The 115,343-nt window shown below is 55.2% G+C and carries 95 protein-coding genes, 1 tRNA gene and 3 pseudogenes (2 of these 99 cut by a window edge); 53 read left to right on the top strand and 46 right to left on the bottom strand.

Features of this window, described 5'->3' with window-relative positions; translation table 11 throughout:
• The 4 genes from ACZA91_RS07540 to trpB all read right to left on the bottom strand — a co-directional run.
• Nucleotides 1-472, bottom strand: the 5' portion of a protein-coding gene (locus ACZA91_RS07540) for a hypothetical protein (RefSeq protein WP_099532664.1). The gene continues 245 nt to the left of window position 1, outside the view; only the first 472 of its 717 coding nucleotides appear in the window; its start codon is at nucleotides 470-472; the stop codon falls past the left edge of the window.
• 144 nt (nucleotides 473-616) lie between these two features.
• Nucleotides 617-2,113, bottom strand: coding sequence for a 4-alpha-glucanotransferase (gene malQ / locus ACZA91_RS07535; RefSeq protein WP_463185784.1), 1,497 nt, complete (start codon nucleotides 2,111-2,113; stop codon nucleotides 617-619).
• 70 nt (nucleotides 2,114-2,183) lie between these two features.
• Complete coding sequence (locus ACZA91_RS07530) at nucleotides 2,184-2,864, bottom strand: sulfotransferase family protein (RefSeq protein ID WP_463185781.1); 681 nt, start codon at nucleotides 2,862-2,864, stop codon at nucleotides 2,184-2,186.
• Nucleotides 2,865-3,077: 213 nt separating this feature from the next.
• Nucleotides 3,078-4,313 (bottom strand): tryptophan synthase subunit beta, encoded by a 1,236-nt coding sequence (trpB, locus tag ACZA91_RS07525; protein WP_099532686.1) that lies wholly within the window; start codon nucleotides 4,311-4,313, stop codon nucleotides 3,078-3,080.
• A 429-nt stretch (nucleotides 4,314-4,742) separates the two neighbouring features.
• On the opposite strand from trpB, the gene ACZA91_RS07520 reads away from it, so the two are divergent.
• A complete protein-coding gene (locus tag ACZA91_RS07520) occupies nucleotides 4,743-4,943 on the top strand; it encodes a DUF2811 domain-containing protein (RefSeq protein WP_099532685.1) in 201 nt (66 codons plus the stop codon).
• 298 nt (nucleotides 4,944-5,241) lie between these two features.
• Nucleotides 5,242-5,754, top strand: coding sequence for a hypothetical protein (locus tag ACZA91_RS07515; protein WP_190532926.1), 513 nt, complete (start codon nucleotides 5,242-5,244; stop codon nucleotides 5,752-5,754).
• 188 nt (nucleotides 5,755-5,942) lie between these two features.
• Here the strand turns inward: ACZA91_RS07515 and ACZA91_RS07510 are convergent, their stop codons facing one another.
• From ACZA91_RS07510 to ACZA91_RS07500, 3 genes are all read right to left on the bottom strand, one after another.
• Nucleotides 5,943-6,515 carry a Uma2 family endonuclease gene (locus tag ACZA91_RS07510; RefSeq protein ID WP_190353452.1) on the bottom strand — a complete coding sequence of 191 codons (573 nt, stop codon included), beginning with the start codon at nucleotides 6,513-6,515 and terminating at the stop codon, nucleotides 5,943-5,945.
• A 282-nt stretch (nucleotides 6,516-6,797) separates the two neighbouring features.
• Complete coding sequence (gene zds / locus ACZA91_RS07505; RefSeq protein WP_190532923.1) at nucleotides 6,798-8,249, bottom strand: 9,9'-di-cis-zeta-carotene desaturase; 1,452 nt, start codon at nucleotides 8,247-8,249, stop codon at nucleotides 6,798-6,800.
• 133 nt (nucleotides 8,250-8,382) lie between these two features.
• Nucleotides 8,383-10,335 carry a DUF6930 domain-containing protein gene (locus ACZA91_RS07500; RefSeq protein WP_463185767.1) on the bottom strand — a complete coding sequence of 651 codons (1,953 nt, stop codon included), beginning with the start codon at nucleotides 10,333-10,335 and terminating at the stop codon, nucleotides 8,383-8,385.
• Nucleotides 10,336-11,086: 751 nt separating this feature from the next.
• Between ACZA91_RS07500 and ACZA91_RS07495 the strand changes: the two genes are divergently transcribed.
• From ACZA91_RS07495 to ACZA91_RS07435, 13 genes are all read left to right on the top strand, one after another.
• A complete protein-coding gene (locus ACZA91_RS07495) occupies nucleotides 11,087-11,446 on the top strand; it encodes a HesB/IscA family protein (RefSeq protein WP_099532656.1) in 360 nt (119 codons plus the stop codon).
• Nucleotides 11,447-11,949: 503 nt separating this feature from the next.
• Nucleotides 11,950-12,429: a hypothetical protein gene (locus ACZA91_RS07490; RefSeq protein ID WP_099532655.1), complete on the top strand. Its 480-nt coding sequence runs from the start codon at nucleotides 11,950-11,952 to the stop codon at nucleotides 12,427-12,429.
• A gap of 326 nt (nucleotides 12,430-12,755) precedes the next feature.
• A complete protein-coding gene (locus tag ACZA91_RS07485; RefSeq protein ID WP_099532654.1) occupies nucleotides 12,756-12,950 on the top strand; it encodes a hypothetical protein in 195 nt (64 codons plus the stop codon).
• 540 nt (nucleotides 12,951-13,490) lie between these two features.
• Nucleotides 13,491-14,048, top strand: coding sequence for a DUF3727 domain-containing protein (locus ACZA91_RS07480; RefSeq protein WP_099532653.1), 558 nt, complete (start codon nucleotides 13,491-13,493; stop codon nucleotides 14,046-14,048).
• Between the two features lie 12 nt (nucleotides 14,049-14,060).
• Nucleotides 14,061-15,158 carry an endolytic transglycosylase MltG gene (mltG, locus tag ACZA91_RS07475; protein ID WP_190353456.1) on the top strand — a complete coding sequence of 366 codons (1,098 nt, stop codon included), beginning with the start codon at nucleotides 14,061-14,063 and terminating at the stop codon, nucleotides 15,156-15,158.
• Nucleotides 15,159-15,254: 96 nt separating this feature from the next.
• Nucleotides 15,255-15,821: a YqeG family HAD IIIA-type phosphatase gene (locus tag ACZA91_RS07470; RefSeq protein WP_190353457.1), complete on the top strand. Its 567-nt coding sequence runs from the start codon at nucleotides 15,255-15,257 to the stop codon at nucleotides 15,819-15,821.
• A gap of 946 nt (nucleotides 15,822-16,767) precedes the next feature.
• Nucleotides 16,768-17,877 (top strand): glutamate 5-kinase, encoded by a 1,110-nt coding sequence (gene proB / locus ACZA91_RS07465; RefSeq protein WP_190353458.1) that lies wholly within the window; start codon nucleotides 16,768-16,770, stop codon nucleotides 17,875-17,877.
• 206 nt (nucleotides 17,878-18,083) lie between these two features.
• Nucleotides 18,084-18,278: an NAD(P)H dehydrogenase subunit NdhS gene (locus ACZA91_RS07460; protein ID WP_099532648.1), complete on the top strand. Its 195-nt coding sequence runs from the start codon at nucleotides 18,084-18,086 to the stop codon at nucleotides 18,276-18,278.
• A gap of 64 nt (nucleotides 18,279-18,342) precedes the next feature.
• The gene (locus ACZA91_RS07455) at nucleotides 18,343-19,074 is read left to right on the top strand and encodes an HAS-barrel domain-containing protein (RefSeq protein ID WP_190353460.1); all 732 of its coding nucleotides are present in this window, start codon (nucleotides 18,343-18,345) and stop codon (nucleotides 19,072-19,074) included.
• 287 nt (nucleotides 19,075-19,361) lie between these two features.
• Nucleotides 19,362-20,108 carry a response regulator transcription factor gene (locus ACZA91_RS07450; RefSeq protein WP_099532646.1) on the top strand — a complete coding sequence of 249 codons (747 nt, stop codon included), beginning with the start codon at nucleotides 19,362-19,364 and terminating at the stop codon, nucleotides 20,106-20,108.
• Nucleotides 20,109-20,451: 343 nt separating this feature from the next.
• On the top strand, nucleotides 20,452-21,978 hold the full coding sequence (gene bchB / locus ACZA91_RS07445) for a ferredoxin:protochlorophyllide reductase (ATP-dependent) subunit B (protein ID WP_190526462.1): 1,527 nt from the start codon (nucleotides 20,452-20,454) through the stop codon (nucleotides 21,976-21,978).
• A 90-nt stretch (nucleotides 21,979-22,068) separates the two neighbouring features.
• Entirely contained in the window at nucleotides 22,069-22,812 is a 744-nt protein-coding gene (locus tag ACZA91_RS07440; protein WP_463185755.1) for an HAD-IIB family hydrolase, read from the top strand.
• Between the two features lie 292 nt (nucleotides 22,813-23,104).
• On the top strand, nucleotides 23,105-24,256 hold the full coding sequence (locus ACZA91_RS07435) for an NAD-dependent epimerase/dehydratase family protein (RefSeq protein WP_099532643.1): 1,152 nt from the start codon (nucleotides 23,105-23,107) through the stop codon (nucleotides 24,254-24,256).
• 134 nt (nucleotides 24,257-24,390) lie between these two features.
• On the opposite strand, the gene ACZA91_RS07430 is transcribed toward ACZA91_RS07435, so the two are convergent.
• On the bottom strand, nucleotides 24,391-25,698 hold the full coding sequence (locus tag ACZA91_RS07430; protein ID WP_099532642.1) for a M16 family metallopeptidase: 1,308 nt from the start codon (nucleotides 25,696-25,698) through the stop codon (nucleotides 24,391-24,393).
• A gap of 504 nt (nucleotides 25,699-26,202) precedes the next feature.
• Here ACZA91_RS07430 and ACZA91_RS07425 point away from each other — a divergent pair.
• A complete protein-coding gene (locus ACZA91_RS07425) occupies nucleotides 26,203-28,374 on the top strand; it encodes an ATP-binding protein (protein WP_463185748.1) in 2,172 nt (723 codons plus the stop codon).
• 61 nt (nucleotides 28,375-28,435) lie between these two features.
• Here ACZA91_RS07425 and ACZA91_RS07420 read toward each other — a convergent pair whose 3' ends face one another.
• Nucleotides 28,436-30,070: an NAD(P)/FAD-dependent oxidoreductase gene (locus ACZA91_RS07420; RefSeq protein WP_463185745.1), complete on the bottom strand. Its 1,635-nt coding sequence runs from the start codon at nucleotides 30,068-30,070 to the stop codon at nucleotides 28,436-28,438.
• A gap of 117 nt (nucleotides 30,071-30,187) precedes the next feature.
• Between ACZA91_RS07420 and ftsE the strand changes: the two genes are divergently transcribed.
• Nucleotides 30,188-30,925 (top strand): cell division ATP-binding protein FtsE, encoded by a 738-nt coding sequence (gene ftsE / locus ACZA91_RS07415; protein WP_099532638.1) that lies wholly within the window; start codon nucleotides 30,188-30,190, stop codon nucleotides 30,923-30,925.
• Between the two features lie 92 nt (nucleotides 30,926-31,017).
• Here ftsE and ACZA91_RS07410 read toward each other — a convergent pair whose 3' ends face one another.
• Nucleotides 31,018-32,292: an FAD-dependent hydroxylase gene (locus tag ACZA91_RS07410; RefSeq protein WP_190532900.1), complete on the bottom strand. Its 1,275-nt coding sequence runs from the start codon at nucleotides 32,290-32,292 to the stop codon at nucleotides 31,018-31,020.
• Between the two features lie 259 nt (nucleotides 32,293-32,551).
• The gene (gene psbA, locus ACZA91_RS07405; RefSeq protein ID WP_099532637.1) at nucleotides 32,552-33,634 is read right to left on the bottom strand and encodes a photosystem II q(b) protein; all 1,083 of its coding nucleotides are present in this window, start codon (nucleotides 33,632-33,634) and stop codon (nucleotides 32,552-32,554) included.
• A 148-nt stretch (nucleotides 33,635-33,782) separates the two neighbouring features.
• Here psbA and cofG point away from each other — a divergent pair, with 148 nt between their 5' ends.
• The 4 genes from cofG (at nucleotide 33,783) to ACZA91_RS07385 (ending at nucleotide 41,101) form a co-directional block, all read left to right on the top strand.
• Entirely contained in the window at nucleotides 33,783-34,925 is a 1,143-nt protein-coding gene (gene cofG, locus ACZA91_RS07400) for a 7,8-didemethyl-8-hydroxy-5-deazariboflavin synthase subunit CofG (RefSeq protein ID WP_463185736.1), read from the top strand.
• Nucleotides 34,926-34,967: 42 nt separating this feature from the next.
• Entirely contained in the window at nucleotides 34,968-36,098 is a 1,131-nt protein-coding gene (locus tag ACZA91_RS07395; protein ID WP_463185732.1) for a GNAT family N-acetyltransferase, read from the top strand.
• A gap of 437 nt (nucleotides 36,099-36,535) precedes the next feature.
• Complete coding sequence (cimA, locus tag ACZA91_RS07390) at nucleotides 36,536-38,212, top strand: citramalate synthase (RefSeq protein ID WP_463185728.1); 1,677 nt, start codon at nucleotides 36,536-36,538, stop codon at nucleotides 38,210-38,212.
• Between the two features lie 468 nt (nucleotides 38,213-38,680).
• On the top strand, nucleotides 38,681-41,101 hold the full coding sequence (locus ACZA91_RS07385; RefSeq protein ID WP_463185724.1) for a CHASE4 domain-containing protein: 2,421 nt from the start codon (nucleotides 38,681-38,683) through the stop codon (nucleotides 41,099-41,101).
• Nucleotides 41,102-41,202: 101 nt separating this feature from the next.
• On the opposite strand, the gene ACZA91_RS07380 is transcribed toward ACZA91_RS07385, so the two are convergent.
• A complete protein-coding gene (locus ACZA91_RS07380) occupies nucleotides 41,203-41,961 on the bottom strand; it encodes an ABC transporter permease (protein ID WP_463185721.1) in 759 nt (252 codons plus the stop codon).
• Between the two features lie 1,148 nt (nucleotides 41,962-43,109).
• Between ACZA91_RS07380 and ACZA91_RS07375 the strand changes: the two genes are divergently transcribed.
• Together ACZA91_RS07375 and ACZA91_RS07370 are read left to right on the top strand one after the other, a co-directional pair.
• Nucleotides 43,110-45,575 (top strand): ATP-binding protein, encoded by a 2,466-nt coding sequence (locus ACZA91_RS07375; protein WP_463185718.1) that lies wholly within the window; start codon nucleotides 43,110-43,112, stop codon nucleotides 45,573-45,575.
• A gap of 53 nt (nucleotides 45,576-45,628) precedes the next feature.
• Nucleotides 45,629-45,778: a hypothetical protein gene (locus ACZA91_RS07370; protein WP_190530774.1), complete on the top strand. Its 150-nt coding sequence runs from the start codon at nucleotides 45,629-45,631 to the stop codon at nucleotides 45,776-45,778.
• A 68-nt stretch (nucleotides 45,779-45,846) separates the two neighbouring features.
• Here ACZA91_RS07370 and ACZA91_RS07365 read toward each other — a convergent pair.
• The 7 genes and pseudogenes from ACZA91_RS07365 to ACZA91_RS07335 form a co-directional block, all read right to left on the bottom strand.
• Nucleotides 45,847-46,111 (bottom strand): annotated as a pseudogene (locus tag ACZA91_RS07365) (type II toxin-antitoxin system RelE family toxin).
• Nucleotides 46,108-46,341: a hypothetical protein gene (locus tag ACZA91_RS07360; RefSeq protein WP_190530775.1), complete on the bottom strand. Its 234-nt coding sequence runs from the start codon at nucleotides 46,339-46,341 to the stop codon at nucleotides 46,108-46,110. Before ACZA91_RS07360 ends, ACZA91_RS07365 begins: the two are co-directional and overlap by 4 nt.
• A gap of 117 nt (nucleotides 46,342-46,458) precedes the next feature.
• Complete coding sequence (locus ACZA91_RS07355) at nucleotides 46,459-48,960, bottom strand: tetratricopeptide repeat protein (RefSeq protein WP_199309098.1); 2,502 nt, start codon at nucleotides 48,958-48,960, stop codon at nucleotides 46,459-46,461.
• A gap of 24 nt (nucleotides 48,961-48,984) precedes the next feature.
• Entirely contained in the window at nucleotides 48,985-49,263 is a 279-nt protein-coding gene (locus ACZA91_RS07350) for a DUF2442 domain-containing protein (protein WP_190530776.1), read from the bottom strand.
• An 11-nt stretch (nucleotides 49,264-49,274) separates the two neighbouring features.
• On the bottom strand, nucleotides 49,275-49,535 hold the full coding sequence (locus tag ACZA91_RS07345) for a DUF4160 domain-containing protein (RefSeq protein WP_190530777.1): 261 nt from the start codon (nucleotides 49,533-49,535) through the stop codon (nucleotides 49,275-49,277).
• Between the two features lie 21 nt (nucleotides 49,536-49,556).
• Nucleotides 49,557-49,739: a DUF2283 domain-containing protein gene (locus tag ACZA91_RS07340; protein WP_463185704.1), complete on the bottom strand. Its 183-nt coding sequence runs from the start codon at nucleotides 49,737-49,739 to the stop codon at nucleotides 49,557-49,559.
• Between the two features lie 97 nt (nucleotides 49,740-49,836).
• Nucleotides 49,837-50,247, bottom strand: a complete 411-nt coding sequence (locus ACZA91_RS07335) for a hypothetical protein (protein WP_190530779.1) — start codon at nucleotides 50,245-50,247, stop codon at nucleotides 49,837-49,839.
• 143 nt (nucleotides 50,248-50,390) lie between these two features.
• On the opposite strand from ACZA91_RS07335, the gene ACZA91_RS07330 reads away from it, so the two are divergent.
• Nucleotides 50,391-50,846, top strand: coding sequence for an SRPBCC family protein (locus ACZA91_RS07330; protein ID WP_099533463.1), 456 nt, complete (start codon nucleotides 50,391-50,393; stop codon nucleotides 50,844-50,846).
• 73 nt (nucleotides 50,847-50,919) lie between these two features.
• Here the strand turns inward: ACZA91_RS07330 and ACZA91_RS07325 are convergent, their stop codons facing one another.
• Entirely contained in the window at nucleotides 50,920-51,330 is a 411-nt protein-coding gene (locus ACZA91_RS07325) for a hypothetical protein (protein ID WP_190530780.1), read from the bottom strand.
• Between the two features lie 95 nt (nucleotides 51,331-51,425).
• Here ACZA91_RS07325 and hslO point away from each other — a divergent pair, with 95 nt between their 5' ends.
• Nucleotides 51,426-52,328 (top strand): Hsp33 family molecular chaperone HslO, encoded by a 903-nt coding sequence (gene hslO, locus ACZA91_RS07320; RefSeq protein ID WP_099533461.1) that lies wholly within the window; start codon nucleotides 51,426-51,428, stop codon nucleotides 52,326-52,328.
• A gap of 87 nt (nucleotides 52,329-52,415) precedes the next feature.
• Nucleotides 52,416-52,488: transfer RNA gene (locus tag ACZA91_RS07315), tRNA-Ala, on the top strand.
• A 435-nt stretch (nucleotides 52,489-52,923) separates the two neighbouring features.
• Here ACZA91_RS07315 and ACZA91_RS07310 read toward each other — a convergent pair.
• The 4 genes from ACZA91_RS07310 to uvrC all read right to left on the bottom strand — a co-directional run bounded on the left by ACZA91_RS07310 (nucleotide 52,924) and on the right by uvrC (nucleotide 57,813).
• Nucleotides 52,924-54,060: a hypothetical protein gene (locus ACZA91_RS07310; protein ID WP_463185698.1), complete on the bottom strand. Its 1,137-nt coding sequence runs from the start codon at nucleotides 54,058-54,060 to the stop codon at nucleotides 52,924-52,926.
• Nucleotides 54,061-54,328: 268 nt separating this feature from the next.
• Entirely contained in the window at nucleotides 54,329-54,880 is a 552-nt protein-coding gene (locus tag ACZA91_RS07305; protein ID WP_463185695.1) for a GNAT family N-acetyltransferase, read from the bottom strand.
• Nucleotides 54,881-54,919: 39 nt separating this feature from the next.
• On the bottom strand, nucleotides 54,920-55,294 hold the full coding sequence (locus tag ACZA91_RS07300) for an STAS domain-containing protein (RefSeq protein WP_190353592.1): 375 nt from the start codon (nucleotides 55,292-55,294) through the stop codon (nucleotides 54,920-54,922).
• Between the two features lie 431 nt (nucleotides 55,295-55,725).
• Complete coding sequence (gene uvrC / locus ACZA91_RS07295) at nucleotides 55,726-57,813, bottom strand: excinuclease ABC subunit UvrC (protein ID WP_463185689.1); 2,088 nt, start codon at nucleotides 57,811-57,813, stop codon at nucleotides 55,726-55,728.
• A gap of 313 nt (nucleotides 57,814-58,126) precedes the next feature.
• Here uvrC and ACZA91_RS07290 point away from each other — a divergent pair, with 313 nt between their 5' ends.
• Nucleotides 58,127-60,313 (top strand): calcium-binding protein, encoded by a 2,187-nt coding sequence (locus tag ACZA91_RS07290; protein WP_190530783.1) that lies wholly within the window; start codon nucleotides 58,127-58,129, stop codon nucleotides 60,311-60,313.
• Nucleotides 60,314-60,999: 686 nt separating this feature from the next.
• Nucleotides 61,000-63,549 (top strand): S9 family peptidase, encoded by a 2,550-nt coding sequence (locus ACZA91_RS07285; protein ID WP_463185685.1) that lies wholly within the window; start codon nucleotides 61,000-61,002, stop codon nucleotides 63,547-63,549.
• An 84-nt stretch (nucleotides 63,550-63,633) separates the two neighbouring features.
• Here ACZA91_RS07285 and ACZA91_RS07280 read toward each other — a convergent pair whose 3' ends face one another.
• Nucleotides 63,634-64,092 (bottom strand): hypothetical protein, encoded by a 459-nt coding sequence (locus tag ACZA91_RS07280; protein ID WP_199291368.1) that lies wholly within the window; start codon nucleotides 64,090-64,092, stop codon nucleotides 63,634-63,636.
• Between the two features lie 515 nt (nucleotides 64,093-64,607).
• On the opposite strand from ACZA91_RS07280, the gene ACZA91_RS07275 reads away from it, so the two are divergent.
• The 3 genes from ACZA91_RS07275 (at nucleotide 64,608) to cysC (ending at nucleotide 68,162) form a co-directional block, all read left to right on the top strand.
• On the top strand, nucleotides 64,608-67,043 hold the full coding sequence (locus ACZA91_RS07275) for a transglycosylase domain-containing protein (protein WP_463185680.1): 2,436 nt from the start codon (nucleotides 64,608-64,610) through the stop codon (nucleotides 67,041-67,043).
• 46 nt (nucleotides 67,044-67,089) lie between these two features.
• On the top strand, nucleotides 67,090-67,377 hold the full coding sequence (psb35, locus tag ACZA91_RS07270) for a photosystem II assembly protein Psb35 (RefSeq protein ID WP_234406981.1): 288 nt from the start codon (nucleotides 67,090-67,092) through the stop codon (nucleotides 67,375-67,377).
• Between the two features lie 221 nt (nucleotides 67,378-67,598).
• Nucleotides 67,599-68,162 carry an adenylyl-sulfate kinase gene (gene cysC / locus ACZA91_RS07265; protein WP_463185675.1) on the top strand — a complete coding sequence of 188 codons (564 nt, stop codon included), beginning with the start codon at nucleotides 67,599-67,601 and terminating at the stop codon, nucleotides 68,160-68,162.
• 40 nt (nucleotides 68,163-68,202) lie between these two features.
• Here the strand turns inward: cysC and ACZA91_RS07260 are convergent, their stop codons facing one another.
• Complete coding sequence (locus tag ACZA91_RS07260) at nucleotides 68,203-69,123, bottom strand: PhzF family phenazine biosynthesis protein (RefSeq protein WP_463185671.1); 921 nt, start codon at nucleotides 69,121-69,123, stop codon at nucleotides 68,203-68,205.
• A 345-nt stretch (nucleotides 69,124-69,468) separates the two neighbouring features.
• Between ACZA91_RS07260 and chrA the strand changes: the two genes are divergently transcribed.
• The 3 genes from chrA to ACZA91_RS07245 all read left to right on the top strand — a co-directional run bounded on the left by chrA (nucleotide 69,469) and on the right by ACZA91_RS07245 (nucleotide 72,899).
• A complete protein-coding gene (chrA, locus tag ACZA91_RS07255; RefSeq protein WP_190353588.1) occupies nucleotides 69,469-70,713 on the top strand; it encodes a chromate efflux transporter in 1,245 nt (414 codons plus the stop codon).
• A 101-nt stretch (nucleotides 70,714-70,814) separates the two neighbouring features.
• Nucleotides 70,815-71,768: a glycosyltransferase family 2 protein gene (locus tag ACZA91_RS07250; RefSeq protein WP_463185668.1), complete on the top strand. Its 954-nt coding sequence runs from the start codon at nucleotides 70,815-70,817 to the stop codon at nucleotides 71,766-71,768.
• A gap of 192 nt (nucleotides 71,769-71,960) precedes the next feature.
• The gene (locus ACZA91_RS07245; protein ID WP_190353586.1) at nucleotides 71,961-72,899 is read left to right on the top strand and encodes a glycosyltransferase; all 939 of its coding nucleotides are present in this window, start codon (nucleotides 71,961-71,963) and stop codon (nucleotides 72,897-72,899) included.
• Nucleotides 72,900-73,043: 144 nt separating this feature from the next.
• Here the strand turns inward: ACZA91_RS07245 and ACZA91_RS07240 are convergent, their stop codons facing one another.
• Nucleotides 73,044-73,628, bottom strand: coding sequence for a Crp/Fnr family transcriptional regulator (locus ACZA91_RS07240; RefSeq protein ID WP_099533885.1), 585 nt, complete (start codon nucleotides 73,626-73,628; stop codon nucleotides 73,044-73,046).
• A gap of 189 nt (nucleotides 73,629-73,817) precedes the next feature.
• Here ACZA91_RS07240 and ACZA91_RS07235 point away from each other — a divergent pair, with 189 nt between their 5' ends.
• From ACZA91_RS07235 to ACZA91_RS07215, 5 genes and pseudogenes are all read left to right on the top strand, one after another.
• On the top strand, nucleotides 73,818-74,486 hold the full coding sequence (locus tag ACZA91_RS07235; RefSeq protein WP_463185661.1) for a Uma2 family endonuclease: 669 nt from the start codon (nucleotides 73,818-73,820) through the stop codon (nucleotides 74,484-74,486).
• 332 nt (nucleotides 74,487-74,818) lie between these two features.
• The gene (locus ACZA91_RS07230; protein ID WP_463185658.1) at nucleotides 74,819-75,415 is read left to right on the top strand and encodes a hypothetical protein; all 597 of its coding nucleotides are present in this window, start codon (nucleotides 74,819-74,821) and stop codon (nucleotides 75,413-75,415) included.
• Nucleotides 75,416-75,483: 68 nt separating this feature from the next.
• Nucleotides 75,484-75,567: pseudogene (locus ACZA91_RS07225) on the top strand.
• A 38-nt stretch (nucleotides 75,568-75,605) separates the two neighbouring features.
• Nucleotides 75,606-76,010, top strand: a complete 405-nt coding sequence (locus ACZA91_RS07220; protein ID WP_190526410.1) for a hypothetical protein — start codon at nucleotides 75,606-75,608, stop codon at nucleotides 76,008-76,010.
• Nucleotides 76,011-76,198: 188 nt separating this feature from the next.
• Complete coding sequence (locus tag ACZA91_RS07215) at nucleotides 76,199-76,873, top strand: Uma2 family endonuclease (protein WP_463185654.1); 675 nt, start codon at nucleotides 76,199-76,201, stop codon at nucleotides 76,871-76,873.
• A 32-nt stretch (nucleotides 76,874-76,905) separates the two neighbouring features.
• Here the strand turns inward: ACZA91_RS07215 and ACZA91_RS07210 are convergent, their stop codons facing one another.
• On the bottom strand, nucleotides 76,906-78,609 hold the full coding sequence (locus ACZA91_RS07210; protein ID WP_463185652.1) for a DUF262 domain-containing protein: 1,704 nt from the start codon (nucleotides 78,607-78,609) through the stop codon (nucleotides 76,906-76,908).
• Nucleotides 78,610-78,736: 127 nt separating this feature from the next.
• The gene (locus ACZA91_RS07205; protein ID WP_463185650.1) at nucleotides 78,737-79,123 is read right to left on the bottom strand and encodes a winged helix-turn-helix transcriptional regulator; all 387 of its coding nucleotides are present in this window, start codon (nucleotides 79,121-79,123) and stop codon (nucleotides 78,737-78,739) included.
• A 143-nt stretch (nucleotides 79,124-79,266) separates the two neighbouring features.
• Between ACZA91_RS07205 and ACZA91_RS07200 the strand changes: the two genes are divergently transcribed.
• On the top strand, nucleotides 79,267-79,860 hold the full coding sequence (locus ACZA91_RS07200) for a flavodoxin family protein (RefSeq protein WP_463185647.1): 594 nt from the start codon (nucleotides 79,267-79,269) through the stop codon (nucleotides 79,858-79,860).
• Between the two features lie 207 nt (nucleotides 79,861-80,067).
• A complete protein-coding gene (locus ACZA91_RS07195) occupies nucleotides 80,068-80,967 on the top strand; it encodes an Rpn family recombination-promoting nuclease/putative transposase (protein ID WP_463185644.1) in 900 nt (299 codons plus the stop codon).
• Nucleotides 80,968-81,009: 42 nt separating this feature from the next.
• On the opposite strand, the gene ACZA91_RS07190 is transcribed toward ACZA91_RS07195, so the two are convergent.
• A complete protein-coding gene (locus tag ACZA91_RS07190) occupies nucleotides 81,010-81,540 on the bottom strand; it encodes a DUF6155 family protein (protein WP_099533873.1) in 531 nt (176 codons plus the stop codon).
• Nucleotides 81,541-81,717: 177 nt separating this feature from the next.
• On the opposite strand from ACZA91_RS07190, the pseudogene ACZA91_RS07185 reads away from it, so the two are divergent.
• Nucleotides 81,718-81,954, top strand: a pseudogene (locus ACZA91_RS07185) (IS1/IS1595 family N-terminal zinc-binding domain-containing protein); the annotation flags it as partial.
• A 246-nt stretch (nucleotides 81,955-82,200) separates the two neighbouring features.
• Entirely contained in the window at nucleotides 82,201-82,986 is a 786-nt protein-coding gene (cobK, locus tag ACZA91_RS07180; RefSeq protein WP_463185639.1) for a precorrin-6A reductase, read from the top strand.
• Nucleotides 82,987-83,008: 22 nt separating this feature from the next.
• Here the strand turns inward: cobK and ACZA91_RS07175 are convergent, their stop codons facing one another.
• The gene (locus tag ACZA91_RS07175) at nucleotides 83,009-83,782 is read right to left on the bottom strand and encodes a hypothetical protein (RefSeq protein ID WP_463185638.1); all 774 of its coding nucleotides are present in this window, start codon (nucleotides 83,780-83,782) and stop codon (nucleotides 83,009-83,011) included.
• A gap of 347 nt (nucleotides 83,783-84,129) precedes the next feature.
• Between ACZA91_RS07175 and ACZA91_RS07170 the strand changes: the two genes are divergently transcribed.
• From ACZA91_RS07170 to ACZA91_RS07160, 3 genes are all read left to right on the top strand, one after another.
• A complete protein-coding gene (locus tag ACZA91_RS07170; RefSeq protein ID WP_190530793.1) occupies nucleotides 84,130-84,654 on the top strand; it encodes a DUF1993 domain-containing protein in 525 nt (174 codons plus the stop codon).
• 137 nt (nucleotides 84,655-84,791) lie between these two features.
• Nucleotides 84,792-86,246, top strand: a complete 1,455-nt coding sequence (gene lpdA, locus ACZA91_RS07165) for a dihydrolipoyl dehydrogenase (RefSeq protein ID WP_463185634.1) — start codon at nucleotides 84,792-84,794, stop codon at nucleotides 86,244-86,246.
• Nucleotides 86,247-86,254: 8 nt separating this feature from the next.
• Entirely contained in the window at nucleotides 86,255-87,034 is a 780-nt protein-coding gene (locus ACZA91_RS07160; RefSeq protein ID WP_463185630.1) for a TylF/MycF/NovP-related O-methyltransferase, read from the top strand.
• Between the two features lies 1 nt (nucleotide 87,035).
• Here ACZA91_RS07160 and cobI read toward each other — a convergent pair whose 3' ends face one another.
• Both cobI and ACZA91_RS07150 read right to left on the bottom strand, forming a co-directional pair.
• Nucleotides 87,036-87,737 (bottom strand): precorrin-2 C(20)-methyltransferase, encoded by a 702-nt coding sequence (cobI, locus tag ACZA91_RS07155; RefSeq protein ID WP_463185627.1) that lies wholly within the window; start codon nucleotides 87,735-87,737, stop codon nucleotides 87,036-87,038.
• Nucleotides 87,734-88,360, bottom strand: a complete 627-nt coding sequence (locus ACZA91_RS07150; RefSeq protein ID WP_463185624.1) for a precorrin-8X methylmutase — start codon at nucleotides 88,358-88,360, stop codon at nucleotides 87,734-87,736. Before ACZA91_RS07150 ends, cobI begins: the two co-directional genes overlap by 4 nt.
• 525 nt (nucleotides 88,361-88,885) lie before the next feature.
• Between ACZA91_RS07150 and amt the strand changes: the two genes are divergently transcribed.
• Nucleotides 88,886-92,722, top strand: a complete 3,837-nt coding sequence (gene amt / locus ACZA91_RS07145; RefSeq protein ID WP_463185621.1) for an ammonium transporter — start codon at nucleotides 88,886-88,888, stop codon at nucleotides 92,720-92,722.
• Between the two features lie 210 nt (nucleotides 92,723-92,932).
• Here amt and ACZA91_RS07140 read toward each other — a convergent pair whose 3' ends face one another.
• The 4 genes from ACZA91_RS07140 to ACZA91_RS07125 all read right to left on the bottom strand — a co-directional run bounded on the left by ACZA91_RS07140 (nucleotide 92,933) and on the right by ACZA91_RS07125 (nucleotide 97,290).
• Complete coding sequence (locus tag ACZA91_RS07140) at nucleotides 92,933-93,658, bottom strand: carbonic anhydrase (RefSeq protein WP_099533861.1); 726 nt, start codon at nucleotides 93,656-93,658, stop codon at nucleotides 92,933-92,935.
• Nucleotides 93,659-93,737: 79 nt separating this feature from the next.
• Nucleotides 93,738-94,778 carry a GDSL-type esterase/lipase family protein gene (locus tag ACZA91_RS07135; protein WP_158234466.1) on the bottom strand — a complete coding sequence of 347 codons (1,041 nt, stop codon included), beginning with the start codon at nucleotides 94,776-94,778 and terminating at the stop codon, nucleotides 93,738-93,740.
• A 430-nt stretch (nucleotides 94,779-95,208) separates the two neighbouring features.
• Nucleotides 95,209-96,753, bottom strand: a complete 1,545-nt coding sequence (locus tag ACZA91_RS07130; RefSeq protein ID WP_190353574.1) for an ammonium transporter — start codon at nucleotides 96,751-96,753, stop codon at nucleotides 95,209-95,211.
• Nucleotides 96,754-97,128: 375 nt separating this feature from the next.
• Nucleotides 97,129-97,290, bottom strand: coding sequence for a hypothetical protein (locus ACZA91_RS07125; RefSeq protein ID WP_463185616.1), 162 nt, complete (start codon nucleotides 97,288-97,290; stop codon nucleotides 97,129-97,131).
• Nucleotides 97,291-97,563: 273 nt separating this feature from the next.
• Between ACZA91_RS07125 and ACZA91_RS07120 the strand changes: the two genes are divergently transcribed.
• Nucleotides 97,564-98,466, top strand: a complete 903-nt coding sequence (locus ACZA91_RS07120; RefSeq protein ID WP_099533857.1) for a pentapeptide repeat-containing protein — start codon at nucleotides 97,564-97,566, stop codon at nucleotides 98,464-98,466.
• 147 nt (nucleotides 98,467-98,613) lie between these two features.
• Here the strand turns inward: ACZA91_RS07120 and ACZA91_RS07115 are convergent, their stop codons facing one another.
• From ACZA91_RS07115 to ACZA91_RS07095, 5 genes are all read right to left on the bottom strand, one after another.
• Nucleotides 98,614-99,501, bottom strand: coding sequence for an S-methyl-5'-thioadenosine phosphorylase (locus ACZA91_RS07115; protein WP_463185610.1), 888 nt, complete (start codon nucleotides 99,499-99,501; stop codon nucleotides 98,614-98,616).
• A gap of 62 nt (nucleotides 99,502-99,563) precedes the next feature.
• Nucleotides 99,564-100,694 carry a glycosyltransferase gene (locus ACZA91_RS07110; protein ID WP_463186406.1) on the bottom strand — a complete coding sequence of 377 codons (1,131 nt, stop codon included), beginning with the start codon at nucleotides 100,692-100,694 and terminating at the stop codon, nucleotides 99,564-99,566.
• Between the two features lie 183 nt (nucleotides 100,695-100,877).
• Nucleotides 100,878-101,540, bottom strand: coding sequence for a TVP38/TMEM64 family protein (locus ACZA91_RS07105; RefSeq protein WP_099533853.1), 663 nt, complete (start codon nucleotides 101,538-101,540; stop codon nucleotides 100,878-100,880).
• 29 nt (nucleotides 101,541-101,569) lie between these two features.
• Entirely contained in the window at nucleotides 101,570-102,721 is a 1,152-nt protein-coding gene (locus ACZA91_RS07100; protein WP_190530947.1) for a glycosyltransferase, read from the bottom strand.
• A gap of 242 nt (nucleotides 102,722-102,963) precedes the next feature.
• Complete coding sequence (locus tag ACZA91_RS07095; RefSeq protein WP_463185607.1) at nucleotides 102,964-105,060, bottom strand: prolyl oligopeptidase family serine peptidase; 2,097 nt, start codon at nucleotides 105,058-105,060, stop codon at nucleotides 102,964-102,966.
• Between the two features lie 150 nt (nucleotides 105,061-105,210).
• Between ACZA91_RS07095 and xth the strand changes: the two genes are divergently transcribed.
• The 5 genes from xth (at nucleotide 105,211) to ACZA91_RS07070 (ending at nucleotide 109,984) form a co-directional block, all read left to right on the top strand.
• On the top strand, nucleotides 105,211-106,008 hold the full coding sequence (gene xth / locus ACZA91_RS07090) for an exodeoxyribonuclease III (protein WP_463185605.1): 798 nt from the start codon (nucleotides 105,211-105,213) through the stop codon (nucleotides 106,006-106,008).
• A gap of 350 nt (nucleotides 106,009-106,358) precedes the next feature.
• The gene (locus ACZA91_RS07085) at nucleotides 106,359-107,003 is read left to right on the top strand and encodes an ATP-dependent Clp protease proteolytic subunit (RefSeq protein ID WP_199291366.1); all 645 of its coding nucleotides are present in this window, start codon (nucleotides 106,359-106,361) and stop codon (nucleotides 107,001-107,003) included.
• An 80-nt stretch (nucleotides 107,004-107,083) separates the two neighbouring features.
• Nucleotides 107,084-107,680, top strand: a complete 597-nt coding sequence (locus ACZA91_RS07080) for an ATP-dependent Clp protease proteolytic subunit (RefSeq protein WP_463185602.1) — start codon at nucleotides 107,084-107,086, stop codon at nucleotides 107,678-107,680.
• A gap of 232 nt (nucleotides 107,681-107,912) precedes the next feature.
• Entirely contained in the window at nucleotides 107,913-108,719 is an 807-nt protein-coding gene (locus tag ACZA91_RS07075) for a J domain-containing protein (RefSeq protein ID WP_463186405.1), read from the top strand.
• A 92-nt stretch (nucleotides 108,720-108,811) separates the two neighbouring features.
• Nucleotides 108,812-109,984: a pyridoxal-phosphate-dependent aminotransferase family protein gene (locus ACZA91_RS07070; RefSeq protein WP_463185600.1), complete on the top strand. Its 1,173-nt coding sequence runs from the start codon at nucleotides 108,812-108,814 to the stop codon at nucleotides 109,982-109,984.
• 7 nt (nucleotides 109,985-109,991) lie between these two features.
• Here ACZA91_RS07070 and mgtE read toward each other — a convergent pair whose 3' ends face one another.
• The 4 genes from mgtE to ACZA91_RS07050 all read right to left on the bottom strand — a co-directional run.
• A complete protein-coding gene (gene mgtE, locus ACZA91_RS07065) occupies nucleotides 109,992-111,401 on the bottom strand; it encodes a magnesium transporter (protein WP_463185597.1) in 1,410 nt (469 codons plus the stop codon).
• A 280-nt stretch (nucleotides 111,402-111,681) separates the two neighbouring features.
• On the bottom strand, nucleotides 111,682-113,607 hold the full coding sequence (locus ACZA91_RS07060; protein ID WP_463186404.1) for a protein kinase domain-containing protein: 1,926 nt from the start codon (nucleotides 113,605-113,607) through the stop codon (nucleotides 111,682-111,684).
• Between the two features lie 121 nt (nucleotides 113,608-113,728).
• A complete protein-coding gene (locus ACZA91_RS07055; RefSeq protein WP_190526361.1) occupies nucleotides 113,729-115,066 on the bottom strand; it encodes a sensor histidine kinase in 1,338 nt (445 codons plus the stop codon).
• A 253-nt stretch (nucleotides 115,067-115,319) separates the two neighbouring features.
• A protein-coding gene (locus ACZA91_RS07050) for a winged helix-turn-helix transcriptional regulator (RefSeq protein WP_234406874.1) crosses the window boundary here: on the bottom strand, nucleotides 115,320-115,343 show its final stretch. 369 nt of this gene lie beyond the right edge of the window; 24 of the gene's 393 nt are visible here — the last part of the coding sequence; its start codon lies off the right edge, out of view; it ends in the stop codon at nucleotides 115,320-115,322.

Raw genomic sequence — 115,343 nt, 5'->3', positions numbered from 1 at the left:
ACAGGGCTTGGGTGGAATATTTTCCTTGCAGTTCAAAGAAGCGCTGCTGCTCCATGAAGCTCATGCAGAAAATCATGATGATGAGTTCAATGCCCACGATGAACTTCATCAAAAAGTTTAGATAATCGGGCGTTAGGCGCTCCGGAATCGTACCCGTGAGGATGTAATAACGATAGTAATATTCACGAATATCGTTTTCACCCAGATTTTTTTGCAAGTAGAACCGCTTCAGCAAGCCTTGCACCCGTCGTCGCAAAAATTCCCGCGAGCGATCGGACAAAATGATGATTTCAAACTGAATCAGATCGTTGATGGCTTGGTGTTGTTGCTCGGGGGAAATGGCGGCAAATAGGGTGAGGGCATTGAGCAAAAACCGTCTTGTGCCCGCGTCCTTCTGCCCGAATTCTTCAAGGAATGATTCGGGCATGATTCGCGCCAGATCAAGACGGCGATTGGCAAAGTTTCTGCTCATGCGGGGCGATCGCCTGATTTCATACACCCGAGTCGATCGGGTGGGGGTTATGCTCCAAAATCTGATCCTTCGTGTCCTCAGGCCGGTTTTGTGGCCTGGCTGATGATGACGACTATCAGGCGCTCGATCGTGGCAAGGTTGCCCCTAGCCCCAGCGGCCATACAAATCCACCAACTCCCGGAGTCGATCGGCCATCCAAGGGGCAAAGGATCCCTCTAAACAGCGCCACTCCCAATTACTATCGGCCTGGCCGGGCACATTCATGCGGCAATCGCTGCCAAAGCCCAAGCAGTCTTGCAACGGAACGATCGCCCAGTCGGCCACCGAGGCCATGGCCATCCGGGTGAGATCCCACTGAATGCCATCGGGGCCCGCATAGCCAGCGTAGCGGATTACGCGCTGTTGCTCCTCGGGCGATCGGCCATTAAACCAACCCACCGTGGTGTCATTATCGTGGGTTCCCGTATAAACCACATAGTTAGGACTGCGGTAATTGTGGGGCAAATAGGGGTTACCGCTGCCGGAGTCAAAGGCAAATTGCAGAATCTTCATGCCGGGAAATTGGAACTGATCGCGCAGGGCTTCCACCTCGGGCGTAATAATCCCCAAATCTTCCGCAATCACCGGCAGCTTGCCCAAGGCCCCCTGCACCGCTTCAAAAAATGCAGCGCCCGGCCCCGGAACCCAGTCGCCATTGATGGCGGTTTCTTCCCCTTGGGGCACGGCCCAAAAAGACTCGAATCCTCGAAAGTGGTCAATTCGCACCCAATCCACCATGGTGAACAAATGGCGGAATCGGTTAATCCACCAGTGATAGCCCGTTTGGGCGTTGGTCTCCCAGTCATAAACCGGGTTCCCCCACAGTTGCCCCGTGGCGCTGAAATAGTCCGGGGGCACGCCGGCCATTTGAGCCGGATCCAGGGTGTCCGGATCCAGAGCAAACAATTCACGATTGGCCCAAACGTCGGCACTGTCGAAGGAGACATAGATGGGCACATCGCCCACCAATTGAACGCCCCGTTCGTTGGCAGCGGTCTTCAGTTGTTGCCACTGTTCAAAGAAGACGAATTGTAAAAACCGTTGCAGGGCGATCGGCTCGGCCAGGGTTTGGCGGGCGGCGGCCAACACGGCCGGATCTCGCTGGGCAAATCCCACATCCCAACGGTTCCAAACAATTTGGCCAAATTCTGCCTTCAGGGTCATGAACAGGGCAAAATCCTCGAGCCAGTCGGCCTGCTCGGTGCAAAATTCCTCAAAGGCGGTGCGTTGTTCTGCGGTGGCATGAACTTGGAATCCAGCCCAGGCTTGGACAAACAGGCGATCTTTGTAAGCCCGCACCGCTGCAAAGTCCACCCGATGGGGATTGAAGTCGGGCACTTGTTCGAGGGCGGCGGCAGGCAGCCAGCCAGCTTCCACCAGGCGATCGGGGCTGATCAGCAACGGCTCCCCGGCGATCGCAGAAAAACTCATATAAGGCGAATTGCCAGCACCCACCGGCCCCAAGGGCAACATTTGCCACACCCGCTGGGCCCCCGCTTGCAACCAGTCACAAAAGGCAATGGCCTGGTCACCCAGATCACCCACTCCGTAGCGACTGGGGAGCGAAGTGGGGTGCAGCAAGATTCCGCTGAGTCTGGCCATGGGAATTGTTTAAACCATCCGGATCGGGTCGGAATGACTCTAACACAGGGTCAGTCTTGCTTTTTGTTGATCAGCGTTTGTAGGCTTGGTGCTCGGTTTTGTAGGCGTGGGGAAAGGGTTGATCGGGAATTGGCATACCCAAAAAAGGGCAGAGTTTTTCCCAACCATCCCCGGCGGGAATATTCATCACCAGCAGTCGATCGGGCGGAATTTCTGCCATCACCCGATCGTTATGCTCCAGATACTTCTTCTTATAAAGAAATTCGGTGGCGATCGCCGAGCCATAAACACAATTGCGCAGGTCGCGACGAAACTGTTGCGATGCACTTTCTTGCCAAAAGTTTTGCCAACCCACTTGCCAATCCGTCGGCCAAGGCCCATGGCTCAACCAGCGATCGAGCTGCCAACGCTGGGCAAGCTGGGCCCGAATCCCCAAGCTAGGTGACACGGGAAAGCGGTGATTAATATGAAATTCCACACTGCGCCACCAGGCATCCACATCGCGCACGGTCAGGATGATTTTGCTGTCGGGATAGGCGGCCGCCAACTCCCGATAAAAATAGGCGCTGGGCAAATCCGTCACCACATCCACATCGTCATAGCAGCGGAAATTGGGTTGGGTGACCTTGCCGCAGAGGATCTCGTTCAGGCGATCGCGATCGAAATGCAGCCCATACAACCCCAGAATCTGCAAAGCCGCATGAAGTGAAGAAGTGCCCGTTTTGCTGAGGCCCGCGCCCAAAATTTTCATGGTTGTTGCAACTCTCGCCCTCGTGCGGTTTTGGCGGTGGCGATGCTCCCCTGATTTGGCCGTCGCCCTTTGCAAAATTTCGGGGCAAAATCTTGGGGCAAAACCTCGGGAGTAGAAGGCATCCAGGTAGGGGCGTACCGCTGTACGCCCCTACAGATGTGGCTCAGAAAATCAGCCATTCCCGTCCCAAGCGATCGGGAGTGCCAACCAGGCCTAAGGCATCAACACCTTAGCCACCGTTTGCACATCTTTATCGCCCCGGCCCGAACAATTAATCACAATTTTGGGGCTACCTTCCAAGGTCGGGCAAAGTTTTTCCAGATGGGCAAAGGCGTGGGCCGTTTCCAGCGCCGGGATAATTCCCTCCAGACGCGACACCCGCTGGAAGGCATCCAACGCCTCCTGATCCGTCACGCTGTAGTATTCCGCACGTCCCGCATCCTTCAAGTAGGCATGTTCCGGGCCAACGCCGGGATAGTCCAACCCAGCGCTGATTGAGTGGGCCTCAATGACCTGGCCGTCGCCATCTTGCAGCAAATAGCTCATGGCCCCATGCAACACGCCCACCCGGCCCTTGGTCAAGGTAGCCGCGTGCTTTTCGGTTTCGGCTCCCTCGCCGGCCGCTTCCACGCCAATCATCCGCACGGTTGGCTCCGTCACGAACTCATGGAACAGCCCCATAGCATTGGAGCCACCGCCGACGCAGGCCAGCAAAATATCTGGCAGTCCGCCCCACTTGGCTTGGCACTGTTGGCGGGTTTCTTCGCCGATGATGGCGTGGAAGTCGCGCACCATCATCGGGTAAGGGTGGGGGCCAGCCACAGAACCCAGGATGTAGTGGGTGGTTTCCACGTTGGTCACCCAGTCGCGAATCGCTTCCGAGGTGGCATCCTTCAGCGTGCCGGTTCCCGCTTCCACGGGTCGCACTTCTGCACCCATCAGCTTCATGCGGAACACGTTCAGGGCCTGGCGCTCCATGTCATGGATGCCCATGTAAATCACGCAGTCGAGGCCAAAGCGGGCGCAAACGGTGGCCGTGGCCACGCCGTGTTGACCGGCTCCGGTTTCGGCAATGATCCGCTGTTTGCCCATCCGCTTGGCCAGGAGGGCTTGGGCGATCGCGTTGTTAATTTTGTGTGCGCCCGTGTGGTTCAGGTCTTCGCGCTTCAGGTAAATTTGCGGGCCGCTGCCGTCGGGGCGGGCGTAGTGCTGCGTCAGTCGCTCGGCAAAGTAGAGCGGGCTGGGGCGACCCACATAGTCCTGAAGCAACCCTTGCAGTTCCGCTTGAAAGTCTGGATCGTGCCGATAGTGCTCGTAGGCCCGCTCCAACTCAGCCAGGGCGGGCATCAGGGTTTCGGGAACGTATTTGCCGCCGAACTGGCCAAACCGGCCGAGGGCATCGGGCACTTGGGCATTGAAGGTGGCGGAACGGAGCGGGGTTACGGTCACGACTAGCTGGGCTGAATTCAACACCTCCATTATCGCATTGGGCGCTGGGCTGACGATCCAAGGCCCCCGGTCAGGATTTCTGAGGATGCAAATCATTTTGCAAAGGGGAAATTCTTATCTTGGGGGAAAGTTTTCCACAGGTTTTCCACAGAAGACCCCCAAGTTTTCCACAGAAATGACGGAGTTTTCCACAGGCTATGTCGCCAACGATACGGTTTGTCGTTCAGTTGGGGATTGTTTTGGGCGATCGCCCGACTTCTCATAAAAGGCGATTTTTCATGACTTTATGTAAATTAAATGAGTAAAAATATGTGCTATTCAGAAAAAATTCTGAGTTTTTGAACTGGATCGCAATATTTCGCAGCATTGACATCGCCGGGAGCCTGGCGCACAATGTTGCCGCTTACCAATGTGGCTGGGGTTTTGCCGATGAGTGGCACAGTTAGCATCGTGGCGGAAATTCCTGAAGAACTCCACGAAGCCCTTAAGGATTATTTGGAAGTGCATCCCGACTGGGATTTGAACCGGGTGTTTGCAGCGGCGTTGTCGCTTTTTCTGTTGCAAAACGGGGAGAGCGATCGGCGGGTGTCGCGGGTTTATCTATCAACGCTGTTTCGCCAACCGGCTTAGGGGTTTTGGCTCGGCTTGGCCTGCGATCGGGCGATCAGGAAGGCAACAGCATTAACCATCGCAATCAGCCTTCAATTGAAAAGTTGAAGCTCCAGTGATAAAGCTCCAGAGATGAAACTCAATATTGCAGAGCCAAGGGAGGATCGAGTTATCCCTTGGCTCTATTCGTTTCTGATTGGTTTTAAACTGATTAGAAATTGGTCTATGGAACCGACGAATCAGATTCATTCGTCAAATTCAGCAAATTCATCCATCAATGATCATAATCGGGGTAATGACAGCAGTGATGACAACACTCATGACAGCACTCACGGCAGTGGTTGACTCCCCATTGCTCGATCGCCTGGGCTTGGAGTGGGGAGACTTTGCCCTTTGGTTTGGCGTAATTGGTGCGGTGTTGGGTGGCTCTTTAGGGATTATGATTTGGGCCTATCGCGGCCAGGGTAGCCGATCGATTTTGTTCACGGAGGCGGTTCCCTTGCCAACAGAGAACGGCGATCGAATTCCTAAGGCGATCGCGGCTTTCAATCAAGGACAAACGTTGTTTACGCAAGGGGACTACCGAGCAGCCGGTGAGCGATTTGCAACGGCCCTAGAATTAGCACCCAATTGGCCGGAGGCTTACCATAACTGGGGTCTGGCCTTGGCCAATTTGCTCAATGACAATGAAGCAGTTCCTCGGTTGGTGAAGGCGGGAGATTTATATTTAGAAAATCAGAATTTGCAAGGTAGCGCTCTGTTGCGACGGCATTTATCGGCCATGGTGGAACGCAAAAAGCAACGGCAAGCCCAACAGAAACTGGTGAATTAATAGTTAACTAATGGTGAGCTAATTAATGGTGAACCTTAGCCCGTAGGGTGGGCAATGCCCACCGAATCGTTATTTTATGGTATCTGCAATCTGGCGTACCAATTGTTCTAGGAAAATAATTCCAGGCAAAGGCTGGACAAGAAATTGCAGGAGTTGAAGAATTTGAATTCTTGATATTCTTCGCAGTTTCAGAGTGCCAGCCAACTAAATAAAACTTCTGAGGTGAGGGTTAGCTCTCCAACAAATTCTGGAATGGGCAAGGGGCGATCGGGCATTTCTTCTAGATCAAACAAAAGTGCCTCTTGACCCGGCCGATAGATCATCACCGCTTTGTTTGCAGGATCAATAATCCAACCAGCGATCGTTCCGTGCTGAAAGCAATGGCGTAGTTTTTTAAACAATTGGGCATGGCTTTGATCAGGAGACAGAATCTCCACCACCCAATCGGGAGCCAGCAGAAATCGATCGGCAATTTCACCCGATTCATCTTTGGGAATCCGTTCCCAAGAAAAGACAGCAATATCCGGCACGATCGAGCGCCCATCAAAGGTGCAACGCAATTCGGTAAATGCCAGCCCCCGACGGCGGGAACGAACTACGGCATTAATGGCGGCAGCTAGTTCAGCTTGGATGATGCTATGTTTTCCTTTGGGCATGGGTTTTTGCAGGATTTGCCCGTCGATATATTCACTCGCTGGTTGGGTTTCTGGCAACTCCAAAAAGTCTGCCAGGGCGATCGGGGCGGTCAGGGTTTCTAGCATGTGAACATCACCGTGCTTGCAACCAATTGATTTATAACCAATTGATTTATTTTGACACCAGAATTTTGAGATGCAGAAAAGTGGGTTCAGAACTGGCCTGAACTGGTCTGAATCGTCTGCACAATCAACACTTCTGCACGATCAACACTGTTAAACCTGGAGGGTGGCCATTAACCACCCCACACGCTGCTGCAATCAGCACTTGAAGATATGACCCGATCGCCCGGTTACCCCCGGTTGCCCGAGGATGACCCCATCAACCCCATCATGGGCAGTCGATGGCTAGGCCGCGATCGGGAGTTTGGTGCTTAACAGCGCCTTCGCGGCCTGTTTGCCCGAGAGAGTTGCGCCCTCCATGCTGTCGATGTAGTCCTGCATGGTGTAGCTGCCGGCCAAGAAGAAGTTCTCGATCGAGGTCTTTTGGTTGGGGCGATAGGGATCCATGCCCGGCCCTTCGCGGTACAGCGATTGGGCCAGCTTCACCACCCCTGACCACACCAGATTCAGGCTGCGCGATGAGGGAAACAGGTCATGGACTTGCTTGAGGACATGCTGAACCGTTTCCTCATTGGACTTTTTGATGAATGGGTCGCCGGGAGTCAACACCAATTGCAGCAGGGAGCCTTGGCCCTCACGGTAGTAGTCTTTGGGGCTGGTAAGGGCCAAGTCCGCAAAACAAGAAAAATCCGCATCGGCCGAATAGAGCAAGTTATCCAAGCCCCGTGCTTTGCTCAGATCCTTCATGGCTTCGGGATCTTGCATTTCCGTGACCCAGCCATCGAACCGCAACTGCACCGTGGCCACGGGCACGGCTTCCAGCTTGTAGATGTTGTCGAATTCGGGAATTTTGCGCCAGGATTCCGGCAACAGGCGCTGAATTCCGGGGATGTCGCAGGCGGCCACGTAGGCATCGGCCGTGATGCGCTCGGTGGCTTCCCCGTCGGCCACGTCAAGGCCCGTGACGCGGATTTCGCCGTTGCTGCTTTCGGTGTATTGCACTTCCCGAATGCGGCGACGCAGGTGAATTTTGCCTCCGCGATCGGTGATGTATTTCACGATCGGCTTGTGCAGATATTCATCGGGCGAGCCGGCCAGCATCCGCAACACCGAAGCTTCCGTTTTGGCGGCGAAGAATTGGAAGATGGTGAGCATACACCGCGCCGAAATATTTTCGGTGTCGATGAAACCAAGGGCGTAGGCGATCGGGTTCCACATCCGCTTCAAGCTGCCGTCGGAGCCACCGTGGCTGCGAAACCAGTCGGCAAAGCTGACCCGATCCAGCTCACGGATCGTTTTCATTGCGCCCTTGAAGTCCACCAATCCCCGGACGATCGGGCTGGTTCCCAGGGCGATCGAGTTAGCCAGCTTGTCGGCAACCGACAGTTGCGAAGTGGTGAAAAAAGCCTTCAGACCGTTGAAAGGGGCCCCGATCGGGAAGCGAAAATCCAGCTCGCCCAAATTGCCACCCCGATTCACGAAGGTGTGGGTATGCTCCTTCAGCAACAGATTTTCAAAGGCTCCCACCTTTTTCATCAAGCCAAACAGGTTTTCATAGCAGCCAAAGAAGACGTGCAAGCCCATCTCCACATGGTTACCGTCTGCATCAACCCAACTGCCAACCTTGCCGCCAACAAAGTTGCGGGCCTCAAAGATTTCCACTTCATGGCCCGCATCGACTAGATCCACGGCGGTGGCTAATCCGGCTAATCCGGCTCCCACGATCGCGACTCGCATGGCTGCCTCAAATCCTTCTGTGCATCGGGTGAGTAGGGGCGATCGGGCGGCGGGTTCCTGGAACGGTTAACCCAACTCGATCGCCCAAAATATTAACAGATTGTAACATCGCCGTTGCCCGCTTCCGTCGCCCCTAGGCCTTCTCCCTTGCAATTTGAGCCTGCACTGCCGATCGAAGCAAATCTTCCATGCTCAATGCATGGATATCCCACAACCGCATCAAATCCAACGGATCAACCATGCCGCGATTCTTGCCCGTGGCTCCCTTAAACACCGCCACCGAGCAGCGATTTCCCGCCGCCTTAGTTCGTTTGTGCCAGTCTTCAATCAATGCGCGATCGAACGGGTCATCTTGCCAATAAACATTCACCCCCAGCAAACGACCTTGCGCCGTGTAAAGCACCAATAAATCGTAAGCCTGATCAAACTGGTCATAACTCGACATTACCCCCATCGCGATCGGGCGATCTTGACTCAGCACTTCATCAATCAACGCCTTGGCTTTGGGCTGGGAGGTTTGCAAAGCCAGTAGCGGGAAACTCTGGGGCGATCGCTTCGACGACTGAGCAGCGGCCTTTCCAGCAGCCTTTCCGGAACCAGCTTTTTTTCGCTGGACTTCCTGCACCGAACCGCCACCCGTCAAACTATTTGGCGTGAAGGGATAGTCCACCAAGGGCGATCGAAAAGTATCCGGGATCATGTCATAGGTCACCCGAGGCAAATTGGTTTCCAAATTGACCAACGTTCCCTCCGGCAACCAATCCATCTCAATTTCCTGAGAATAGTGGCGTGAACCCGATGACAATTGTTGAGACGATGCCGATTTCAGCGCCCTGGGAACATAGCCAGGATTCAAGTTAGGGTTGCCCAATCCCAGAGGAACATCCCGTCCCGATGCAAGGGAAAGCAATTTTTGGATTTGCTCCAAAGCGGCCATGCCCTCCGCATCCTCATCCAAGTCATCCATAAAATCGGGCATCAGCAAATGAGCCGCCAGGGATTCCGGATCCGCAACGGATTCCAGCAATCGCAGGGTCACATCAGGGCGCGTTTGAATCGTGACAGCAATGTTGTCCTGTTTACGCTTCTGGCCAGGATTAGGATTCGCTAAGGGATTCAGAATCCGAAATTGGTTTTTGAGGCTTGGGAAATCGTCAGCATCGTAAAGGATTTTGTTATTGCGCTTGATGAACTGATTGAGCGCTTCCAAAATTACGACCATCACCATCAATTCATCATCCGATAGATGATCCCGCATTCCTTCAAGGGGATGAATGCTGCCCAGTTCTGGCCAAGCCGATTCACTAAGAATCGGGCTTTGGGAGGATGGTGCTTCACTCTCTTCAAGATCATTGAAGGTGAGGAAGAAACAATCTTGATTCAGAAAGATTTCTTCCATCTTGTGCGGTTCTGCTCGATGGGGGCTGCTAATGATATCTTTGCGGAATTTTTCCAACGATTCCAGCGATCGATAGAGCAACAATCCCAGCTCCAACCCCTCCATACCCAAAGTGGATAGATAGAACTGGTGTGGCTCATCCAGCTCAAATTTAATTTCCACCACTTCGTATTCAGCCAACAACATCCAAGGGGCCGATCGCCAGGTGGCCCGAATTGCTTGAACCAGCCGTTTGGCGTGGGGCGAATCCCAAATGTCTCGCACTTCCAATTCTGGGTTATAGGCTTCCAGCGATTGCACCACATCATCAACCAGAGGCAGCTTCGCGCCGTATTCCACCTTGATGTCTAGCCCTTGCAGTGCGCCGCGCAGGAAAAATTGCAATTCTCGGTTGCAAACCACCAACCGCTGGGGCCGTCCTGGCGGCTGTTGTCCTCGGGGTTGTTCAATGGCCTGCAGCAAAACCCGCACCACCGCTCCGAACCCCGCCTCTTCTGTCACCGGTTCCAAAGCGCGCAACGAGGGTTGACTAACATCCATCCACAACACACAGAGCCTTTGGGCATCATGGTTTGCGCGGGTATTGAGGGCACGGCTGTGAACCGGTCTCAGGTCTCCCTGCCAAGTGGTTCGCAACAACGGAAGTTGTGTTAACCGTTCGATCGTCGCCTTTGGCAAACTTTGCATATCCCAGATCCCCAACAACACAGCGCATTGGAAAGAGCAGTGCGCACCCCATTTTCACGTTCTGACGCAGCCTTTCCGGTTCCATTATCGCAAGTCTTCCCAACTAGCACTTGCCAAACCCAGCATCAGCGCTAGCCTGACGAAACGGTGGCTTAACCATACGGTAGGTTTTAGGGGCGGTTGTGATGTCTTGGGATTAGGCAGGAACGGTTGATTTTCCGTGCCCCGATCGTCGCAACAGGGGGCTTAGGGGCCTTGGCCTTCAAGAACCGTTAGCGATGGAATCAGGGTTTCAGAGGATTTGACGACAGACCCTACTAGCGTGGCTGCCTCAATTCGTTGGGCTAAATTACATGGCTGTTACCGTCACCTGATCGTTAAGCAGCAAGATGCTCAAGCCCCTTGTTACCACGACGGGCTTCGCAACTTTGACCCAATGTATTAAGCCTGTCATGCCACTACGGTGGGGCGATTGTGCTGTGATTTCCTGCGGCGGGCTGATTTTACCGTGGTTATTTTGCCGTGGTTTCAGCCCAGAGCATTCAGGCAGAGGACGATCATTAGATGATCGTTAAGTGATCGTCACATCGCCAGAACCTATAGCCTCCTGGAATTACTGAAAATTAGCTGGAGGAGTTGCTTACAATAGATTTCATCAGATTTCATCGATTTCACAGATTCCGCGAAACTCTGGGGCCTTCCTCCACGGAGCCATCCCCAGGCAGTTGCTAGTCCCAGCCCTTTGAACCCTATGACTACTTCAACCATTCCCGCCAAGCAAGGCATTCAAATTAGCGAGTCGGCCCGCCAACACCTGCTCAACCTGCGCCAGAGCCAAGGCCAAAGCGACCTCTGCTTGCGAGTTGGCGTTCGGGGAGGCGGTTGTTCGGGTTTGTCTTACACGATGGACTTTGAGACGGCAGCGAATATTCGCCCCGATGACGATGTGTTTGATTACGGCGATTTCAAGGTGATTTGTGATCCGAAAAGCCTGCTGTATCTCTATGGTTTGGAACTGGACTACAGCACGGCTTTGATTGGCGGCGGGTTCCAATTCCGCAACCCGAACGCTACCCAAACCTGCGGCTGTGGGAAGTCTTTTTCGGCTTAGTTGGGATTGAACCTACAGCCTTTACCTAAAATAATTGGCACGCCATAGCGCAGATGCCATGAAGGAGCGATTCGGTGGGCATTGCCCACCCTACAAGCTACGAGCTACTGGGTTTTGGTTGAGTGAGCTGATTTAGTTTGAGTTTATTTAGCTTGAGCTGATTTAGCTTGAGCTGATTTAGCTTGAGTTGAGTTGGTTTGAACTGGGCCTCCTGTCCTTAACTAGGTTTCATCAGTTTGGTGGAACCCGTTGAGGGGACGATCGATCGCCCCTCTGTCAGCGGCGGCAGTCCTTCGGGATTGCCGTTTCGCGTTTGCTGGTATCGTTAGGATTCGGAATTATCCCTGCCATTCCGTTTTCGGGGCGATCGCGACTTTGTGCGCGCAACGCAACCCTTCAACAGTGGTCAAAGACCAAGCCTTTGGGCGATCGGTGCTGGCGGGTTGCTTCCCGTTGGCGATCGTTCGTCAGGACTGACCCTCATTCTTTTTCGTGGTTGACCCATGGCCGAAACTCCTGTTGTCACTTCAGAACTTGCGGATGCGGAAACCACTGACTCCGCGACGTTAACCGCCGAAGAACTGTTCTTGCAAGGCATCGATCGCTATCAAGCCGGTGAAGATCCCGCTGTGCTGATTCCGCTGTTCAAGTCCGTGTGCGATCGGGCCCCCAAAAGCAGCCCCCCTTGGACTTGCTTGGCATGGCTGTATCTGCTGACTGACCAAGCGGGATTGGCTTTCAAAGCTGCTAAAAAAGCCGTGAAACTCAATCCCCAGGATGCCCAAGCCCGTGTAAATCTGGCTGTTGCCATGATCGAAGACGGCCAAAAAGGGGTGCGCGAACAGGTGGAAATCGCCAGCCAGTTGGTTTTGATTGACCAAGACGCGGCCGAAGAAGTTCAGAAAAATTTGGAAGAGGCGATCGCCCAAAAACCCAACAGCAAAGGCTTTCAGCGGATCAAAGCTTGGATCTTTGATAGTTAGGGATCGCGCTGGGATCGCTTCTTATTGATTTTTTGGCATTGGAGTCAGGTAAAAACTGGCTCCATTTTTAATTGTCAAAAAACTTTACACTTTCTCGAACGATTGTGACCCCAAAAGGCCAAATCTCCGACCGGTCAAACCCTCGAAAAAACAGGGTTCAGCAGCTCCCTGGTTACAGCGTTTACATTTAACAAGGGGTTGCAAGATGTCACAGAACTTTACTGGACAATCAAAAATTGAATGATAGGATTTTGCGATACAAGTTATTAGACTTGCTTTACCCGACCAGTTCAGTTCGTCGTCACACCGTTTCAGGAGTTAGGGAAATGTCTGCGAACAACGTTACTGTTAAGCCGGAAACCCGTAATCATAAGGGCTTTTTTGTCCAAGAAGCCTCCTACAAATTAATGGATATTGATGCATCGGGTTGGGCTTTGATTTGTGTTGATGATGCGGTTTGCCATTATGTGGATCCCGACAATCTTCTAGAGATGCTGTCTGAAGAAGATGCCATTGGTTAAGGGTTCCGTTGGTTGAATGGCTGAATCAGCGATTAGGCAACGACCATTCATGAAGTTTGCTAGATTCGCTGAATTGAGATGTTGGGTTGAAGGTTGTTCACTGAAACAATCGCTTCAAAAGAGAATGTTCAGCAGTTTGCAACCGGTTTTTCCCAATTCATTTTTCAAGTACGATCAATCCCATCTTGATTCTCAATGATGCCCCTGAGGCTGAGAATACCGGTGCGATCGCCCTTTCTTTTTTTCCCTTCAATTGGTGGCCCAGTGTTCGGCACAATTCACGGCACTCGGAACAGCACTGCTATGGGTTTCTCGATCGGGTATAGGCACTGAGTGAAAGATGGGTATTGAGGGTGAACTTACTCCTCTAGTCCGCAATGGGCCTCCTGTGCAGGGGGCTTTTTTGTGGGTGAGCCAATGGCCTGGCCGTTCTGCTGTCAGTCCGGTGGTTGAGAGCAGGGCGGGAAAATCCTCATTATTCCCTGCGGCAACGCTGCCCTCATGGGGGATACTTTTAAGGTCTCGATTCCCATCGCGCGCATGACCCAAGAAGATACTGCGTGGGACGTTCCCACCATCACCCTGTCCGATGCCACGGGTCGGACATTGGAGTGTTTTGTTGAGCACTCGATCGAGGTGGAAGGCTCCGAGTATGTGCTCTTACACCCGGTGGATTCCCCGGTTGAGATTGTGACCTGGAAGGGTGACGACGAGGACGAGGAAGCCGTCCCGATCGAGAACGAGCAACAGATCGATCTCCTGTTCAACACGGCGAAGGCGGTGTTGGCAGAGGAGAACTTGAAGTTGAAGCGCACGGCGATCGTGCTGACCGTTGAGGGCGAATTACCCGAAGAACCGGAGGACGATGAACCCTGGGAAGGGAACGGCTCCGGCGAAGATGTGGATGAGTTCCAGTGGTTAGCTAGCTTTTTTCATAATGAAACGGAGTACGCGGTTTATACGCCGCTGGATCCATTTTTCATTGTGGCCCGCATGAATGAGCAGGGACAGCCAGAATTACTGGATCCCGAGGAGCTGGAGCAGATCGAAGATTTGCTACCGTCGATCGAGGAACAACTATTTAATGGGTTGGAGTAGTTCGATCGAGCCATGCAACGATTGGGTCGCGTGATATTTACTCTCCTCGTGCCCACGGCGGCCTTGGTTGGTGCTTGGCAAGGATGGCAATGGTGGAGCTGGGCCAACCGTCCCATGGACTTGGCCCAGGGCGACACCGCCATGAAAGCAGTACAAGTGCAAATTGAACGGGGAACCAGCGCCCGGCAAATTGGCCGCGATTTGGAACGGTTGGGGATTATTCGCTCCAGCGCGGCTTGGGAACTGTGGGCCCGATGGCTGACTTGGAATGACGACAATGGCGGCTTCCAGGCGGGAACCTATGAACTATTACCCACGGCCCCGATGACGGACGTTGCCCAGCAACTTTGGCAGGGCAAGACCATTCAACAGAGCCTGACGATTCCGGAGGGCTGGACAGTGCGGCAAATGGCCGACTATTTCCAGTCCCAAGGGGTGTTTCGGGCGGAGGAGTTTTTGGCCCTCACGCAAAAAATTCCGCGCGATCGCTACCCCTGGCTGCCCCAGCGAATTACGTCCTTGGAAGGGTTTCTTTTTCCAGATACTTACCAGTTTCCGGGAGACACGATTACCCCGCAGGCGGTGATTGATTCCATGCTCGATCGCTTCGAGAAGGTGGCTTTGCCCCTGTGGAACCAAAATCGCGGCCAAACCAAGCTGGATTTGTTGGGGTGGGTGACGCTTTCCAGCATTGTAGAAAAAGAGGCGGTGATTCCCCAGGAGCGATCGGTGATTGCGGGGGTGTTTAGCAATCGGCTGAATCGGGGGCAAAAGCTAGAATCAGATCCAACGGTGGAATATGCCCTGAAAATTCGGCAAACACCCGATCGTCCTCTGACTTTCACGGATATTCGCCAGCCTTCGCCCTACAATACCTATCTCAATCCTGGGTTACCGCCGGGGCCGATCGCCGCACCGGGCAAGGCCAGCCTAGAGGCCACCTTGGCTCCGGCCAAAACAGACTATGTGTTCTTTGTGGCACGGTATGACGGAACCCATGTGTTTAGCAAAACCTTGGCGGAACACGAAGCCGCTGTGAAGCGCATTCGGGCCGAGCGCAACGCCAGGACTCGATCGACCCCTCAACCGGCGGCCAGCCCCAGCCCCTAGGCACAATCGCCCCGATCGCCCTGATGATCGCCCCTTCATCAGTTTGCCGCTCAGTTTCGCTGCTCAGTTCGATCGCCACAAGTTTGTGAGGTTCCCGTGACGTTTGGTGTCCTGCTTCAGCCCGACTTAATCCTAGGCGACTGCATTTTGGCCCTCACGCCGGAAGTGATTGTGCAGCACGGTTTGCAGGGCTTGATTCTGGATGTGGATGACACCCTGGTTCCCACCACCACCGACGCGGTTTCACCGGAACTGGTGACTTGGATCCAAGCGGTGCGGCCCCATGTGCAACTGTGGTTGGCCAGCAACAACCTGAGCGAGTCGCGAATTGGCAGCATTGCCCGATCGCTCGACTTGCCCTACTTCACCGGAGCCGCCAAGCCCTCTCGCCGCAAGTTGCGCCAAGCGCTCCAAGAAATGCAACTGCCGCCGGAGCGGGTGGCCATGGTGGGCGATCGCCTGTTCACCGATGTGTTAGCCGGTAACCGTCTGGGGCTGTTCACCGTGTTGGTGCAACCGATGGTGAATCCCCTGTCGGCCCATCGGGGCTACCCGATTCACTCCCTCGAAGTGTGGCTCTCAAAACTGATTGGCGCATCGTTCTATCGCGATCCTTCGCCCCTGCCCACAGCGACCTCCTCGCCCGATCGCCCCACCAGCTAACTCAATCAATGGCCAACTCGAAGTCATTCTGAGATTGAGTTAAAAATGGCCGGTGCTCATGGATCTCGACTGGGTGGATCCCACCTGAATAGATGAGCACACAATTAAGCAGTCTTGGCCCCAAAAAACCAACAGAGCACCATTGACAACCGCCCCCAAAGATTCGGAATCCAATCCGAGGATTTGGGGGCTAACTTTAGGAGCGATTAGTCATGGTTTTTGCCATCATTAATCGTTGCAATTTGCGGTGTAACGCACAGATTCATGGTGAAAATCTAGGGAATAGGGCACTTAATAATTTTTTGTCAATCCCGATACAGTTTTTATTCAAATCGTCTTAGTTTTCTGGCCTGGGGGGATTTCTCTATCAAGTTGCCGCTATGACTGAAACATTTTTTAAAGAAAAGATACTGATCCCGTGATATATCGCTTGCTAGAATACAAAATCTCGCCTTTTTGATTAACTTTTATGAAGAAACAAATATAAAAAAAATATAAGGAAATAAAACGCCATCCCAAAAATCTGCGATTCTAATAACAGTTCAAATGGGGTCAGCCAATAAAGACCCTAACCATAAAACCAACTTTTTTAAACACACAAAGTGCTGGGGTCTCCGGATCCCGGCACTTTGTTTTTGGCCCTGCTGTTTTGGGGCCCTGTTGCTCAGGGTTTTTGGGATCACGGTGCTTGAGATCGCCGTTTCACCCAGGATCTGGGTCGGGATCGGGGGCGGAGGTCTCGCGGTAATCTCAAGTATTCCGGTGGGGGATCCGCACGAAGGCGAGTCGATCGCCCAGAATTAGCCCCACGCATTCCCCCCATACCTCAACTGTTTGATCCCCATAAACCTCGATCGCCCTGGGGCCACAGCCTGGGCCACTGGGGCCATTCGCTGGTTTGATAATTGGTTGCCCCTTGCAACCCTTCCAGAAGTGGTGGTTAGTTATGCGCCCGATCGTCTTGAAAATTGGCACTTCCAGCTTGACCCAACCGGACAGCGGCCGGCTGGCCTTGTCCACGATCGCCACGCTGGTGGAAGTGATTTGTGATCTGCGCGATCGGGGCTATCCCGTGGTGCTGGTGTCGTCGGGAGCGGTGGGGGTGGGCTGTGCACGGTTGGGGCTGACGGAACGGCCCAAGGCGATCGCCCAGAAACAGGCCGTGGCCGCCGTGGGCCAAGGGCGACTGATGCGGGTCTATGACGATCTGTTTAGTCAGTTTGACCAGCCGATCGCCCAAGTGTTGCTGACTCGGGGAGACTTGGCCCAGCGCAGTCGCTACATCAACGCCTACAGCACCTTTCAAGAACTGCTGCGGATGGGAGCCATCCCGATCGTCAATGAAAACGACACGGTGGCCGTGGATGAGTTGAAATTTGGCGATAACGACACCCTTTCGGCCTTGGTGGCCAGCTTGGTGGAAGCGGAGTGGCTGTTTTTGCTCACGGATGTCGATCGGCTCTATTCCGCCGACCCGCGCCAAAATCCCGACGCGGAACCCATTCGCCTGGTGGAGCAAATGTCCGATTTGGAGGCGTTGGAACTGGACATTGGCGGCCGTGGCTCCCAGTGGGGAACCGGCGGCATGGCCACCAAAATCACTGCCGCCCAAATTGGCACCAGTGCCGGGGTTCGCGTGGTGATTACGGACGGCAGCCAACCACGTAACTTGTTGAAAATCTTGGAGGGGGCGGATATTGGCACGCAGTTTGCCCCCCAACCCCAGGCCACCAGCGCCCGCAAGCGGTGGATCGCCCATGGCCTGATTCCAGCGGGCAAGCTTTATCTTGACTCCGGGGCAGTGCGGGCCATCTGCACGGGCGGTGGATCCCTGTTAGCAGCGGGAATCCGGGATTTGGAAGGGGAGTTTCAACCCCAAGATGCGGTGCAGCTCTGTGATTTGGAAGGGCGGGAGGTGGCTCGCGGCCTGGTGAATTTCAGCCATGAGGCGCTGGAGAAAATCTGTGGCAAGCGATCGGACGAAATTGCCGCAATTTTGGGGCATGACGCGCCGGAAACGGTGGTGCATCGGGATAACTTGGTGCTGGCCAGCTAAAGACGCGGGGCACAGGATTCAGCCATATTCAACTGTTCAACTGATTGGGGATATCAAAAATTTTGGGGGCGATCGGGCGGGATTGGGCGATCAAAGCAGCTCGATCGCACGCTATCGTAAGGGCTGGGCATCGGTTAACTGCCCCCGGGGCCCCAAGCCCTGATTCCCAAGCCAATCCCAGTCCCTGTTGAGTTCAGGCTAATCCTATGATCCTGCCCGGTTCCGCAGTCCGTGTCATTAACCCCAACGACACCTACTATCAGTTTCAAGGTCAAGTGCAGCGCGTGACCGATGGCAAAGTGGCCGTGCTGTTTGAGGGTGGCAACTGGGATAAATTGGTCACCTTCCGGTTCTCGGAACTGGAGACGGTGGATGCCACGGCTGGTCGCGGCAAAAAGTAACGCATTGGTTCAAGGCCGTCAGGCCCCTAACCCTTGCTCCCCTTAGCCCCGCTTTGGTTCGGCCATGCGTTTACCCCTGCCGCAATTTGCCCAGCGCGATCGCCCGTCCCATCACCTGGCGGAAGTGATTGAAACGGCCACGACGGAATATTTGGCCCAATGTTTGGAGCCAGAAACCCTTAGTTTTCCGACCATGCCGCCCTTTGGCAGTTGGGTGCGATCGCGCGATGAGGATTCCGGCAATCAGATCTATGGGGTGGTTTATCACGCCACCACCGCCCCGATCGACTCCGTACACCGGGCCCAGGCCTTGGGGCTGTCCCTGGAAGATTTGCGCGAACAACAGCCGCAGATTTTTTCCATGTTGCGCACGGAGTTTCGGGTAGCGATCGTGGGGTTTGTGCCGCTGGAGTCCTTGAATCCCGACGCGATCGGGACAGAAGGCGTGAACCCAGGGGCGATCGCCAACCTCCTGCAAGCGGGGGCCAAACTGATCAACGGCCCGATCTATCAACATTTGCCCCCTCGCCCACCCCAAATTCACCAGGCGGTGTATGGGTGCGATCGCCAAGAGGTGGTGGAATTCACGGCCAAAATGGACTTTTTGCGGACTTTGTTGCAAATGAGCGGCACGCCCACCGATGCGCTGATTGCCGCCACGCTACGGGAGGTTTATCGGCTGCGACAGGGCGATCGGCCCTGGTTGGTGCAGGCGGGCCGCGCCCTCAGCGTTCTGCTCAAGGATGATTACGATCGCCTGCGAGCGATCCTCGGCCAAGTTCATCTCAGTCCCTAATCCTTACAATCCCTAATCCCTGCAATTCCTAAACCCCCAAGCGGTCGGCATGGGGGCGATCGAGCAGCAGCCACAGCAGCCACGCCCCAGCCCGATTAGCCCCGGCCCGGTTAGCCCCAGCCCGATTGCGAATCATGGCAATATTGCGAACTGTTACCGTCAGTTGCGAACGATTGCTAAAACAAAATAGTGATTTTCCAGCCTTCTTCTCAGCCGCTTTATAATCCGATCAGGGATATGCAGTTGTTTGCCTGTCCCCGATCGCACGTTTTTCGGAGCCAAAGGCCATGCCGCGCATTCTCGTTATTGACGACGATCCAGCCATTTCCGAACTGGTATCCGTCAACCTAGAAATGGCCGGCTATGACGTGAACCAAACCACCGATGGCATCAAGGGCCAAGCCCTAGCGCTCCAACTCATGCCCGACTTGATCTTGTTGGACATTATGTTGCCCAAGGTTGATGGGTTCACCGTTTGTCAGCGGCTGCGACGCGATGAACGCACCGCCGATATTCCAGTGCTGATGCTGACAGCGCTGGGGCAAACACAACATAAAGTTGAAGGCTTCAATGCAGGGGCAGACGATTACTTAACCAAGCCCTTTGAAGTGGAAGAAATGTTGGCGCGGGTGCGGGCCCTGTTGCGACGCACCGATCGCATTCCCCAAGCCGCCAAACATAGCGAAATCCTGAGCTACGGCCCCTTAACCCTGGTTCCTGAACGGTTTGAGGCCATTTGGTTTGACAAAACTGTTAAGCTCACTCACCTGGAATTTGAGCTGTTGCATTGCCTGTTGCAGCGCCACGGCCAAACCGTTGCCCCCAGCGAAATTCTCAAGGAAGTTTGGGGTTACGATCCCAACGATGACATTGAAACCATTCGAGTTCACGTGCGACATTTGCGCACCAAGTTAGAACCCGATCCCCGCCATCCGCGCTACATCAAAACCGTTTATGGTGCGGGTTACTGTCTGGAATTGCCGGCCCAGGACGATCGCGCCGTGGAAACCGTGGCCGACACAGCTTCGGTTTAAGCGCCAGGTTGGGCGATCGCTTCGGCTCTGCAACCCTAAATTGCCTCCAGCCCAATTGGCTCCAGCGTCCAATTGAATTCAAGTTTGTTCAAAAGAAGACAAAGCCAAAACAGGGTTAATTCTCGAAAAGCCAATCCCAAACAAGGCAAACGCCATTCATTCGTCTGCAAGGGTTGTTAGGTCTCGCAACACTTGCAGATTTTTGTTTACGTTGCAATGCTTCATGTTTAGCGGGGATCAATTATTCGTCTGCGAGAATCAAACTTGGGCTTAGATTTAGATGCAAATTTAGACCTGATTCAACGTCAATGCGTCGGGCTATTGGGCCCAAGTTGAGCAGCAGATGAAATTAGCCTATTGGATGTATGCCGGGCCGGCTCACATTGGAACGTTGCGGATTGCCAGTTCTTTTCAAAAAGTCCATGCCATCATGCACGCCCCACTGGGGGACGACTATTTCAATGTGATGCGATCGATGCTGGAACGGGAGCGAGACTATACCCCCGTCACCACCAGCGTGGTCGATCGCAACGTTTTGGCCCAAGGCTCCCAAGAAAAAGTTGTTGATAATATTGTTCGCAAAGATCGAGAAGAAGCGCCCGATTTAATTGTGCTGACTCCCACTTGCACTTCGAGCATTTTGCAAGAGGATTTGCAAAATTTTGTGGCACGGGCCCAGTTGGATGCTAGGGGCGATGTGCTCTTTGCTGATGTGAATCACTACCGCGTGAACGAATTACAAGCGGCGGATCAGACCCTTCAGCAAATCGTCAAGTTCTACATTGAAAAAGCCCGCAAAGTGGGTGATTTGCAAACCCAAAAGACCGATCGCCCTTCGGTGAATATTTTGGGAGTGACCACGCTGGGATTTCATAATCGCCACGATTGCACGGAATTGAAGCGATTAATGGCGGATTTGGGAATTACAGTGAATGCGGTGATTCCCGATGGGGCTTCGGTGGAAGAACTAAAACAGTTGCCCCGGGCTTGGTTTAATTTGGTTCCTTACCGCGAAATTGGCGGGCTGACGGCGCAATATTTGCAAACGGAATTTCAGATGCCGCTTGTGGATATCACGCCGATGGGGATTGTGGAAACGGCCCGCTGCATTCGATCGATCCAAGCCGTGTTGAACAGCCAGGGCGAGCCGGTGAACTATGAAGGGTTTATTGATGAGCAAACCCGATTTGCTTCGCAAGCCGCTTGGTTCACTCGTTCGATCGATTGTCAAAATCTAACGGGTAAAAAAGCCGTGGTGTTTGGTGACAACACCCACGCAGCGGCCATGACCAAAATCCTGGCCCGGGAAATGGGAATTCAGGTGGTTTTGGCGGGCACTTACTGTCAGTATGATGCCGATTGGTTCCGGGATCAGGTCAGTGAATATTGCGATCGGGTTTTAATTACCGATGACCATACCCAGGTGGCCAACGCGATCGCGGAAATTGAACCGGCCGCCATCTTTGGCACGCAAATGGAGCGCCACGTGGGCAAGCGATTAGATATCCCTTGTGGTGTGATTGCGGCTCCGGTTCATATTCAGAATTTCCCCGTTGGCTATCGACCCTATTTGGGCTACGAGGGAGCCAATCAGGTGGTGGATTTGGTTTATAACTCCTTCACCTTGGGCATGGAAGATCATTTGCTGGAAATCTTTGGCGGCCACGACACCAAGGAAGTGATTACCAAGTCTGTTTCCACGGATTCGGAGCTGAATTGGAGTCGCGATGGGCTGACGGAGTTGAACCGTGTGCCGGGTTTTGTGCGGGGCAAGGTGAAGCGCAATACGGAAAAATTTGCGCGCGATCGGGGGCTGACGCAAATTACCGCTGAAGTGCTCTACGCCGCCAAGGAAGCCGTCGGTGCATAGCCCAGCCAGGAACCCATCTCCCCCAGGAAGCAGGAAACGCCTTGGTACAATGCCCAGGGATTGATCGCATCGGTGGGGGACTGGTGATCTATGGTTTTTGCAACGACCGCGCCCCGTTGGGTGCTGGCGACGGATTTGGACGGAACCTTTCTGCACGGCTCCCAGGCCGATCGCGCTGCGTTTTATCAACGGATTGAACAACAGCGCGATCAGCTGATTTTGGTTTTCGTGACCGGTCGCCATTGGCAGCTCATTGAACCGCTGTGGTCGGGCGATTGCCCAGTGCCCCAACCGGATTTTGTGATTGGCGATGTGGGCACAACGGTCTATGACGGTCAGGGCCGCCCGATCGAAACCATCCAAACGGAAATCGCCAATCGCTGGAATTGCGCGAACGATCGGGTCAAGCGCTTGCTGGCGGGGGAGCCGGGTCTCTCGTTGCAGCGCGGGGAATTTGCCTACCGCGTGTCCTATGACTACGACCCGCAATTATTGCGGCAAGCCACGCTGAACCTGATCCAGGCGGCCGGTTTTGATGTGATTATGTCCGCCGATCGCTATTTGGATGTGATGCCCAAGGGCGTTGCCAAGGGATCTACCCTGCAACGACTGGCCAAGCTGGAGCGTTGGCCGGGCGATCGAATCATCACCGCCGGAGACAGCCTCAATGATTTGAACCTGTTGGCGGCGGGCTACCGAGCGATCGCCGTGGGCAACAGTGAACCCAAGCTGCTGGCGGCATTGGGCGATCGGCCCACCCTCTACCACAGTCCCTATCCTGGCCTCTTGGGCATTATGGATGGGTTCCGCCATTGGCAAGTGGACTTGTTTTGAGCCATCGGTTTGCAGCAAGGACTTGCAAAAAGTACCCGCCCAGAAAATATTTGCAAATAATCACAAACCGACAATCGCTGATCAATCAATGATCAATCAACGATCCACCGACAACCAACCCGAAACCAATCAGAACTCGAAAGCGAGATCTTAGTGCTCGAAACGCCCAGCCCATCAGGAGCCTATCAGGATCAATTGGGATCCAGCGCCCATCCTTCAGTGGAAGGCCTAAATTTAACCAAACCCTGATAGATTGAGCGAAACAATCGGCAAGCGCTAGCTCCAAGAAGTTATGAGAGTCCTCGTCATTGGCGGTGATGGTTACTGCGGTTGGGCAACGGCTCTATACCTGTCCGATCGCGGTCATGAAGTTGGCATCCTGGACAGCCTGGTTCGTCGGCACTGGGATCAACAACTGCAAATTGACACCCTGACCCCCATCGCCCCGATCAAGCAGCGCATCCAACGGTGGAAAGACCTGACCGGCAAGCACATTGACCTCTACGTTGGCGACATCACCAACTATGCTTTCCTGGATCAGGCTCTGACCGAGTTTCAGCCTGAGGCGATCGTTCACTTTGGGGAACAGCGATCGGCTCCGTTCTCGATGATCGATCGCGAACATGCCGTGTTGACCCAAACCAACAACGTTGTCGGAACCCTCAACCTGCTCTACATCATTCGTGAGAAGTTCCCCGACTGTCACTTGGTCAAGCTGGGCACCATGGGCGAATATGGCACGCCCAACATCGACATCGAAGAGGGCTACATCACGATCGAGCACAACGGTCGCAAAGATACCCTGCCCTATCCCAAGCAACCCGGCAGTTTCTATCACCTCTCGAAAGTCCACGACTCCCACAACATCCACTTTGCCTGTCGGGTTTGGGGTCTGCGGGCCACCGACCTCAACCAAGGGGTGGTTTACGGCGTGTTGACCGACCAAACCGGCATGGACGAATTGCTGATCAACCGGTTGGACTATGACGGCGTGTTTGGCACAGCGCTCAACCGCTTCTGTATTCAGGCCGCCGTGGGCCATCCGTTGACGGTGTATGGCAAGGGCGGCCAAACCCGCAGTTTCCTGGACATTCGCGATACGGTGCGCTGCGTGGAACTGGCGATCGAAACGCCTGCCAAACCCGGTGAATTCCGAGTGTTCAACCAATTCACGGAACTGTTCAGCGTTTTGGACTTGGCCAAGAAAGTCCAAGAGGCCAGCGCGGCCATGGGTCTGAAGGTGGAAATCAACAACATCGAAAACCCCCGCGTCGAAGCCGAAGAACATTACTTCAACGCCAAAAACACCAATCTGCTGGATTTGGGCTTGCAACCACACTACCTGTCCGATTCGCTGCTGGATTCCCTGTTGAACTTCGCGGTGAAATACAAGGGGCGGGTGGACAACTCGGAAATTTTGCCGAAGGTGAAGTGGAAGGGTTAATCAACAGCTAAAACCACTAAAAGGTCAAGAACAAGGGCAAGGGGCTGAAGTTCCTTGCCCTTGATTTTCTGATTTTCTTCTGATTTTCTTTGGACTTTTTGGCTTTGGCCTGTTTTGGTGTTCGCTGGCTGCACTTAGGGGGTCACCAACAGGGCCGGCTCCACGGCGGCAGCGGGGCCCGTCAAAACCATGTGCGGTGCGGCAAAGTAGCGATCGGCCACCGTTTGAATATCTTGGGCACTCACTTGGGCGATCGCGGTTTGAAAGGTGCGATCGAACTCGCGACCCAAGCCCAACACCTCATACCAACCATAGAGTTGAGCCAACTGGGCGTTGGTTTGCTTACCCAGGGCATATTGACCCAAGAGCTTATTTTTGGCGGCGGTTAATTCTGCTGCTTCGATCGGGTGATGAATCAAGCGTTCCACCTCCGATTGCAACCCGGCGATCGCATCAGGCACGTTCTGAGGCGCAGTGCCCATGTAAACCACGAAGTGCGACGGGCCCAAGCGAGTGGGATAGAGGGCTGAAACTTCATAGGCCAAGCCGCGTTTTTCCCGCAGCTCCACAAATAGGCGACTCGAAAGGCCATTGCCCAAATAGGTGCTAGCCAACTTCAGCGCCGCATAGTCCGGGTGATGTTGTTGCTCGGTTGCGGTTGAATCCGTTCCCAACACCGATGCGGCCCCATAACCCAACATGACGATCGCCTGCTGAGTTTCCTGGGCGATCGCCCGTTGCTCAATGGTGTTGGGCAAGGGCGGAAACTGCGGCTCCACAATGACTTGATCGCTCACCTGCCAATCGCCAAACACTGCTTCGATCGCCTTCAAAGCTTCCTGGGTGCTCAGGCAACCGGACACCGCGATCGTCACCCGATCGGGCTGGAAGTAGGTTTGATGAAACGCCTGCAAATCCGCTGGGGTCAGTTGTCCCGTGGTGGTTTCCGTGCCCAAGGGTGAAAACGCATAGGGATGCTCTGGCCCGTACAGCACTTGGCGCAGTTGATCAAACCCCAGGGAAAACGGCTGCTCGCGTTGGGAACGAATCCCCTGCAACATCAGCGATCGCTCCAGTTCCACCTCCGACTCCGGAAACGCGGGCGATCGCAACAACTCTCCCGCCAAGGACAGCAGATCCACAAAATCGTGGGACACACTCTTGAGGCTAACCAGAAAGTAATCGGTGCTGGCATCCGTGCCCAAGCTAGCCCCGATCGATTCCACCCGCTCCGCAATTTCCATCGATGACAGGCGTTCCGTGCCCTTCGTCATCACCGCTGCCACCAAGTTGGCTAGCCCCGCTTTCGATCGCGCCTCCCACAGACTCCCAGCCTTAATGAAGATACGAGCCGCCACAATGTCCGCTGCCGGATTTTCGATCGCAATTGCCGTCAAACCATTGGGAAAAACATGGTGCTGAACTGGGGGCGCAAACGTCATGGCGAAAGAAACGAGAAATTGTTTTGCACAATACATTCTCACCCCTTTTAACCTGTTTGGGGGCGATCGTACTGTTCATCTTGATCGCTTCCGGCCACCCATCCACAGGTCTGCTTCCCCAAATCATTCAGTCAAGGAATCCGGTTGGTTGCCCTTGGAATCCGTAAAGCTCCAAAGGCTGCGATCGGGGCGATCGCCCAATCCCCACCGTTTCATCGATTACTTAAAATTCTGAAAAGAAGATGTCAAAATAGGGGCACTGACAGATCAAGAATCAGCACCCAATTGCAATTATTTATAGCTAAAAACAGATCACTAATCAATTAAGAAGCCGATCCTGATTATCCTCCATCCCATTTCCTCCAAATGAAGCCCATTTAGTCCTAGCAAATACCTCAAGAGTCCCTTAACTTCCTGAGAAATAGCCACAATTGTTGATCACCAAAGCCAAGCCCAGAGCGCATTCCCTTCGCAACTCACTGCTCTTTCCAACTATTGATCCCTATGCTGGCCAAGTGGCTCCAGAGATTACGAGATCGCCTACTTGTTCGATCCATCAGCACCCAACTTTTTCTCTACGTTTTGGGTGGGGCCCTCGTGGCCTTGGGAACCATGGCCGCCGTCTTTTATCGATCCATTGAACGGGAATCCCTTGGGCGAATTCGTGCGGAACTGAACGCCCAAGTTGAATTTACCCGAGGGCAACTATTAGAGTCGCAGCGCTACATTGAAATTCTGTCGGCGGCTGTTTTGACCAATCGCGATCGAAATATTCAAGATCCAGAATTCTATAAGCAACTAACTTTAGAATTTTTCAAACAACGTCCCAGCTTAGTGTTGGGAGTAGGCTTCGGCCAAAATGCCTTTCAGGTTTTGCGCGATCGTCAGTGGTTTTATCCATATTTTTATGTCGATCAAGGTCAGCCCAATCCGATCGGTGAGCGCCTACCACCTCCCCACTCCGACTGGATTTACTCAGAGTTGTATAAAGACGATCAATATCCTGACCAACATTACTGGCGAATTCCTGTGGGTAATCAAAAGGGAATTTGGATAGAACCCTATGAGTGGTCAAATATTGTCATGACCAGCTACTTAGTTCCCTTCTATGACAGTCAAAAAAAACTAGTTGGTGTGGCAGGAACAGATTTCAGCGTGACCGAACTCAGCAAACGAGTCGATCGATCCGTCATCAACAATGAAGGCTATTTTGCCATTCTCAGCAGATCTGGCAAATTACTGGCTTACCCACCGAAGCGCAAGTCTCTTCAAGCCAATTCCAGCTATCGAGATTTGCCACTCTTGCGCGAACTGTGGCCCATCTTGCAGAGCAAAAATTCCGATATTATTTATCACCAAGATCAAATCATCGCCTATGAGCGAATTCCCAGTGCCAACTGGATTGCGATCGCCGTTGTTCCCAGTGATGTAGTGTTGGGGCCCCTTTGGCGCATTTTAATCATCAGTGTCAGCATCGCCGCCATTCTGCTAGCGATCGCCGTATTGGGTTTTGTGCGCCGTCTCAATCGCCAACTTAAGCCGATTTTAGAAAAATGCAATACCTTGGTGGCCACGGAGAAAATCATGCCCATGGCCACCCCAAAAGCCACCACTTCAGAGGCCGTCTTCGCTTTTGCGGTTCGCGATCGGCAGCACATGGATGAGCTGACTTTTTTATGTCATTCCTTTGATCAAATGGCTGCCAAAGTGGAGGCAACCTTGCAATCTTTGGCCGAAACCAACCAAACCCTGCAAGCCACCGTTCAAGACCGCAGCGAGGCCCTGAACCAATTGCAACAAACGCAATTGCAACTGATTCAAAGCGAAAAAATGTCAGGGTTGGGGCAACTTTTGGCAGGAATTGCCCATGAAATTAATAATCCCGTGAATTTTATTCATGGCAACTTAGATTATGTGCGGGACTACGTTCACGAGTTACTCCAAGCCACAACGCAAGTCTATGCAATCCATGCCGGTCAAGCCAGCCAATCTAACGGTCAAGCCTCGATCGACTTTGAAGAGCTGGCATTTATTCAAGCTGACTTGATTAAAATTTTGGATTCGATGACTGTGGGCACCGATCGGATTCGGCAGCTAGTTTTATCCCTGCGCACATTTTCCAGAACTGATCAAACCAAAGATTGTGTCACCAATTTGCACCATGGCATTGAAAGCACCTTGCTGTTGCTCAAACATCGTTTGAAAGCAACGTCTGATCATCCAGCCATTGAAGTAATCACAAAATATGGCGATTTGCCACCTGTGGAATGCTATCCAGGCCCGCTGAATCAGGTGTTTATGAATTTGCTGGTTAATGCGATCGATGCCTTGGAGCAAAAAACAGCCGGTTGGAGCGAGGCAGAAATTGAGGCTAATCCTAGCCGAATTGAAATTACCACCCAGTTTATCGCTAGTGAAAATGTGGTTGAAATCAGCATTGCTGATAATGGCCCCGGCATTCCAGAGTCCGTGCAGGCAAGGATTTTCGATCCATTTTTCACCACAAAACCCGTTGGCAAAGGCACAGGCTTGGGACTGTCAATTAGCTATCAAGTGATTACGGAGCGACACCAAGGGAAAATTTTCTGTCGCTCTCAACCCAATCAAGGTACTCAATTTATTATTCATTTGCCTGCTGGTATTAATCAGCAGAATCCGCCATTCAATCATCGGTAAAGGCTGTCACTAACTAAGCATTAACTAACCCGGCATTCACTAGCCAAGCATTAACCAACCGTTAGGAATGCCAATCGTTGCCAGAACCGTAGCGCCAAGCCGATCGCACCGGTTCGCGAGCGGGCAAGGCCAGGCGATCGCCCGCGTGATATAGCCCCAAGGCGAGATAATGCCGCATCCAATCCAACAAGGCAGGCAAGCCCAGTTGGGGAATGAGTTGAGCCACCAAGGCCGGCTGGGCGATCGCCACACGGGCCAGGGCAATGGAAAGGGCGGGAAATTGCACCACGTCTTGCAGGAAGGGCCGCAGTACCTGATCGCCCGCTGCGGCCATTTCCCCAAACACCGCATCCAACAATCGATTGATGCGATCGCTCGGTAACTGTTGCCCCACAGCCACGCGCATGGCCTGCTGAAATAACCAGGTAACGGAAAGATTCGGTTGATAGGGCAGCAACAGGCTCAGGTGGGCCTGATCGAGCCGATCGGTTTGCAGGGCGTTGGTGATGCCATCCAAGAGCCGATCGAGGTGGCGCAACAGGGCCCCAAAGCCACCAAAACTGAGGGGGGATTGCAAACCGCTGCTATCACCAATAAACAGCAGGCGATCGACCGTTGGTTGCAAAGGGCTTTGACGAAAGGCAGGGAAAAAACCAAATAGGGCCCGCTGAAATTGCAACCCCTCCAGGGAAGGCAAGTTTTGGTAGGCAGGCAACAGCCGGAAGTAGTCCTCAAACAAGTCGTGCAAACTGGGACGGCTGGGGTGGGCATCCCCATAGCAAAACAGATAGGTGGTGCGGCCCGCTTGGGCGGGGAACGCTTCCCAAAAGTATTGGCGATCGTCCTGAATGCCGGTGGTCGTGGCAATGAGATCAGCGCTGTCGTTGGCAGGATAGCCCGTGGCGCAAGTGCCCACCACCAGACAAACGCCATCGGGTTTGGCGGGGCCGCGGGTTTGCCGGACAATCGGGGACTGATGCCCCATGGCATCCAACACCAGCCGCGCCCCGATCGTGACCGTAGCCTGATGGGCGGTGACCCAATCCCCATAGGCAGCGTTGCCCCCGGCTCCGGTGGCTCCGGTGGGGCCGCCCAGGAGCGATCGCCCCTGCACCCAAACCCGATCGGGCTGCACGGTCAAGGAAACAAACTGGGTTTGCTCCAGCAGGATGCCCCCAGCGGCCAAGAATTTTTGCCGCAATTGAGCGACCAAAATGGCGGGACTGACTCCCAGATTCAGCACATCCCGCACCCATCGCTCCTGACCACCCGCAAAGGAAATCCGCACGGGATTAAATTCCGAGGCGATCGCCCGCTCCAGTTCCGCCGCTGTCAACAGCCCCCGTTCAACCAAAACGGCCAATTCCGATCGGGAAATGTTCCATTCCTGATCTCGCCCTTGCAGTTGTCCCCGTTCCATCAACACCACGCGCCAACCGGCCTGGGCCAGGGCCGTGGCCATCACAATCCCTAAGGTTCCCCCCAGCACCACCAAATCAACCCTGAGGGCATCGGCCAGCGGCCAGTTGTCAGGATCGGCCGCCAGATTTTGTGAAGATTCGTAAATCACCGAAATGGGGGGTGTGACCCCCTGATCATCCAGTCCCCGGAGTTGTTGCCACAGGCGATCGGCTCGCGCTAAACCCGCCAACGGTTGGCCGGGGATGGTGGAAAGGAGATCGGCGGTTAAACTCATAACGAACCAAAACGAACAATTGGGTGGAACAGGGCGATCGATTCAGGCGATTGCGGGCCCAGTGGCCCAAGCTTGGCATCCTGACGACCCCCACCCTCCACAAAGGACAGAACGGCCATGGCTGGTGTGAGGTCGAATGCGGCGGCGATCGTGCAATTGCGCGAGGTGGTGAAAATCTATAACCGCAGTCAGCGCGGCCTGTTGGGGGCTAATTTACGGGTCGATCGCGGTGAATTTTTGATGATTACGGGCCCCTCTGGCGCGGGCAAGTCTACCCTGCTGAAGCTGCTCTATGGCGAAGAACTGGTCGATCGGGGCGAAGTGATCATCGATGGGCAACGGGTTAGCGATCTCAATCGCAATCAACTGGCGCTCCTGCGGCGCAAAATCGGCATCGTTTTTCAAGATTACAAACTCATTCCCCGCCGCACCGTAGCCGAAAATATTGCCTTCGTTTTGTTGGCCCAGGGCTATCCCCAGGCGGAAATTCGCCGTCGTCTCACGCCCGCCCTGCGGTTGGTGGGGCTGCTGCACAAGGCAGACCACTTCCCCGAACAACTCTCCGGCGGCGAACAGCAACGGGCCAGCATTGCCCGGGCAATTGTCAGCACGCCCCCCTTAATTTTGGCCGATGAACCCACCGGCAACCTCGACGGCGACAACTCCCAACAGATCATTGCGATCCTGGAGCGGCTCAACGAATTGGGAGCAACCACGATCGTCACGACCCATGATGAGTTGTGGGTGCGGCGCAGTCATCACCGAGTTTTGCAACTGAATGAAGGCAAGCTTTACGAGGTGCGGCCCGCCGGTCGATCGACCGCCCGGCCCGCACCGGCCGCCTGGTTAGGCTAGCAGCTTGCCAATCTGCGATCGGCCAATCTGCGATCGCGCGGCTGTAACCACCATCTGTAACCACCAATTGACGCGGGGCGATCGCCGAACGCTCAAGGGTTGGAATCCACCAGGCGACCCAAGCTCGGCATTTTCCCCAGCAGTCCTGTCATCAACCTCAGGGCCAGGGACTTCAGGGGCGGAACCCGCTTGAGGGCCGCCAAGCCCAGCCGTCGCACCCAAACCACGGGCCACAGTTGGGTGGAAAAGAGTCGATCGAGCAAATCGGTGAACGCCAAGATCACCCAATTGCCCCAACGCCGCCAGCGATCGTAGCGCCGCAACACCGCCACTTGCCCAAAGTCTTCACCCCGGGCGATCGCCCCCTGGATCACATCAACCAGGGCCGCCGCGTCGCGAATGCCCATGTTCAAACCTTGTCCCCCCACGGGATGGCAACAGTGGGCCGCATCCCCCGCCAGGGCCAACCGATGCCCCACGTAGCGATCGCACTGCATCAACCGCACCGGAAATAGATAGCGACCGCCCACCAATTCCAATTGCCCCATCTGGGGGCCAAACCGTTGGCTCAGGGCCCGCAAAAATGCTGGGTCATCCAACGCCAACATCGCCTGGGCTTCCGCGTGGGGAGCCGTCCACACCAAGCGACAAACATCCCCCAAGGGCAAAATCGCGAAGGGGCCGCTGGTCTGAAACCGTTCGTAGGCGATGTTTTGGTGATGCTGTTCAGCCTTGACGGCGGCCACAATGCAGGATTGCCAATAGGCCCAACCGCGTCTGGGAATGCCGGCCGCTTCCCGCAGGGGCGATCGGGCCCCATCCGCCGCCACCACCAGTTTGGCCCGCAGTCGCGACGGAACCGTCACCCCCTCGCCATTGGGCGCAATCACCAACTCAGCCCAATCGGCCCCGTAGTCCAAAACGGTGGCCGTGGCCGGGCCAATCCAAGTGCAATGGGGCGATCGATTCACGGCCCCTTGCAAGGCTTCCAGCAGGGTATTGTGGGCCGCCACATAGCCCAACTCCGTCTGCATTCCCGCATCTTGGGGCCAAAATTCCACCACATCGGGCCAATCACAATCGGAAAGCCGAATGCGCCGGAAGGGTTCCAGACTCGATCGCACCTGATCCCACAAGCCCAATCCCTGGAAGATTTTGGCCGAAGACAGGGAAAAGGCATAGGCCTGGGCTTGTTTTGCTGCCGTGGCCTGGGTTAGGGCTTCAATGATCGCCACTTTCAACCCCGTTTGGCGCAACCCACAGGCCACCACCAATCCCACAATTCCACCCCCAACGATCGCTACGTCATAGGTGGGAATTGCAGCCGCTTTCGCTTCCGCCACCGCCACATCAGATTCGCTATGCATTTCTGGGCGATCGAGCAACATAAACCTTCAATTCCTCAAATCTTGAATTCCTACGAATTCCCCGGGAGCCGCCGCACAACCAGTACCGATAACCCAATTATCGGGCGATTCCAACCGTTCTGGATCCTGCGAATCACTGCCCGCATGAGTTTCTCAGGATCACCAATAGCAAGAGGGGAGACGATTCAAGATCGTCCCCCCTCCACTGTGTCGCTTAGACTGATTTGCTCAGGCTAGCAGGCACTCACAACCTTCAGAATTAACCGTTGATTGCGGGAGCTTGCAGAGCTACGGGAGCAGCTTCACCAGCAGCCAGATCCAGCGGGAAGTTGTGAGCGTTACGCTCGTGCATCACTTCCATACCCAGGTTGGCGCGGTTGATCACATCAGCCCAGGTGCCGATTACGTGACCTTGCGAGTCAACAACCGATTGGTTGAAGTTGAAGCCGTTCAGGTTGAATGCCATCGTGCTCACGCCCAGGGCGGTGAACCAGATACCCACAACCGGCCAAGCACCCAAGAAGAAGTGCAGCGAGCGGCTGTTGTTGAACGAAGCGTATTGGAAGATCAAGCGACCGAAGTAGCCGTGAGCTGCAACGATGTTGTAGGTTTCTTCCTCTTGACCGAACTTGTAGCCGTAGTTTTGCGACTCAACTTCGGTGGTTTCCTTGACCAGCGAGCTGGTCACCAAGGAACCGTGCATTGCGGAGAACAGCGAGCCACCGAACACACCAGCAACGCCCAACATGTGGAAGGGGTGCATCAGGATGTTGTGCTCAGCTTGGAACACCAACATGAAGTTGAAGGTGCCCGAGATGCCCAAAGGCATACCGTCAGAGAACGAACCTTGACCGATCGGGTAGATCAGGAACACAGCAGTAGCAGCAGCCACAGGAGCGCTGTAAGCCACGCAGATCCAAGGACGCATACCGAGGCGGTAGCTCAGTTCCCACTCACGGCCCATGTAGCAGAACACGCCGATCAGGAAGTGGAACACAACCAGTTGGTAAGGACCACCGTTGTACAGCCACTCATCCAAGGAAGCAGCTTCCCAGATGGGGTAGAAGTGCAAACCGATGGCGTTCGACGAGGGGATCACAGCACCAGAGATGATGTTGTTCCCGTACAGCAACGAACCAGCCACGGGTTCGCGAATGCCGTCGATGTCAACCGGGGGAGCGCCGATGAAAGCGATAACGTAGCAGATGGTGGCAGCCAGCAGGGTGGGGATCATCAGGACACCGAACCAGCCCACGTACAGGCGGTTGTTGGTGCTGGTTACCCACTCGCAGAACTGATCCCACACGGAAGCGCCTTGGCGCTGTTGCAGGGTTGCAGTCATGGTTGGATGAATTGCTTTGTAGAAGAATGATTTGGCGGGTTTTGTTTCCCACGTGAATATAGATTAACTGCTGTGTTTAGTTTTGTAAAGAGGTTTTGACGATGATTTACACAAATTCCATTTTCCTTAACGTTTGAGGTCAAGGGCCATGGCCGATCGCACAGAGGCGGATTGCCGTACCCGTCAGCCTTTGGGGTCTCTGGTAACCTACAGCGCTGCCTACACGCTGGTTCCCACCTATGAATGTTTCAACCGCTGTCAGTACTGTAATTTTCGGGTGGAGCCGGGGGCCGATCGCTGGCTGGGCCTGGCAGAAGCAACAGTTAAGCTTCGATCACTCACCAATCCATTGCGGGATTGTTACAAACCACAATCGGGGCAATTCCCGATCGCCCCGACCAGCCCCCCCAGCTCCGGGCCGATTGAGATTCTGATTCTGAGTGGTGAGGTGCATCCCCGCAGTCCCCGGCGATCGGCCTGGATTCGGCGCATTGAGTCCCTCTGTCGGTTGGCGCTGTTGGAAGGGTTTTTGCCCCATGCCAATGTGGGGCCGCTCGATCGCGAAGAGATGGCTTATCTGAAAGCGGTGAATGTTTCGATGGGCTTAATGATTGAGCAGGTGAGTCCTGCCCTGGCCCAAACCGTCCATCGCCACGCCCCCAGCAAGGATCCATCCCGACGGTTGGCGCAACTGGCCCAAGCGGGAGAGTTACAGATTCCCTTCACCACGGGTCTATTAATTGGGATTGGCGAAACCGAGGCCGATCGCCTGGACAGCTTACGGGCGATCGGGCAAGTTCATCGCCAGTACGGCCACATCCAAGAAGTAATCGTGCAACCCCACAGCCCCGGTCGGGATCAAGTCTGGGAAGGCGAGGCCTGTTCGGCGGCCCTGTTGCTGGAAACGGTGGTGATCGCCCGGGAACTGTTACCACCGGAAATTGCGATTCAAGTGCCGCCCAATCTATTGAAAACAGCGGAATTGCTGCAACGGGCGATCGAACTGGGGGCAAGCGACCTGGGGGGAATTTGCCCGATCGATGAGGTGAACCCCACCTATGAACACCCGAGCCTGGCCCAACTCACCGACTGGGTGGCCGCAGCGGGTGGGCAACTGCGCCCCCGGTTACCGATTTACCCCGCCTTTGACGACTGGTTAAGCGATCCAATGCGATCGCTCGTGCAAAGCTGGCGCGATTTCCTCGGTTCCTCCCCAGATTCGCGAGATTCCCTCGGGCGATTCGACCCGAAACCAGGGCCTACAATGCAGAAGTTAATCAGCCGGCCCTAAGTCCGGTGTTCACGCCCGTTCCCATCGTCTGGTCTTGCTGCTATGTGTGCTTTGGAAATTCGCCCCGTCAATACGCCGGCTGATTTGGAACAGTTTTTAGATGTGCCCGATCGGGTCTATCACCAGGATCCCTATTGGGTTGCCCCCCTACGCAGCAGCATCGCTCGGCAATTGTCACCGGAGAATTCATTCCGCACCTATGGCCAATTACAAGCATTTGTGGCCTTGAATCCTGAACCGGTGGGGCGGATTGTGGCCACGGTGAATCAACGATTAGTGGAAAAGGAAGGGGAAGCGATCGGGCTGTTTGGCTATTTTGAAACCATCAATGATTTCAGTGTGGCCCAAGGGTTGTTTACGGCTGCTGAAACTTGGTTAAAAGCACAGGGCATGACCAAAGTTCGCGGCCCCATTGATCTGTCTACCCACAATAATTGCTTGATGCTGATTGATGGGTTTGATTCCCCACCCATGGTGATGATGCCCTACAACCCTTCTTACTATCCTGAATTGGTGGAGCAAGGGGGATTCAACAAAGCAAAAGATGCCTATGCCTATGAATATCCGCTCGATCGCCCCTTGCCCACTGAATTTGAAAAAGCCTATAAAATTGCCACCAAATCCGGCGTGAGCTTCCGCTCCATTGAAACCAAGGGTGAAGCCTTTGAGCGAGATGCCAGGATTTTATATCGTCTATTCACCGAAGCTTTTTCAGGAAATTGGAGTTCCACCCCACGCACCGAAGAAGAGTTTTTGGAAGAAGCGCGATCGCTTCAACAATTGGTTGATCCCGATGTGGTTTTGATTGCAGAAGTGGACGGAAAAGCAGTGGGATTTTTTATGGGCTTGCCAGACTACAACATCCCGCTCAAGGAAGTGAAAGGCAAGCTGAATTGGTGGGGAACGTTGAAGTTTCTTTGGTATCGGCGGCAAATCGATCGGGGGCGGGTGGTTGCCATTTGTTCTTTGCCGGAATATCAACGCAAATTGGTTCCCTTGGCCTTGATTTATTTGGGGTTGCGAGCTTGTCAGCAAAAGGGCAAACCCTACCGCACCTCTGAGTTAGGTTGGGTTTACGAGGACAATTCCCGATCGCGCCGTTTGATCGAAGCGGCCGGCGGCAAAATCTACAAAACCTATCGCATTTATGAAAAGTTCCTATCTCTAGCCTAGGCAATCTCTGAGCAGTAACTTAGGGTACTTGCCAAGCACCAGTCATCGTCGGGGCAAGGGGCTTAAGCCCCTTGTCGTCATCGATCAATGAGGCCCGCAGGCATTGGTCAACAAGCCCCACAGGCATCGATCAATAAGTCCCGCAGGTATTGATCAGTAAGCCCCACAGGCATCGATCAATGAGGCCCCCAAGATAGCGGTTTTAGCTCTTCAGACATCCCTATTCAAGCTGGATTCAAGCCGGGATTAAAACCCCTGAAAAACTTCACTCGCAATGCCCCAGAAAAGGCGCGATAATAGCATCATTGGCACTATTTCGCGCCTCTTCGCATGGCTGCCCAGTAAGTTCATGGGCCCTGAGCGATCGGCAGTAGGCGATTCAGTTAATCGGCCATTTACTAGGCCCTTGATAGGCGATCGGTTTAGGCACTGCAACCATGGTTTTCTCCGCCCCCGCGCCGGATGCTGCACCCAGCAACGGCCCAGCCCAGCCCAGTTCTCACCAGGCAAGTCCTCAACTGTGGCTCTATGACACCACGTTGCGGGATGGGGCCCAGTCGGAAGGTCTCTCATTTTCCATTGAGGATAAGCTACGGATTGCCCGCAAGCTCGATCGCCTGCGAATTCCTTTCATTGAAGGGGGTTGGCCCGGGGCCAATCCCAAGGATGTGCAGTTTTTTTGGCAACTTCAGGAAGAACCGCTGGAATTTTCCGAGGTGGTGGCCTTTTGCTCAACCCGCCGACCGGGCATGAACGCCGAGGAAGATCCGCTCCTGAAGCCGATTTTGGCCGCTGGGACACGTTGGGTAGCCATTTTTGGAAAATCTTGGGACTTGCATGTGACCGAGGGCCTCAAAACCACCCTCGATGAAAACATCGCCATGATCCGCGACTCGATCGCCTTCCTAATCAGCCAAGGGCGACAGGTGATCTACGACGCAGAACATTGGTTTGACGGCTATTTGGCGAATCCCGACTACGCGATCGCCACCCTCAAGGCAGCCCACGAGGCCGGGGCCGCTTGGTTGGCCCTCTGCGACACCAATGGCGGCACGCTCCCCCACGAGGTGGCTCGGATTGTGGCTGAGGTGCGGGAATGGCTGCCCGCGGCCCAATTGGGAATCCACACCCACAACGATTCCGGGACGGCAGTGGCCAACGCGATCGCCGCTGTCCAAGGGGGCGCAAGGATGGTGCAAGGCACGATCAATGGCTATGGCGAGCGCTGTGGCAATGCCAACCTCTGCACCCTGATTCCTAATTTGCAGTTGAAACTGGGGCTGAACTGCATTCCCGCCGCCCAGTTGGCGGAGTTGACGGCCACCAGTCGCTTTGTTAGTGAAGTGGCGAACTTGGCTCCGGACGATCGCGCGCCCTATGTGGGTTTGTCTGCCTTTGCCCACAAGGGCGGGATCCATGTCAGCGCCGTGGAACGCAATCCCCAAACCTATGAACATATCTCGCCCGATCGGGTGGGAAACCAACGCCGAATCGTCATTTCTGATCAGTCGGGTTTGAGCAACGTGTTGGCCAAGGCCCGCTCCTTTGGCTTAGATCTCGACAAACAAGACCCCGCTTGTCGGCAGATTTTACAAACCCTCAAAACCCTAGAAAATCAGGGCTATCAGTTCGAGGCCGCCGAAGCCAGTTTTGACCTGTTGATGCGAACGGCCCTCGGTCAGCGATCGAGCTTTTTTGTCCTGAAAGATTGCCGCGTTCACTACGACTTTGGTGAACCGAGCGATCGGGAATCCTTGGCCACCGTCAAGGTCACCGTGGGCGATCGCACCCTGCTGGAAGTGGCGGAAGGTAACGGCCCCGTGGCGGCCATGGATGCGGCCCTGCGGCGAGCGCTGGTGCAGTTTTATCCAGTGGTGGCTCAGTTCCACCTCACCGATTACAAGGTGCGAATTTTGGATGGCGGCGCGGGCACATCCGCCAAAACCAGAGTCCTGGTGGAATCCAGCGACGGCCACCAGCGTTGGACAACCGTGGGAGTCTCCGGCAACATTTTGGAAGCTTCCTATCAAGCCGTTGTGGAAGCGATCGAATACGGCCTGATTCTTCACGGTATTCAGACTTTGCAACCACTACCCCTACCTTTGGAGGTCTAAAAAGTCACATCTTTGGCAACCCTATGCCACGGAGGTGTTGCGTCAAAGTGCCATTCTTGAAGCAGGATTTTAGGGCTAAGAAATAGAATTCCCGATCGCAAAAGCAAGGGTTCGATCATGAACCTTTGCTCATCTTTAGTGCCCCAGATTCCAGCGATCCTACGGATTTTCTCTGAACTTGCGCCCCCCTGAGACCACATGGGGCCAACCGGAATCGGGGCTAATTTTCCGCCCTGGCCGCCCGTCAGGTCTGAGTCGCGGCCGCTCCCATGCCCACCCATCGGCTGGGCAATCTCCCTGGCAGTTTGCTCCCCGAGATATTTACCACTAATTCAAAAACGAGTTAACCCGAAAGAAAGTTATCTAAATTGGATCCCAGAGGAAAAAATTTAACAATAATTGAAGTTGCGACCCCTCTATTTGTGATAACTCTGAAGGAAAGATGGAAAAGGATCTTGAGGCAGTTCTGTGCTGAAATCAGCTTCGTCTGAAGGTGAGCAGGTGCGACGCGGCTTTCGGCAGCTCGTGGTGACTATTTTGTTGGTATCAGGGTTGCTTTACACGGGCGTGGCGAGTGTCCTGCTGAACACCATCACCAGCCTCGAACAAAGAACCATCGAAGAACATACCAACCGCTTTACTCGGTTACTTTACCGGCGATCGGCCCAGCTTTTGCCATCGGCCTGTGACTATGGCTATTGGGATGCAACCCATCAGTTTCTAAGGCAGCCCAATGAAGACTTTATTCGCAATAATTTTAGTCCAACCAATTATCAAAGTTTTGATTTAACCCTCATGGGCGTGGTGGGTCGTGATGGCAAAATTCGCTATGCCCGAGAGCGACAAGTTTCGAATCAGTCCGGCAGCACCGCCAACGATCGCTACCATGAACCCTCCACAACCCTGACGTATTTTTTGCAATCCTTGCCGAAAGGATTTCAATCAAACCCAGACCAAAAGCGGCTGGCAGGTGTGGTAGCCATTGACAATGATTTATTAAGCATTGCCATTTGCAGCATTCCCAATCCTCAAAAACCAGATCAAGTGGATGGTTGGTTTGTGATGGGTCAGCGGCTGGATGCTCGGTTGCTTCAAGATTTAAGCCAATTGGTTCCGGGGGCTTTGGAAATTAAGGTCAGCCGCCATTCCAACAATTTGCCCCTCTATGGAGCCTTTGATTTTACGGGTCAAGCCAGACGAAATCAGCGCACCGAAGTAACTGATTCATCGCGCAATTTGGTGGGTTATCGCTACTTAGTGGATGTGTATGGCAAACCTAGTGCGATCGCCCGGGTCACCATTACGCGCACCCTACACCAACATAGTTTGTATGGACTCTTAAGCATTGGCGGCATTTTGGTGCTGCTCAGTTTGGGATTCATTAGCCTGGCTTGGCAGGCCCTGCAACAGGCTTTGCAGAACTTGGATGAGCGCGATCGAGCGGAGGCCGCCCTAATTGAATCGGCCACTCAAAATCTCGATCGGGAAACCTATCGCGCTCGCATCATGGAACTGGAGTTAATCCTTCAGGATTTACGGGCTTCTCAGGCTCAGTTGATCCACAGCGCCAAGATGGAAAGCTTGGGCAAAATGGTGGCGGGCATTGCCCATGAAGTGAATAATCCCGTGAGCTTTATTCAGGGTAATTTGCGACACCTTAAAAAATATCAGCAGGATCTTTGCGACCTAATACGGCTGTATCAAAAATATTATCCCGTTGCCTACGATGAAATTTTAGATCGCTCTCGAGAAGTGGATTTGGCTTTCATCTTAGAAGATAGCGATCGGGTCATTCAGTCCATCGATCGTGGAGCCGATCGGATCTATCGGATTGTGAATGCCCTACGCAATTTTTCGCGATTGGATGAATCGGATTTGAAATCGGTGGATCTCCATGCGGGCATTGACAGCACGATCGAACTCTTAGACCACGCCTTAGAAGAACGCTCATTCCGACCAGCGATTGCGATCGAGCGAGTCTATGGCGAATTACCCCTCGTTGAGTGTTATGCACGCCAGCTCAATCAAGTTTTTATGCATTTACTCATGAACTCGATCGACTCCCTCGACGAGACCATGAAAAAACACTATCAACGCATTCATGGTAAACCGGCAGACTCAGCCCCGAGCACCCCAACCACCGCTCCCGTCATTTTGGGGGCGGGGCCAGGAACCGAAATTGACCTTAGCAATTCAGAACCCATTGATGGAGGAAGTTATCGTTCACCGGTCTTGAAAACCTCCACTGACCTACCCGCAAAGGCCCCCCGAAATTCCGGTCAACCAACGAGCCAATCAAAGCTGGAAAATGCGGGTATTGGCAACCTAAATTCTGAAAACGCTAGCACGAGCAATAATGCCAATAACACTAACAATAATCGGCGAAATCGAGGGGCTTCCTTTGCAGAGCAACTGAGATCCAAATTGCAAACCTTTGATGCTAATGGTTCAGGATTTGAGGCGGCTAAAGCTCCATTACAACCCACTATCACAATTCGCACCAAAGTGGATTTAAACCGCTGGGTTTTGATTTCCATTGCTGACAATGGCTTAGGCATTGACAAACAAGTTCAATCGCGATTATTCGACCCCTTTTTCACAACCAAACCCGTTGGGCAAGGCGCTGGACTAGGGTTATTTATTAGCCATCAAATTATTACGCAGCATGGTGGACAACTTCGCTGCATCTCTGAGCCGGATCAAGGTAGTGAATTTATTATTTTGTTGCCCCTGAAGCAGATTCGCGAAACCAAACCCCAGGAGGAGTTGGCAATGAAGTTGCGATTTAACCAGCTTCAGCGGGGCTTGAGTCATAGTCACGATCGGTCGCCCCATTTGGCTTCGGCTCCGGTAGTTTCTGGCACCGAGGAAGAAGCATCCAAGGGTTAACCACGCCACGGGAACTCCGTCCCTATGTAGTCCGCCCCCGGGGGCAAGTTGGTACAAGGTGGCTCAATTCGGCCGAGCGTAATCGGCCTAGCACGATCGCTCTAGCGCAATCGTTGGGCGATCGGGTCAAAACACAAACGACCAGCCCCCCAGGCCACCACCAGCGCACCAACAGAAACAGCCAGCGCCGCCGCCACCATCACCAAGAGCTGCACCGACACGGCCATCAACGGATCCATGCCTGCCAGCAGGGCCCCACTCACCAGACCTGGCAAAGTGAATAGTCCCGCACTGGTGAAACCGTTCAAGGTAGGCACAAGAGCCGATCGCAGGGCGGCGCGACAATGGGGCGCGATCGCCTGTTGGGCCGTGGCCCCCAAACTCAATCGCTGTTCAATATCGTTGCGGTGCGATCGGGCCGCCATCATCACCTGTTCCCCCGCGATCGCCGCCCCATTGGCCGCCGCCCCCAACACCACAGCCCCCACGGGAACCCAAACCCGAGGCTCAAACCACTGCCCCGGCCGCAGCACCAACAGCACCACCGGCACACTGGCCAACAGTCCGGCCCCCAACAGCCCGCCCACCAGCCAGGGCAAGAGTTGGGGCCATCGTTGCCCCATCTGTTGGTGGGCGGAAACCACCGCCAGCCCCCACAATCCCCCCAGGGCGATCGCCAGACTGCCCGGAGACGGAGCCGCCCAAACCAAGGCCAACAAACTGCCCACCGCCGTGAGTTGCAACAGGGCCCGCCCGATCGCCCGGCCCCAAGCCCGCGTCAGCCCCAAGCCTTGACTGGCACAGAGGCCCACTGTCCCCAACGCCAATCCTCCCAGCCACAACAAATCCACTGGTTCCATGAAAGAACCCAACTCAAAAAGACCTTAACGCCATCCTAAATCACGCATTAATTACGCATTAATTACGTATTTCTCCACAATTTCTCCACAATCCCTTCGCCATTACCACGTTGCCACCCTGTTGGGGCTGCGTAGTTGATCTGAAATTAATCTGAAATTAATCTGAAATTGATGTGCAATTAATACACCATCAATGCGTCATCTAACGATCCTGATGCACCATTGCTACGAAATAAATCTGCAATTATCATGTCGTTAACCTAGGATTAATTGAGCCTCCAAGTTAAATTTTCTTGAATAATTGATCGCAGTTATTGATTGCAATGATCAATTGTAATGTTTTATTTCATTTCAAAAAGTTTTGAGCATTTCTCCTATTGAAAACTACATGAATAATTTTATGGATCTTGAGAACAATCTTGAGATTTAGTTGAAAAACCTCAAGAAAGTCACACTGACTACCCATTTCTTGAACAAGATTTTTGTCATGATTTCAGAATTTTTCATTCCTTAAGTGATCCGGATTGAATTTGGAAGAGCCAGATTTAATTACAGAATTAGAATCCAGAAACTTTTTAGATTAATTTCCTCGTAAATTGACTATCTTAGAATTACTCAAGTAGAGAACATTGATGCGAGATGGCTCCATCAGCCATTGGGCTTAGTGATCGTTGCTATTGCCCAAAGAGGCGACCACAGGGCATTTCTCATCTTTTTGGCGATTCTCTTTTGATGTTTTTGTCAATGCCCTTGGCCCTATTGAGTGTTGGCTACCAGGAAAGAAGGCATTTTTCGGCGGCTTTGGGTTGGGTGAGTGATTTCAAAAAAAATAATTCTCATTCCCTGGCCCCATTGAGAAAACCTCTAGTCAGGACGAGTTAGCGCACTGTTTCACTTTGACCCCGCATCTGCCGGAATCAAGTTCTGGATTAGTTGGCTGCCATTAAGCTTTCACTGCCGGGATGATCCCAGTCGTCAACGCCTCAAACAACGGTCAAATGTGTCATGACAATCTGAATAGTGTGGCTGAATTTGGTGATTGAGGTTGAACCGTTTATCCGTTACAGGCTGCCTGAATTTACGCAAATCTACGTCGAATTTGGGAGTTTCTGCCATCCCCTAGAACGCTGCCTGCCAGCGTACCGATCATGAGTGGCTCGTTTGCGCAATCACTGCAATGGACCTTGACGGCGGAGGGCTGTCAACAGGTGCGATCGCTGCTCTGGCAGTCAACGTTGGATTGTCTCCAGGAATTAGGGAATTTGCCGGAATCCGGGGCGATCGCCACAGAGGGGGACGCAACGATCGGGAAGCGACAGCAGCCCGCTTTTGCCCTGGTGACGGGGCCGGGGCTGGCTTGGTTGTTGACCATGGAGCGATCGAGCGAGGGCGAGACCCCAACCGGGATGGCAACGGAAGCGCCGGAATCATCGATGCGACGGGGGCGGGGCCGAGGCCACAAGGCCAATGGCCGCGGGCCGATCGAGGATCCAGCGGCCACCACTCACCAAACCCTACGCCAGGGTTTAGATCAAACCACGCTCCATCCGGGGATCTATCACCTGCGGCTGACGGACGATCGGCGGGCCATTCAGGCGCTAATGAAAGAACGGGGACTGTTGAAAGTGCCCCAGGGCTGGCATAAGGCCAATGCATCGCTGCAATCGGCGGTGTTGGTGCGGTGGCTGGCCACTTGGACGCAGACCCTGGCGGCTCCTTTGTTGACCCAGGCCCCGGCCCCTCGGCCCTCCCCAACCCGATTGGAGGGCGATCGTCACCTGATTGATTTGCTGGTGGGGATTGTTCAGGAACAAGAATTGCCCGTGGTGATTGACCGCGCCTTGCAAACCCTCTGCCAAGGCTTGCGGGTCGATCGAGCGTTGATCTACCAATTTCAGGCGCGGTTACAGTCCATTCGGCTCTGGCGACAGGCGGATCAGGCGGCGGGGCTGCCCTCCCCTTGGGACGATCCGAACTGGCAAATGACTCGCGATTGCGTGACCTATGAAGCGCGTTTGGACGACCAGGTGGGTTCGGTGCTCTATGAGGGGGCCGATCGCTGCTTTGTGGATGACTTTGAACCCCAATGGCGATCGCAGGAACAGGAAACTTGGATCGTCAACGATGGGGGGCGCGATCGGGCGGCGCGGGCCCAACTGGCCGTGCCAATTTTGGCTCCCATGCGCGGATCGGTGGGGTTATGGGGATTTTTGGTGCTCCATCAGTGCGATCGGGCCCGGCTTTGGACTCCCGAAGAAGTGAGCCTGGCCCAACAGATTGCCCAGGGCTTGGCCGTGGCCGTGCGGACGGCTCACCTGGATGCCACCTTGCAGCAGCAGCAACAAACCCTCGGTCAGCAAATCAGCACCCAAACCAGGGTTTTGCAGGAAGCGCTGCTGGCCGCCAAATCGGCGGCCCGGGCCAAGAGTGAATTTTTAGCCACCATCAGCCACGAGCTGCGCACCCCCTTAACCTGCGTGATTGGCCTGTCGGCTACCCTGTTGCGCTGGTCTTTCGGGCAACTGAACCAAAAACAGCGCGACTATTTGCAAACCATCCACGACAGCGGCGAGCATTTGCTGAAGCTAATTGAAGACTTGCTGGAAATGTCGCAGGTGGAAGCCGGGCGCACCGTCTTGAACGTCAGCGATTTTTCAATTACCCAACTGGTGTACTCGGTGGTGAATGGCGAGCGGCCCCACGCCATTGAGCGCGGCATTGAACTGCTGCTAGAAGTGCAAATTTTGACCAAAGACGATCGCTTTTCGGCCGATTGTCATCGCGTGCGGCAAATTCTTAGCAATTTATTGGGCAATGCGATCAAGTTCACACCCGAAGGTGGCCAAGCGATCGTCCGAGTTTGGCGCGAACAAGACCTGTTGATGTTGCAGGTGGAAGACACGGGCATCGGCATCCCTGAGGATTGGATCCCGCAACTTTTTGAGATGTTTCACCAGTTCGATCCGTCCTACGGGCGGGTCTACGACGGCTTGGGTTTGGGCTTGGCCCTGACCAAGCAGTTAGTGGATCTGCACAAGGGCTGGATTGAGGTGGATTCTTTGCCCGATCGGGGATCGACTTTCACGGTGGGAATTCCCTCCCAAGCCCCCGCCGCCGAGCAACCCACCGCTCCCAACGGAGAAGAACCAGTGGATTGGCGACCGTCAGGCTCGGTGATTCTGATCGATGCCCAAGAGGAGCGGGCGATCGCCGTTTGTGAGCTGCTGATGGCGGCCGGCTACCAAGTGGTTTGGACTCCAGACGGGGCGATCGCCCTCTCCCAGCTAGACGTGTTGCAACCCCAGGTGGTGATCGTCAGTTTGCGGCTTCCGGGCATGGATGGCTGGGAAGTGGTGGCCGGATTGCGCCGCCAAGCGCCCCGAGTGCAAGTGCTGCTGTTGGGCGATCGCGCCGAGGCCTCACCGATTTTGGTCGATCATCCCAACCTGACAGTAGATGTGGTGCTGGGGGAAAAATTTGACCCGGAACGGCTTTTGCACGAGGTGAACACCCTGTCCCAAGCTGCCGCCCGCGCCATGCGCATGAACAGCCAAGCCACGGGCGTGATGACCCGTGCCCGATCGCCCCTCGCCGATCGCTCAAACGAGCGATAACCGACGATTGAGCGCGGCCCAACCGATCGGGGATTATCGTTGCTTCGGGATGGGTGGCGGTCAATCGACAAACCGTAGGGTATTTGGGAGAACGTTTTCGGGGTGACGGCTTGGTTGGCTTGTCTCCCACGCACCGCAGCCGCACCGCCATTGACGACCATTCCCACGAAGTCGTTGGGCCGCGATATTGCAGCGGTGCGTAGGGCATGAAGGAATTGTCGGGAATCAAGGGAGCGTTGCCTTACGCACCCTTGTATGAGTGGAAAAGCGCTCAGGATTCGTAGATGTCGCGGCGGTGGCCAATGCGATCGATTGTGATTACTCGAATGATGCGATCAACTTCATAAATAATGCGATAGTCGCCGACTCGGAGTTTATAGAAACCTGCGTAGGTTTGCGGAGAGGGGCAGGGGCTGAATTTGGGCAAAGTTATCAGCTAGCCATTGAATTTTGCTGACTACTCGTTTCTGAATTGTTTTGGGCAACTGTTCAAGGTCGATGACGGCTTGTGGGTCGTATTCAACCGAATAACTCATGGTTGGTCGAGTCCTAAACGGGCCATGACTTGTTCGGTGCTGAGGGGTGTTGTTTGACCCGATTGCCGCCGATCGCGCTGTTGCAAGAGTGCTTCGGCCAGGCCGGACTTGAGCGGTAAATTGGCTTCGGAGTCCGTGAGCATTTCTGCGAGGACTTCTTGGATGGTTTCCCGCAGCAAGCTTTTAAATAAATCCGTGAATTCTTCGATCGTTAAGTCTTTAATTTGCATGATTTTGCCTCCTCTAGGGCGATTGTAGCTGTTACCCCATGTCTAACAATTCCTTTGCTGAGATTGGTTGGGCTACAACATCATCTACGGGCGATCGAAATCGAAGAGGCGACGGAGCTAGCGCCGCCAGGCCCGCCACAGACGCACCCACCAAGATGAGCCGGATCGTTGTGGGCGGTGGTTAGGAGATGGCTCGCCGATTTGGGGAGCGCGGGGAATTTCGACGGAAATCACTTGCGTCAAGCCAGCCAGTAATTCTTCGCAGGTTGCGACTTCGTGATCGAGACCCAACTCGCGAAATAAATCCCGAGCAGATTCGTAGGCGGTTTTTGCTTCCCAGATTTTGCCAAGTTTGGCCCAGGCATCGCCCAAGCCCCACAGGGAGTTGGCTTCTCCTTGGCGATTACCGATCTCGCGTTTGATCGCTAGGGATTGCTTGTGAAAGTCGATCGCCCGCTGGTATTGCCCGAGGGAATAGTAGGCATTGCCCAGACCGCCCAGAGAGTTGGCCGTGAATTGACGATGTCCAACTTCGCGACAAATGACTAAAGCTTGCTCGTAAAAGTTAATCGCTCGCTGGTGCTGTCCGAGGGAATCGTAGGCATTGCCCAAATTGCATAGAGAGCCACCTTCTCCTGACCGATCACCGATCTCACGTTTGATGGTCAGGGATTGCTCGTGAAAGTCGATCGCCTGCTGGAATTGCCCGAGGGAATCGTAGGCATTGCCCAGACCGCACAGGGAGTTAGCTTCTCCTTGCCGATCGCCGATCTCGCGTTTGATGGCTAGGGATTGCTCGTGAAAGTCAATCGCCCGCTGGTATTGCCCGAGGGAATAGTAGGCATTGCCCAGGTTACCTAGGAAGGTGGCTTCTCCTTGGCGATCACCGATCTCGCGGACGATTGCCAGGGCTTGCTCTTGATAATCAATCGCTCGCTGGAATTGCCCGAGAGCACGGTAGGTATTGCCAATATTGGCCAGCGAGGCAGCTTCTCCTTGGCGATCACCGATCTTGCGAGCGATCACAAGGGATTGGTCGTAACAGTCGATTGCCTGTTGGAATTGACCCAGGGAATCGTAGGCATTGCCCAGACTGCCTAAGGAGTTGCCTTCTCCTCGCTGATCGCCAATCTCGCGGGCAATTGCCAGGGATTGGTCGTAACAGTCGATTGCCTGTTGGAATTGACCAAGGTAATAGTAGGCATTGCCCAGACCAACTAGGGAGTTGGCTTCTCCTCGCTGATCGCCGATCTCGCGGATAATTGCCAGGGATTGCTTGTAAACATTGAACGCCTGCTGGACTTGCCCGAGGGAATCGTAGGCATTGCCCAGATTGCCCAGGGAATTGGCTTCTCCTTGGCGATCACCCGTCAGCCTTGCCAGTTCGCCCTCATGATGCCAATCTTCGATGTAGTTGTTGATATCGGCTTTGGTTTGCCATTTACCCAAGCCCACATACCGCTGATCGTGATAGGCGATCGCGAATCGGTGGGCCTCAATCAAGTCCGGTTGTTGGCGCTGCACAAATTGCTGGACGATCGGTTGCCAACGATAGACAAATTGGCGCGGCGCATCGGGATCGGTCAGCGGCAAACAGTCTTGGATCAGGAACGATCGCCCCGCCAACTCCGGCAACAGGTTTGGGTAATCCTCCGTTTCAAACGCAAACGCCACCCGCAGCGCACAGAGCCGCCCCAACCAGTCCCGCAACTCCGGCGACAACCGCTCAAAACTCCACTGCAAAACCGTTTCCAGCGTCGCTTGCGGATCGTCTCGGTGTTGATCGGCGATCGCAAAGAAATCCGCCGGTAACTTCGACAAATGCGGATCTGCATCGCATTGCGTCACCAAAAAACCCGCCGCCAACCCCAAAATCAACGGGTAGCCATGCACCTGCGCCGAAAAAGCCCGCAACTCCGCCTCAGCGCCCCGAATTCCCCGATCCCGCAGGAAATTGGCTCCCTGCTCAATCGAAAAGCCCTCCGCCAAGTCGATCCGCCGTGTCCCCATCCCCGCCGGTAAGTCGCGACTGGTGAACAACACCCAACCCGCCGCCCCCCGGCACGATCGCCACTGTTCCCAAAACTCCCGATAGTCGGCGGGCAGCTCCCGCCCCTCCAGCACCGTTTCCAGGTTGTCCAGCACCCACAAACAGGGACTTTGCTGCAATTTCAGCAGCAACAGCCGCAACAATTCCGACTCCTCCAGCCGTTCCGCCTGCTCCTGGTTTGCCGCGCCAAACTGGACGATCGCCCGCCGCGCCACCTCCGCAAACCCCTGACCCCGCCCCAAATCCGTCCAGAGTCGCCCCGCCCAGGGTTCCGCTTTCTGGGGGCGATCGAACCATTGGGACGCGAGGGTGCTTTTGCCCGCCCCACCGGGCCCCACAATCACCGCCCAGCGATCGCCCTGCGACCGCCGCCACCCATCGAGCCGCGCCAACTCCGCCGTCCGCTCAATTTCACCGGTTGATCGCCCCGGCCGCAAATCCGACTGGTCGATCGGCCGATCAGGGCGAGTCCCCATGTAGACATCGCCATGAACGTCCCGCAGAACTTTGATGTCGGCATTGTCCCCCGCTTGGAGGTCAATCTCTTGGCGATCGTCCTGAGTAGCCAATGGGTCGGGTCTCCTGGCGGTCAATTACGCTTCAATCAAGGGGCGATCAAGGGCGATCGGCTCACCTGTGATGATCGAGTACAACACATCAGGATCGAGGTCGGCATCATTGGGCCAAGCGATCGAGCCGATGTCGGAATTCACACACACTTGCTCAAAAAAGTGGCGATCGGCTAAGGGTGCAAACACACCCTGAAAGGAAATTAATTGGGCTACATCAACTGTGCCAATCACTCCATCTTCAAAACCAATTTCTAAACAGAACTGATCTAGAACACGCACCGAAACAATATCAATAAGCATGGGTGGCTGACCTACTCTAGCGGATCAATCTTTTGCAAAGGCTTCTCTGAGCGAGCGTACAACCAATTTTCTTGTAGTTCTGCCTGGTGAGCTGCTGCCCATTCGACCACAAGACCTAGTACCCGAGGCGATAAATTCCCTTTAAGAACCGACAGCGTTTCGATCGAAACCAAGGCTCGCTGATTTCCATATCGCACATGAAAATGGGGCGGGCTGTGATCGTTATAAAACATTGTCACGGCGATACCAAAGAAGCGGCTGATTTCTGGCATTGAATCATTGTCTCCAGCTTATTAACGTCGATGGTTAAGATCGATTTTTCGAGATGCGTTTAACCATTCGATCGCTACAATCTCCCCATCTTCGCCATAGCTGACAATAAGACCGCCCGGTTCAGCAGTTGCTTCGATTGGTGATGAATCGTTCAAAATCCATACCAGCACATCTGCCTCGGGGTCATAGCGAATTTGCATCATTTCTGTCCTGTTTGGCGACATCTTGCGGGTCAGATGCCTGCGCATTGAGAGATCAATGCTCTATAGCGCAGGCTTCTAGCCTCCCGATTTCAACGGTTTAAAAACTAACGTTGCCGCCATTGGTATGAATATCGCGAACCACTTTCACGGTACTGTTTGCGCCGGTTTGAATGTTGACTCCAGCGCGATCGGCCTGTTGTTGGGTTTGGGATTGGGCTTGTTGCACTAGGGGGTGCAATTCTTGGGCCATCGCCCGGACTTCCTCCGCAAAGGGCGGATCGTTCACCAATTCCGCATCGAGAATCACCACCGCTTGAACATCGATCGCCCCCGTCGGTGTTTCCGGTAGGGCGGGCAGTTCCGGGCGGCGGGCCAGGCGATCTCGGATTTTGCGCCAGAGGGTTTGCAGCTTGGGCAGGGCCGCTTCGGTCAGTTTTCCGGCTCCGGCGGCGATGAAGCCATCCACGACCATTTCCAGCAACTGAGCGGCGGTTAATTCAATCAGCATAGATTTGTGAGCAGGGCGATCGACCCTTTTAATCTAGCCCTTGCAACCGGATCAAGGCGATCGCCACGACCGAGAGCCAGAGTGCTATCGTAGGCATCGGTTGAGCGTTTCACCGGGCGATCGCAACAGCCCGCCAATTCCCCATGACCGACTGGCTCGAACACAGCGTTCAAGTAGAAGTTCCGGTTCCGATCGAGCATGTGTGGAGCCTTTGGTCTGACCTAGAACAAATGCCCCGCTGGATGAAATGGATTGATTCGGTGCATATTTCCGATGCGGATCCGGAAATTTCCATTTGGCAGTTTGCTTCGGGAAATTTCCGGTTTGATTGGAAGTCGCGAATTGTGCGGCTGGTGGATAACCAAATTATTCAGTGGGAATCGATCGACGGGTTGCCCAACCGGGGAGCCGTGCGGTTTTACGATCGCAAGGGCAGCAGCATCGTGCGCATGAGCATCGCCTATGACATTCCGGGGATCGTTGGGCAGTTGATGGATCGGCTGTTTTTGGGGCGGATTGTGGAATCGACGCTACAAGCAGATTTGGAGCGCTTCCGGGTCTATGCCGAACAGTCCTTGCAACAAACGGGCCCCACTTAAAGCCGTTGTTGGGGCGATCGGGACTGGCGCAACCGGCGTTTGGGGGGCACTGAGCATGGAGCAATCAACGGCTCTAGGTGGCCATGCCCGATCGCACGGTGTTGTTCTGGCGGCTGAGATAGGCCTTCAGGCGCAACAAACTGGTCACATGGCCTAACCGCAAGGGCAAAATCGAGATCCCTTCAACGCGCGATTGCAGCCATCCATCGCCCCAATGCCATTCGTGGTGGCCATCGATCGCCCCGGCCAGAATGAGCGAGAGGCCCCGATCGTTTGCCCACTGAACATGATGCTGAATTTCCAGGGGCCCTAGCCAACTGGTGTAGGTCGTGCCGGTGACCAGGCGATCGGGCAAATTTGCCGAAAACCGCTGGGGGCCAATCCAATGGGGCCATTCGCTAGGGCGCAGAATGCTATCGCCAATTAGGGTTGCGGAAGCTTCGAGTTCAATGCGCAACTGGGCTTGTTGAAATGTGCCGAACATAGGCTTTGGGGTTCCGTAGGTTGTGCCGTGATTTGGACAGATCCAATGGATACAATGAATTAATAACGCAGGTTAAGAAATGTAAGGGTTTTGTCATGGGCGATCGTCTAATCCGAGCCACTGCCGCCGATGGGGGTATCCGCGCGGTGGGAGCCATCACCACCCGTTTGACCGACGAAGCCCGCGCCAGGCACAACCTATCCTACGTAGCCACCGCTGCATTGGGTCGCACCATGACGGCCGGCTTGCTGCTGGCTGCCAACATGAAGCGCACGGAAGCTCGCGTCAATTTGCGCTTTCGGGGTGATGGGCCCTTGGGCGTGGTGATGGCGGATGCGGGCTGTGATGGCACGGCTCGGGGCTATGTGGGTAATCCTAGTGTGGAGTTGCCACCCAATGCCAAGGGCAAGCTCGATGTGGGCGGGGCGATCGGGAAAGGCTACCTCTACGCTGTGCGTGATTTTGGCTATGGCTATCCCTATTCCAGCACCACGGAAATTGTGTCCGGGGAAGTGGCTGAGGATGTGACGCATTACTTGGCGAATTCTGAACAAACGCCTTCGGCTCTTTCCTTGGGGGTGTTTGTGGAGCCAGACGGAGTGACGGCGGCCGGGGGATTGCTGATTCAGGTCATGCCGCAGGCCTCGATCGAGGATTCGGCCCTGGCGCTGTTGGAAAGCCGCATTGAAGCTCTTCAAGGGTTCACCCCACTCTTGCGGAGCGGCAAGTCTTTGCCCGAGATCCTGCAAGATCTGTTGGGGGATATGGGGTTGGAAATTTTCCCGGAAGTGCAAATGTTGCGATTCCACTGTGGTTGCACCAATGAGCGTGTGCTGCGGGCCCTGAAGACGTTGGGCGAAGATGAACTTCGGGACATGATTGTCAAGGACGGCGGCGCAGAGGCCACCTGCCATTTCTGTAATTCGGTCTATCAAACGGATGTTTCAGGCTTGGAGCAACTGATCCAAGAATTACGGGCCGAGGCGGCGAATTCCTAGATCAACGCCATCGGGGCAACTTTTTTCCGCAGGGGGCTTGCATCTCTCGGAAAATTTGCTAAACTTGGTTTCGCCGCACAACGGCGCGGGGGTTTAGCTCAGTTGGTAGAGCGCCTGCTTTGCAAGCAGGATGTCAGCGGTTCGAGTCCGCTAACCTCCACTTAGATCCCAACAAATTAAAACAACTTAAACCTTGGAAGCCATGGCAGTATTCTTAGCGTGGTCTTCGGGGCTAGCTAGTAGCGCGACAGGCATAATGCATTAGGTCAAAGTTGCAGGGCTAGTCGTGGTAACAAGGGGCTTAAGCCCCTTGCTGCCTAACGATCAGGTGACGGTAACAGTCATATAGTCTGACCCAGTGAATTAAGGCAGCCGCGCTACTAGAGTTTGGTTGATGGCTCTCGCCCTTGATTGCGCTGGGCTGGCTCTAGTGGGCTGTGGCGATCGGTTGGGGACATGAAACCAGCCCGCAAACCACCGCCATCGATCGGGGCCAAGAGCCAAATTGACCGGCCCCGATCGGGCTAATTGTCCATTGGAACGGTGTTGCTGAGAGGGTTGGGTCTCAACGCGCCGGTCTGGATGTTATTTGCGATTATTTGCGATCGATCCAAACCTTCAGCGCTTCGAGTTGCAAACCATCACCCCGCAAACCGCAGAACTCGCCACCACTCAGCACATTGGAGTTGCCATAGCGGGCAAAGTGTCCTTGGTAGAAGAGTTGATAGCGATCGGCTTCGGGGCCCGTCAGCTCGATCGTGAATCCTTCTAGGCGGCGACTTTCGCGACGGGATCCGACATATTCCCCTTCACCCACCCAAGCCGTGTCACCGGTGCTTTGCAGGTGACCCATGTAGCGGATGCCCAAACCGGGAATCGGTTGCTTAAAGCGAATTTGCATCCCTTCAATGGCGCGAGATTCGCCGATGGTTCCAGCAAATTCCCGATCGCTGAAGGTGCGATCGCCAATGCCGCCGATGTGTACCATCACTTCCAATGCCACCGAGCCAACCGTCGAAGCCGTGGCCCCAAAAATCACATCATTGGCTTGCAAAGGCGCGACCGTTTGGGTGTTGGGGGCTTCGCGGGGAGCGGGGGCCGCTTGACCACCCACTTGCAGCTTGCCTCGGGACGCGGCCACGGCCAGCGATCGACCAAAGGAGCGGGCCACGGTGTCTTCCAGTTGCACCCAGCGATCGTCATCTAGGCGATCGGCCTCTTCCAACAGGGTCAAAAGGGCACAAAGGGGATGATTACCCTTCACCAGGGAGATGGCCACCTGGGGCAAATTCGTGGGCACAGCGGTGGCTACCAGGCCGCGCACCTGCCGCGCTTGGGTTTGGCAATCTTCGAGGGCCCCTTGGGCATCGCTGCTGCCGCTGTAGCGAATAGACAGCAGGCGATCGAGCATGGCCAGCGCCTGTTGTTGAACCGCTTCCGGCGATCCAATGGGCATCAAGGAGCGAATAAAGGCTTCCAGTTCCCGCACAGAAACCAAGTTAGCCGGAATGGCTCCCCCTGTTAAACCCGCTTCCTTGGCTAGGGCGATCGCGCGATCGCGTAGGGTTTCAAACACTTGTTGATAGCGGGCAGCTTCCTGGAGCAGACCGGCACTGGGTGGCGTACCCAAATTGGTTAACTCACCGGCCGCCAGGGAAAGCCGGGTCCCCAAGCTGTTGTAGCTACTGGCGAGGGCGCTCAACTCTTGCAGCAGGGTGTCGAGGGCGAGCATAGGAAATTCAGTTTGAAGGGATTGAGTTAGTTGAATGGACTCCTGGGCAATGGTTTGGGGTATGCACAATTGGGGTGCGACTGACGATTCGGCATCCGTGATTCATCGTCTGTGATTCAGCATCCGTGATTCAGTATTCGCGAATCTTCGATCCCCAACCCGATCGATCTGATTCGATCAATCAGGCCAATTGTGCTGGATTAACCAAGCCTAGTGGAGCCAACGATAACCATACCACCGGCTCTAATCGGCCAATGAATTCATGAATTTATGAGTTTGTGTATAGGTTTGTGGAAATTGAGTTTGTGGCACTTGGTTGATGGGCGGTAATTGATCCACGGGCGATCGGTTTGCAGTAGAGACGATCGCACCGTGGCGTTTCAACCCCTTGGGTTAATTGATAGCCGCTGGCTTCATACAATTGCACGGCCGTTGCAAGGACGCTGGCGGTTTCCAACCAAGCAATCTGGAAGCCATGCCTAGCCGCAGCTTGCTCCAGTTGTTGCAACAGCCAGCGCCCCAAACCCTGACCACGGGCCAATGGAAGCAGATACATTTTGCGGATCTCAACCGCGCGATCGCCTCGGTCGATCGGATAGTAGGCTCCAGTGCCTACGAGCTGCGACCCTTGATAGATCACCCAAAATTCTCCCCCGGTCGCAAGATAACAATCTTCCACGGCCAGGACATCTCGATCGGCCCCTGTCGGTTCCCAAGGCAGACCATACTCCGTCAGCACAGTACGGATCACAGTTGCGGCAGCCGCCCGATCGCGAGGTTGCCAATCCTGAATCCGAAACCCCTTAAACACTGCTTCCATGGCATCTAACAGGCAGGATTCCAACCCAAGCGGTTTCCACTAAGCCGCCAAGGGATTAAAAGTCGGCTCCAGGGTCTGTTGTTCCCAAGCGGCCAATGCCGCCGCTTGCGATTCGTAGATGGGAAACACCCGATCGAGCTGAGCAATTTCAAACACCATCCGCACCGGATCCGAGGGCGCACAGAAGAGCAGCGCTCCACCCTGCTGTCGAGCCAATTTGAAACCAGCAATGAATGCCGAAAGACCGGAACTGTCGATTGAACTCACCTGAGATAAATCCAGCAACCAAACCGGGGCGGAAGTGTCCGTAGCGCTAACTTCCTGGGCCAGTTGCTCAAATTGTTGACGCAGATCGGCGCTGCTGTGGGTGTCGCAGCGACCTTGGAGTTCGAGTACATGAGGGCTGTACATCATGGGCACCATAAACCTTCCTAGAGAGCGAGCATTAACAACCGGCTCGGGGCCGGCCCCGTATTTCGAGCCACGGGTCTATTCTGCTAATTGGAGGAGAGTGGAGGTGCGGCGGCGATCGCCCTAATAGGGTAATCGCGATCGCAAGTTACACGGGGCTAACTGGACTACCAAATGGGGCGCACCCCCGATCGTTGCCCGTTACCAAGGCTATTTTGTCAAGAGAGCGGCCCGGCACACCCTGGAAAAGGTTCGGAGATTACGACCTGAGACGGGCGGTGATGGTTCCAGCCGCTGCTCCTCGATCGGGCTGTTGGCTCAGGGAGTCAAGGGGCTGAAACGTTGCGATCGACCCAGTTTTCTGTTGATGAACCCCAGCGTGGCCCCCTGAGCCAGGTTGCGCCCGCCACTGGGCGATCGGCTAAAGGCGGCAATCACGAAACCGTGCCGGTCAAATCACTCGGATGAAAGTACTCATAAATTTGTTGGGCCAAGCGGGGGCCAACGCCGGGGACTTCCTGTAACTGGGCAGGTGTAGCCTCGCGGATGTAGTCGATTGAGCGGAAGTGGGCTAACAGTTGCTTTTGGCGATGGTGTCCCAAGCCGGGAATCTCTTCGAGGCGCGATCGCCGCATTCGTTCCGTGCGTTTTTGGCGGTGGAAACTGACCGCAAATCGGTGAGCCTCGTCCCGCAAACGGCGCACCAACTGCACTCCCGGCTGCTCTGGATCCGTGCGTAGGGGCTGGGATTCTTCGGGCAAAAAGATTTCCTCGCGTTTTTTGGCCAGGCTCACCACCCGCAGCTCATCCAACAAATCCAGATCCCGCAACACGGCCACCACCGCCGACAGTTGCCCCTTGCCTCCATCAATCACAACCAAATCTGGCCAATCTTGGGTTTGACGCTCACGTCCACCCAAAACGCTCAGCGCCGCATTGGGTGCGCTACGGGGTTGGTAATCGCGGAATCTCCGCCGAATGGTTTCCGCCAAGCTGGCGAAGTCATCGGAGTGGCCGGGGCCAATTTCAGGGTTCCGAATTTTGTAATGACGGTAATGTTGCTTGGCAGGCAAGCCATCCACAAACACCACCCGCGAGGCCACCGCATCGGATCCCTGGATGTGGGAAATGTCATAGCACTCAATCCAACGGGGCAGATCGGGCAAGTCCAAGAGATCTGCCAGATCCTGGAGGGCGGCTTGGTTTCGATCGCTGCTGCGTTGGGTGCGGGCTAATTCGTAGTCCGCGTTGCGGGCCACCAGAGCAATCAAGTCCGCTTTCAGTTGCCGTTGAGGGGTTTCGATCGCCACCTTGCGGCCCCGGCGCTCACTCAGCCAGTCCGCTAGCCAAGGCCCGTCGGGCAATTCGTACTGCACCAAAATCTCCGCCGGAATTTCAACGGATTCCACGGTGCTGTAGTGCTCTTCGAGGGCCTGTTGCAAAATTCGCCCCAAAACGCTGGGGGCAATGGCTGGGGCCATAACTGGTGGAATAGCGGCTTCGGTTTCGGCAGCAACTTCGGTCGTGGCTGGGGCGATCACTTCGGCGACAACGGGCGATCGGGACTCGGATGTTATGGGGGCCGTGGTGGTCGGTGCGGGAATTTCCGCCACAAAACCCAACCGCCCCACCAGCCGCCCGGCCCGAATTTGGAACAGTTGAATGCAAGCATGGCGATCGCTGGTGGCCAGGGCGATCGCATCGCGAGAAACCCGATCGTTGGGCAGCTCCACCTTGCGATCGGCCCCCAACTGTTCCAAGCCTCGCAGTCGATCGCGCAACTGAGCCGCCAGCTCAAAATTCAGTTCCTCCGCTGCGGCAATCATCTGCTGCTGGAGTTGCTCCATCAACTCGCCCGATCGTCCCTGAAACACCATGGCCACCTTCTGCACTGTTTGGCGGTAATTCGCTGGTGTAATCAAACCCTGACAAACACCCGGGCAGCGGCCAATGTCGTAGTTCAAGCAGGGGCGATCTCGAAACAAGGGCTTTGGCCGTTGCCGCAAGGGAAACAAACGCTTCACCAGCCGCAACGTTTCCCGCAAGGCCCGCGCATCGGTGTAGGGGCCGTAGTAGCGATCGCCGGGTTGGCTCAGCTTGCGTTTGCGGGTAATGAACAGCCGAGGATAATCCTCCGACCAAGTAATGCAGAGATAGGGATATTTCTTGTCATCCTTCAGCAGCGTGTTGAAGTGGGGTTGATGCTGCCGAATCAGGTTAGCCTCCAAGGCCAGGGCTTCCGATTCCGTATCGGTAACGATGAATTCAATCTCCGCCACCTGCCGCACCATCAGTTCCAGGCGCGGACTGTGCAGTTGCTCCCCGATCGGCTTGTGGGACTGACCCTGAAACGGCCGGAAGTAAGAGCGAACCCGCGATCGGAGGCTTTTGGACTTGCCTATATAAAGGATGCGATCGCGATCATCCTTCATGAAATACACCCCCGGCTCCCGAGGCAACTCGGCCAAGCGGGTCACCAAACGGGGGCGATCGTGAATGAGCAACCGTTGATTAACGCCCATGCTGACCCGAATTTCATCAAAATCATCCCACCCCTGTACAATGCCCCATAACCTGAGCCACGATCTCCACCACCTCTCCCAATTTTCCCGTGAATCTTGGGGAACCCATTGGAGAGCCTAGTCGTCAAGGGCTTCAGCTAGACAGTATCAGTCAACCTAAGGTAAACTTGCGCTGGCTGTACGAGTCTTTTTGGCAGTCTCAGATCAACAGAAAGCTCATAAGCTGCCTGTCACTGGATGCAACGCTGAATTGTCGATCGTTTGGTACAAGCACAGACATACAGCTACAGCAAATTTCAGAGGAGTGGAATAAGTGACTCAGTTCGGCAACAACCTACCCAACTTTTTGATTGGGTCTGGCGTAGATACCCTGATCGGTCTGGGGGATGCTGACTCGCTCGTCAGTAGCACCGCCGGCCGTAACGCAATTTTTGGTAACCAAGGCGCTGACTCGCTGATCAGCCAAGGTGGCGCTGACACCATCTACGGTGGTCAAGGCGCTGACATTATCCGCAGCCGCGGCGGCTCGCTGCTGTATGGCGATCGCGGCAACGACACGATCGTGGGTGAGTCTGTCTCCACTGGTATCATCGGCGGTTCGACTGCTGGCGGTGGCGACACCATGTACGGTGGCGAAGGCGATGACTCGCTGGTTGCTAACTCCGTTGGTCCTTCGGCTCTGTTCGGTAACCAGGGCAACGACGCACTGGTAGCTGGCAATCGGGCCGACACCCTGTACGGTGGTCAAGGCAACGACACCCTGACCTCGACCGTTGGTGGCCTGCTGTACGGCGATCGCGGCAATGACAATATCGCTCTGAGCGGCGGCTCCGGCGTTGCTGGTGCAACGGTTTACGGTGGCGACGGCGACGATGCAATCACCGGTGGTGGCCGTACCCTGCTGTTCGGTAACCAAGGCAACGATACGATCACGGCTGGTGCCGCTGACTCCGTATACGGTGGCTCGGGTGCTGACGTGTTGACCGCCAGCGGCTCGGGTGCCTTCATCTCTGGCGACCTTGGTAACGATATCCTCCGCAACACCGGTGCTAACAACACCCTGGCTGGTGGCGAAGGCGACGATACGATCACCTTTGACGGTGGTGCTGCCTTCTCGACCGCTTCCGGTGGCGGTGGCAAGAATTTCCTGCAAATCCTGCCCACCATCACGGGTTCGGGTAACGTGCTGATTGCCGGCAGCCTGGGTGACACCCTGGTCGGCGCTGGTGCGAACACGATCCAAGGTGGCGCTGGCGATGACTCGCTGGTCTCCCAAGGGTCGAACGTCACCCTGGTGGGCGGCGCTGGTCGCGACACCTTCAACGTGTTGGCAGGTGGTGCAATCTCCGGTTTCAACCCTGGTGAAGGCGACACGATCATCTCGGGTACCGCTCCCTTTACGATCATTGCTGGCAGCACTGGCTTGTTCCTGACCGGTACCCCGAACCGCGATACCCTGACCGGTGGCGCTGGTAACGATACCCTAGAAGGCCTGGGCAACGCTGATGTGCTAACCGGTGGCGCAGGCGCTGATGTGTTCCTGTTCCGGGGCGTTCAGATCCGCGATGTTGCTTCGGTTGCCTTTACTAACAATGCAATTCCTGTTGCTGGGACGATTGGCGAAGGAACCAACCCGCTGACTCCCCAGACGGTGACATACTTTGTTAGAAACCCCGGTATTGGTGCTCCTGAAGCTCCGGGCACTGCTGCCATTAGCACTGCTGGTGCTTCGTTTACCTTCTCCAGCGGTGCTGGTACGATCGGGATTGTCAGTGGCGTTGGTACTGCCGGTACCGCCCCGATTTCTATTCCCACAAGTAGCCTACCGACCTACGGCGCAACTCTAACAATTGCCTATGGCACAGCCGGTGGCTTTGGTACAGGGGTCACTCCTCAGTTCGGCTCTCAAGCCCCGACGGGTACTAATTTAGTTCCCATTCAAGGTTACGGCTACTCGCTGTCTGGTTTCGATACGATTACTGACTTTGAGGCTGGGGTTGACCAAATTCGCTTGGAAGGTCGCCTCTTCTCGAATGGAACCAGCGCTCCGAGCGCGAATGATCCTGGTCAGTTCCTGACGGTCGCATCAGTTTCCGGAACTAGTGTGACCAACATTGCTGGCAAAGATGCTCTGTTGTTCTACGCTCAAGACACCGGCATTCTGTACGGTCGCGCAGCTACCTCTACCTCAAATGCAAACCGAGCAGGTAGCTTTGGCACCCAGTTCTTCTATGACCCAACACCCCGGGTTACAGCAGGTACTCTTGCTAGTACCAGCTGGAATGGTACTAGCAGCATACTGCTGCAGAGTGGGGGATCTCCGACAGTTGCAAACACCATCGGTACGGTGCAGTACATCATCCTACCGCAATCGCCCCAAGTGCCCACTGCGTTTGCGGGTACTAGCACCAATCTCCTGCCGATTCCGTTCGCGCAAGTGCTCAAGGGCGGTGCACCTGTCACCGACCTGACCTACGGTCGCGATATCGTGATCTTCTAAGGTTTGGCAGATTGACTCTCAAGGCAGGGTTTCGACTCTGCCTTTCCTCCCCAGCTCGGATTCCGGGTCTGGGGAGTTTTTCTTTGGGTGTGTAGGGACGATCGCCCGCTTAAACCGTGTCAGAAGGTAGGCAGCAGTCGTTGGGGAAAATGTTAGAAATTGATCAGAGTTCTGAAATATTTGCAAATTTAGTCAAGCTAGCTATATTTTTGACGCGGTACTTTCCGTAAGTCATTACTATGTCAAATTCGGGATATTAATCAATGGCTGATCAGGGTTAGGTTGTGGTGAAATCCTAATCGCTGATTTAAAAAATGCCAATTTGTCTATGTAAAAAATGATGCTTTTGATTGCGTCCCATTGGTTCTACTCACGGAAATCGGATCGGTTATAAAGGATCTGTAATCAGGACTAAGATGGGTTAATTAGGCTCTTAAAGTCATTAAACCTAGAACGAAATTAATGCCTTTAAGAGAATTCTTGACCGTAAAAACGGGGTCGCCTTGTATTTGTTAATTGAGTTGAGATCTTGCTTGTGTTGAGCATGATCCGACTGGAATGTCAGCGTGGAGTTTTATTGATTCGAGTATTGATTTTTAAGGGGCAAACAAGAACGCGGTCATGGTTGATGCGACTGGTGGAGTTGGATTGCTTGCCGTTTTTGATTAGTCAGGAGTGTGAGGCCTGTGGTGGATGGAGATCGATCGAGCCGATATCGATCGTGCTGGTGGTCAGTTCTGGGATGTTTGGCCACAGTCATGGGTTGGGGATGGGTTGAATCATCGGTTTTGGCACAACCATCGGTGAAGTTACCGTCGGTGACTGGGGCGGCCCGTTGGCAACCCGCACCGCCACCGATCGATCAAATGCTGAAAGCACCGGCCACGCCGATCGTGATGGTTTCCCCTAACCGGCGCTACACGATCGAGCTGTTACCGGTGGGGATGGCGGCCCTTGTTGATCTGGCTGCTCCGGCTTTACCCTTGGCCGGTTTGCGCATTAATCCCCAAACGAACGGCCCCTCGCTGGGGACTTACTATCGCGGCATAACAATTACTGAGCTAAGTACAAGACAACGACAGGCGGTATCCTTACCGGCTAACAGTCGCCTCAGTAATCTGCGCTGGTCACGGGACGGCCGATCGCTGGCCCTAACTCAAACAACCGATCGCGGACTGGAATTGTGGGTCATTGATTTGGAAACGGCTAGCCCCCGAATGTTGACGGGGCCAATTTTGAATGGGGCTTATGGGTCGCCCTGCGATTGGTTGCCGGGGACAGAGGGCTTGGTTTGTAAGGTCATTCCCACCGATCGGGGTGCGCCTCCACCCATGCCCGTGCCGCCCGAGGGGCCGATCATTGAGGATCACGACGGACAACGATCGCCCAATCGCACCTACACCAATCTGCTCAACAGCCCCCACGATGAGGCCCTCCTGAGGCATTACCTAAGCGCCACGATCGAGCAGATTGATCTACAGGGTCGTCGCTCCTTACTGCTCCCCCCGGATTTGTACGACCACGTTACACCCTCGCCCAACGGTCAACATCTGCTGGTCGAAACGGTGGAAACGCCTTTTTCCTATAAGGTACCGATTGATCGTTTTCCCCGTCGCATTGCCTTGCATCACCTCAATCAAGGGCGAAACCAAGGGCGATCGCAGATCTTGACCCGCTTGCCCTTGGCGGATAACTTACCGCTCGGTTTTGATGCTGTGCGACCGGGTAAACGGTTATTTGGGTGGCGAACCGATCGCCCCGCCACGCTCTATTGGGTTGAAGCCCTGGACGGGGGCAATCCAGGACAGGCCGCAACCGATCGGGATGCTCTCTACGTCCAGGAAGCCACTGCCTTGGATCAGCCACCTCAGCGGCTTTGGCAATCCTCATTTCGGTTTCGCTATGCCTGGTGGGGCAATGGCAACCTGGCCCTGATTGAGGAATTTTGGTTCGATGAACGGCGGGTGCGGTTGTGGCAAGTGGCTCCCGATCGCCCCGGCGCGGCCCCCGTGCTGCGGGGCGATCGCAACTATCAGGATCGATACCGTGACCCCGGCGACCCTTTGATGGCTCAAGGTCCCTATGGTCTTGAGGTGTTGCGGTTGGCGACCGATCAACAATCCCTTTACCTCGTGGGTCAAGGGGCCTCGCCTCAGGGCATCCATCCGTTTTTAGACCGCTGGAACTTGGTGACCAATCAAACGGAGCGGCTGTGGCAGGCCACTGATCCTTACTATGAATATCCGATCGACCTGCTCAGTCAGGGGCAACTGCTCACCCAACGGCAATCCCAGCGCGAGGCTCCCAATTACTTTTTGCGGGACTTAGCCAGTTCCGAAAGCCCAGCCCAGCCCTTGACCCAATTTGCCGATCCCATCCCCGCCTTGGCTGACATTCAGCAAGAGATTGTCTACTACCAGCGGGCTGATGGTGTTCCCCTCTCCGCCACGCTCTATCTGCCTCCCGGTTACGAACGCGATCGGGATGGGCCCTTGCCCATGGTGTTTTGGGTTTATCCCGAAGAATATGCCGATCGAAACACCGCCGGGCAGGTCACCACCTCCGCCAACTTCTTCAGTCGCCCTGAAGCCGATTCACCCCTGTTTCTGTTGGCCTTGGGCTATGGGGTGTTGCTCGATCCTAGCCTCCCGATCGTGGGTGAAAACGGCGCAGAACCCAATGACACCTACATTGAGCAACTGATCGCGGGAGCCGAAGCGGCGGTGAACTATGTGGTTGATCGCGGCATTGCCGATCCCAAGCGATTGTTAGTGGGGGGCCATTCCTACGGAGCCTTCACCGTGGCTAACCTGCTGGCTCATACCAATCTCTTCAGGGCCGGGATTGCCCGTAGCGGAGCCTATAACCGTACCCTCACCCCCTTTGGGTTTCAGGGCGAACAACGCACCTACTGGCAAGCCCAAGAAACCTATACCCGTCTATCTCCCTTCACCTTTGCCGATCGCATTAATGAACCCCTGCTCCTGATTCATGGTCAGCGGGATTCTAATCCTGGTACTTATCCCATTCAAAGTGAACGGATGTATGATGCCATGCGCGGATTAGGGGGAACAGCGCGGCTGGTGCTGCTGCCCTACGAAGACCACGCCTACGAGTCCCAGGAAGCGATCGGTCATGTGTTGTGGGAGATGGCCCGTTGGTGTGATTTGTATATTGGCACTTCCACGGTGCAGCGGCTGCGAATGGATTTTCAGCAAGCCCATGCCCATCCCTAGAGCTGTGAGTTTGTCCCGACTGGGCTGGGCAATCCTGACTCGGCAGTTCTGAATCCTTCTCAACCAGCTAGCTGAACCCCAAGGCTAGAGCACTTGATGGGTGTAGGCATGTTGCTTCACGTTGTCTTCGGGGCGCACCATGCTGTTGGCGTTCAGAACACGCTTTCGATCGACCGAGTGATTCAAATCCGTGCGCCGTTGCCCGATCGGGATGTGTTGTTGGGCGCTGGGTCGGCTGCGGTAGGTGCGAGCCGCCGCGATCGCCCGTGGTTCAAAATCAGCACACCAATGGGATTCGGGCGGGAACCCTTCCGGCAACTGTCCCGCCGCACTGGCAGCCAAAGCCGCTTCGATCGGCAGGGCGATCGCCCACTGATAAGAGGTGGGAATGCCTTGCAAAATCGTTTCTAGGGCTGCTGAAGGAATCGGCTCAATGAGGCTGACTGACTGCAACTCGCCCTCTTCTTTGAGAAAGCAAGTGGCCAAGCCCAAAACCAAATAATCTTGATTGCTTAAGTCGGTGACGTGGGAGGGAAGGCTCATAGAGCAATCAATCAACTTCATGAGTTTTGGTCAGTAACCCAGCTTAAGGCCACGATCATCGAGATCGAATCGGTCTTGCATTGCCTCAACTCGTTCTCTCATCAACATTTCAGCCCCTAGATTACCCGCGCATTCGGCCTCTTGGCTTTGGATTTACTTTGGATTTGCACTCAATTCGCACTGGATTTGCTGCGAACCAGTCAGCGTGACATCGTTCTAGGCGATCGATTCGATTTGCCAGCACAAGACCGTCCCAGGCGATCGCCCCGAATCCAAACCTTCATCGGCATGATGCAGATTTTGCAATTTATGATTTTGCAATTTATACAGAGGCAAGCAACAGAGGCAGATATTACCCAATGGCTTCTACACTCTAAATCAGCCCAAAGTTAGACTTCATAAGTCATTGAGCGACTTTTTTCCTCAGACTTCCTTGGGGTCATGTTAAGTTATTTGCCAACCGGCGGGCCGCATTCTCTCCTCCTGCACCGACGGGCCAGCAACGAGGAAAAGCTGTGAGTCAATCAGATTCGGGATTTACAGATTTACCACCAGCCCCTAGCCAGGGTGGTGAGGGATCGACAGCGACTCCGGCTGATCCATTGCCAACGCTGCCGCCAACGGTTGCCACACCACAACGGGCAGCCTTTTCTTGGCCCCGGTGGTTGCGTTTACCCTCCCGATCGACCCGCCACCCCTCCGATGGCCGTCCCCGCTCCTTTGGTAAATATTGGGGAATCCTGATTGGGATCAGTTTTTTAGGTGGCAGCACTGCCCTTGGCTGGGCCGGCTGGCGTTCCGTCAAAGCCTTTGAAGATACTCTGCCTTCTGCCCAAGATGTCTTCACGTTTTCCCGAGATGGCACGGTCACGATCATTGCTGCCGATGGCACGATTTTGCAGCAACAGGGGCCCGCAACCCGGGAAAAAACGCCCCTGAAGCGAATTCCCAAAAAGCTGCTCCAGGCGTTTATGGCCGCTGAAGATCGGCGGTTTTATGAGCATGACGGGGTTGATGCGATCGGGATTTTGCGCGCTTCCTGGACCAACCTGCTCGCGGGAGAGGTGGTGGAAGGTGGCAGCACCATCACCCAACAGCTAGCACGGATTGTTTTCCTGAACCAAGAGCGCAGCGCCACCCGCAAACTGCGGGAAGCGCTGTTGGCGGCCAAGATGGAGCGATCGCTCACCAAAGACCAAATCGCCGAAAGCTACCTAAATTTGGTCTATCTTGGCTCCGGAGCCTATGGGGTTTCCGATGCGGCTTGGGTTTACTTTGGCAAAAGCCTCGATCGCCTCACCCTGGCGGAAATGGCAACCCTGGCCTGTTTGGCTCCCGCCCCGAGCTATTTTTCGCCCCTGGTTAACCCGGAAATTACCAAAGAGCGCCGGAACATTGTGCTCGATCGAATGGTGGTGGCCGGCTTCCTGAGCGCGGCTGAAGCGGACGCAGCTCAAAGCGAGCCAATTACCCTTAACCAAAAAATTCCGCGCCGCCTGATTGTCACGGCCCCGCACTTCACGTCCTATATCCTGCAAGAGCTGCCCAAACACCTGCCTTCGGAAGTGATTGAGCGCGGCGGTCTGACCGTTGAAACCACCCTCCGCCCCGACTGGCAAACAGTCGCCACCCGCGCGGTGCAAGAGGCTGTCCAAAAACGCGGTCGATATCAACGATTTTCCCAAGGGGCTTTGGTGGCGATCGATCCGCGCACCGGGGAAATTCGAGCCATGGTGGGCAGCGGAGACACCAATTTCACCGCCAGCCAATTCAACCGCGTCACCCAAGCCAAACGGCAGCCCGGCTCCACCTTCAAAACCTTCGTCTACAGTGCCGCCATTCAAGCGGGGATGTCTCCCTATGCGGGTTATGCGGACGAACCCTATCGCATTGGGGGATACGAACCCAAAAACTTTAGCGGTAAGTTCTCCGGTTGGCAGTCGGCCACTGCGGCTCTGACCAAATCCGTGAACATCATCGCCCTGAAGGTGATGCTGGATGTGGGTCGGGAAAACGTGATTGACCTGGCCCGCAAGATGGGCATTCAGTCAGAATTAAAGCCCACCTACTCCCTGGCCCTAGGGGCTTCGGAGGTGAATTTGCTGGAACTGACGGCGGCCTATGGCACATTGGCCGCTAAGGGTAAACATTTCCCCACCTACGGCATTCGGCGGATTCGCGATCGCCGAGGTCAGGTGATCTATGAAAACAAAACGACCCCCGTCGTAGCCTTGAACACCAACGATTCGGCGATCATCAACTGGATGTTGCAGCAGGTGGTGAATGACGGAACTGGGGCCCCCGCAGCCTTGGAAGGCCGCCCGGTGGCGGGTAAAACCGGCACGTCGGATAAGGCGCGGGATCTTTGGTTCATTGGCTTCATTCCGCAATTGGTGACCGGTGTTTGGTTGGGGAATGACAATAACCAACCCACCTATGGAGCCAGTGCGGCGGCGGCGGCCACTTGGAACGACTTCATGAAAGAGGCCGTGAAGGGGTTCAAGGTGGAAACCTTTGACAAGCTGCCGAACCTGTCTGGCCGTCGCTTCCGACCCAAGAAACGGGCCGATCGGGGTTCTCGAGAAGGCCAAGCCGCTTCCGAGGACGATCTGAAGCGTCGTCAACGGGAGGATCGCGAAGAGAATCCCCGGAACGGCAGTTCATCGGAGCGTTCCCCGCAACCCCGGAGCGGTGAATCGCGATCGGGTCGTGGCGAAGAGAGCCGTGGTGAAGGTGAGCGCCGTTCCCCGCGTTCTAGTGCCCCAAGTCCCGCGACGGCCCCAGCCCGCTCCAGAACTTCGGAACCGGCGGCCCCAGTTCGTTCAGCACCCGTTGCCCCACCGCCGCCGCCCGTTGCCCCGCCGCCCCCGGCTGCACCGCCGCCGCCCCCGGTTGCACCCCCACCACCCGTCGCACCCCCCACCACCAGCGACGGCGGTGGTAGCCCTTAGGGTATTGTTGTGTTTGGATAGTGGTTTGTAACTTTTTGTAATCCTTATGGACACCGCCCTGTTGTTTGGCCATTCCTTGCCGACGTTGTTTGGCTCGTTGGTGACCTCCCAGTTGCTGGCACTGCCCGGCGTGAGCCAGGGTTTTCCCTGGGCGTTTGTGGCGGTCTATGTTGTGGGGTTCATTGCGGCGGTGTCGATCGGGTCGATCGCCTGGTATAACTCCAAGCGTCCGGCGGGCTGGGAAGGCAGAGACCGGCCCGACTTTGTGCCCGACCTGAAACCAACGGACAAGGAAGAGACCACCAATTCACAAGATTCGTCTACGGCTGAGTAATCTTCCCGATCGGGGCGGGCTGCTGCCGCGTGGCTGTGCGGATCCGCCCCTGGGGGCCTAGCTAGGCTGTTGCTGAGCTGGGAGCCGGGAATCAGCGGTGTCTTGTCTGTTCTCTAAAAATTCTGTCAGGAATTCTTGTTTCGCAGAATTTTGTATTGCGCAGAATTTGGTTTCGAGACGCATTTTTGATGCATTGAGATGCACTTTTAAAGCAGTTTGATATGGAATCTTCAACGGCAAACCCAGCTTCGATGATCGGCGCAACCATTTGGTTAACGGGGTTGAGTGGCGCGGGCAAAACCACGATCGGGCAGGCCGTGGCCGAGGCCCTCAAAGCCCGGGGGCAGCGCGTGGAAATTCTGGATGGCGACCTGGTGCGGCAACACCTGAGCAAGGGCCTGGGGTTCAGCAAAGAAGACCGCGATGAAAATATCCGGCGGATTGGCTTCGTGGCTCATCTGCTGACTCGGAATGGGGTGTTTGTGGTCGCTTCCGCCATCTCGCCCTATCGCGCCATTCGCCAAGAGGTGCGATCGATGATTGGGCAGTTTGTGGAAGTTTATGTCAACGCCCCCCTGGCGGTTTGCGAATCGCGGGACGTGAAGGGCCTCTATGCCAAGGCGCGGGCGGGCTTGATTCGAGGCTTCACGGGCATTGATGATCCCTACGAAGCGCCGGAGCAACCGGAGGTGGAATGCCGCACCGATCGGGATTCCCTAGAGGATTGCACGGCACAGGTGTTGGCCGCGCTCGATCGTTTGGGTTATTTACCCAGCCAGGACTAGGCCAGCCAGGACTAGGCAGCCAAGATTAAGCCAGCCAGAATTAGGCGCGATACATTACCCCTTCCGAAACCAGCACCGAGCTGCCCCCCACTCGCACCTCGGTGATCTTCCCTTGGGCGATTCGTACCGTCACAGTTAATTCGCTGGGCCGCTGAATCGCCGCCCCCTGGGCAATGGTCCAAGACGGTTCGCCGTCGGGAAACGATCGCCCCTGAACCAAATAGCCCCCCAAGGCCGCTGTCGCCGAGCCGGTGGCGGGATCCTCCGCAATGCCCAAGGCCGGAGCAAACATCCGTACCGTCAGGGGGCGATCGCCCGTTAACCCCGTCACCAAATACAACTGGGGGGCTGCCGTGGATCCAAAGGTCTCTTCCCAGGGGCCGATCTGCAAGCGAGCCCGGTTCAGGGCCGCCAAGTCGCGCAGGGGGATCACCGTGAAGGGCAAGCCACAGGAAGCCGTGGCCGGTTCCCAGCCCGGCACGGTCAAATCCGCCACCGTTAGCCCGATCGCCCGAGCCATGGTCGCGCGATCGCCCTGCCAGGGTTCCACCACCGGCAATTGAGCCACGGTTAACTCACTGGCGATCGGTTGTCCCGCCCGCGATCGCACGGTCACCGGCACGGGCCCCACCCCTTCCTCAAAAATCAAACGAGTGTCATCACCCGTGAGGCTAATTTCGCCAATTTTGGCCAAAACATAGCCTGTGCCCACCGTGGGGTGGCCAGCAAAGGGAATTTCGCCCCCTGGCGTAAAAATGCGCAGCCGTCGAGTACCCTGGGGTGTTTCCGGCGGCAAAACAAACACCGTTTCCGACAGGTTCAGCTCTCGGGCGATCGCCTGCATTCGTTCCTCGCTCAGGCCGCTGGCCTGCGGGAACACCGCCAGGGGATTGCCCCCAAAGGCTTGGGTTGTAAACACGTCGGCCGTGTAAAAGCGATCGCCAATCGGGGAAAGGGTCAAGGTCAAAGTCTCCAGCTTGCCAACACCACCGCCTGAGCCGGTGGAAATTATTGATTTGAAATTATTGATTTGAAATTAACCGTTTGCAATCAAACTTCTGTGATTATGTGATTATTGGTGACTAACCGTCTGCAATCATCCGTTTATTAGTCCGATCGAACTAAAACGTTGCCGCGTGATTTTGCAGCGCCATTGTGCCCAATCAACCCATTGAGCCTACGATCCCTGACTGTCCAAATTGCCCGATCGCTAATCAAGAGCAATGTTGGCCAGAATACCTAGGCTCGATCGCCCTGTCCGTTAGGCTGCTGGGATGTGATGGTTTTGATGGAGTTTGCTTGGCCCATGACTGCCGCATCGCCCACCCCTTCCTTGCCCGATCGACTGCGGGAACTGGCCCGCCTCTTTCTTACCTTGGGTGTGACCGGGTTTGGCGGCCCCCAAGCCCACATGGCGTTGATGAATGAAGCCGTGGTGGTGCAGCGGGGTTGGCTAACGGCGGAAGAATTCACCGAAGGCATTGCCGTTTGCGAAATGTTGCCCGGCCCCGCCTCCACCCAACTCGGCATCTACATCGGCTATTGCCGTGCCGGTTGGCTCGGGGCCCTGTTGGCAGGCCTCTGCTTCATTGCCCCCGCTTGGGTGATGGTGGTGGCCCTTGCTTGGGCTTACTTTCGCTATGGGGCATTACCGGCCGTTTCCGCCCTGTTTTTGGGCATTTCCCCGGCCGTGGTGGCCATTGTCTTGACCTTTTGTTGGAAATTGGGGCGCAAGGTTTTGCTGGGCGGCGATCGCCCTTGGATCCGCTGGGCGATCGCCCTGGGCACTTTTGGGCTGCTGCGGTTCAGCACTGGGGGAATCTTGTGGGCCTTTGTCTTGGCGGGACTAGCCGGGTTGGTGTTTTTTGGGCCGCGCCGCTCCGCCTTAGGGGCGATCGGCCCTTGGGGAATCTTGCTGCCCACCTTTGTTGCCGCCTTGCCGCCGGAATCCCTGACCGTTGCCAGCTTTTGGGGTTGGGAACGCATCCACACCTACGGCCCCGAACTGATCAGCACGTTCTTGCGGGCGGGAACCCTCGTCTTTGGTGGTGGACTGACGATCGTGCCCTTGCTGGAATTGGAAGTGGTGCAGCGGTTGGGCTGGCTGACCCGTCCCGAGTTCTTGCACGGCGTGGCGATTGGGCAGGTCACCCCCGGCCCTGTCCTGCTCACCGTTGCCTTTGTGGGCTACAAAGTGGCCGGTGTTCTCGGGGCCCTAACCGCCACCGTCGCGGTTTTTCTGCCTTCCTTTGGCTTCGTGGGGTTGGCCGCGCCCCTGTTGCGGCGATCGCGCCATAATCCTTGGGTACGCGCCTTCTTGCAAGGGATCACACCCGCCGTGCTCGGGGCCATTTTGGCGGTTACTCTGCCTTTGGTGCAGGCCGCTCTCCAAATCGATCGGGGGGTGGCTTGGCTGTCGGCGGCCACCGGGGCACTCTTGATTTTGGGAATGGTGGGCCTGTTGCGGTGGCGGTTGGCGGCTTGGCAGGTATTGGCCTGCGGGGCAATTGCAGGGGTGTTGTTGGGATTGGTTCCCGGCGCGATCGGCTAAGTCTGCCCCCTGATCCAGTTCGCAGAAACCTGAACGCCAGGCCAAAGACAGCGTATCCTGAGAGCCGATCCCTGCTGCTGCGACCTTTAGGCTCTTGTTCTATGAACCCGCGCTACTCGCTGATTGTGCCCATTTTCAACGAAGAGGAAACGATCGCAGAGTTATATCGGCGCGTGGTGGCCGTGGGTGAGCAATTGGATGGGCCCTTTGAGCTGGTGTTAATTAATGACGGCAGTCGCGATCGATCCCTAGCCATGATCCGCGAGCTGCAAGCCCAAGATTCTCGGGTTTGCTATCTCTCCTTAGCCCGCAATTTTGGTCACCAAATCGCTGTCACGGCCGGCTTGAACTTCTGCCGAGGCCAAGTGGTGGTGATTCTGGATGCGGACTTGCAAGACCCCCCGGAACTGATTTTTGAAATGCTCGAACAATGGCGATCGGGCCATCAAGTGGTCTATGCCCAGCGGGTTTCCCGCCAGAAAGAAACCTGGTTCAAACGGTTCACCGCCTATGGGTTCTACCGCTTGCTCAAGCAACTGGCGGATATTGAAATTCCCACTGATACGGGGGATTTTTGCCTGCTCGATCGCGCCGTGGTGGACTTGCTCAACACCATGCCCGAACGCAATCGCTATATCCGCGGCCTGCGATCGTGGGTGGGCTTTCGACAAACCGCCGTGCAGTTTCACCGCGATCCACGCTTTGCCGGAGAAGTGAAATATACCTTCCGCAAGTCGGCGCGGCTGGCGATCGATGGGTTAGTGTCCTTCTCCAAAGCGCCCCTGCGGCTGTCGGTTTACCTGGGGTTGCTTTCCGCTGCGATCGCCCTGGTCATGGCCGCCATGGTTTTCTACTGGCGCATTTCCCAACCCCAATCCCCCGTCACAGGCTTTGCCGCGATCGCGATCGCCATCTTCTTCCTCGGAGCCGTCCAGCTCGTCAGCATTGGCATTTTGGGGGAATATGTGGGGCGAATTTATGAAGAAGTCAAAGGCCGCCCTCTCTATACCCTGTCAGAAGTCATCGGGTTCGATCGCCCCGCAAAATCCAGTTAAATCCCAGTTCAATCGCCCCTGGGAACCGCACCACCATCCGATCGCCTTGATGACTCAGCTTTTTTCATCAGAGGGCACTTTTACTTTTAAAAATCATCCTTTTCAAGATTATCAATTTCAAAGTTATCAATCAGCACACATTTCCCAAGATAATTCTCAGATACTCTCTAGCGGTTCGACAGGGTAAACACCGTGAAACCTCGCTACTCGATTGTGATTCCAATTTTTAATGAAGCAGCAACAATCTTGGAATTATGGCAACAACTCCGCGCCACCCTTGATCAACTAGCAGATCCCGCTGAAATTATCTTTGTAGATGACGGTAGTGTTGATCACTCTGCCAAAATTGTGCAGGATTTGATCGATCGCGATCCTGAAGTTCGCCTCTTGCAGCTCTCTCGCAACTTTGGTCATCAATGCGCCCTTGCTGCTGGCATTGATCACGCTCAAGGGGATGCGGTGATTTTGATGGATGGTGATTTACAAGATTCGCCCAGCGCCATTTTATCCTTCGTGGAACAGTGGCAAGCGGGCTATGATGTGGTTTATGCCATTCGTCGTAAACGCAAAGAATTCATCCTTAAACGCCTTGCCTTTCGATTGTTTTATCGGCTCTTAAATTATCTGTCTGGGTTAACCTTGCCCCTTGATGCTGGGATTTTCTCGCTCATGGATCGCAAAGTGGCGGCGGCTCTGCGATCCATGCCCGAGCGTAATCGCTACCTCAGCGGTTTGCGGGCCTATGCTGGGTTTCGGCAAACGGGAGTGGTGGTGGAACGGGGGCCCCGCTTCAGTGGCGAACCTCGGGTTACTATCAGCAAATTGTTTAAATTGGCCTTTGATGGCATCTTTTCATTTTCCGTCATTCCCTTACGAATTACGGTTTATGTGGGTCTGCTTTGTGCGCTGATTGCCTTTGCCTTGGGGTTGATTGGTCTCTATTTCAAATTTGTTTTGGGCCATAGCTTTCTAGATTGGGCCTATGGTTTGACCACAACCTTTTTCATGGGAGGAATTCAATTGGTTTTCCTGGGGATCCTAGGAGAATATATTGGTCGAATCTATGACGAAGTGAAGCAGCGGCCCTATTACTTAGTCAGTAATCGGCTGGGATTTCGAGATTCAGCTTAAGTTCCCCAATTCACTTCCCCAGAACCTGCGATGAATCGTGGCTAGGAATCATGGCTAGGAATTGGTCATCAATCAATTCCTAGGTCTCCCACCAATCATGATTTGCCGGTTGCATCTGGGTGCTATTGCGCGATCGAGGGAGAACTAGATTTCGTAGTGCCATGTTCGATCGGGGCACAACACAATTCGATGGAGCGATCGGGTGACTAATCCTTGGCGCTCTAACTGCCCAAAGGCGCGGGTGATGGTGACTCGGGTGGCTCCCAGGAGGTCGGCAAAATCCTGATGGGTCAGCCGCAAGTCAATCTCGCGACCATTTTGGGTGTTGCGGCCGAAATGTTGCCCCAGCCAGTCCAACAATTTCAGAAGCATCATTTCAACGCGCCGATAGCTGCGGATGGCTAGCAGTTCCTCGGTGCGTTGGCTGCGGCGTAACAGGTCTGAAGGGTTGGGGGCCCATTGACCGATCGGCACAGACCGCACCTTCACATCTGTCAGACACTCGGCGTGGTGGTGAGCCACGTTGGAGAGGGGCGCGCCCACCCAGTCGCCGGGCCCCCACAGCCCCAAAGTGACCAAGGATTCGTCATCTAACCAAGCCAAGGTGCGCACCACGCCGGATTCGATTTGCCACAGGCGATCGGGCGCGAGGGGCAAGGGCGATCGCCGCAAAAACAGGCGGGTTCCTTTGGACAGAAGAGGATGATGGAGGGAAGCAACAGCGGTCATGGCTAATCTGACGGCTTAATAAGCCGGTTTTCCGATCGACTAACCGTAGTTTAGCCGATTGGGGCCGAATAGCCATCAATGGTCGTCAACCAATGGCCATCAACTGTTGATTAGCCCTGTTGGCCGGTTGCGATCAAACGCCTCGCTACACTGGAAACAGTCACCGCCCGATCGCTGGGGGACTCTCCCATGACCCTTGCCACAACGCCACCACCAGCCACCATCACCGATCCACCACTGGATCAATGGTTGCCCGCCACCTGGGACGAATTCCTCGCGATCGCCCATGACCCCGCCGCCCCACCCGATCGCCGCAGCTACTATTACAACGGCCGGATGCGCTTTGAGATGACTCCTTTAGGCCATGACCACGCTCGCCAAAACACCAGCCCGCTGTGGGTGGCTGGTCTCTATGCTGCCTTTCGGAATTTGCGGTTGGTCAGCTATCTCAACGTGAGTCTGCGCAAGACAGGCGTTCAAGAGTCGCAGCCGGATCTATCCCTTTATGTGGGCGATCGCTCTGAATGGCCACCCAAGGGCAACGAGCCGATCGACCTCGATCGCTTTGGGCCGCCGGACTTGGTGGTGGAAGTGGGAGCCAGCAGCTTCAACGACGATCTCGGCCCCAAACGCTTGCTCTACGAACAATTGGGCGTGCGGGAATATTGGGTGATCAACGCCAATGAGCGACAGGTGATCGCTTTCGCGATCGCCGATCGGGGCAGCCGGGCGATCGAGGAATCCCAGGTGTTGCCGGGGCTATCGATGGCGATCGTTGCGGAGGCCTTGGAACGCACCGATCTCAACGACGACGCAGACACAATCCGCTGGCTAATGGAACAATTTCGGTCTAGATAGTTAGTGAGGGTTTTGACATCTTTTACAGCGATCTACTACATACGCTTAAGCCTTGTAGACCAGCCTATTCGGCGATTTTTTACACTTTTAAGAACAAAAATCCTAGAAAAAGTGCTCAACTCTTCTTTCTCGGTTGTCAAGACAATTTATTCTGATCCTACAAGGCAAAAAGAAAGAAGCATGATTTTGTTATACGAAGAACAAGAGCTGAAAGTGGAGTGATCGAAAATCCAATACCCTCTCCGACGAGAAAGAGACTCTAATCTTGCTTGACGCTGTAAGAAAAAGTCTGTAGCATGAGACTGAGAAGAAAAGAACAGTCCTCAGTGCCTATGGATAATGACAATCAAGTAGAACCGGTTCCAACTGAAGCAGAGGGGCTGAAAGCTATTCATCAGGTGCCTGATACCCTTCTGAAAGTTCTCAGCTACGTTCCTCCCAAGGGACAAGGGGATGGACTGTTAGTTAAAGATCTGCAGAGTAACCTAGGTATCAACAACTCCACTGCGTCGGTATATCTGCTCCAACTGATGGATCCCAGAAGAGGACGAGTGGATTTCCCTCTTATCGAACGAGTTCAAGGTGAGTACGGGTCATACCGCTACTACCTGATGCCCTACGTGACTGGGGAGATGATCGCGCAAGCTCAACGAGACAGGGCTACTGCTGCGCCAGAAGCTGATCAGTCTATACCAGACATTGTTTATGCCGTTAAACGATTAGTTCTGGAGGTACGAGACCTCAAGATTAGAGATCAAAAAAAGTCAGAGGAAATTAATCAACTCCTCCAACAAGTTGAGAAACTCCAGACTGATCTCTCCAAGACAAATCAGAAGGCCGACGAGCAGAAGCGGCAAATTGACGCTCTACAGAAGAAAGTGAACTCTGGAGGAGACTTGAGGGAAATGATTGATAAAACCCTGTCTTGATCGTTCCCAATAAAGGTTTATAGAGAGAGACCGAGCACCTTACAGCTGACGCTTGGCTCGGTCTTCGCGGAAGTATTGCGGAATTGGTACACGCACTGGACTGCCATCCAGTATCCATTAAGGACTTGTGGGTTCAAATCCCACTACTTCCTAAACAGTGACTGAGCCTTTAGAAGAGTAGGAAACTTCTATGCCACAGCTAAACAATGGTAATGGATATTCTGCCGAATGGCTATGTATCCGCTCTCTGTGCAAGATAATTCGGAAGTGGTTCACGTCCGTACTTGCTAGGCATGGTGTACGCGGCCGTGGCTATGGGATCTGTAGCAATGCCATATCCCGTGGCTTGCAGGGTGCTTCCGTTAAGACCTTGCGAAAGTTAAAGGGACTTGATCAAAATGCAAATGTTCGCGATCATGCGTCTTTTGCTGAACTCGTAGCATGGACTTTGGCTGAAATTCTCGGCGGTGTGCGCATTCTGAAGCAAAATAGTCACGGTAATGCTCAATGTGCTGCTGTCTGCTATGACACCGCCAAGCATGTTGCACAAATGGCTGACGCACTTTTGGGGAATTCCACATCGGAAGCCCCGTAGAGCCACACACTCAGTTTCTTCTTGAGTTGTTTTCTTGTTCTGGGTCTCTGTCGAATCAAGAGAGACCCAGCTCTTATTCTTGGCAGAATTACCGCCACTCAAGATTTTGTCTTTTCCCAAGCCCCCTCAGCACCACCATCCGCCTCGCTAGACTGGAACCAAACCGCCCGATCGCTGGGGAATTCGCCATGACCCTCGCCGCCACAAGCCCGCCTACCGTCCTTGCCGATCCGCCGTTAGACCAGTGGTTGCCCGCCACCTGGGATGAATTCCTCGCAATTGCCAATGACCCCACCGCCCCACCCGATCGCCGCAGCTACTACTACAACGGCCGGATGCGCTTTGAGATGACTCCTTTAGGCCATGACCACGCTCGCCAAAACCTGCCGCCCACCGACATTGTGGCGTTCTATGCCTTGGTACGGCAGATGCGAGTGGTGCGCTACTTGAACGTGAGCTTGCGAAAAACCGGCGCTCAAGAATGCCAGCCCGATTTATCGGTCTATGTGGGCGATCGCCCTGAGTGGCCACCCAAAGGCAACGAACCGATCGACCTCGATCGCTTTGGGCCGCCGGACTTGGTGGTGGAAGTGGGAGCCAGTAGCTTCAACGACGATCTCGGCCCCAAACGCTTGCTCTACGAACAATTGGGCGTGCGGGAATATTGGGTGATCAACGCCAATGAGCGACAGGTGATTGCCTTCGCGATCGCCGATCGGGGCAGCCGGGCGATCGAGGAATCCCAGGTGTTGCCGGGGCTATCGATGGTGATCGTCGCGGAGGCCTTGGAACGCACCGATCGCAACGACGATGCAGACACAATCCGTTGGCTAATGGAACAATTCCAGGCGATCAATTCCTAGGATTAAGTAGCGAAATCAATCGGCAATTGCTGCTAGGTCGCAAAGTCCGATCGCCAGATGTGTACCGCTCGCTTGGCTAGTTGTTTTTGGCGATTCGCCAGCGCATTCGGAGTCCATTCTTCAGCCAAAATTCCTTGAGTTAGGCGATAGGTGCTCGTTGGATAAACATCCCGCTTGATGGCGTAAGGCCGGTTCCCAATTTGTCGATTCAGAGGTGGCTCCAGGGGAGTTAAATTGCCCAATCGGTACACCATATCAGTGATTTGAGCATCGGTAAAATCATCGAGCCAATCCTGCTCCGGTGATTCGGGCAAAATATGTTCGATCGAAAAACTCTCTTCAACAATCTCTTGATTGGCTGCGTCATTTTCGAGCTTCCACAGAATATAGCGAGCCAGTTTTTTCTGCTGCCCTCTCGTAGCAACCGTCAGCAGCTCAAAGTCCTGTGCAAATTTTTCATCGGAAACATAGACCGATCGCAATTGTTCAAAGACTTGTTTAGGAGTTGTAATTTCTGAGTTTTGAATCGCGATCGCAACCTGGTTATAAACCTTCTCTAGTTCGCTGGGATTCAGACCACAAACAACCGTATATCGAAAAGACAGAATGCTAATCAGCTTCAGAAGTCGTGTGAAGTCCGCATCAGAAAATTTGCCGTGAGCAGCAAATAAAATCGGATAAGCTTGCTTTACCCGAAACAACTCTAATTCTCGAATGTAGGCCCGATTGGCAGGTGTTTCGCGCCAAAAATCATCCTGGGCATTGCCAAGAGCAACAAATAAGCTGCTATAGCTTTCGAGTCGATCTAGCAAGTCAAATACCTGATAACCATCTTTGACCGATGCTCGAACCATTTTGAAGAGTCGCTCTCGCCTAACCCATGGTTGTTCGAGACTGAGATAGTATCGTAAGAATTCAGGAAATTTCTCCATCCGCACGGTGCTGATCATTTGCTGCCATTGGCGCTGTGCTGCTTGCAAGTCATCTGGGCCTCGCAACAATGAGAAGAGATAATTTTTGAGTAAATCTGTTGAACTAAGTTCTAGCCCCCGAGCATTTAAGGTCTCGAATACTGTGTAAGCATTTAGTTCATCTTCTACGTTGATTTGAATAAATAACAGCCGACGGGCAACAATATCTGTGAGAAAATCAACTAGTTTCTCCCCATCATTGATTACCTCCAGTTGTTGACTCATTTGAATGGAAAAATAGTCAAAAGCCTGCCAGATTAGCTGATTGGATTTCGCGAAAGATCGAATATTTCTTGGTTTTCTCAGATTGATCAGATAATCTTGATAGAAGCCATCATTGTTGGCATTCAAACGAATTTTGCTTGAATAGCGCAATGATCTAGCATCTTTATCACTCAAGTAAGTACGTCTTAATATTTCTTGCCGCTCTTGATTTTCTTCAGGCTGAATATCTTTTTCTGCTAGTTGTTTTATTTTGTCAATCACCACAATCGCAATAATGCTTAGGGTCGCCAATCGCTGCTGTCCGTCAATAATGGTGAATTGCTGGTCAGATTCTCGAGAATTTTGCAGAACGATCGCCCCCATGTAGTGGCTAGTGTTGGGATTCTGATGCAAGCCCAAAATATCTTGCCAGAGGTCTTCCCAATTCTCTTCAGTCCAAGAGTAATCACGCTGAAATAGTGGAACTTGATAACGTTTACCATTGCCCAGTAGGTCGCCAAAACTGGCGGTGCGGGTATCAAGCAGGTGAATCGGAGCCATAGATTAGGTCGAGCGCTATTTTTTGTTCCTACTGCTGAAATTATAGGAATTTACGAATTGGGCAAAACGATCGCCTGTTGTACCCAGCCTGTGTGATCGCTAACCAGGACAGTTGAGCGATCGATTCCTAGGGATAGTTAACGACAATTTCAGCGGTCTCGGAGTCGGGGTTACACGGGGCGATCGCTCCGTCGCCATACCAGCGCAGGGCCAAGTCACCGAGCTGATCCAAGACCTGCACCAGTTCCAGCCCCCGATCGGTCAGGCCATAGCTGACTTGGGGCGGCACGGTCGCTTCGTAGTGGCGATAAATTAGCCCCTCACGCTCCAGCCGCCGCAGCCGTTCCGTGAGCACTTTGGTGGAAATGCCCTTCACTTGCCGCTTCAAAGCTCCAAAGCGGATCGGCCCCTTCGTCGTCATCACCCACAACAGGTATAGCGTCCAGGGGCCAGACAAGATATCCATCAACAGACTGACGGGGCAGCACTTCACTTCTTTGGAGGGGCGAGGCATGGGCAGGCAGTTCCAGACTCAATTTTGGGCGTAAAAAGGAAGCTAGTTACTTTTAGGTTCCTACTTTACTTTAGTTGGCATTGACTTCTAGGATCGACGCTACGGGCCGAGGCCGCTCGTTTCCAGTCCGTATTGAGGTTTTTATGACGACGATCTCAGTGGTCTACTTTTCGGGATCTGGGCACACCCATCTGATGGCGGAATCGGTGGCGTGGGGAGCCAGCCAAGTGGACGGTGTGACGGCCGAGTTGCTGCGGATTACGGGTGCGCAAATTACCGAGGGGCGTTGGAAAGATCCGGAGATGCTGGATGCTTTGACCCGATCGGATGCGATCGTGTTTGGGTCGCCCACCTACATGGGCGGCGTGGCGGCCCAGTTCAAGGCGTTTGTGGATGCGGCCAGCTCAGCTTGGTTTGCCCAACAGTGGAAGGACAAAATCGCTGGCGGGTTCACCCACTCCGGCTCCCCCAGCGGCGACAAGCAGGGCACGCTGCTGTATATGGCGATTAACGCGGCCCAGCACGGGATGATCTGGGTGGGGGCGGCTGAAATGCCCAGTCAATACGTGGGCAGTGATGAGGGGGTGAATCGCCTCGGGTCGTATTTGGGGGTGATGGGTCAAAGCGATCTGAATCCCAATGGTGGTGAAGCGATCGTTCACCCAGGCGATCGCTTAACGGCTGAGAAATATGGTCAGCGGATTGCCACGATCGCCCAGCGCCATCGCGGCAGCTAGAGCAAGCTATCTAATTCATCGAAAGGAAATGAATCGGGGCGATCGACTGGGACAAAGCGATTGCCCTGTTCATTTCTGGTGAATTGGGGGCGATCGCACTTAACAGGTTTAATGTTCTGCTAACCCAAGGATCGCATCAATAATCGCTATGATGGCAATAGCTTGACTAGCGATCGCGTAGCATTTCTAATTCTATCGAGAAGAACTATGCGCTTTATCAATCCTAAAACTGATTATGCTTTCAAAAAAATCTTTGGCTCCGAGCAGAGTCAGGATATTTTAATTAGCTTTCTGAATGCGGTTTTATATGAGGGAAATTCCACCATTCGCGAGCTGGAGATTCTCAATCCTCATCTTGGGCCACGAATCCGTGGCTTCAAAGATACTTATCTCGACATTAAAGCAATGATCGCCGACAGTCACGGCCAAACCGAGACGGTGATCATTGAAATGCAGGTCTTAAATGTCGAAGGTTTCCAAAAACGCATTCTCTACAATGCTGCCAAAACTTACAGTAATCAATTGGCGATCGGGGATGGTTATACGGATCTGCAACCGGTGATTGCGCTCACGATCGTTGATTTTGAGATGTTTCCTGAGCTAGATCAACTCATTTCGCGCTTCGTTCTCAAAGAGAGAACCTATCTGACTGATTATTCATCAATCTATGATATTGAGCTGGTGTTCATTGAATTACCCAAATTCCAAAAAGAACTTCCAGATCTAGAAACCTTGATGGATAAGTGGTTGTATTTTTTGAAAGCTGCCCGAAAGCTGGAGTCTGTGCCACCCAGCATGGAAGCGGTTCCGGAGATTCAAAAAGCTTTTGCGATCGCAAACCAAGCCAACCTGAATGCTCAAGAGCTTGATGAGCTGGAGCATCAGGAAATTTTCATTCAGGATCAGCGTAATTCAATTAGAAAAGCTCTCAGCCAGGGCATCGAGCAGGGCATCGAGCAGGGCATTGAGCAAGGAAAACTGGCGGCGCAACGGGCGATCGCCCGACAGTTGTTGGGTGTGTTGGATGATGAAGCGATTAGTCGCACAACGGGTCTTGATCTGGAGGCGATCGCCCAACTCAGGATTGATAACTCGCTAAACTCCTAAAACTCATGTCTACCAGAGCTTTATGGTCGCAATAGTGGTGTGTTAGATTTCATCGGTCGCAGGAAAGTACCTTTTGAAGATGTCCTCCAAGTTGTCATAGAATCCCCACCCCATCCTATCTGTGCTTTTAACAATGCGCAGGGCACGCGCCTCATACTCATTAATCAAGTTTTCGCTCGCTGCAAGTTCTGCAGCTCGCTCGAAGAGATCCTCGAAGGATATATAGTACTCTTCATTGATGTCTCCGTAGGCAGCGGTAAACTCCACCCCAGTTTCGACACAGTAATAGATAAAATCGATCACCTGCTTCGGGCTGATGGCCTCGGCTTCGACACGTTGCAACATACGAAAGACAATTGATGGACTGCCGTTTCCGAACCCACGTTTGGGAAAAAACTCAGCTCGGACTTCCGCCTTATAGTCATCAAATTCAGATATTGGTGTAGTGGGGTCAAACTTGGCAATTAGGAAACGCTCAACAGGAGGATTGCGCTTTGCCAAATCAAGCAAAATTTGCACGAGTTCTTCTTTTGAGCAAGCTTTGAGATAAGTTTGAATAGTTTGTGCTTGCATACAATATGAGCCTAGACAAGGCAGCTAATTATGTCTTCAACCGCGAGTATAGGATAACTGTCCTTGGATGGGTATCGTCAAGCAACTGCGGTTTCAGCTCAGGATGATGGGGGTTATTTAGTAGTGCCTGTGGAGTAATGATGCTAACCTGGCAGCAGTAATCTATGACTTCAGTTCATGCCTGCTTGCCCTCAATGCCAATCCAGCCACACGGTCAAAAATGGTCGCATCCACAACGGCAAGCAACGCTTCAAATGCAAAGCCTGTGGCCGACAGTTCATTGAGCACCCTACTCAGAAACGAGTCACACCCGAGCAGATTGCGCTCATTGATCGTCTGCTCCTAGAGCGCCTTTCCCAAGCAGCCATTGCGCGGGTCGCGCAGGTTTCTGAATCTTGGATCGAATCTTATGTGGCGGTTGCAGGTGGTCGCACTTTGCGGGCCAAGAAACCAGATTGATCAATTACCTAGCAACAATTGAGTCATGCATTTGAGTCATGCATTGCGTTAGCGGATCTGTCGTTTGGTTTGGCGAACCCTGTCTTTTTCCCGTCACGAAGCAGCAAGCTAGCAATTGATTGATCACCACAATGCCCCTTGTTGATCGCTTGATGACTCATCATTACTTCACAGGCACTACTAAATTTTTCGTTTCCCTGAGTGGCAGGCTCTGGCCCCTTGATGTTGTGGTTAATTGGCGGAACCAGCGATAGCCGTACCCTTGCCCAAGCCCTCGATCGCGCTGGTTTGCCCTGGATTGCCACGGTGGTGAACCCGGCGGCCGCGCGGCTCTATGACGGCTTAAACGGTGTGGTGCGATCGGGCGCGTTTGCTCCTGCTGACCTCATGCCCTGGCTAGCCGATCGCGCCATCCGGGGCATCATCGACGCATCCCACCCCTTCGCCACGGAAATTTCCCAGCAGGCGATCGCCGCCGCCGCCCTTCGCTCAATTCCCTATCTGCGATTTGAGCGGCCCGCCATTCCCCTGGAGCCGCCAGCCCTGAAATTGCCCAATCTAGCCGCCGCATTGTGCGATCGATTCCTGCGTGATCGGCTGGTGTTGTTCACTTTGGGGGTGAAGGCCTTGCCGCAGATTTTGCCCTGGCGCGATCGGGTGGCGGCTTTGTGGGTGCGGGTGTTGCCGGAGTCCGTGGCCCAGGCGATCGCCCTCGGGTTCGATCGCTCAGAGGTGATTGGCCAGCGCCTGCCGGTGGATCCGGCCCAAGAGCGAGCCGACTGGCAAAATCGGGCGATCGAAGTGGTTGTTACCAAAGCAGCCGGGGCAGCAGGGGGGCTGGATCTCAAACAATCTTTGGCAAGGGAATTAGGCGTGCAGTTGCTGGTGATCGATCGCCCTTCGATTGTCTATCCTGCGCAAACTGATCAAATTGATGAAGTGGTGGCGTTTGCCCATCGGGCGATCGATCTTAGGTCATCCTATTGAGATCGTTTGCTAGTATTTCTAATTACCTTGTGTATCGATTCCAAAGACGACTCATCGCATGTTCTGGTTGTTCATCCGATTTCAGAGTTTCTGCTGGAATTTTTCCCATTTGTTTACAATACTGAACATACTCAGTTGATGCTAGCCTTAACCAGTGAGTTAACCGTTGCAAGCCAAAATCAATAGCTGTTTTGGAATTAGTAGCTTGATAGTAACTAATTTCAAAATTTCTTGCAAATCCATGAATTCGGTCAGAATATTTAAAAGAATGAACTAATGGGCATCGATAAAATCTATAAATAAAGGCTCCATATTCGTATTCTCTCGCTATTTTATTAAGACTAGAATTCTCAAGAATTAAAGGACACTCTATTTCAAGCTCTGAAATTGAAAGATCGAGATGTGATTTTGGAAATTGATAAGGATCATCTTCGTTAATACGCTTTCTCAGTAATAAATTAGCAAGCTCTTGATCTTCTAAACTTTTAGCATTTTCTTTCCAATCTTCTGCAAAACAAATAACAGCAATTTTGCTGGAACTTGAATCTCGGCTTGCAAAGGTTTTTAGAAATTCAGAAAATCTTCTAGCTTCTGAAATTTCTTGACCATAACTCTCCCTGAGTTGAATTGCTTCATCAGGAAAATCTTGAAGCCAGATTTTTGACAACGCATCAATTGCTGTAGTTATAATGATTTTTGCATCTATTTGACTTTTTAGTACTTGGCAAAGACTTTCTGCAATATCAGCTCTAGTGTGAAAATATTGCTCAAATTGAGTTGAATCTTCCATTTTCATGAAATATCCGTCTTTTTAAGTTGGTAGTTCGGAAAATAATTGATGTTTTTGAAATTGAAAATACTTAAATGCGCGTCTTTCTGGTTTTGAATCAAATCGCTGGTAGTGCCTGTAAGGTGATGACTTTTGGTGATTGATCGCTTACTCCGTAAGGCTTTCATTAGCTCATTATTACTGAATTACGACACTAACAAATCGCTTAAGTTGCGGATCGTCAGTGGACAGTATTTATTTTATATGATACTACCACGATAGAAATTGAAATTTATAGTTAATATTGTTTTGAAAGAGCGCCTTATCTGTAGCTGCTCAGGTTTGGTAGCTTTCGCTCTATTGCTTCAAATATCATGGAAAACATCAGAATTAAGCGATTTCGGGCGATTTTTGAATCTCGCCTAGAAACCTTAAGCCATTTGCTGGATATTGCCGATTCTCACTTTGTCACCGATCGGGCTGCCCTCTTTCAGCTTCGGCTTGCACCCGACATGCTGCCCTTTGGCACACAAATCGCCTTTACCTGTAACCAGCCGCGTAACTTTGCCCTTTGGTGCGCTGACCAACCCGCTAGCAACTTGAACCCCGAAGTGACCACCTTGGAAACTGCTCGGGATTACATCACCTCCACCCGAGAGTTGCTGAGTCAGATTAACGCCGGAGATGCCAAACTCTCAGAAATTCATCGCATTGACCTAGGAGAAGGCCTATCGCTGGAGCTGCCAGGATTAGCCTATGTGGATGATTTTTTGATGCCGAACTTCTACTTTCACCTAACTACAACCTATGGCATTTTGCGGATGGCTGGTGCTGCAATTGGGAAGCGAGATTTTATGATGCACCTCATGCCCTTTGTGAAACGGGATCCCAGTTGCTAGCGATCGACCAATCTATTGGATGCTAACGGCGAGACTGAGCGAGCCGGGGCGGCTTGGTGGCCGGGTGGCAATTGCCCGATCGCCCCTTTCGCCGGACAATGGGGACTTTGAGAGCAATCCAAACCCAGGAGGCGGGCGTGACTCAAGCATTCGACTACGACTTGTTGATCCTCGGAGCCGGAGTCGGCGGCCATGGTGCAGCACTGCACGCCGTCGCCTGCGGCCTGAAAACCGCGATCGTGGAAGCAGCCGAAATGGGCGGCACCTGCGTTAACCGGGGTTGCATTCCTTCCAAGGCCTTGCTGGCGGCTTCCGGCCGGGTGCGCGATCTTCGCAATGCCGCACACCTCAAAGCCATGGGCATCCAAGTGGGCGGCGTGCAGTTCGATCGCCAGGCGATCGCCGACCATGCCACTAATCTCGTGGGCAAAATCCAAGGCGACCTGACCAACAGCCTGAAGCGGATTGGCGTAGACATCATCCAGGGTTGGGGCAAGCTGCTGGCTCCCCAAAAGGTGGAAGTGAACACCGCCGACGGCAACCGCACGATCACCAAAACGATCAGCGCTCGCAATATTTTGATTTCTACGGGGTCGGTGCCCTTTGTGCCGCCGGGGATCGAGCTGGATGGCAAAACGGTGTTCACCAGCGATGAAGCGGTGCGGCTGGAATCTGTGCCCCAGTGGGTGGCGATCATCGGCAGCGGCTACATCGGGCTGGAATTCTCCGATGTGTACACGGCTCTGGGCGCGGAAGTGACGATGATCGAAGCCCTCGATCAACTGATGCCCGGTTTTGATCCGGACATTGCCAAGGTGGCCAAGCGGACGCTGATCGATCAGCGCGACATCGAAACCTATACCGGCGTGTTTGCTACCAAGATCACCCCCGGCGCGCCGGTCACGATCGAACTGACCGACGCGAAAACCAAGGAAGTGGTGGACGTGTTGGAGGTGGATGCTTGCTTGGTGGCTACGGGTCGCCGCCCCGCCACGGCCAATATTGGTCTGGAGAATGTGGGTGTGGAAACCAACCGCCCCGGCTTCATTCCCGTCAATGGCAAGATGCAGGTGCTGAAGGATGGCGAACCGGTGCCGCACCTCTGGGCGATCGGGGATGCGACGGGACAAATGATGCTGGCCCACGCGGCTTCGGCCCAGGGCGTGGTGGTGGTCGAAAACATCTGCGGGCGCGATCGGGAAGTGGATTACCGCAGCATTCCCGCCGCCGCCTTCACCCACCCCGAAATTAGCTTCGTCGGTTTGACGGAACCCCAAGCCAAGGAACTGGGCGAGGCAGAAGGCTTCAGCGTCGGCACGACCCGCACCTACTTCAAGGGCAACTCCAAGGCCGTGGCCGAGGGCGAAGGCGACGGCCTGGCCAAGGTGATTTTCCGCAAGGATACGGGCGAAGTGCTGGGCGCACATATCTTTGGCATCCACGCTTCGGACTTGATCCAAGAGGTGGCCACGGCGATCGCCCAGCGCGATTCCGTGAAGAACCTGGCCTTTGTGGTGCACGCTCACCCGACCCTCTCGGAAGTGATCGACGAAGCCTACAAGCGCGCCGAGCGGGAACTGGCTGAGGTCTAGAGCGAGCCATGCATAATCCTGAACTGGGGGAAGTCGTCTACGATCGCGACGGTCTCCGCAGCGTCCACAACCACGAATTCATGGACGATCCCGCCTTCCAACGGGCCTACGCGCGCGGCGTGCAGGCCGTGGGCTGGGATTACCAATGGCATTGGCGCGTCCATGTGGGTCTGTGGGCGGCGGCCACGGCGGCCCAACTGCCGGGGGACTTTGTGGAATGCGGCGTGAATCACGGCTTCCTCAGTTCGGCGATTATGAACTACCTGGATTGGAACCGGGGCGATCGCACTTTCTATTTGCTCGACACGTTCCAGGGGCTAGATCCCAAGTACGTGTCTGAGCACGAACGGGCCGGCGGCATCCTCGACAAAAACCGCGAGCTGCTCGACAACGGCTTTTACGTCAGCGGTGTGGAGTCCGTGCGCCGCAACTTCAGTGAATGGCCCAAAGCCAAAATCATTGAAGGATCGATTCCGGAAACCTTGCCGCAGATTGATTCTGAGGTGATCGCCTTTGTCCACATTGACCTGAACTGCTCACCGCCGGAAGTGGCGGCCTTGGAGTTTCTGTGGCCGCGACTCGTGCCGGGAGCGGTGATTTTGCTGGATGACTACGCCTACAACGGCTATCGCCCGCAGAAACTGGGAATGGATGAATTTGCGCGCCAAAAACAGGTGGCGATCGCCTCGTTACCCACGGGCCAAGGGTTGCTGATTCGCCCGCCCGATCGACCCTCAGCACCGGGGACAGCGGCCGTTGCACCTGCGGCAACCATGGTGATTTTTTAGCCTAAGCTCCCGGTTGGCGGTGGCTAGGAATCAGAATCAGTGACCAGTAGGGCACGGCGGCCGGGTCTACCTGGTCGATCGCCTGGATTTGTTGCTGCGGTAGGGTTGCCCGTTCGATGTAGATCGATCGCCCCGTTAGCCCCAACTCATCGAGCACCGATCGCACCTTCCCAAAATGCCGCCCCAGTTTGATAATCACCGCCGCATCGGTTTGGGCCAGGCGATCGCGCAGGGTCGGGCGATCGAGCGTGGCCGGCAAAATCGTCAGCACATCTTGGCGATAGGTCAGGGGTACTTGGGCCATATCCGCCGCCGCCAGGGTGGAGGAAATGCCCGGTACTAGCTCTGTGGGGAAGCGATCGCCCAGTCGATTTAGCAAATACATGAACGAACCGTAGAGCATCGGTTCCCCCTCGCAGAGCACCGCCACATCGCGCCCCGCTGCCAGGTGAGCCGCAATCTCCGCCGCGCCGCGATCGTAGCCCGCCGCCGCCGACTCCTGAGGGCTGAAGGGCAGGACGATCGGGACTTCAATTTGCATCGGTTGCAAGAACGCCGCCACGATCGCCCGCGCCACCGAGCCGCCATCGGCCGCCGCCGGATAGGCCACCACCGGCACGGTCGTTAGAATTCGGTACGCCTTTAGGGTCAGCAATTCCGGGTCGCCCGGCCCCACGCCCAGGCCGTAGAGCTTGCCCGTCACGCTTCCAGCTCCTTCGCCAGGGCATTCACCGCCGCCGCCGCGATCGCACTGCCGCCCCGCCGCCCATGCAGCGTGATGAACGGCACACCGCGCGAATTGGCCGCCAATTCCGCCTTCGACTCCGCCGCTCCCACAAATCCCACCGGGAAGCCCAAAATCAGCGCCGGTTTTGGCCAACCCGCATCCAGCAATTCCAGCAGGTGAAACAAAGCCGTGGGCGCATTCCCGATCGCCACCACGGCCCCCGCCAAGTGGGGCCGCCACAGTTCCACCGCCGCTGCCGATCGGGTGTTGCCCATTTCCTGGGCCAGCGGCCGCACTGCTGGATCGCCCAGGGTGCAGATCACCGGATTCGTGGCCGGCAATCGATCGCGGATGATGCCCTGCACCACCATTTGCGCGTCGCAAAGGATCGGCGCACCGGCCGCCAGGGCCGATCGGCCGATCGTCGCTGCACTGGCCGTGGCCTGTAAATCCGTCACCAAATCCGTCATCCCGCAAGCATGGATCAGCCGCACCGCCACCGGCTGCAAATCCGTGGGCAATTGTGCCAAATCCACCTCCGCCCGAATCGTGGCGAAGGACTGTTCATAAATGGCTTGACCATCGCGCAGGTATTGCAAAGCAGGGCGATCTCAACAGCGCAAAAACAGGTTAAGACTGACCCAAGGGGATGGTTTCCTGAGCCGATGGATGGGGTTGAATGGGCCCAAGACTCAGCCGGTCAGCTTGTTCAGAATATCAGGCGAATTCGATCGCGGATCCGGCAACTGCTGAATTCTGGGTCAGCAGTCCTTGGGTAACTCCATGGGCAATGGCCTGCGGCCACCGATTCAAGACCAGTCCAAAAGAGGATAGATTCGGATGATTGAAGCGGTTCTCGGTAATCCTTTTAAATGTATTAATTAATACCTAAAATAGGACATTAATTCCGTAATTCCCTTGGCAGTGAGAAGATCAGCAAAAGCAATAAAACCCAATGCGGACTGAGATTAATCCATGCCTTTGGGTTGACTGTGGGGTTCGATCGGGCAAGTCCAATCTGCCCCCCACTGGAGACTTCTGATTAGACTGAAGCAGTTGCTAAAAATTATTGAAGAAAAGATGCAACGAACGGTAAATGCTCCCCATGTTGGAGTAGGGATCCTGTGGCTGCTCATCTCAATTGGCTGAATATGCGCGATGTGGCTTGGTTGCTGGGGTGCTCGGGACTCGTGTTTCTGATGCAGCCTGGTTTTATGTGTTTGGAATCGGGCATGACCCGATCGAAAAACAGCATTAATGTGGCGGCCAAAAACCTATCAGATTTTGGCATTTCGGCACTGCTCTACTGGTTGTTTGGATTTGGGGTGATGTTTGGCCCCTCTTGGTGGGGTTGGATGGGCCATGACTACTTTGCCCTATCGGTGGAATCGCAGCCTCAACTGGCAGCTTTTTTAATTTTTCAATTAATGTTTTGTGGCACTTCCACCACCATTATTTCCGGTGCGGTGGCGGAACGAATGCGGTTTTCGTCTTATCTAATCGTTTGTTTCCTTTGTTCAGGATTGATCTATCCCCTGTTTGGCCATTGGGCTTGGAAGGGAATGGAAATTGTGGGCGCAAGTCCTGCCGGCCAGGGGGTGGGCTGGTTGCGATCGCTCGGGTTCTATGACTTTGCGGGTTCCACAGTGGTGCATAGCGTGGGGGGCTGGATTGCCCTGGCCACGCTGTTGGTGGTGGGGCCGCGCTGGGGGCGCTATGACGAAGCCACCCGGCAGCACAAAATCAGCGGGTCGAATCTGCCCTTTTCCATGCTTGGGGCCATGATGCTGTGGCTGGGCTGGTTGGGGTTCAATGGCGGCAGCACCCTGGCCCTCAATGAACATGTCCCGGCGGTGCTGGTGCATACGGTGATTGGGGGTGTGGCGGGGATGCTGGGCGGCGGGGCCCTGGGTTGGTACTATCGCCACCGGCCGGATGTGGAATGCCTGATCAACAGTTCCCTCGCGGGCATGGTGGCCGTGACGGCCTGCTGCAATGTGATTACGACCCCGATCGCCCTGGTGGTGGGGTTCACCGGGGCCGCCGTGGCCTTGGCGGTGGAATGGTGGCTCGATCGCCGCCAAATCGATGATGCGGTGGGAGCCGTGCCTATCCATGCGGGGGCTGGGGCTTGGGGCACGCTCTGTGTGGGGTTATTTGGGGATTTGAGCCAAATGCCGGGCGGTTTGGAGCGCCCCCAACAAATTGCCGTGCAACTGTTGGGCATTGGAGTTTGCGCCCTCTGGTCTTTTGGGTTGTCCTACGGGTTGCTGCGCTGGGTCGATCGCCTGCATCCCCTGCGGGTTTCCCTTGCGGAAGAACAGATGGGCCTGAACGTGGCGGAGCACCAGGTGAAAACGGAGGTCTATGACCTATTTGAGGTGATGGATCACCATGCTCGTCAGGGAGATTTGCACTTGCGAGTACCGGTGGATCCGTTCACGGAGGTGGGCTACATTGCCGAGCGCTACAACCAGGTGATGGATGCCTTGCAGGAAAAGTCCCAGGCGCTGGAGTCCCTGAATGCGAGCCTGGAAGCCCAGGTGCAGCAGCGGACGGCGGAGTTGGAAACCGCCAACCAGGAACTCCAGCGCCTGAACCGCCTGAAGGATGATTTGCTGGCAAATACGTCCCATGAACTGCGCACGCCCCTCAACGGCATCATTGGCTTGGCGGAGGCGATGCTGGATGACGATCGGGGAGGATTGAGCGATCGGGAACGGTCAAACCTGGACACGATCGCCGCCAGTGGCCATCGGTTGGCCAATTTGGTGAACGATCTGCTGGACTTTGCCAAACTGCAACACCAGACGATTGACCTGGCCCTGCGCCCTTGCACCTTGGCTGTGGTGGTGGAACAGGTGTTGCAACTGCACTACGACCAAGCGGAACGTAAGGGCTTGGCGCTGGTGAATGCCATTGATTTGGCTCTGCCGCCCGTGTTGGCGGACTTCAACCGGCTGCAACAGATTTTGCACAACCTGGTTAGCAATGCGCTCAAGTTCACCCAAAGCGGTGAGGTGATTGTTCATGCTCGCCGTTGGCAGCCGGACGCGGAACTGTTGCATCAGTTGCATCAGCCGCCTTCTGTCGATCCTGCCAACTCCCTAGATCCTCAATTGGGGGATCAGCAATTGGGTCAACAATTGGATCAATTAACGGGGGTGGTGATGCCCTCAAGCGCGATCGGGCAGGGTGCTCTGTTCGATCGCCCCGGATTGGATCCGGCAGAATCTGAGCAGTTTGAGCGGGAGCATCCTTCCGAGTCATCCCCGGAAACGGCTGCCCAAAAGTGGCTGGCCATTTCCGTCAGTGATACGGGCATTGGTATTCCCACAGAGGCGATCGAGCGCATTTTTGAATCCTTTGAACAGGCCGATCGCTCCACGGCCCGGGAATATGGCGGCACGGGGTTGGGGTTGGCCATTGTGCGGCAACTGGTGGAACTGCATGGGGGCAAAATTTGGGTGGAGTCCCGTCCCGAAGTGGGATCCATCTTTACGCTGACCTTGCCGGTGGCCCTGGAAGCGCCAGCCCTCACCTACGAAATGCCCAGCTTCCGGCGATCGCCCATGATGTTGCGCAAGCCTGCCCCCACCAATCCCAAACCGGCTCCCGAAGCCCCGATCGCACCGGAACCGATTACCCTGGCTCCGGCCACCGTGGAGGGCGATCGTCTCCTAGAAGCCCTTAGCCAGCGGGACACGGAACAGCTCTTGGCCAAGGCCAGCGCCGCCCGCACCCAACCCAATCAACGGTTCAAAATCCTGATGGTGGATGATGAGCCGGTGAATCTTCAGGTGCTGGAAAATTTCCTGTCCCAGGAGGAGTATGAAATCGTGACCGCCGACAACGGCCCTGCTGCCCTGGCCGTGTTGGAACAAGGGTTTCAGCCCGATGTGGTGTTGGTGGATGTGATGATGCCGAAAATGACCGGCTATGAGCTGACCCAGCAGTTGCGATCGCGCTATCCCGCCCACAAGCTGCCGATTTTGATGCTCACGGCCAAAAACCAGGTGGAAGACTTGGTGCAAGGTCTCGACTCCGGAGCCAATGACTACCTCACGAAACCCGTTTCCAAGAAGGAATTGCTGGCTCGTCTGAAAACCCATCTGCAACTGTCCCACATCAATATTGCCTACGGGCGGTTTGTGCCCCACGAGTTCCTGCGTCTGCTGAATAAACAGAGCATTTTGGAGGTGGAACTGGGCGACCAAGTGGAACGGCAGATGTCGGTTTTGTTTTCCGACATTCGATCGTTCACCACGATCACGGAAAACCTGTTACCGGCCGAGAGCTTCCGGTTCATTAACCGCTATTTGGCCCATATGGAACCGGCGATTCAGCAAAATGGCGGCTTCATTGACAAATTCATTGGCGATGCGGTGATGGCGCTGTTTCCGGAATCGGCCGATGACGCGGTGGCCTCCGCGATCGAAATGCGGCGAAATTTGGAAGTCTTTAACCGCGAACGACAACAGGCGGGCGAAGTGCCGATCGAAATTGGCATTGGCATCAACACTGGCCAAATGCGATTGGGAACAGTGGGCGGTAAAAATCGGATGGATGGGACTGCCATCAGTGACGCGGTTAACTTGGCGGCCCGGTTGGAAACCCTGACCAAGCGCTACCAAAGCAGCATCCTGATTTCCCACCACACGATCGCCCAGATGGAGGATCCAACGCGCTATCACCTGCGGTTTATCGATCGGTTACAGGTGACAGGCAAATCTCGGCCCGTGGCGGTGTTTGAGGCGATCGATGGCGATCCGTCCCCCATCCGCGACCAAAAACTTTCCACCATGGCCCATTTTGAGGAAGGTACTTGGCTCTATCACCGTCAAGAGTTCAAGTCGGCGGCCGTTTGTTTTGAGGAATGTTTGCGGCAATTTCCGGGCGATCGGGTGGCTCAAATCTATTTAGAGCGATCGGTTCATGCGGCCCTGCCCACTACGGATTAGGGAATCGCTCGATCGAGAATCATTCGCTCGATCGTTACCTCGCCCCGATCGTCGTGCCGGGAAGCTGAGCGGCCTATCGGCAGCTCCTGGAATCAAGCGAAAACGGTTGATTGTTCACGCCCCGATCGTCGTAACAAGGGGCTTCAGCCCCTTGCCCCTCACGATTTTGTCACGGTGGAATCAGGGTTACGGACGATTTAATAGCGGGCCCTAGCGTGCGCCGCGATAAATTCGCTCTGACTGCTCCGGCGGCAACCAGGCACAGGCTTGGGCTTGGCGCTGGGGCAAGGTCAGGGTCGGCGTGGGCCGATTCCAGGCACTTTCCGGCTCCACATATTCCTGGGTTTGGGGGTCGTAGGCATAAATTCGCCCCGTTTCGATTTCATAAACCCAAGCATGGAGTCGCAAGCTGCCCTGGTTCAGCTTGGCTCGCACACAGGGATAGGTGCGCAGGTTGTCAATTTGGGTGAGCACGTTTTCGGCCACCGCAATTTCCAGCAAATCTTCACCACTACAGGGGCTGTAGTTTTGCAAAACCACCTGGCGCGTTGCTTCCGCATGTTCCAGCCAGCGGCTGACCAAGGGCATTTTGTCTTCCAGCTCTTTGATCTTCAGCAGGCCTTTCATGGCTCCGCAGTGGGAATGGCCGCAAACCACAATTTCACTCACCCCCAAGGCTTCGATCGCATACTCGATCGTCGCTCCTTCACCGCCATTAGCCGCGCCATAGGGGGGAATGATGTTACCGGCATTGCGGATCACGAAAATTTCGCCAGGATCCGATTGGGTAATCAGTTCCGGGTCAACGCGGGAGTCAGAACAAGAGATGAAGAGAACGCGCGGTTTTTGCCCATGGGCCAGCTCTTCAAACAGCTTTTGATGGGACGCGAAGTAATCTTGCTGAAACTGCCGCAAGCCTTTGATCAATTTGTGCATGGCGTTCTGTGCATGGCCTGGTTACCCGTGGCCTGGTCGTTGCCCGTCTGGCTGGTGAGTTGGTGAATATCTTACGGCCTTAGGGGCGCTGGTCGTCGGTGGTGGCGGGTGCTTCGCGCCGGTTGGTGCTGCGGGCCCGATCGGGCGACTCCGCTGGACGATTGGCGGGCGCAGCGCTGCTGCTGGACGGTTTGCGATCGGCCGGTGAGGCCTTGGGTGTGGGGGAAGGGCGATCGCTCGGAGTTGCCACGCTCCGGTTGTCGGAATCGGTCAAGCGCTGGGCCCCGGCCCGGTTTTCTTCGGCGGGTCGCGGTGTGACGGTTAACCCCGCCGCTCCCGATCGCGACAGTTGCAAGAAAGAATCGAGGGCCGCACGCCAAACCAAATAGCCCCGATCGCTCAGGTGCAGGCCGTCAGTAGTGAGGTCTGGGTGCAGATTGCCCTGCGGATCGGTGAACATCGGAAACAAATCCAAGAAGCCCACCCGTTCATCCCGGGCCACCTGGTTCAACCGGCGGTTAATGCGCTTGATTCGATCGAGTGTGGCCTGGCGCAAGCGGGCCCGACCTTCCCAAGTGGAGCTAGCCCCGCGATGGGGAAACAGGCTTTGCAACACAATCCGCGAATTGGGGTGGGCCCGGCGCAATTCTTGGGTGATGGCCCGGTGATTTTCCACGATCGTGTCATCACTGACCCCTTGCATCAGGTCATTAATCCCGATCGCCACAAAAATCACCTCCGGTTGCAGACGCGCCAACCCATCCAAGCGCTGCAACAACAACCGGGTCGTATCCCCAGAGATGCCCTGATTTAGCCAAGTGGTTCCCGCCGGCAACAGACGGGACGGAAAGGCCAGAGTTAAGGAATCGCCCACCAACACCGCCAACCGGGCGGGCCGTCGCAGGGCCATCGCATTGGCTTCCTGCCGCCGCCGAGCCACCCATCCTTCATAACTGGTGGCCGCGACGGGCGATCGCTTCGGAGTGGTCACCGTGGCTGCCACGGCCCTAGTGGGCGATCGCTCCAAAGACTCTTGGGTTTGCTGAATCTGGTCAATCGCTTGGGCAATGGCCTTGGCCGCCGCACGGTCTAGGCCCGTGACGACCACCAAAAAGGCCACTGCTAATAATCCATTGCCCCATAGAGACCATTTGACCCACCAAGGAGCGCGGGGCTTAGACGGTGAGAAACCACTTGATCGGCGTGACCAGCCAATCGAGCGGCCAAAAATTCCTGTTCGTCGAGCACGCGATCGAGAAAACACGATTTGCCCTGAAACGTTGTGGTGACCCTGCCTCGGTGCAAGCCAACCGGCCCTAACTGGCTCCGTTGACCTTGCATCCATCGCCAAAAGACCAATTCACTAAGAACTCTAGCGAACTTTGGCCGCAAAAAAAACATCCCTAAACACAAAAGAGGGCGATCGCCCCCTCCTGTGTCATTGAACACCTGTGGTAATCAGTCGCATCCGAACTCGGCTAACAGCTAAGGTCGTCGAAACGATAGAAAAGCATCGTTACCCGACCTCGCCCCAGTACCGAGGCTTTTCCCTAGGATGCGGTTTGATCCGAAACACCCATTGCCGCCGTACCCGTGGGGCCGATCGAGGTGTTGTCCTTCACAAAGCCACTGTAGGCTTCCATCCCGTGCTCGCCGATATCGAGGCCAATGGCTTCTTCCTCGGGCGAAACCCGAATGCCACCAAAGGCATTCAGGGCATACCAGAAGATGGTGGACAGCAACACCGTCACCCCACCAGCAATGGCAACACCCAGGAATTGCACACCCAACTGGGTCAAACCACCACCATAGAACAGGCCCAAACCAGCCGCATCCGCACCCGTTGCATCCTTACCAATGCTGAACAGGCCGACCGCCAGCGTGCCCCAAACACCGCAAACCAAGTGCACCGAAGTAGCACCCACTGGGTCATCGACCTTCAGCACCGAGTCAAAGAAGCCCACCGACAGCACCACCAGAATCCCGGCAATGCCACCAATCAACACAGAACCGGTGTAGTCAACCACGTTGCAACCCGCCGTGATGCCCACCAAGCCAGCCAGGATGCCGTTGATCACCATCGACAGATCCGGCTTGCCCGACAGCCACCAGGATGTGAACGTGGCGGTTACGCCACCCGCTGCGGCGGCCAAGTTGGTGGTCACAGCGATGTAAGGCACTGCTGCATTCACCGCCAGGGTCGAAGCCCCGTTAAACCCAAACCAGCAAACCCACAGAATCAAGCAGCCCAACGTGGCAATGCTCATGTTGTGGCCAGGGATGGCGCGGGGTTGGCCGTTGTCATACTTACCCATCCGGGGCCCCAGAATCGAAGCACCCATCAGCGCTGCCCAACCACCGACGGAGTGTACCGCCGTTGAACCAGCGAAGTCGCGGAAGCCCATGTTGAACAACCAACCGCCCGTGCCGCTCCAAATCCAACGGCCTGTGATGGCGTAGGACACCCCAACCAGCAGCAAGCTAAAGATCAAGAAGTCCACGAACTTCACCCGCTCAGCCACCGCACCGGACACGATCGTGGCGGCGGTGCCCGCAAAGGCAACTTGGAAGAGGAAGTGCAGCGAGACCGGCAGCCCCGTTGCTTCAATGCCGTAAGTTTCGGGCGTTCCTGACAGGAAGAAGCCCGTCGTGCCAATTACGTTATTGCCTTGGGCAAACATGAAGCCATAGCCCAAAGCCCAGAATGCCAAGGTGGCCAGAGCAAATACAATCAGGTTCTTGGTCAGAACGTTAACGGCGTTCTTCTGACGACAGAAGCCCGTTTCCAACATGCAGAAGCCCGCGTTCATGAAGATCACGAGGATGGCTCCCACTAGAACCCAGGTCATGTTCAGCAGGCCCTGAACGTCTTCGGGCTTGATGGGTTCAGCGGCATGGGCAGCCAGGTTCCAGGTGGCCACAATCACGGCGGCCAAAGGAATGCAGGCTAACCAACCGAGGGAGGTGCGGCGACCGAATACGTCGTGAAAGAACGATCGCCCGGCACTCAGGATCTGGTCAATGGATCGATCGGTGCCCTCGTTAAGGGAGCGCGAATGCCCCTTACGGCGACCCGAGAACTTGAGCCTAGCCATAGACTAACGGTTCCTATAGGGGTTGATGTTGATATGGATGGTTCAGAGACAGGGCGGTTGCTGACTGGTTAAAACTAAGACCATCACTCCTTCACTAACAATTGCTGCGATTCGCTCACGAATGCGGCAATCAGGAAGCTTCCTGCTCCATCGCGGCGAAGTTGGCTTCATTTGCTCCACAGGCTGACACGATCGGACTGGCCGCCTTTTGTAGATGCATCGCCTTTGGGAGTGGTTTGCCCCAGGGTTTGACAGGGACTCAATGAGAGCTAGACTGCAATCCAAGACAGTCTCTTGGCGCAGCAATTGTCGATCGACGTGGACTTGCTTTAAACACAGGCAATTGCATCAATTTTGTCGAGTATCGTTCTGTATCTAGCGATACTGATCGTCCTGGGCTGTGGGTAGATTCACCGGGACAAAAAGCTGAAGATGGGTGATGCGATCGGGCAGGACTGGCCATATCGTTGGCGGCCGTTGGGGGTGCAAGCCCCGTCCCGTCAGGAGCGACCCTGAGCCGAGGTGTAAAATCAGCATGGTTACGATCGCAGCCCAAACAAAATCCCGATCGCCTAGTCATTTCGCCATGTCGCTGGTTGGCCCTGTCCTTGATTGGCCAAGTTGCTGGGGCTGAAGTCCAAGGGTGTGAATGAGTTTTGAATGGCTCTGTGAAATTGCTAGAACTGCTGAATTGCTGAGCTGGTGTTGAAATCTCTGCCCCAGTCCTACGGGGGATTTTGAGGACGATTGAAATGTGGATTGTTCATATCCCCCAGACAGCAGCATTGAAGTCCGTGATGAGGCTCCCCCATGGAAGTTAGCGAATTGCTCGAACGCTACGCAGCCGGAGAGCGAGATTTTGACCGCGTTGATTTGTCATCGGCGGATCTCAGTGGGGCCCTGTTGCCCGGTATTTCGCTCCAGGGGGCGGATTTATCAGGGGCCAAGTTGTCCGGCTCCAATTTGGAAGAGGGAAACCTGCGGGAAGCGCGTTTACTGAGCGTGGAGGCGAATCATGTGCAATGGCGTGGGATTAATCTCCGCGAGGTGAAGTTGCGGGATGCGTCGTTGCGGGGAGCCAATTTGGTGAATGCGAACTGCATTGGGGCGGACTTGAGCGGCGTGGATTTGGGCGATCAGGCGAATTTGTCCGGTTGCTCGATGCGGGCCACCAAGTTGGTCGGGGCGAATTTGCGGGAAGCGGTGTTGATCGAGTCCAATCTCAGTGAAGCGGATTTGCATCAGGCCAACTTGGAAGGGGCCAACATGCGAGAGGCCACGTTGCACCACGCCAAGCTCACGGAAGCCAATTTGACCAAGGCGAACCTCACGCGGGCCAATTTGACCAAGGCCAATTTTTCAGATTCGGTGTTGGTGGGGGCGATGTTGCTGGAGGTTTATGCCAGTAGCACGGTGTTTTTGGCGGCGGACTTGTCCAGTTGCGACCTGCGGCGAGCCAAGGCGATCGGGGCGGATTTCACGGCGGCCAAACTGCTGAAGGGAAATTTGCGGGAAACCAATCTCAGTTGGTCAACGTTGCGCCAAGCGGATTTGAGCGATGCCAATTTGTTTCAGGCTCGCTTGCAATGGACGAATTTCAGCAGTGCTGTGCTGCGGGGGGCGGTGTTGATTGATGCGGATTTGTCCCAGGCCAACACCCGGGCGGTGGTTTGGACGGGGGCGATCGGCCCGGATGGCCAAGCCCATTACTAACAAGCCGTGGATTACCCCATTCAGCCGATCGATTAGGGGAATTGGCCCGCCAGTGCTGGGCTGCGCCGGTTGTTTAGCCTCCCGTCCCTGAACTCCAGAGCCTAAAGGCCCGGGGTCTTTTGCTCATGTGCTCAGTGGGTGCTGCGTTTAACGGTAGGGAGCCAACAGGGGGGCGAGCCGATCGAGCGTGGCAGTGGGCACTTTGTCGAGGGGGGTGAGCAGCGCACCGGCCAGGGCCTGATGGGCGATCGACTCGGGCGGTTGGGCCCCCAAGCGGCGGACTGTTTCCCGGATGATCGATCGGGCGTTGTCGGCATTGCGATGCAAGTTCCCAATCACCATCTCGGTGGTCACACTGTCGTGATCGGGGTGCCAACAGTCATAGTCGGTGACCAGGGCGATCGTGCAGTAGGCGATTTCCGCTTCTCGGGCCAGCTTGGCTTCCGGTAAGTTGGTCATGCCAATGACGGTGGCTCCCCAACTTTGATAGAGCTGGGATTCGGCCCGCGTGGAGAAAGCCGGCCCTTCCATGCAGAGATAGGTTCCGCCGCGATGCAACGTCACCTCCGACAGGGCCAGGGAGTCGATCGCCTCAGCCACCAAGCCCGACAAGGCTGCACAAATGGGATCGCCAAAGGCAATATGGGCCACTAAGCCATCGCCAAAAAAGGTGGAACCCCGGTTACGGGTGCGATCGATGAACTGATCCGGCAACACGATATCCAGAGGCTTAGCCGCCATTTGCAACGATCCCACCGCCGATACGGACAGGAGATAGCGCACGCCCAAGGTTTTGAGGGCCCAGATGTTGGCGCGGTAGGGCACTTCCGTGGGCAGCAGGTGATGGTGGCGGCCATGGCGGGCCAGAAAGGCCACGGGCACACCGTCCAAGGTTCCGGTGATGATTGCGTCGGAGGTGGGGCCAAAGGGGGTTTCAATCCGCTGTTCTTGGGGATTTTGCAGCGCCTCCATCCGATAGAGACCGCTGCCGCCCAGAATGCCGATGGTGATTGTGTCGCCCGTTGAGTCAGTCATTGTTGAGAGGTGCTCCATAAACCAGTAGGGTCGATCGCCCGAATTGGGCTGGCCATTTCAGCCTAAGCCGCCTGTCGCTGACTCATGCTCAAGATTCCGTAGTAATAGTCCTTTAGTTGGCGGGTGGCGGCGGCCCAGCCCCAGCGTTCGGCCTCGGCTCGGGCAGCTGATCGCAGATCAGCCCGCTGGCTGGGGTCGGCAAACAGGCGTTGGGTGGCGGTGATTGCGCCCTGGTCATCGGTGGGGTCAAACAGGAAGCCGTTCACGCCGTCGGTGACGATATCGGGGATGCCGCCCGCATTGGCCGCCACCACGGGGCAGCCGGCCGCCATCGCTTCCAACAGCACCAACCCAAGGGTTTCCGTGCGCGAGGGGAAGATGAACGCATCGGCGCTGGCATAGGCGGCGGCCAGCTCCAGACCGCGCAGGTAGCCGACGAAGTGGGTGTTGGTTCCCGCGAAAAATTCCTCTAGCTCGGCGCGGTAGGGGCCGTCACCCACAAGGGCGAGCCGCGCGCCGGGAATCGATTCGAGCACGGGCCGGATGCGATCGACCTCCTTTTCAGCAGATAGGCGACCGATGTAGATCAACAGGGGCGCGTCCGGGTGACCTTGGCTGAGGAAGTCGCGCATTTCGGCGGTGGCGCGATCGGGCGTGAAGCTGTCTGTATCTACGCCGCGCTGCCAAAGGGCGGTGCGCTCAATGCCATGGTCGCTCAGTTGCTGCACCATGGCGGTGGAGGTACAAAGGTTAATTTCTGCGAGATTGTGGGCGGTTTTTAGCAATTCCCAGAGCAAGCCTTCTAGCATTCCCAATCCGTAATGTTGTAGGTATTGGGGCAGATGCGTGTGATAGGAAGCAACGAGGGGTAATTGACGAGTTTTGGCGTAATAAATGCCGCCCAAACCGACGACGGCCGGGTTAACCACGTGAATTAAATCGGGGCGAAAATGATCCAATTCGCGACCAATTGCCGGCCGTGGCAGGGCGATTTTTAGCTCAGGATATTGCGGCAGTGGAAACCCCGAAACCCCGAAAACTTTTGAGCCGTTGTAGTCCTTTAACCCCAAATCGGGCGTGACGATTAGTACCTCATCGCCCATTTTTTGCAGGTGATCGATCGTGTGGCGCAGACGGGTCACGATCCCATCGATTTTGGGCAAAAAGGTTTCGGTAAACAGCGCAATTCGCATAGGTTCCGTGCGGGGCAACAGGGACAAAAGGAGCAAGGGGGCAGCGGCGCAAGACGGGCGATCGCCCGATGTAGATTAAGGCTCGGTTAATGCCAAGCCTAGACTAGGCGATGGTTTCAGCCTATTCCCGCCGATATTTGCCTCAGGATACCGCTTGGGGGGGATCGATCGGCCCCGGCGGCATTATTCGCGCCCCGCCAAACGCGCCAACCGATGGCTATACCAAGTAGCCCCAATGATCAGCAGCCCGATCGCCCCCAGGGTCAAACTCAGGGGCAAAAATTGACCCCGACTAATGGCATCGGTGCCGGAACTGCCCAATTGCACAAATAAAAATACGCCGGGGCCCGTGCCCGCCACGGTGGCAATTAAATAATCTCGAAAGCGCACGGAGGTTAAACCCGCCGTGTAGTTGGCTAAACCGTAGGGCAAAATCGGCAACAAACGCACGGCAAACATATAGGCAAAGCCGTGGCGACGAATTTCTTGATCCATTTCTTGCCAGCGATCGGCGAGGCGGCGCTCAAAGGCAGGTCGAGCCAGCCAACGACTGAGATAAAAGGAGGCGATCGCGGCCAAAATGGCGGCTAAACTCGTCCAAATTGTGCCCCAAATTGAGCCGAATAATGCGCCACCCAAAAGGTTTAAAGCCGTTGAGGGTAGCATCAGCATGGTGACGGCAAGATAGACCACCATATAAACCAATGGTGCGAGCCAACCCGTACCCCCAATTTGCGTGCGCAGCCGCTCTACATCAATCATGCCCAAGCTGTAAAACATTGCCCCGATCGCCCCGAGGCAAAAGAACAGTAGCAGCACAATCCAACGTTTTTTAGGGGGCTTCATGGGGTGCTTGGGGGGAGCGGCTGGGTGATCTAGGAATTGGGGAGTTCGGCGCGATCGCGATCGGTCACCCGCCAACTGAGTTTGGTATTCAGCCAAAAGTTCCAGAAGGTGACTAAGCCGATCGCGATTAGGTTCGCTAAATAACGATATTGACCCGCAAAAATCACATTAAAAAAGAGATTCAAAATCAAGACATTCAGAATCAGCCCCATTAAGCAAATTAAATTGAATTTCAGGAACCGTTCGAGGCGGCGACGAAAGCCGGTTTGGCGTTGGGATAAGTCCCGAAATGTCCAGCGATCGTTCCACCAAAAATTATTCAAAATTGCCACTTCCGCTGCGATGATTTTGCTGCGGGTGAGACCCCAAGCCAAGGTACTGGGATCGCTAAGGGCGTAGAGCACCGCCATATCTACGATTACTCCACTCAAGCCGACAATACCAAACCGGATGAAGCGCTGCACCGGGAAGCGATCGAGCCGCAGCCGCAGCAAATGGGCGAAATAGTCGATCGCGTGATACCAAGTGACTTTGGTTTCGCCCGATTGCCGTTCGCGAAATTCGTAGGGGAGGGTTTTGACGCGCCCAAAATCACCTTTTGCTAATACTTCAATCAGGATTTTATAGCCCAAGGGATTGAGGATTTTTTGGGCGATCGCGCTACGTTTCAACACAAAATAACCGCTCAAGGGATCGGACAAACGCCCCACCACGTCGGGCAACAGAGTCAACCCCAAAATCTGCGCGCCCCGAGAGGTGAGCCGCCGCCACAGGCTCCAATCACTGATGCCGCCGCCGGGATCATTGCGACTGGCGGCCACCAAATCAGCCCCGGCCAAAATTTGCGCCACCATCTCCGGCAACAGTTGCTCATCGTGCTGGCCGTCGCCATCAATTACGCCCAAAATTTCGCCCTTGGCCACCTGCCAACCGCGAATTACAGCGGTGGCTAATCCCCGTTCATAGTGACGACAAAGCACCCGCAATTGGGGAAATTCGGTGGTTAATTCCTGGGCAATTTTCCAGGTGCGATCGGTACTGTTGTCATCCACCACAATAATTTCATAATCATGGGGCAGCACGGGATCTAAAACCGCCACGAGCGATCGCACCAAGGCTTCAATATTTTCGGCTTCTTCGTAGGTGGGAATTACTAAGGAAAACCGCAGCGATCGCGCCATCACCGTCAGCTTGCCACCCCGGGGCGAGAGGTCAGCAAACTGGGCGATCGCCTGATCTAAATTTAGGGGTTGCTGAAGATGATCCGCATGGCGAATTTCGATCTGAAACTCCGCCGTGGTTGGTTCCCCCCAGGTGGATTGATGTAACAGCAAATCCGGTAGCGGATCGATGCACAATTCACCCGTGGGAACTGCTTCCATGGATCGCAAAGTGGGTCGCACAGTCGGCGTAAACCCCATCATTAGGACTCAGCAACCTTGGCGACGAGCCGAGGCTGAAAATCGAGAGTTTTGACCAAGAATGCCAACTTATCGCTAGCTTCTTCCACGATTTTGGTGGTGGGTTTTCCAGCTCCATGACCCGCTTTCGTTTCAATCCGAATCAGGGTCGGTGCATCACCACCTTGGGTCGCTTGCAGGGCCGCCGTGAACTTGAAACTATGGGCTGGTACCACGCGATCGTCTCGATCGGCCGTGGTAACGAGGGTAGCGGGATAGGCCGTGCCCGATCGCAAATTATGTAGCGGTGAATAGGCGTAAAGGGCCTGAAATTCCGCTTCATTTTCCGGCGATCCATAGTCAGAACACCAGGCCCAGCCGATCGTAAATTGGGGGAAGCGCAGCATATCCATCACCCCCACCGCTGGCAGAGCCGCCCCAAACAAATCCGGTCGCTGAATCAGGCAAGCACCCACCAACAAACCGCCATTACTGCCACCGGAAATTGCCAGGCGCTGGGGTTTAGTGTATTGATTCGCAATCAACCATTCAGCGGCAGCAATAAAGTCATCAAAGACATTTTGCTTTTGCAGTTTTGTGCCCGCTTCATGCCAGGCTTCGCCATATTCCCCACCGCCCCGCAGATTAGCTACGGCGTAAATGCCGCCCATTTCCATCCACACCAAATTGGAGACGGAAAATACGGGAGTTAGAGATACATTGAACCCGCCATAGCCATACAGAATCGTGGGGTGATCGCCGGTTAATTCCAGCCCTTTTTTGTGGCTAATAAATAGCGGGATTTTCGTGCCATCTTTGCTGCGATAGAACACCTGGCGCGTTTCGTAATCTTCCGGGTTAAACGCTACCGTTGGCTCACGGAAAAGCTGACTGGCTTGGCTAGCAAAGTCGTAGCGATAAATGCGCGTGGGGGTGGTGTAGCTGGTGAAGCTGTAGAAGGTTTCCCGATCGCCCCGTTTGCCCTGGAATCCCCCGATCGAACCAAGACCCGGCAACTCAATTTCAAACTGGAATTGCCCTTGCAAATTAAAGAACTGCACCGCCGATCGCGCGTCCTGCAAATATTCCACCACAAACCCATCATTCAGGGTGGACACCGCATCTAGCTTGTAGGTGGCTTCGGGAATCACTTCTTGGATCGTCGATTGCCAATCGGTGCTGGTCGCGTCGAGGTCGATCGCCACCAGCCGGCCCATGGGCGCTTGCCAGTTGGTTTCAAACCAGCCGATCGCTCCGTCATTATCAATAAACCCAAAGCCACCGACCCAATCGCCCACCAGTTCCCGCACAGGGGAATCCGACTGCCGCAGATCTTTCACAAACAACAAATTTTTAGATTCAGTTCCCTTCCAAACGGAAATTAACAGATAGGAACCGTCATCGCTGACTGTGCCGCCAAAGCCCCATTCTGGCTGATCAGGTCGCTCATAGATTAGTTGATCGGCGGCTTGTTCAGTGCCCAGTTCGTGATAGTAAAGCTTCTGGAAATAGTTGGTTTCTTGGAACTGGTTTTCGGCGTTGGGTTCATCGTAGCGACTATAAAAAAAGCCGCGATTATCCGGTGTCCAAGAGGCTCCCGAAAACTTCACCCAATCTAGGCGATCGGGCAAATCTTCCCCGGTTTCCACCGATCGCACGCGCCAGGTTTGCCAATCGGAACCCGCCGTTGACAAGCCATAGGCCATCAGCGAGCCATCTTGGGTGAAAGCAATCCCCGACAGGGCCACCGTGCCATCATCCGACAGCCGATTTGGGTCGAGCAAAACGCGCGGTTCTCCATCGAGGCGATCGAGCGTATACAAAACACTTTGATTTTGCAGACCGTCGTTTTTGTAATAGAAATAGCGATCGCCCCGCTTCCAGGGCACGCTCAATTTTTCATAGTCCCAAAGTTGCAGCATCCGGTCATAAATGGGCGATCGCGCCGGAATTTGCGCCAAATAATCAAAGGTCAATTGATTTTGGGCGGCAATCCAATCGGCCGTTTCGGTCGTGTTGGCATCTTCTAACCAGCGGTAGGGATCCGGCACGGAAACGCCGTGGTAGATGTCCACTTGGTCAACGGTGCGGCTGGTGGGATAGGCAAAACGATCGGCCATGGGATGCTGCAAAAAATTCATGTCCGGGGTCTATTGTACGGGCGCGGGCCCGACTGTAGCGCTATTCTGAGGAAGCTTTGGGGCCCCCTTGCCAAACATCAACCCGTTGTTTGCCCCTCCTCTGACGCTGCATCCCTGTCGATCGCCCCTATGAAAATCGCCACTTGGAACGTTAATTCTGTTCGATCGCGCCTCGATCATGTCACCGGTTGGTTGCAGGAAAATCCCGTGAATTTTCTTTGTTTACAGGAAACCAAGGTGATTGATAGCGACTTTCCCCGATCGGCTTTTACGGATTTGGGCTATCACCTGGAAATTTCGGGCCAAAAGAGCTATAACGGCGTAGCGATCGCCAGTCGGCAACCGGTGGATCACTGCGCGATCGGGTTTAGCGCGGTTTTGGATGCGGAATTGGTCGGCGATTTGGACGATCAAAAACGGGTGATTATGGTTCGATCGGGCGACTTGGTTTTGGTCGATCTTTATGTGCCCAATGGTTCCGAAATTGGCAGTGAAAAATATGTCTACAAACTGCGTTGGCTTGCGCTGCTCAAAACCTATTTGACGGAATTACTAGCCCAGTGTCCTCAGGTTTGTGTTTGCGGTGATTTTAATATTGCCTACGAAGATCGCGATATTCATAATCCCAAGAACCGCGAAACCCACATCATGGCCTCCGATGATGAGCGGGCAGCCCTGAAAGCTAGCGTTTTGGACTTGGGATTTCAGGATGCTTTTCGGTTGTTTTGTGATGAGGGCGATCGCTTCAGTTGGTGGGACTATCGATCGGGTGGTTTCCAACGCAATCGTGGCTGGCGCATTGACCATCTTTATTTGTCGCCAGCCTTGATTCCCACTGCCCGCAGTTGCGAGATTGATATTGAGCCGCGCAAACTCGAAAAGCCCAGCGACCATACCCCCGTGGTGTTGGATCTAGCGATCGATTAGACCTCTTGCGCGAATCGGCTAACAGCCCTCATCCCCCAACCCCTTCTCCCAAGGTGGGCGAAGGGGAGCCAGAAATCAGGAATAACGGCGATTTCGTTGTTGATTTTCAAGTCCCTCTCCCGACTTGGGAGAGGGATTTAGGGTGAGGGTTTTGATTGATGCAAGAGGTCTCTTAACCGATCCTTGGGTCGATCGCGCTGTGCGGTCATGCTAACCGATCGTCCAACCGTCCCCCATTGCCCAGAGAACCGCCAAGCCCGGACTCAACCGGCCGTCAGCGTTGCGCGTTAGTATTTTGGAAGTATGACTGCTGTTTGCGCAGCAGCGCCCTGAATTTTCTGAATCTGCCGATGACTCCCAAGATCGAGGCCGTTCAAGCGCCCTACTACGGCGATACCGCGTACCGGACTCCCCCGCCAGACCTTCCCTCCCTGTTGCTCAAGGAGCGGATCGTTTACTTGGGAATGCCCCTCGTACCTGCCGTCACCGAGCTGATTATTGCCGAGCTGTTGTATTTGCAATACGACGATCCCGAAAAGCCAATTCGGATCTATATCAACTCCTTCGGTAATCTCGGGTTCGAGACGGATGCCTTTGCCATCTGCGACACGATGCGCTACATCAAGCCGCCGGTTCATACGATTTGCCTGGGCTTGGCGGCGGGCACATCGGCCATGTTGTTGGCAGCAGGCACGAAGGGCTGTCGGGCCAGTTTGCCCAACTCCAAGATTGTGCTGCAACAACCCCAAGGCGGCGCACGCGGTCAGGCCACGGACATTCAAATCCAGGCGGAAGAGGTGCTGCGCAACAAGCGGGTGATGCTGGATATTTTGTCGGAATGCACCGGGCAAACCACTGACAAGCTCACCAAAGACATGAATCGCCGGTTCTATATGACTCCGGCCGAAGCGAAGGAATACGGGATCATTGACACGATCCTAGAATCATCGGAGGGGCTGCCTAAGCCGGTGGTGAATTCGGTGGGGTTGGGCTAGGTTGCCCGATCGCCCTGATGACGCTCCCAATCCATCCAACCACCCACTAGTCAGCCATTTGAAGAAGGAGTCTCGATCCTATGCCGATTGGCATTCCCCAAGTTCCCTATCGTCTGCCGGGTAGCCAATACACCCAGTGGATCAGCATCTATAACCGCCTGTACCAGGAGCGGATCATCTTCTTGGGCAAAGAGGTGGACGACGAAATCGCCAACGAAATTGTGGCGGTGATGCTCTACCTCGACTCGGAAGACAACAGCAAGGACATCGTGCTGTACATCAACTCGCCGGGCGGTTCGGTAACGGCGGGGATGGCGATTTATGACACGATGCAACACATCAAGTCCGACGTGGTGACGGTCTGTGTGGGCTTGGCGGCCTCGATGGGGGCCTTCCTGCTGGCGGCCGGGGCCAAGGGCAAGCGGTTGGCCCTGCCCCACGCCCGGATCATGATTCACCAGCCGAGTATGGGCGGGTTCCGCGGCCAAGCCACGGATATCGACATTGAGGCCAAGGAAATCCTGAAAACCCGCAGCCAGTTGGATGAAATCCTGGCGCTACGGACGGGCCAAAGCCTGGAGAAGGTGAAGAAGGATACGGAGCGGGATTATTGGCTGTCGGCGGAGGAGTCGAAGGACTACGGCCTGATCGATCGGGTGATTGAATCCCGCGATTAGGGGCCGGAGTACCGGTCGCGCAGCCTTCCGGTAGCCAAGAATCCCAGCAGATAAGGGGCTTCAGCCCCTTGCCCCGTCACATTAGGGGTTACCACGGGGCGATCGATTCTGAAAGGGGTCGATCGCCCTTAATCTTTGGGGGGTGGCCTGGCGTGACAAGCAAGGGCGATCGGTTATTTTGAAAAGGGTTTGGGGCAATCTTGAGGATTTCGGGTGAGGAACTGAGGTGGCTATGGCCTTGACGGTGCGGGACTGCTATCGACTGCTGGAACTGCCGCCGGGTGCTCCGGTGGCAGACATCAAGCGGGCTTATCGGCGGCTGGCCCGGCGCTACCATCCCGATTCGGGCCATCGATCGGCCTCGGCAGAAACCTTTGCGGCGTTGGCCCAGGCCTACCGGGCCCTGATGGAGCGATCGGGGCGGCCCAGTGCGACGGTTCCTTGGTCTGGGTCGTCGGCTGCGGTTGCTGCACCGTCCCCGCCGCCGCCCGCTGCCCGATCGCCCCAGTCACCACCCCCACCGGCCGCGGCCGCGCCGCCGCCTCAGGAACCCGCCCCAGCGCCTAACTCAGCAACTCGCCCAGCAACGAATCAAGCACCTGGCCCCGCGCCGAATCCAGCAACGAACCCAGGGCCCAACCCAGCAGCGGCGCAGTCTAATCGCTACCAATCAACCGCGCGATCAACCGCGCGATCGACTGCGAAACCTCAGGTGCAGGTGAATCCCTCCCTGTCGCCCTTTGAGCAAGAGTTAAAGGAAAATGCGTTCCGTCGGCTTCAGGAGCTGTTCCAGGGGGGGCGATTCCCCAGCGCGATCGCCCTGGCGGAGGGGTTGGCCCAACGGCTCGATCGGGACGAAGAGGTGAAACAGTGGTTGGCGATCGCCTATCACCGTTGGGGCCGGGAACTCATTAATCGAGGCCAGGGCAGCCGCGCCGAAACCTATCTGAAAAAAGCCCTCAACACCGACCCCCGCAACCGTCAGTTGTGGCTGTTGGTCGATCACGAGTTGCAGCGGCTGAGTTTGCGATCGGGCTGAGGGGCCAAAAAATCTTAATCAGGCTTCATCGTTGGGCGATCGGCCAGCTTTTATCATGGGTCAATCATAAAAGACCTGTTTTTTAGAGCCTTATGATTGCCGCAGTCCCTAACCCCACCATCTCCGCGCCCACCGTTAGCGATCGCCACCGCCTGCAAACCAGCCAACTGAACGTGCCGCCGCGCCTGCTGTTGGGGCCTGGCCCCTCGAATGCTCACCCCCGAGTGCTCCAGGCGATCGGGATGCGGCAAGTGGGCCACCTCGACCCGTGCTTCATTGAGCTGATGAACGAGGTGCAAGAGCTGCTGCGTTACGCCTGGCAAACGGACAACAGCTTGACGATTCCGGTCAGTGGCACGGGCAGCGCCGCCATGGAAGCCACCCTGGCCAACTTGGTGGAGCCGGGTGATGTGGTGTTGGTGGGGGTAAATGGCTATTTTGGCCATCGGATGAGCGACATGGCCAGCCGCTACGGCGCGGAGGTGCGGCAAATCCACCGGCCCTGGGGTGAGGCGTTTTCGCTGCCGGAGTTGCGCGCCGCCTTGGAAACCCACCGGCCGGCAATCCTTGGTTTAGTCCATGCGGAAACCTCCACCGGGGCCCGCCAACCCCTCGAGGGCGTGAGCGATCTCTGCCGGGAATTTGACTGCCTGCTGTTGGTGGATACGGTCACCAGCTTGGGTGGTGTGCCGCTGTTTTTGGATGCTTGGGGTGTGGATGCGGCCTACAGCGGTAGCCAAAAGTGTCTGAGCTGCCCGCCGGGAATTTCGCCCTTCACCCTGGGCGATCGGGCCTTGGCCAAGCTGCGGGCCCGCAAAACCCCCGTGGCCAACTGGTATTTGGATATGGCGCTGGTGGGCAAATATTGGGGGAGCGATCGCACCTACCACCACACCGCCCCGATCAACATGAACTACGCCATCCGGGAAGCCCTGCGCCTGGTGGCCGAAGAGGGCCTCGAAGCTCGCTGGCAGCGCCATGCGGACAATGCACGGTTGTTGTGGGATGGGCTGGCAACCATGGGCCTGAAATGCCAGGTAGCCGAAGAGATTCGCCTGCCGTCGCTCACCACCGTTTGCGTACCCGAGGGGGTGGATGCCAAGGCCGTGGCTCGCCGCCTGCTGGAGGACTACAACATCGAAATTGGCGGCGGCCTGGGTGAGTTGGCCGGCAAGGTTTGGCGAGTGGGGCTGATGGGCTTTAACAGTCGGCCCGAAACGGTGCTGACTCTGCTGAAGGCCCTGGAGCAAGTGCTGAATCGCTAGTTCCGCTTCAGCCCCCGTGGAAGCGGGCCAACATGAACCGCGCCACGGTGAAATAGGTCAAAACCCCCAACATGTCTACTGCTGTGGTGATGAAGGGCGCTGACATCAAAGCTGGGTCAAAGCCCACGCTCTGGAACAAAAAGGGCAAGACCGATCCCGCCGTGGCCGCCAAGGTGGAAATGGCCATCAGGCTTACGCCCACGGAGATGGCGACGGCGGGCGGATATTGAAACAGCATGGCCCCCACGCAAACCATTGTTCCGAGCATCATCCCCAGCAGGGCCCCGGCTACGGCTTCCCGGCGAATGACCCGCAGGGGCCCCGATCGAATCTGGTCAATGTTCAGTCCCCGAATCACCACGGTGGAAGACTGGGCCCCCACGTTCCCGCCCGTCCCAATCAACAGCGGGATGAAGGAAGCCAAGGACACCACCTGTTTCAGGATGTCGTCCTGGCCGCGAATGATGGCCCCGGTGACCGCATTGGTGACCAACAACACCAACAACCAAACCACCCGCCGCTGGGCCACGGTCACCAGGTTGGTTTGGAAATAGTCATCATCACCGGCTTGCACACCGCCCAAGGCATAGATGTCTTTGGTGGCTTCTTCTTCCAAAATGTCGATCACGTCGTCCACGGTGACGATGCCCACCAAACGCTTTTCCCGATCGACCACGGGCACGGCCAAAAAGTCGTAGCGCTGGATAATGCGGGCCACTTCCTCTTGGTCTTCATCGGTGGTGACGCTGACCACATCCCGGGTCACCAGCTCGCTCACCAACTGTTGTGGATGGGAGGTGACGATATCCCGCAGGGAAACAATGCCCGTCAGGCAGCGGGTGTTATCGGTTACATAAAGGTAATAGATGGTTTCCGTGGTGTCCGCGAGGCGGCGAATCCGAGCCAGGGCATCATCAACGGTCATTTCCTCTTTCAGGGAAATGTATTTGGGGGTCATGATTCGGCCGGCGGTGCTGGCTTCATAACCCAACAGCAGGGCGGTGGCTTCCCGTTCCGCATGGCTCAGTTGGTCTACGATCCGCCGCGCCAGTTTGGCGGGCAACTCATCAAAGAGCTTGGCCCGATCGTCCGGCGACATTTTATCGACAATATCCAAGACTTCTTGGCGCTTGAAGTCTTCAATCAACAGTTGTTGAACGTTGGATTCTAGGTGTTCATAAACTTCCGCCGCATCGTCCTTGGGCAAGAGCCGAAAGGCTAGGGCCTGCATGGTTTCGGGTAAACCCTCGATCGCCTCGGCAATGTCAGGGGCCTTGACGGGAACCAACAGCGCCTTGGCACCGGTCAGGTTGTTTTGCTCCAAGAGGACTCGCAATTGTTCACGCACGAGGTCGCGGAGTTCCCGCCGAGAAATCCCCTGAGCCGAATTCATGTCCAGCTCTTGCTCAGTGGCCATGCTCGATCCTCCTCATCGGTCGTCTTGCTTGGAATAAATGGCGTTACGGCATGGTGGGGCGATAACGATGATCGACGGCCCGGGCTGGGCCTGCCAAACTAGCCCTTAGTTTAAGGGGTTTGGCAACGGAAGTTGCTGAAAGTCCCGTTTTGCAGATGATCGGTGAATTGGGGCGTTGCCCTCCGAATCTCGGGCATTGGTCAAGATCACCGCCTGCTGAATGGGCTGGCGGTTGTTGGACTGAGTTTGGCCTTGAGCTGGCCTTAGGTGGGTTGCCAAATTAGGTGGGTTGCCAAATTTGGATGGTGTGATCGCCACTGCCGCTGGCCAAGGTCAACCCATCGGGGGCGATCGCCACCGCATTGACCCACCAATCATGGCCCTTCATTACCTGCAATAGTTCCTGGTCGGCCAGGTTCCAGCAATAGACCTTGCGATCTTCCCCGCCCGCAATCAGCAGGCCCGTATGGGGCGCAACGGCCAGGGCAAAGACGGCTTCGGTGCTGTCGCGGAAAATGTGCTGGGGCTTGTCGTTGCTGGGTTGACCGGCTTGCAGGGGCCAGAGCTTGATGGTTTTGTCTTCGCCAGCGCTGATTAGCCACTGGCCGTTGGGAGTGGCTTGCAGGGCGCAAATTCGACCCAGGTGTTGTTGCAGGCTGTGGAGCCGATCGCCCGATCGGGCATCCCAAAAGCCAATTAGCCCATCGCTGCATCCGCCAATCAGCACCTGGCCATCGTGGCTCCAGGCCAGGGCGGGAATCGGTCGGCTGTGGGCGCGCCAACTGTGGAGCAGTTCGCCGCTGCGCCAGTTCCACAACACCAAGCGCCCATCGTCGCCACTGCTGGCCAGGGTTTGACCATCGGGTGAGAGGGCGATCGCGCTGACCCAATCCTGGTGATGTTTGAGGCAATGGCGTGCAGGGCCGCCAGTGATCGGCCAAACCCGCACGGTGCGATCGCTGCTGGCAGAAATCAGGCTGTCCCCATCGGGGCTAAAGAGCAGGGCCGTGATCCGCCCATCATGGCCATCCCAGGCGGCTTGCAAGCTGGCCGTGGCCCACTGCCAAAGGCGAATTTGGCGATCGCCCCCGGCGCTGGCCAGCCATTGCCCATTGGGACTAAAGGCCAGGGCACAGATCCGATCGCTGTGGGCCGCGATCGTGACGGTGGGTCGCCACTTGTAGTGCCCGAGATCCCGGGTGACCGGGGGGCTGGGTGCGGCTGCGGGGGCTGCGTCGCCTTCCGCCAGGGCGGTGATCACGGCTTCGGCGCTGGGGTAACGCTCGCTGACGCGATCGCTCAGCAGTCGATCGAGCACTTGCCCCAGGCGCGGATCAACCGATCGCCCCTGTTCCTGCAAGCGATCGCTCCATACCCACCGACCCGCCAAAGGATCAAACAACTCCTCCGGTGCATGGCCCGTGAGCGCAAACAAACTCGTCGCCGCCAAGCTGTAAAGATCGCTGGCCGGGTAGGCATGGCCACTCCGCAATTGTTCCAAGGGCGCATAGCCCTCCGTGCCCACCCGGGTTCCCCCCCGGGTCACCGTTTCGCCCGTCAGTTGCTTGGCCACGCCAAAGTCAATCAAGACCGGCTTTTCGCCCGCCTCCGGCAGCACAATGTTGTCTGGCTTAATGTCCCGGTGAATCACATTGCGTCCATGGACAAACTGCAACACCGGCAGCAAGTCCAACAGGAGCGATCGCACCGCCGCCTCGCTCCAGGGGCCCACGCGGGCCACTCGCTGGGCCAACGTGTCCCCCGCAATAAACTGCTGCACCAAGTAGAGCCGGCCCCCTTCCGCAAAATAGGCGTAGAGGGCGGGAATTTGGGGATGTTCGCCCAATTCCGCTAACCGTTGGGCCTCTTCGGCAAAGAGCTGCTCGTATTTGTCGTAGCTGCTGTCTTGGGCGATCGTGCCGGTGAGGGAGTCCGTCGCCAACAGACCGCGACTGATGGAACCCCCGGCGATCGAGTGAATTGGGTTGCCGCCTTGGGGCGAAAACTGTTTGATGATGCAAGGTTGCTGGAGTCGATCGAGGTCAATGGCCAAATAACTGCGGCCAAATCCCCCTTGCCCCACCGGCCGCACCGGTTGATAGCGATTGCGCAACTGTGCCACCAAGGCTGCCCCGCAGGATTGGCAAAATTGGGCATCATCCCGATTCATCGGTTGATGACAGTGCGGATTTAAGCAGCAAACCATACCGCACAGGGCAGCAATCACCCTTTGATTGAGTTGCTTCCATGTTAAGCCAAGGATCCAAGCCTAAACAGCCTAAATGGGGACAATTGGCGCAGTTGCGGCCCACGGCCACCGCCACTCCCTAGGCCAAAGGCAACCGAATCACCACTTCCAGACCCCCACTGGGGCGATCGAGCAAATCCAACTGCCCCCCATGGCGCGAAGTGATGATGTGATGGGTCGCCGTGAGGCCCGTTTCCTTGACCCGGTGGCGATCGAGCTGGAAATTTTCCAAAATTTGCTGGCGCTGAATCGCCGTCAAACCGGGGCCATTATCCGCGATCGACACCACCGCCCAGGAATGAGCCGCCGCATCCTGTTCCACCCAAGTGTTGATTTCGATGTAGGGCTGTTCCGCCGCGCTCAGGGTCACCGCCTTGAGTTGGGCCCGCGTTCCCCGCTCCAACAGCACATCCACCGCATTCACCAACACCGCCATCAACGCCCGATCGATCTGACTGCCATAGCAACAAACCGGCGGCAACGAACCGTAATTGCGCACAAACTCAATCTGTACCGACAACCGGCTTTGCAGCAGCAGCACAATGCTATTCAGCCGTTGGTGCAAATCCGTTGGATGCGGATACACATCATCGAGATGGCAAAAATTTTGCAAACTGCTGACAATCGCCTTCAGCCGTTCCGCCCCATTGCGCAAACTACTAAGCAACAGCGGCAAATCATCCCGCAAAAAGTCAAAATCCACCGACTCTTCCAAGTTGGTAATCGTCCAGGGGATTGGTTGCTTAGACTGTTCTGCCCAATCTCGGTAGGCATCCACCAACTGCACCAACTGTTCCCCGTAAGATCCCAGATGGCTCAGGTTGCCCCAAATGAACCCCACCGGATCCAAAATTTGGTGTGCCACCCCATCCACCAACCGCCCCAGGCTGGCCAGCTTGTCGTTTTGAATCGCCTGAAGCTGCATTCGCTCATAGCGAGCCTGAGTTTCAATGCCGCGAATTTGCCAATCCGCCACAATCAAAGCGCGCGTGTCCAGCAGCCGAGGGCCTTCGGCACATTGCACCACGATCGGATCCGTCAACAGCCCGATCGAGCGGCTCACGGCCCGTTTCATGGCCTGGACGATCGGTAACTCCACTGGCAAAGTTAGGCAATCTCGCTCCAAATAGCCCCACAGGGCCTGTAGCGGCTGCTCCAAAATGGCTGCCCCCGAGGGCCGAATGGCAAATTCCAATAATTGCTGACGGGTAATCACCCCCTCCAGCCGGCCGCGATCGATCACAATCGCCCCAGGAACCCGGGGATAACGGGCCAGCCAGCTCGCCAGCGCGAATCCCGAAACCGCCACATCCACCAGGCAGTCATAGCTTGGTAAATCCGCCAGGGTTGCCTCCAGCCCCAAGGACGAACTGGCCGGCTCATGCAACACCGGGGGGCATAGGCTCTTGTCACTCATCAGCAAAAACGGGTCTCAAGCTCCGTCCTGTGGGGCCGGCTGTTGTGGGGCCTGCGTTAATGGTTGTTCGGGCTAAGCCAGGATTCCCGTTGATGGTTGATGAACCCCACTGGGGGCGTTTCAACCGGGAATACCAGGTTTCAGCTTATCCCGAACTTTAGTTTCCAAACAGTCCCAGGCCGGTACAGTCCTCGTCTGGTGCTGTCCCAGTCCCGTCCCGTCCCAGCCCGGCACAACTCCAGCCCGGCCGAGCCTAAACGACCGTCAACTTAGCATT

Source organism: Limnothrix sp. CMB-01, from assembly GCF_055193175.1.
The sequence above is the reverse complement of the archived record's forward strand: the minus strand, read 5'-3'. Positions and strand labels throughout refer to the sequence as shown.

Bases quoted from the DNA above. Each gene is read 5' to 3' on its own strand.
- malQ (WP_463185784.1), bottom strand. From the start codon at position 2,113: ATGGCCAGACTCAGCGGAATCTTGCTGCACCCCACTTCGCTCCCCAGT.
- ACZA91_RS07530 (WP_463185781.1), bottom strand. From the start codon at position 2,864: ATGAAAATTTTGGGCGCGGGCCTCAGCAAAACGGGCACTTCTTCACTT.
- ACZA91_RS07520 (WP_099532685.1), top strand. From the start codon at position 4,743: ATGAGTGGCACAGTTAGCATCGTGGCGGAAATTCCTGAAGAACTCCAC.
- ACZA91_RS07515 (WP_190532926.1), top strand. From the start codon at position 5,242: ATGACAGCACTCACGGCAGTGGTTGACTCCCCATTGCTCGATCGCCTG.
- ACZA91_RS07510 (WP_190353452.1), bottom strand. From the start codon at position 6,515: ATGCTAGAAACCCTGACCGCCCCGATCGCCCTGGCAGACTTTTTGGAG.
- zds (WP_190532923.1), bottom strand. From the start codon at position 8,249: ATGCGAGTCGCGATCGTGGGAGCCGGATTAGCCGGATTAGCCACCGCC.
- ACZA91_RS07500 (WP_463185767.1), bottom strand. From the start codon at position 10,335: ATGCAAAGTTTGCCAAAGGCGACGATCGAACGGTTAACACAACTTCCG.
- ACZA91_RS07495 (WP_099532656.1), top strand. From the start codon at position 11,087: ATGACTACTTCAACCATTCCCGCCAAGCAAGGCATTCAAATTAGCGAG.
- ACZA91_RS07490 (WP_099532655.1), top strand. From the start codon at position 11,950: ATGGCCGAAACTCCTGTTGTCACTTCAGAACTTGCGGATGCGGAAACC.
- ACZA91_RS07485 (WP_099532654.1), top strand. From the start codon at position 12,756: ATGTCTGCGAACAACGTTACTGTTAAGCCGGAAACCCGTAATCATAAG.
- ACZA91_RS07480 (WP_099532653.1), top strand. From the start codon at position 13,491: ATGACCCAAGAAGATACTGCGTGGGACGTTCCCACCATCACCCTGTCC.
- mltG (WP_190353456.1), top strand. From the start codon at position 14,061: ATGCAACGATTGGGTCGCGTGATATTTACTCTCCTCGTGCCCACGGCG.
- proB (WP_190353458.1), top strand. From the start codon at position 16,768: ATGCGCCCGATCGTCTTGAAAATTGGCACTTCCAGCTTGACCCAACCG.
- ACZA91_RS07460 (WP_099532648.1), top strand. From the start codon at position 18,084: ATGATCCTGCCCGGTTCCGCAGTCCGTGTCATTAACCCCAACGACACC.
- ACZA91_RS07455 (WP_190353460.1), top strand. From the start codon at position 18,343: ATGCGTTTACCCCTGCCGCAATTTGCCCAGCGCGATCGCCCGTCCCAT.
- ACZA91_RS07450 (WP_099532646.1), top strand. From the start codon at position 19,362: ATGCCGCGCATTCTCGTTATTGACGACGATCCAGCCATTTCCGAACTG.
- bchB (WP_190526462.1), top strand. From the start codon at position 20,452: ATGAAATTAGCCTATTGGATGTATGCCGGGCCGGCTCACATTGGAACG.
- ACZA91_RS07440 (WP_463185755.1), top strand. From the start codon at position 22,069: ATGGTTTTTGCAACGACCGCGCCCCGTTGGGTGCTGGCGACGGATTTG.
- ACZA91_RS07435 (WP_099532643.1), top strand. From the start codon at position 23,105: ATGAGAGTCCTCGTCATTGGCGGTGATGGTTACTGCGGTTGGGCAACG.
- ACZA91_RS07430 (WP_099532642.1), bottom strand. From the start codon at position 25,698: ATGACGTTTGCGCCCCCAGTTCAGCACCATGTTTTTCCCAATGGTTTG.
- ACZA91_RS07425 (WP_463185748.1), top strand. From the start codon at position 26,203: ATGCTGGCCAAGTGGCTCCAGAGATTACGAGATCGCCTACTTGTTCGA.
- ACZA91_RS07420 (WP_463185745.1), bottom strand. From the start codon at position 30,070: ATGAGTTTAACCGCCGATCTCCTTTCCACCATCCCCGGCCAACCGTTG.
- ftsE (WP_099532638.1), top strand. From the start codon at position 30,188: ATGGCTGGTGTGAGGTCGAATGCGGCGGCGATCGTGCAATTGCGCGAG.
- ACZA91_RS07410 (WP_190532900.1), bottom strand. From the start codon at position 32,292: ATGCATAGCGAATCTGATGTGGCGGTGGCGGAAGCGAAAGCGGCTGCA.
- psbA (WP_099532637.1), bottom strand. From the start codon at position 33,634: ATGACTGCAACCCTGCAACAGCGCCAAGGCGCTTCCGTGTGGGATCAG.
- cofG (WP_463185736.1), top strand. From the start codon at position 33,783: ATGGCCGATCGCACAGAGGCGGATTGCCGTACCCGTCAGCCTTTGGGG.
- ACZA91_RS07395 (WP_463185732.1), top strand. From the start codon at position 34,968: ATGTGTGCTTTGGAAATTCGCCCCGTCAATACGCCGGCTGATTTGGAA.
- cimA (WP_463185728.1), top strand. From the start codon at position 36,536: ATGGTTTTCTCCGCCCCCGCGCCGGATGCTGCACCCAGCAACGGCCCA.
- ACZA91_RS07380 (WP_463185721.1), bottom strand. From the start codon at position 41,961: ATGGAACCAGTGGATTTGTTGTGGCTGGGAGGATTGGCGTTGGGGACA.
- ACZA91_RS07375 (WP_463185718.1), top strand. From the start codon at position 43,110: ATGAGTGGCTCGTTTGCGCAATCACTGCAATGGACCTTGACGGCGGAG.
- ACZA91_RS07360 (WP_190530775.1), bottom strand. From the start codon at position 46,341: ATGCAAATTAAAGACTTAACGATCGAAGAATTCACGGATTTATTTAAA.
- ACZA91_RS07350 (WP_190530776.1), bottom strand. From the start codon at position 49,263: ATGCTTATTGATATTGTTTCGGTGCGTGTTCTAGATCAGTTCTGTTTA.
- ACZA91_RS07345 (WP_190530777.1), bottom strand. From the start codon at position 49,535: ATGCCAGAAATCAGCCGCTTCTTTGGTATCGCCGTGACAATGTTTTAT.
- ACZA91_RS07340 (WP_463185704.1), bottom strand. From the start codon at position 49,739: ATGATGCAAATTCGCTATGACCCCGAGGCAGATGTGCTGGTATGGATT.
- ACZA91_RS07335 (WP_190530779.1), bottom strand. From the start codon at position 50,247: ATGCTGATTGAATTAACCGCCGCTCAGTTGCTGGAAATGGTCGTGGAT.
- ACZA91_RS07330 (WP_099533463.1), top strand. From the start codon at position 50,391: ATGACCGACTGGCTCGAACACAGCGTTCAAGTAGAAGTTCCGGTTCCG.
- ACZA91_RS07325 (WP_190530780.1), bottom strand. From the start codon at position 51,330: ATGTTCGGCACATTTCAACAAGCCCAGTTGCGCATTGAACTCGAAGCT.
- hslO (WP_099533461.1), top strand. From the start codon at position 51,426: ATGGGCGATCGTCTAATCCGAGCCACTGCCGCCGATGGGGGTATCCGC.
- ACZA91_RS07310 (WP_463185698.1), bottom strand. From the start codon at position 54,060: ATGCTCGCCCTCGACACCCTGCTGCAAGAGTTGAGCGCCCTCGCCAGT.
- ACZA91_RS07305 (WP_463185695.1), bottom strand. From the start codon at position 54,880: ATGGAAGCAGTGTTTAAGGGGTTTCGGATTCAGGATTGGCAACCTCGC.
- ACZA91_RS07300 (WP_190353592.1), bottom strand. From the start codon at position 55,294: ATGATGTACAGCCCTCATGTACTCGAACTCCAAGGTCGCTGCGACACC.
- uvrC (WP_463185689.1), bottom strand. From the start codon at position 57,813: ATGGGCGTTAATCAACGGTTGCTCATTCACGATCGCCCCCGTTTGGTG.
- ACZA91_RS07280 (WP_199291368.1), bottom strand. From the start codon at position 64,092: ATGAGCCTTCCCTCCCACGTCACCGACTTAAGCAATCAAGATTATTTG.
- psb35 (WP_234406981.1), top strand. From the start codon at position 67,090: ATGGACACCGCCCTGTTGTTTGGCCATTCCTTGCCGACGTTGTTTGGC.
- cysC (WP_463185675.1), top strand. From the start codon at position 67,599: ATGGAATCTTCAACGGCAAACCCAGCTTCGATGATCGGCGCAACCATT.
- chrA (WP_190353588.1), top strand. From the start codon at position 69,469: ATGACTGCCGCATCGCCCACCCCTTCCTTGCCCGATCGACTGCGGGAA.
- ACZA91_RS07250 (WP_463185668.1), top strand. From the start codon at position 70,815: ATGAACCCGCGCTACTCGCTGATTGTGCCCATTTTCAACGAAGAGGAA.
- ACZA91_RS07240 (WP_099533885.1), bottom strand. From the start codon at position 73,628: ATGACCGCTGTTGCTTCCCTCCATCATCCTCTTCTGTCCAAAGGAACC.
- ACZA91_RS07235 (WP_463185661.1), top strand. From the start codon at position 73,818: ATGACCCTTGCCACAACGCCACCACCAGCCACCATCACCGATCCACCA.
- ACZA91_RS07230 (WP_463185658.1), top strand. From the start codon at position 74,819: ATGGATAATGACAATCAAGTAGAACCGGTTCCAACTGAAGCAGAGGGG.
- ACZA91_RS07220 (WP_190526410.1), top strand. From the start codon at position 75,606: ATGCCACAGCTAAACAATGGTAATGGATATTCTGCCGAATGGCTATGT.
- ACZA91_RS07215 (WP_463185654.1), top strand. From the start codon at position 76,199: ATGACCCTCGCCGCCACAAGCCCGCCTACCGTCCTTGCCGATCCGCCG.
- ACZA91_RS07210 (WP_463185652.1), bottom strand. From the start codon at position 78,609: ATGGCTCCGATTCACCTGCTTGATACCCGCACCGCCAGTTTTGGCGAC.
- ACZA91_RS07205 (WP_463185650.1), bottom strand. From the start codon at position 79,123: ATGCCTCGCCCCTCCAAAGAAGTGAAGTGCTGCCCCGTCAGTCTGTTG.
- ACZA91_RS07200 (WP_463185647.1), top strand. From the start codon at position 79,267: ATGACGACGATCTCAGTGGTCTACTTTTCGGGATCTGGGCACACCCAT.
- ACZA91_RS07195 (WP_463185644.1), top strand. From the start codon at position 80,068: ATGCGCTTTATCAATCCTAAAACTGATTATGCTTTCAAAAAAATCTTT.
- ACZA91_RS07190 (WP_099533873.1), bottom strand. From the start codon at position 81,540: ATGCAAGCACAAACTATTCAAACTTATCTCAAAGCTTGCTCAAAAGAA.
- ACZA91_RS07175 (WP_463185638.1), bottom strand. From the start codon at position 83,782: ATGAAAATGGAAGATTCAACTCAATTTGAGCAATATTTTCACACTAGA.
- ACZA91_RS07170 (WP_190530793.1), top strand. From the start codon at position 84,130: ATGGAAAACATCAGAATTAAGCGATTTCGGGCGATTTTTGAATCTCGC.
- ACZA91_RS07160 (WP_463185630.1), top strand. From the start codon at position 86,255: ATGCATAATCCTGAACTGGGGGAAGTCGTCTACGATCGCGACGGTCTC.
- ACZA91_RS07140 (WP_099533861.1), bottom strand. From the start codon at position 93,658: ATGCACAAATTGATCAAAGGCTTGCGGCAGTTTCAGCAAGATTACTTC.
- ACZA91_RS07130 (WP_190353574.1), bottom strand. From the start codon at position 96,753: ATGGCTAGGCTCAAGTTCTCGGGTCGCCGTAAGGGGCATTCGCGCTCC.
- ACZA91_RS07125 (WP_463185616.1), bottom strand. From the start codon at position 97,290: ATGCTGATTTTACACCTCGGCTCAGGGTCGCTCCTGACGGGACGGGGC.
- ACZA91_RS07120 (WP_099533857.1), top strand. From the start codon at position 97,564: ATGGAAGTTAGCGAATTGCTCGAACGCTACGCAGCCGGAGAGCGAGAT.
- ACZA91_RS07115 (WP_463185610.1), bottom strand. From the start codon at position 99,501: ATGACTGACTCAACGGGCGACACAATCACCATCGGCATTCTGGGCGGC.
- ACZA91_RS07110 (WP_463186406.1), bottom strand. From the start codon at position 100,694: ATGCGAATTGCGCTGTTTACCGAAACCTTTTTGCCCAAAATCGATGGG.
- ACZA91_RS07105 (WP_099533853.1), bottom strand. From the start codon at position 101,540: ATGAAGCCCCCTAAAAAACGTTGGATTGTGCTGCTACTGTTCTTTTGC.
- ACZA91_RS07100 (WP_190530947.1), bottom strand. From the start codon at position 102,721: ATGGCGCGATCGCTGCGGTTTTCCTTAGTAATTCCCACCTACGAAGAA.
- ACZA91_RS07095 (WP_463185607.1), bottom strand. From the start codon at position 105,060: ATGGCCGATCGTTTTGCCTATCCCACCAGCCGCACCGTTGACCAAGTG.
- xth (WP_463185605.1), top strand. From the start codon at position 105,211: ATGAAAATCGCCACTTGGAACGTTAATTCTGTTCGATCGCGCCTCGAT.
- ACZA91_RS07085 (WP_199291366.1), top strand. From the start codon at position 106,359: ATGACTCCCAAGATCGAGGCCGTTCAAGCGCCCTACTACGGCGATACC.
- ACZA91_RS07080 (WP_463185602.1), top strand. From the start codon at position 107,084: ATGCCGATTGGCATTCCCCAAGTTCCCTATCGTCTGCCGGGTAGCCAA.
- ACZA91_RS07075 (WP_463186405.1), top strand. From the start codon at position 107,913: ATGGCCTTGACGGTGCGGGACTGCTATCGACTGCTGGAACTGCCGCCG.
- ACZA91_RS07070 (WP_463185600.1), top strand. From the start codon at position 108,812: ATGATTGCCGCAGTCCCTAACCCCACCATCTCCGCGCCCACCGTTAGC.
- mgtE (WP_463185597.1), bottom strand. From the start codon at position 111,401: ATGGCCACTGAGCAAGAGCTGGACATGAATTCGGCTCAGGGGATTTCT.
- ACZA91_RS07060 (WP_463186404.1), bottom strand. From the start codon at position 113,607: ATGGTTTGCTGCTTAAATCCGCACTGTCATCAACCGATGAATCGGGAT.
- ACZA91_RS07055 (WP_190526361.1), bottom strand. From the start codon at position 115,066: ATGAGTGACAAGAGCCTATGCCCCCCGGTGTTGCATGAGCCGGCCAGT.